Origin of the sequence: Streptomyces sp. NPDC001544 (assembly GCF_042894285.1) — a bacterium.
In the GTDB taxonomy this organism is placed as follows: domain Bacteria; phylum Actinomycetota; class Actinomycetes; order Streptomycetales; family Streptomycetaceae; genus Streptomyces.
On sequence record NZ_JBIAVN010000001.1, the window covers coordinates 719,132 to 831,709 of the forward strand.

Genomic DNA, 112,578 nt, shown 5'->3' on the forward strand with positions numbered 1-112,578 from the left:
GTGACCGGCGGTGAGTGCGGCGGGGACAATGGGGCCCGTGCGGTATCGCGTTCTCGGCACCACCCAGGCACTCCGCCCCGACGGTACGTCCGTTCCCGTGGGCGGGGCGCGGCTGCGTGCGCTGCGGCCGGTGCGGCCGGTGCGGGCGGACCGGGTGCCGGTCGGCCTGGGGGCCGCGGGTGCCGCGCCGCGCGAACCGCGTGACCGGCGGTGAGTGCGGCGGGGACAATGGGGCCCGTGCGGTATCGCGTTCTCGGCACCACCCAGGCACTCCGCCCCGACGGTACGTCCGTTCCGGTGGGCGGGGCGCGGTTGCGTGCGCTGCTGACCGTGCTGGCGCTGCGGGCCGGGCGGACCGTGCCGGTGAGCCTGCTGGTGGACGAGGTCTGGGACGGAGAACCCCCGGCCGACGCGACCGCGGCGCTGCAGGCGCTGGTCGGGCGGCTCAGACGGGCGCTGGGGGCGGACGCCGTCGCCTCCGCGGACGGCGGGTACCGGCTCGCCGCCGCGCCCGACGACATCGACCTGCACCGCTTCGAGCGCCTGACCGGCGAGGGGCTGCGCGCTCTGGCAGACGGCGACCCGGCGAAGGCGGCCACGGTCCTCGACGACGCCCTCGCGCTGTGGCACGGCCCCGCCCTCGCGGACCTGCCCGACCGCACCGCCGAGGCCGCCCGCTGCGCCACCCGCCGCCTGGACGCCCTGCGCGCCCGGCACACCGCCGCCCTCGCCCTCGGCCACGCCGACGGGGCACTGCCCGAGCTGACCGCCCTGTGCGACAGCCACCCCCTGGACGAGCCCCTGCAGGCCCTGCGGCTGCGCGCCCTGCGCGACACCGGCCGCACGGCGGAGGCACTGGCCGCCTACGAGGACGTACGACAGCTCCTCGCCGAGCGGCTCGGCTCCGACCCGGGACCCGAACTGCGGGCGCTGCACGCCGAGTTACTGAGCCCCGAGACGGCCCCGGCGGCGGTGCGCGCGCCCGGGGCGTCCCCGTCACCGGGCAACCTGCCCGCCCGCCTCACCTCCTTCGTCGGCCGGGAGGCCGACATCGAGGCCATCCGGGCGGACCTCACGGCGGCCCGGCTGGTCACGCTGCTCGGACCCGGCGGCGCCGGGAAGACCCGGCTGTCGCAGGAGGCCGCCGAGGTGGCCGGGGACATCGCCCGGGACGGGGCGTGGCTGGCCGAACTGGCGCCCGTCGACGACCCCGAGGCCGTCCCGGAGGCGGTGCTCACCGCGATCGGCGCCCGCGAGACCGTGCTGCACGGCGCCGGTGCCGAGAGCATGCGGGCCGTCGCCGACCGGCACGACGACCCCGTGGAGCGGCTCGTCGAGCACTGCGGCCGGCGCCGGATGCTGCTCGTCCTGGACAACTGCGAGCACGTGGTGGACGCCGCCGCCCGCCTCGCCGAGCGGCTGCTGGCCCGCTGCCCGGAGGTGACCGTGCTCGCCACCAGCCGCGAACCCCTCGGCGTCCCCGGTGAGTTGCTGCGCCCCGTGGAGCCGCTGCCCGAGCCGACCGCACTGCGGCTCCTCGCCGAACGCGGGGCCGCCGCCCGGCCCGGCTTCCGGATCGAGGACGACCCGGAGGCGTGCGCCGAGATCTGCCGGCGCCTCGACGGCCTGCCCCTCGCCATCGAACTCGCCGCCGCCCGGCTGCGGATGCTCACACCCCGTCAGATAGTCGACCGGCTCGACGACCGCTTCCGCCTGCTCACCTCCGGCAGCCGTACCGTGCTGCCGCGCCAGCAGACCCTGCGGGCCGTCGTCGACTGGTCCTGGGACCTGCTCGACGAAGGGGAACGGGAGACGCTGCGCGGCCTGTCGGTCTTCGCGGGCGGCTGCGACCTCGCCGCCGCCGAGGCGGTGTGCGGACCGGACGCCTTCGACGCGCTGGGCTCCCTGGTCGACAAGTCCCTCGTCGTCGCCGCCCCCGCACCCGACGGCGCGATGCGCTACCGGCTGCTGGAGACCGTCGCCGAGTACGCGGGCGAACGGCTCGACGAGTCCGGCCGCCGGGAACGAACCGAGCGCGCCCACCTGACGTACTTCCGTGAACTCGCCCGCACCACGGACCCGTTGCTGCGCGGCTCCGGCCAGGCGGGCGCCGTCGCGCGGATCCAGCTCGAGTACGAGAACCTGCGCACCGCCCTGCGCCGCGCGGTGGCCGGGCAGAACGAGCAGGAGGCGCTCTGCCTGGTCCTCTCCCTCGTCTGGTACTGGCAGATGCGTGACCTGCGCATCGAGGCGCGCAATCTGTGCAGCGACGTCATGGCGCTCGGCCCCGACCCGTTCGCCGAGCCGGTCCGCCGCGCCGCACCGGTGTGGCAGCGCTGCACGGACGTTCCGCCCCCGTACACCGGCGACCTGCTCGACGAGGCCCGGCGCGGTCTGCATCTGGCCCATCTCGCCTGCATGGACACCGAGCTGGACGCCTGGCAGACCCCCGAGGCGCAGGCGAAGCTGCGCGCCATCACCCAGGTGTACGAACCCGGCATGCCGCAGACCTGCCGTCCCCCCGGCATGCTGTGGTTCTTCGCCGTGCTGCTGACCGAGGGCGTCGAGAGGCTGCGCACCATCATCGACGCCTGTGTGAAGACCTCCCGGGAGACACCGGGCTTCGACTGGGAACTGGCCACCACCCTCCAGATGCGCGCCAACATCCTCGCCAACCGCACCGAGTGGGCGAGCGACGCCGCGCGCGACGCCGACGAGGCACTGGCGATCTTCCAGCGCCTCGGCGACGCCTGGGGCGCCGCGGAGGCGCTCTCCGCGCGCGGCGAGTCCCACGAGCGCAAGGGCGGGTACGAGTCGGCCGCCGCCGACTTCCGGGCGGCCATCGAACACGCCGAACGCCTCGGCGCCCGCGCCCAGACGGCGGTGCTCGGCGTCCGTCTGGCCGCCGTCCTCCTGGAGGCCGGCCAGTCGGAGCGCGGCGAGCGCATGCTGCGCGAGGTCCTCGCCCGTCAGGACGGCAGCACCAACGAGGCGATGCCCATGGCCCGCCTCGTCCTCGCCGGCCGGCTCTCGCTCACCGACCGCGTCCCGGAGGCCCGCGAGCAACTCCGCCTGATCCGCCAGGACTTCGCGATCTCGCACTTCCCCGTCTTCGACGCCGTCATCCTCGGCCAGGAGGCCTGGGTGGACGCCGTCGACGGCCGCGCCGACGAAGCCCTGGACAGGATCCGGCGGGCGCTGGAGCAGGCGGCGGACCCGCTGTCCCGGACCATCGCCCCGCATCTGCAGCCCGCGTACCTGACCATCGCCGCGACGGCCCTCGCCGCGGTCGACGGCGGCGCCCGCGCCCGCGACGCCGCCCGTTGCCTGGCTGCCGCCGACGCGATGCTGCCGTCCGGTCACGTCGCGTCGACCATCGAGCGGGAGGTCCGTAGGCGTACCGTGGCGGCCGTCCGGGCCGTGCTCGACGAGGAGGCCTACGACTCCGCGTACGCCGAAGGCGGTGGCCTCTCTCCCGCGGAGGCCACCGCCCTGCTCTGACGCACCCACCCGGACGACCGGCGCGGACGTCAGTTCTTGGTCCGGAACTTGTGGATCGCGACCGGTGCCATCACCGCGGTGATCGCCATCGACCAGCCCAGCGTCACCCACAGGTCGTGCGCGACCGGGCCGCCGATCATCAGTCCGCGCGACGCGTCCGCGAGCGTGGACAGGGGGTTGTAGTCGGTGAAGGACTGCAGCCAGCCCGGCATGTCCTTCGTCGGCGTGAAGATCGACGAGCCGAACTGCAGCGGGAACAGCACCAGGAAGCCCATCGCCTGCACCGACTGCGCGTTCTTCAGGATCACCCCCAGGGTGAGGAACACCCACATGATCGACGAGGCGAACACCGTGGAGAGGCCGACGGCCGCGAACAGCCCGCCCCAGTGGTGGATGTCGAAGCCGACCAGCACGGCGACGATCATCAGCACGGCCGTCGCGAACAGCATCCGCGCCAGCTCCACCGAGATCTTCGCGAAGAGCACCGAGCCGCGTCCGATCGGCAGGGAGCGGAAGCGGTCCATGACCCCGGAGTTGAAGTCCTGGCTGAAGCCGGTGCCGACGCCCTGGGACAGCGTCATGCTCATCATCGCGATCATGCCGGGGATGACGTACTGCACGTACCCGTGCTGACCGCCGCCCAGCGCCTGCCCGATGGAGCCGCCGAAGACGTACACGAACAGCAGGGTGAAGACGACCGGCATCAGCACCGCGTCCATCATCGACTCGGGGTCCTGCTTGATCCACAGCAGGTTGCGGCGGATCAGGGCGCCGGTGTGGCGCAGATGGCCGCGCAGCGGGATACGCGCGTCGGTGGCGGCATCGGTGGCGGTGGCAGTGGCGGTGGCGGCGCTCATACGGCGACCTCCTGGCGGGTGTCGGCGGGCGTGGTGTCCTGCGGGGCGCCGGCGCGGTGGCCGGTGAGGGACAGGAACACCTCGTCCAGGCTGGGCAGTTCGGTGGTGATGGAGGTGATCGTGATGCCGCGCGCGGTGACCGCGCCGACCACGGCGGTGAGCTGTTCGTCGCTGAGGATCGGCACCAGCAGGGCGCCGCTGTCGGTGTCCACGGTGGTGCCCGCGAGCCCGGTGATGCCGAGCTCGTCGAGCATGCGGGCGAGCGGGCGCAGCTCCAGCGGATCGGCCGGCCGCACGCGCAGGGTGCGCCCGCCGACCTTGGCCTTCAGCTCCTCGATGCCGCCCTTGGCGATGACTTTGCCGCGGTCCACGACGGTCAGCTCGGAGGCCAGATGCTCGGCCTCCTCCATGTACTGGGTGGTCAGCAGGACGGTGACCCCTTCGCCGACCATGGCCTTGACCTCGTCCCACACCTCGTTGCGGGTACGGGGGTCGAGTCCCGTCGTCGGCTCGTCGAGGAACAGCACCTGCGGCCGGCCGATCATGGAGGCGGCGAGGTCGAGCCGCCGTCGCATACCGCCGGAGTAGGTGCTCGCCGGGCGCTTGGCGGCGTCGGTGAGGGAGAACCGCTCCAGCAGCTCGTCGGCGCGGGCGCGGGCCTCCTTGCGGGGCAGGTCGAGGAGCCGCCCGATCATGTAGAGGTTCTCCCAGCCGGGGAGCTTCTCGTCGACCGACGCGTACTGCCCGGTGAGGCCGATCACCCGGCGAAGCTGCCGGGGTTGCCGTACGGCGTCGTAGCCGACGACGGTCGCCTGGCCGGCGTCCGGGGCCAGCAGGGTGGACAGGATCCGTACGAGGGTGGTCTTCCCGGCGCCGTTCGGCCCGAGCACCCCCATCACGGTGCCCTCCCGCACATCCAGGTCCACGCCGTCCAGCGCCTTGGTCTCGCCGTAGTGCTTGACCAGTCCCCGCACCTTCACCGCGTGGCTCGCGCCGCTGGGGTTGTCATCGATTCGCGTCATGCAGAAGACGGTGCCAGGCCCGACCGACAAACCACCGACAGCTCACCTACAGCCGTCTGCACGCCACCGACACCCCTCGGGCCGTCGGGCCGGCGCCCGGCTCGTCCGGACGGCCCGCCCGACCCCGTCACGTCTGCGCGGCCGGTGCTCCCGGCGCCCGCCCGAACCGTCGGGCGAGTGCGCGCAACAGCGCGGAACGGCCGTGATCGGGCACGGTCCACAGGGTCTGCCCCCGCACGCTCCACTTCTCGAGCAGGGCGTTCGCGGCAAGGAACCCCGAGGTGGCGGCGCGCTCCATGAGGGCCACGGGCAGGCCGGTGCGGACCAGATCGCCCGCTACGACGACAGCGGGGTCCGGGGTGCGGACCGTGGGCCGGTGTGCGTACCCGCCCACGGCGAACAGCGGGCAGTCCGCCCGCCACTCATGGCACGCGGACACGATCCGCGCGGCGCCGGTCTCCGGGAACACCTGGTGCAGTTGCTTCACCAGGCGCTCTTCTTCGACGCCACGGGCGGCGTGCGGTGACAGGGCGTAGGCGTGGAGTTCGACGACCGAGCCCCCGGTGCGTGCGGCCCAGCGTGCGGCCTCCCCTTCCCAGTGGGAGACCACGCTGATGTTGTCCAGGGAGGGATAGCCGCCGGTGCCGAGGAAGCCCGGACGGCCGGGGTCGACGGGGCGGTCCAGCCACAGACGGGACACCAGGAACGGGGGAGCGGTTCGCAGCCGGGCGATCCGGGCGCGCCAGGCCGCGTCGCCGAGTCGGGGCGAGGCCTCCACGACCGCCCGTAGTCCACCGGTGTCCAGGGCCAGGACGACGGTGTCGTACCGCCGCGCGAGACCGTCCGCCGCGACCCGGAAACCACCCGAGGGATCAGGGCGGACGCCGTGCACGGGGGCCGATGTCCGCACTTCGGCGCGGAGGCGGGTGAGATAAGCCGCCAGAGGGTCCCACAGGGCCTCCGGATACGGGGCGCGGGGCACGTCGAACAGGAGCCCCTCCGCGGAGCCGAGGAAGTAGATGTGGAACATCAACGCCATCTCGGCTGCCGACAGTTGGCGGGGGTCGGCGAAGAAGCTGCGGGAGAACACCTCGAAGGCCAGCGAGCGGGCCGCGGGAGGGAAGCGGATCGCGGCCAGGAAGTCGTGGGCGCTGACGTGGTCGAGCTGTTCGTGGACGCTGTGCGTGCGTACGTCGAGCAGGGGCAGCGCCGCCGGACCGTTCAGGGACAGCAGATCCCCGACGCTGAAGGTCGGGCTGAGGGCGGCGAAGGCCAGAGCGCTCCAGGGCGGGGTGCGCGGCACGTGGCGGAAGCTGTCGCGCAGACCGCTGCTGTGGTGCAGGGGGTAGTCCGGCAGCGCGGTCAGCCCCTCCAGCCCGGGGTCGGTCCTGCGCAGCAGCCCACGCAGGTTGTAGTACTGGCGGAAGAACGCGTGGAAGCCGCGGCTCATGGTGGCGGTCCCGCCGTCGGCGAGGGTGACGGGCCACCCGGCCAGACGGCCGCCCAGACGGGGTTCGCGCTCGTACAGCGTGACGCGGACACCCCGCTCGGCGAGCGCGACGGCCGCGGCCACCCCGGCGATGCCGCCGCCGATGACCGCCGTCGAGGGCGGATCCCCCTCGATCCGGCGCAGCCCGGGGCGAGGCCGGATGACACGGGCGCGCCGGTCGCGCCCATGACGCCGGGCATACCGGTCACCTTGCGGGGTCATGACGGGTCGTCCGTTTCCCGTACGGGGCGGCGGCCGAGGAAGGTGTGGGTGATACCGGTCTGCCAGCCGGGCAACGGCACCACGCGGACCCGGTCGAATCCGGCCCGGCGGAGCCGGTCGCCGAACGCCGGCGCGGTGCCGAAGGCGTCGACGCTGTGCCACAGGTGGCGGTGGAGATCCCGGGCTCCGGTGAGGGCGCCGAGCGGAAGGACGACCGAGTGGTACACCGCCGCCCAGACCACGCGATCCGCGCGTCGCCCGCTGAGCGCGTAGTCGTGCACGGCGATCCGGCCGCCCGGTACCAGCAGCTGGCGCACCATGCCGAGGACGGCGTCCGGATCGGCGACATTGCGGAACACGTAGGCGGCGAACACGGCGTCGAACGGTCCCTTCACCACCCCCGCGCTCAGGTCCTCGAGCGCGGCGCGTACGAAGGTGACGGCGGGCGGCCAGTGCTTGGCACGCGCCCTTTCCAGCATGCCCGCCGACGCGTCGATCCCGACGACCTCCGCCCGCGGCAGCACGGACAGGAGGGCCGCCGTGGAGGCGCCCGTACCGCAGCCGAGATCGAGCACCCGCCGGCCGGCGCCGCCGGCCGCGAGACCCAGTCGCCGGGCGGAGCGGCGCAGCTGCCCGTGGTATCCGGGATTCAGCGCGACCAGGCGGTCGTAGGCGGGGGCGCCGCGGTCGAAGGCGGCGGCCAGTTCCGCACCGCGCAGCAACGTCATCAGCTCGCTCCTGTGGGGGGACGGCGGGGGACCAGGGGCAGCTCGGCCGCCGTACGCAGCATCGACGGGACGGGAGTGCGCAGGCCGATGGCGAAGTCCTCGGACAGGCGGGTCCGCCCGTCGAGGAAACGCAGCAGGCGCCGAGGGGGGACACGGGTGAACAGCCGGTAGAAGAAGTCGGGGCCGTCGACCCGTCCCGTGGCCAGCGCCCGGAGCAGGATGGCGTCCATCCCGCGCGCCCGGGCCGGATAGGCGGGCGGCGGCACCGGGCGCCGACCGGCGCGCAACGCTCGTGCGACGGCGTCCACCTGACGCTGGATCGCCGCGAAGGTGTATCCCGTGGCGGGACGCGTCGCCCCGCCCGCGGTGCCGATCCGGAACACCGAAGCGGCGCTCTCCCTGGGGAACGAGGCGTCCGTCATGGGGATCGCCCCGGTCTCCGACCAGAGCACCCGCAGGGCGCCGAGCCCGAGGACGCCGTGTGCGTAATGGTCCAGTGCGGCGTCGTAGGCGTCCGAGCTCAGCGGCTCGGGACCGAACTCCGTGTACTCCACCAGGGCGGTGTGCCGGCCTGTGGGCAGGACGTACCCGAAGGACAGTCCGGGAACGGGCTGAGGGGTGCGGAAGTCCATCAGGTCGACCACCCCGGGGTCGAACGCGGGTTGCTCGGTGCGCAGGTACCAGCCCCTGAAGTGCTGCAGCAGATGGGTGCGGGCGGGGGGCGGACGCCGCGGGGGACGTGAGTCGAAGACCCAGCGGGCATCCACCGTCACCCGTGCGCCGTCGGCGTCGACGCCCCGGATCCTGGCGGTGCCGTCGGGCAGGCCGGTGATGTCGTCCACGGTGGCCTCGACCCGGCGCACACCCGCACAGGCCTTCAGGTCGCGGTCGACCAGCGCCTGGAAGTCGTCGGACCGGATCATCTTGTAGCGCATGGGTGAGATGCGCCGTTCGGCCGTCGCTCCGTGCCGGTCCCTCATCCGCAGCCGCTCCCAGGAGTCCGTCACCACGGCGTCGTAGGGGCCGGGGCCCGTCTCCCAGTAGCACCACGTGCGTCGGGGCGGTCGCAGCGGACCGGCGGGGGCCGTGATCAGTACGACGGAGGGCGCGGGCCCCGTCGGTGCGCCGAGCGACACCCGGTGGGCGAGCGAGAGCCCCGCCGCCCCCGCGCCCACGATCGCGACGTCCGTCTCGGCCACGGTAACCCTCCACGACACCGCGAGTGCTGCTCCTGGTGGCCCGACGCCGCCGGGCGCGCTGTGCAGAAGCATTCCGTACCGCCGCCGTGCGCGGATGCAGCCGCGCTGGACGTGCCCCTACCGGGTGGCCGACGCGTCCCATCAGGCGAAGGCCCCGGTCACCGGCGCTCCCGAGTGGAATGGGTGTTGTTGCCGCCGCTGCGACCGGCGGGCCGGCTGCGCGGAGTTGCCTCGGCTGCATCCGGTACGCCGCCTCCAGACGAACGCATGGGTACAGCTCCGTGCCCGCACCGACGAGAGGAACCGGGATGCGCCCCAGCAGCGCCCAGCAGGGTACGCGTGACAAGCACCCTCCCGGTCCACGGCCGGTACGGCAGCCGGTCCTGGGCCTCGGCACCGCGCCCGCGCGGGGGCCGCAAGGGGCCGAGCCAGGGACCGTCCCGTACGGGGAGGCTGTGGACGCCGACGTACCGGCCGCCGTCGAACGGAGTCTGCGGCAGATCCTGGACGAACGTGTCGCACAGGCGTCGTCCCTCGACCCCGTGTTCGGCCGGGACCTGGCGGCACGACTGGCCGCCTTCACCCTGGCGGGAGGCAAACGCATCCGGCCACGGTTTCTCTGGTGGACGCTGCGTTCCTGCGGCGGTGGCGGCGAACCGGCACAGGCAGAGGCCGCCCTGCGCATCGCGGCCGCACTCGAACTGATCCAGACCTGCGCCCTGGTGCACGACGACGTGATGGACGACTCCGACCGGCGCCGCGGACGGCCGTCGGTGCACGCCGACATCGCGCGGCGGTACCCGCCACGGCGCGGCGGCTCCGGCGGCGGCTTCGGCAGGGCCGCAGCCATCCTGGTCGGTGACCTCGCGCTGGCCTGGGCGGACGACGTCGTGACCGCCACCATGGCGGACCTGGCCGCCGCGGACACCGTCGCCGCCCTTTGGCGTGCCCTGCGCACGGAGATGGTGGCCGGGCAGTACCTGGACCTGCACGGCCAGGTCACCGGCGCCCGCTCCCCGGCCGCCGCCGAGCGCGTCGCACATCTCAAGAGCGCCCTGTACTCGGTCGAGCGACCGGTCGCGCTGGGCGCCGCGCTGGCGCAGGCCGATCCGCGCACCACCGCGGCGCTGCGCGCGGCGGGACGATGCTCGGGCATCGCCTTCCAACTGCGCGACGACCTTCTCGGTGTCTTCGCCGAGCCGCACGTGACCGGCAAACCCTCGGGCGACGACATCCGGCAGGGCAAGCCGACCTATCTCGTGGCCATGGCCAGGCACCGGGCCGTCGCCGACGGCGACACGGAGGCGCTGACCGTACTGGACCGATGCGTGGGTGCGGGCCGGCTGACCGAGGCGCAGATGGCGGAAGTGCGGCAGACCCTGGTCCGCACCGGAGCCCGGGCCGCCGTGGAGCACCGCATCGAGCAACTGGTCGCCCGCAGCCTGGACCATCTGGCCGATGCCGACCTGCGGCCCCCCGGCCGTGAGCGGCTGCGGGACCTGTTGTGCGCCGCCGCGGGCGTCGTGACCGACCCGGACGCGGCCGCGTCCCCTGCAGAGGCCCGCACCGAGGCCGGGACCGAAGCCCGCACCGAGGCCGGGACCGAGGCCGGGACCGAAGCCCGCACCGAGGCCGGGACCGAAGCCCGCACCGAGGCCGGGACGGAGGCCGGGGCCGCGACGGAACCGGAGGCGGCACCGTCCGGCCCGGCACAGGGATGGCCCCGATGAGGACGGTGGACGGCCGCACCGACCACGTCGTGGTGATCGGCGCGGGCCTGTCCGGCCTGTCGGCCGCACTGCACCTGCTGGGAGCCGGCCGGCGGGTGACCATCGTGGAACGCGATCGGCTGCCCGGCGGCCGAGCCGGCCGACTGGAGCGCGGCGGTTACCGCATCGACACCGGCCCCACCGTCCTGACCATGCCCCACCTGGCCGAAGAGGCGTTCGCGGCCGTCGGCGCCCGGCTCGGCGACCACGTCGAACTGCTGCCCCTGGACCCGGCCTACCGGGCGTGCTTCGCCGACGGCGGCAGACTGGACGTGCACACCGACGCCACGGCGATGGAGACCGAGGTCGAACGGTTCGCGGGACCGCGTGAAGCGGCCGGATACCGGCGGCTGCGCGCCTGGCTGACGCGGCTCTACAGCGTGCAGATGCGCCGGTTCATCGACGCCAACTTCGATTCCCCGCTGGGGCTGCTCACCCCCGACCTGGCCCGACTGGCCGCCCTCGGCGGCTTCGGCCGCCTCGACGCAGCGATCGGCCGTTTCCTGACCGACGAGCGTCTGCGGCGGGTGTTCACCTTCCAGTCCCTGTACGCCGGTGTCGCACCGGCCCGGGCCCTGGCCGCCTACGCCGTCATCGCGTACATGGACACCGTGGCGGGCGTGTACTTCCCGCGCGGCGGCATGCACGCCCTGCCCCGTGCCATGGCCACCGCCGCGGTCGACGCCGGCGCGGACCTGCTCCTCGGGCGTGAGGTCACGCGCCTGGAGCGATCCGGCAGCAGGGTCACGGCCGTGGTCACCGCCGAGGAGCGGATCCCCTGCGACGCGGTCGTCCTCACCCCCGACCTGCCGACCGCCCACCGCCTGCTGGGCCGCCGGCCCCGCCGCCCGGTACCGCTGCGGCACGCGCCGTCGGCCGTCGTCCTGCACGTCGGCACGGACGTCACCTGGCCGCACCTGGCGCATCACACCCTGTCCTTCGGGACCGCATGGCACGAGACGTTCGACGAACTCACCCGGACCGGGAGCCTGATGACCGACCCGTCCCTGCTCATCACCCGCCCCACGGCCGGCGACCCCGCCCTCGCCCCCGAAGGCAGGCACCTGCACTACGTTCTGGCACCCTGCCCCAACACCGACGTGGGCCCGTCCGCCGCGGCGTGGCACGACCTCGCACCCCGCTACCGCGACAGCCTCCTGGCCGTCCTGGAGGCACGCGGCCTGCACGGCATCACCCGGCACATCGACGAGGAATGCCTGGTGACCCCGGCCCACTGGGCCGCCCAGGGCCACGCCGCGGGCACCCCGTTCTCGGTGGCCCACACCTTCTCCCAGACCGGCCCGTTCCGCCCCCGCAACCTCGTGCGCGGGACGGACAACGCGGTCCTGGCGGGCTGCGGCACCACCCCCGGTGTCGGAGTGCCGACCGTCCTGATCTCCGGCAGACTGGCCGCCGCCCGCATCACCGGCGCGCCCGGCCGCCGTCCGCACACCTCCGTACCGCCCACGGCAGCGGGGAGCGTGCGCCCATGACCGCACGGGAACTGAACGCCGCCGGCATCACCGACCCCGTACTGCGCGCCGCCTACGCCCGCTGCCGCCGCCTCAACGCCCGCCACGGCAGGACCTACTTCCTGGCCACCCGCCTGCTGTCCGCCGACCGCCGACCTGCCGTGCACGCCCTGTACGGCTTCGCCCGCCGGGCCGACGACATCGTCGACGGCCACCGCACCGCCGAACGCGACGACCGTGCCGAGACCCTCGCCCGGCTCGACGCGCGACTGCGCCGGGCGCTGACCGGTCACCGGAGCACGGGCGCCGACGGCGACCCCGTGGTGCCGGCGGTGGCCGACACCGCCGCCCGCTACGCCATCCCGACCGAACACTTCACCGACTTCATGGCCTCCATGCGCAGCGATCTGACGGTCACCGAGTACGCCACCTACGACGATCTCTGCGCCTACATGCACGGCTCGGCCGCGGTGATCGGCCTGCAGATGCTGCCGGTACTCGGCACCGTGAGCCCCCTCGAAGAAGCCGCCCCGCACGCCGCCGCGCTCGGGCGGGCCTTCCAGCTGACCAACTTCCTCCGCGACGTGGGCGAAGACCTGGACCGCGGCCGTGTGTACCTGCCGGCCGACCTGCTCACCGCCCACGGCGTGGACCGGCCCCTCCTGCAGTGGAGCAGGTCCACCGGACGGCGGGACTCCCGCATCACCGCCGCGCTCCGGGCCGCCGAGGACCTCACCCGGGGCGTCTACCGTCAGGCCGCGCCCGGCCTCGCGATGCTGGACCCGCTGGCACGCCCGTGCATCCGCACCGCCTACATCCTGTACCAGGGCATCCTGGACGCCATCGCCCGCGACGGATACGCCGTGCTGCACCGGCGCGCCGTCGTGCCCCGCCGCCGGCGGGCGGTCATCGCCGCCGACGGGCTCGTCCGGGTCGCGACCGCCCGCCTCAAGGTCCGGCACGGCGGCGGACGCCCTCCGGTCACCTCCGCCCCGGCGGTCCCGGCGGTCCCGGCGGTCCCGGCGGTCCCGGCGCTTCCGGCGGTCACGGCGGTCACGGCCGTCTCGGCCACGAGGTCCGTGCCGTCGTCGGGTGACGTGGAGGAGACCGGATGAGCCCCGGACGCACGCCGGCCCGAGGACGTGTCCCGCTGCGGCTGCGGCGCGGCTCGCCCCCCTGGGCGCGCCAGCGGCCGACCTGGCGGGAAGCACGGCCCGCCGTCATCGCCGCCGCCGTCGAACGGGCCACGGCCCGGCCGTCCGGCAACTGGTTCGTCGTGGGCGCCGTCACCGACCTGCGGGCCACCCGGCCGCTGTCGCGGAACGTCGCCGGCCTGGAGGTGGTGGTGTGGCGGGACGGCAGCGGCCGCCTGGTGGGCGGGCCCGGCGTCTGCCCGCACCTCGGCGCCCCGCTGGGCGACAGCCCGGTGCACTGCGGCACCCTGGTCTGCCACTGGCACGGCCTCGCCCTCGACGGTTCCCGGTGCGCCGGCTGGGAGCCCCTCCCGGTGCACGACGACGGCGTACTGGTGTGGGTGCGGCTCGACGCCGTCGGAGGGGAACAACCGACGCGTGCTCCCGTGGTCCCCCTCAGGCCTGAGCCGGCGACAGCTCTCCAGACCGTGTGGCACGGTGTCGGGGTCTGCGAACCGGAGGACGTTATCGCCAACCGTCTCGACCCGTGGCACGGAGCCTGGTACCACCCGCACACCTTCGTCGACCTCACCGTCGTCGAAGCCCCGGCCGGCCCACAGGACGCCGACCGCTTCGTCGTGGACGTCTCCTTCCGCCTCACCCGTCGCCTCGTCGTACCCGTCCGTGCCGAGTTCACCGCGCCCGAACCCCGCACCGTGGTCATGCGGATCACGGACGGCGAAGGGGAGACATCCGTCGTCGAGACCCACGCCACGCCGCTGGATCCCGACGACCGCGGCAGACCCCGCACGCTCGTCGTCGAGGCCGTACTGGCCACGTCCGACCGGCCGGGCTTCGGCCTCGCCCGCGCAGCCGCCCCCCTGCTGAGGCCCCTCGTGCGCGCCGCCGTCGGCCGTCTCTGGCGCGACGACCTGGCCTACGCGGAACGCCGCCGGCTCCTGCGTGAAACCGGCCGGTCACCCGCCTGACCCGGACGGTCCCGACCTGCGGGTGCGGTCAGCCGCCGGTGCCGGGCCACTGCCACGTGTGGGTGCCGCACCACCAGGCGAGGGCATGGACGAAGACCAGGAGGAAGAGACCCGCGCACAGCACGAACCCGAGCACGGCAGGCAGGGCCCACACCCGCGGGCCCCGGCCGGCGGCGTCCGGACGCGGTGGCGGTGCTTTCGCGTGCGCCATGACTTCATCGTGGGTCGCCGGTCCGGGGGCCGCACCTCAGGCGGAAAGCGGCAGCCCGCCGACGGGGGACGATCGGCGGGCTGCCCGTGGTGCGGCGATGGTCCTAGTGGACGGAGTGCTCCTCCAGCGGGAACGTCCCGCCGACGACGTCCTCGGCGAAGGCCTTGGCCGCGTTGCCCATGACCTCACGCAGATCGGCGTACTTCTTGACGAACTTCGGCACGCGACCCGAGGTCAGCCCGAGCATGTCCGTCCACACCAGCACCTGCGCGTCCGTCTCCGGCCCGGCCCCGATGCCGACCGTCGGGATCTGCAGCACCCGCGTGACCTCGGCCGCCAGCTCGGCCGGCACCAGCTCCAGGACCACCGCGAACGCACCCGCGTCCTGCACGGCCTTGGCGTCCCGCAGCAGCTGCGCGGCAGCCTCCTCGCCCCGCCCCTGCACGCGGTAGCCCATGGCGTTGACCGACTGCGGGGTGAGCCCGATGTGCGCCATGACCGGGATGCCGGACTCCACCAGCAGCCGGATCTGCTCGTGCGAGCGCTCGCCGCCCTCCAGCTTCACGGCGCCGACACCCGCCTCCTTCACCAGCCGGGTCGCCGAGCGCAGCGCCTGCACCGGGCCCTCCTGGTAGGAGCCGAAGGGCAGGTCGCCGACGATCAGGGCGCGGCTGGTACCCCGTACGACGGCCGCCGACAGCATGGTCATCTCGTCGAGGGTGACGGGCACGGTCGACTCGTAGCCGAGGTGGCAGTTGCCGGCGGAGTCGCCGACCAGCATGACGGGGATGCCCGCCTCGTCGAACACGGACGCGGTCATCGCGTCGTAGGCGGTGAGCATGGGCCACTTCTCGCCGCGTTCCTTGGCGAGGGCGATGTCGCGGACGGTGATGCGGCGCGTGCCCTTGCCCCCGTACAGCGCCTTGCTGCCGTCGGAGGGCTTCGTCTGGGCAGCCGAAAGCTGCGTCATTGCAACGGCTCCTAACGTCATCTCGAGGCGCCCTGACGGCGTCCCCGGACCGTCTCCATGGTGGCACCTCGTGCCAGTGACGGCCAAGGGGGCCCGGCGTGATCCCTCGCGCACGCCTCACCCCTGCTCGCGGCCTCGAGTCCCGCTCGCGTAAGACCTTCGTAAAGGAATACAGATACGAGACGGTGCCGTATTGGAATTGCCCTAGGCTCGTCCCCATGACTACTCCTGCCGTCCCTGCCCGCCGGATACCGGAAGAGGTCCACCGGCGCCGCTGGGCGATCCTCGGCGTGCTGATGCTGAGCCTGCTCATCGTGGTGCTGGACAACTCGATCCTGAACGTCGCCATCAAGACGATCTCGACCCCGGCGCCGACCGGTCTGGGCGCCACCCAGAGCGAGCTCGAATGGGCGATCAACGCCTACACCCTCGTCTTCGCCGGCCTGCTGTTCACCGCCGGGCTCGTCGGTGACCGGATCGGCCGCAAGAAGGTCCTGCTGGGCGGCCTCGTGGTGTTCGGCATCGGCTCGGCCCTGGCCGCCGAGTCCGGCTCGCCCGACCAGCTCATCGCCTACCGCGCCCTGATGGCCCTGGGTGCCGCCTTCGTCATGCCCGCCACCCTCGCCGTCCTGATGAACGTCTTCGAGCGCGAGGAGCAGCCCAAGGCCATCGGCATCTGGGCGGGCGGGGTCGGCCTGGCCATCGCCATCGGCCCGATCACCGGCGGCGTGCTGCTCGACCACTTCTGGTGGGGCTCGGTCTTCCTCATCAACGTGCCCATCGTGATCCTCGCCCTCGGGCTCATGGTGTGGCTGGTGCCCGACTCCCGCGACCCGAAGCCGGGCCGCGTCGACCCCGTCGGTGTCGTCCTGTCGGTCGTCGGTCTGGTCCTGCTCGTCTACGGCATCATCAAGGGCGGCGAGCTCGCCGACTTCACGGACGCCAAGGTGCTGGCGACCATCTTCGCCGGTCTCGCCGTCCTCGCCGCCTTCGTGGTCTTCGAGAAGCGCAGCGACCACCCGTCCCTGGACGTCACCTACTTCAAGAACAAGGTGTTCTCGGCCGCGATGAGCGCCATCGCGCTGGTCTTCTTCGCGCTGATGGGCGTGACGTTCTTCTCGGTCTTCTACACCCAGAGCGTGCGCGGCTACTCGCCGCTGCAGTCCGGTCTGCTGATGCTGCCGCTGGCCGCCGCCCAGATGATCTTCGCGCCGCGTGCCCGGCTGGTGGTCGACCGGTTCGGCAACAAGGCCACCACCACGGCGGGTCTGCTGGTGATCGCCGCGACGCTCGCCGCGTTCGCCACCTTCCAGGCGGACACGCCGATCTGGCTGCTGGAGGTCGTCTTCTTCCTCATGGGCGCCGGCATGGCGCACATCATGACCCCGACGTCCGTGGTCATCATGCAGGCCCTGCCCCGCGAGAAGGCCGGTTCGGCCTCCGCCCTCAGCAACACCTTCCGCCAGGTCGGCGGCGCCCTCGGCATCGCCGTACTCGGCTCGGTCCTGTCCACCTCCTACCGGACCGGCATCCAGGACAAGCTCGGACCGCTGCCGGCCGGCCTCAGGGACACGGCGGGCGAGTCCATCGAGGCCACGCTCGGCGTCGCCGCGAAGCTCGGCCCCCAGGGCAAGGCCCTGGTCGACCCCGCCAACGACGCGTTCCTGCACGCCATGCACGTCACCGCGCTGTGCGGCACCGGTGTCGCGCTCGTCGGCGCCGTCGTCACGGCACTCTTCCTGCCGGGCAAGCCGTCGGCGCGTCAGCAGGACAAGGAGGAGACGCAGTTGGTGGCGGCGGGAGAATAGCCGACGGGGGAGAACGGGGTAGAGCGACGCAGGAGAGTCGACCGACGGGGGAGGAGGCAGCTGCGCGACAATCGGCGCAGCAGGCGAAAGGACGGAAAGACGTGAGCCTTGCCGACAGCCGGCCCGCCGACAGCCGGTCCGCCGACGGCCGGTCTGCAGAGGACCGGTCCGCCGACGGCCGGTCCCGGCCGGACGCCCCCAGCCGGGGCCGTCCCCGCAGCGAGGCGGTGGAACAAGCCATTCTCGACGGTGTGATGAAGCTCCTCGAGGAGGGCGTCTCGCTGGCCGAACTGTCCATCGAGCGCATCGCCCGCACCGCCGGCGTCGGCAAGGCGACCATCTACCGCCGCTGGAGCGGCAAGGAGGAACTGTTCGTCGACGTCGTGCGCGCTGCCGAACCCGACGACCCGGAACTCCCCGGCACCTCGATGCGGGATGACCTGGTCGTCCTGCTGGAGGCGCTGCGCCGGCGCGGTCTGCTCAGCCGTTCCTCGGCGATCCTGCACAACGTGCACGCCCAGATGAAGAGCAGCCCCAAGATCTGGGCCGCCTACCACGCCAGCGTGATAGCTCCCCGGCGCGAGATCGGACTGCAGGTCCTGCGCCGGGGCCGGCTGAACGGCGAACTCCGCGCGGACGTCGACCTGGAACTGGCGAACGACCTCCTGGTCGGCCCCATGCTCACCCGCACCGTCATGCGGCCCGACGCCGACCTCCACGAAGGACTCGCGGAGGAGATCGTGGACACGGTCCTGGCCGGCCTACGCCCCGTCAGTTCCCCGGACAGCGGCGGCCGGAATGTGCGTGTTTCGTCACAGACCGCGTTGGTCACTCCGGTAACCGGAACTTCCTGAACCGACTTGTTCGTCCTCGTGCCCGTACGGCCGTCATGGGACGGCGGGAACGAGGTCGATCATCCCCTAGGGTCGGAAGGGACACGGGGAACACGGTGTGCACGGCAGGCAGTGAGGCAGACGGTATGGCGCAGCAGGCGTACATGACGGAGACGGACAACGGCGGCTCGGGGCCCGAGCACCAGGGATCTCGGCTTCGGCGCCTGACCAACCGGTTCCTCGGCGGCTGGCGCGGGGACCCGCGCATCTGGCGCCGGGGCGTGGTCCTCGCCGGGCTCGCGCTGCTGCTCGCCCTCGTGATGCTGCTCCACTCGCGCATCCCCAACCGGGTCGGCAACCTCGGCAGCCTCACGGAGACCTTCCTGCCCTGGCTGGGGCTGGCCATCCCGGTACTGCTGGTCCTGGGACTGGTGCGGAAGTCGGCGACGGCGCTGATCGCGACGCTGCTGCCGGGGATCGTGTGGCTGAACCTCTTCGGGGGGCTGCTCACCGACAAGTCCGGCACCGGCGGTGACCTGGTGGTGGCCACGCACAACGTCAACGCCGACAACCCGGACCCCTCCGGCACCGCCCGGGACGTGGCCGCGTCCGGCGCGGACGTACTGGCGCTGGAGGAGCTGAAGGCGTCCGCCGTGCCGGTGTACGAGAAGGCGCTGGCGTCGACGTACAAGTACCACTCGGTGCAGGGCACCGTCGGGCTGTGGAGCAGGTACCCGCTGAGCGGCGCCCGGGCCGTCGACATCAAGCTGGGCTGGACGCGGGCCATGCGGGCCACGGTGGCGACCCCGGAGGGTCCCGTCGCGGTGTACGTCGCCCATCTGCCGTCGGTGCGGGTGAAGATGGAGGCCGGGTTCACCGCCCGGCAGCGCGACACGAGCGCCGACGCGCTCGGTGAGGCGATCGCCGACGAGACGGATCAGCGGGTCGTACTGCTCGGCGACCTGAACGGCACGATGAACGACCGCGCCCTCAACGGCGTGACCTCCCAGATGCGTTCCACGCAGGGCGCCGCGGGCAGCGGCTTCGGCTTCAGCTGGCCGGCGTCGTTCCCGATGGCCCGGATCGACCAGATCATGGTCAAGGGCATCGAGCCGGAGAGCTCCTGGACCCTGCCGCGAACGGGAAGCGACCATCTGCCGGTGGCCGCGCGTGTGAAGGTCACCACATCGGCAACCGGGTCCTGACCCGTTGGAATAGGGCCCCGGAGCGCGTTTGTTCCGTACTTGAACATAGTGATACGACTGAGAAGTCGCGCACCTGTACGGAACTGCACGCAACGCTCTGAGAGGTCCCCTCATGCCCCTGGCCCTGCTCGCCCTTGCCGTGGGCGCCTTCGGCATCGGTACGACCGAGTTCGTGATGATGGGCCTGCTGCCCGACGTCGCGGAAGACCTGCACATCTCGATCCCCAGCGCCGGGCACCTGGTCTCGGCGTACGCGCTGGGCGTCGTCATCGGCGCCCCGCTCCTGGCCGCGGTCACCGCGCGGATGTCCCGCCGCACCGTCCTGATCGGCCTGATGGGCCTGTTCGTCGCGGGCAACGCCCTCTCGGCGTTCGCCCCCGGCAACGGTTCGCTGCTCGCCGCCCGGTTCCTGAGCGGTCTGCCGCACGGCGCGTTCTTCGGCGTGGGCGCGGTGGTCGCGACGACCATGGTGGCGCCGGAGCGCAAGGCCCGCTCCGTGTCCCTGATGTTCCTCGGCCTGACCGTCGCGAACGTCGCGGGCGTGCCCGCCGCCACGCTCATGGGCCAGCACCTGGGCTGGAGGGCGACGTTCCTCGGGGTCAGCGCGATCGGCCTGGTGGCGATAGCCGCGCTGGCCGCCCTGATCCCGCACGACCACACGCACGCCACCGCGGCCGGCCTGCGCGGCGAACTGGCCGCCCTGCGCCCGCTGCCGGTGTGGCTGGCCCTCGGTACGACGGTGGCCGGCTTCGGCGCCCTGTTCTCGGCGTACAGCTACATCACGCCGATGCTGACCCGGTCCGCCGGATTCGCCGAGTCCAACGTGACGCTGCTGCTCGCGCTGTTCGGCGTCGGCGCCACCGCCGGCAACCTGCTCGGCGGCCGCCTCGCCGACCACTCCCTGCGCGGCACGCTGTTCGGCGGACTCGGCTCCCTGGCCGCGGTCCTGCTGCTGTTCCCCGTCCTCATGCGCACGGAGTGGAGCGCGGCCCTCGCGGTCGTCCTCCTCGGCATGGCGGCCTTCGCGACGGGCTCCCCGCTCCAGCTCATGGTCATGGAGAAGGCCTCCGCAGCCCCCTCCCTGGCCTCCTCCGCCAACCAGGCCGCCTTCAACCTGGCCAACGCCGGCGGCGCCTGGATCGGCGGCCTGGCCCTCGCGGCCGGCTTCGGCGCGACGTCCCCGGCGCTCGCCGGGGCGGCCCTGGCGGTACTCGGCCTCGCGGTGGCCGGCGTGGCCTACGCGGTGGACCGCCGCCGCGTCCCCGCCGCCGGGCGGGAGCGCGTGGTCGCCTCCCACGTCCCGCAGGAGGCGGAGGCGCTGCACCGCTGAGTGCGGCGGGCCGACGGGCGGCGGGGTCAGGCCCCGCCGCCCGTGCCCTGCCGTCCCCAAGCTATCCGCAGTGGACGCCTTCGTGGGAAACCTGCGCCGTGCCCCACGAGCCAAGTATTTCCCCGTAGATCGATATGCACCGACCCGAAGCGGACAATGAAACAGGTCCGGCGTAGGACGAGTACAGCCCCTCGTCGGTCACCTTCTTCTCCGAGTAGCAACTCGAACCGGAAGTGCCGGCCTTGCAGCGGTCAAGGGTCACATTCGTCAGGGTCGGTGTACCGTACGCGCCGGCCGAATTCTTGACCGTCACCGCGCAGTTGTAACCGGTGGAGGAGTCGAAATAGAGGTAGACATCACCTCTCGACACCCCACCGTTGTCCTTCACCGGATACGTACTGACAAGTGACCCGGAACAGCCGTATCCTCCGGCACTCGCCGCCGGCGCGGTGATCAAAGTGGCCCCCACGGCCGCCACTGCCACGACAAGTCCGGAAGCAACGGTTCTTTTCCGCATGTACCCTCCCTGAGTAAGTCCCCCGCAGTCGCCCACGAGCGGGTCACACTGTTCCGACTGGCCATGCGTGACGACGCCGACGCGCGACCGGTCGGAAGTATTACAGGGACAGCCCGAACTGATCGACATCCGGACCCGTCTGGCTTGGGAGTTGGCGCGATCACGTCGCCTCGTCAGGTCAGCCCGCCTGCTCCAGGGCGTCCGCCCGCCTCACCAGGTCCGCCGCGATGCCGTCCCAGTCCGGCCCGTGCAACCACAGGTTCTGGGCGGCCTCCCGCAACAGTGCCGGTTCGTCCGGCCGCTGCAACAGCACCAGGCGGTACGACAGGTTCCGGACCCAGACCGGGAGACGACCGTCGACCGGATTCGGGCAGAGCGCACGCAGCATCGCCAGGATCGACGCCGGGTCGGCGAAGGTCAGCTCCTCGACGAAGTAGCGCTCCTCGTGCGCGAGGCCGCACTCCGGCACGGGTCGGTACTCGTCCCCGTAGAGACACCGGGCGTGCTCCGTCAGGCTGGTGTGCATGCACCGGAGCCTAGGCTGCGGCCAGGGCGCTCACGAAGACGAGGGCGCATCGGCGTGAACGTACACGTCCCCCTTGACGATGTCGTCGACCTCTTCCGCCCGTACGGCGGAGAAGCCGGCCAGCCGCAGGATTCCGATCAGTGCCGTCTGCATGAGCAGAACGACCTCGGAGAAGCGCTTCCACTCCGGCGCCGCCGGGTCCTGTCGTTCCGTCATTGCCCGCACCGCGGCCTCCGTCATTTCCGGAGCGCTCCAGCGGGCGTAAAGGCCTCCGGCGCGCTTGCCCTGGCTGTCGACTTCGACCCGAACGCCGGGCTGCACCGGCGCTCCCGGGCGCTCGACACCGGCGGGAAGACCGGCACGGTGGAGTTCCCGGCAGACCCGGCCTGCCAGTTCGTACCCGGCGGCGATGACTTCCTCCGCACCCATGTTCGGCTCCCCGGGGTTAGCTGTTGCGGGCCAAGACGTTGATGTCGGCGGTCACTTGCTACTGATCAAGGGCTATGGTCATCGACCGCGAATTCCTCACATTGGATGATCAAGGGTCCCAGACGAATGTCGCGCAGTCCGCGCACTCCTCAAGGTACCGATGGCGACACTCGACGGTGTGCCGGAGGAAGGTGATCGCTTGCTGTCTGCTGCGGACCTCACTTTCGAGCACGGCGATCTTCGCGCGCACGACCTCCTGCGCGGCGGACTTCTTCGGGGACATCGCTGCGGTGACCTCTGGCAGCGAGAGCCCGACTTGTCGCAGTTTCAGCACGGTTCGTGCCTGCTCCAGGACGTCGTGGTCGTAGAGGCGGTAACCGTTCGCGTCCCGGTGCACCGTGAGTGCTCCGACGTGCTCCCAGTGCCGTAGGACATGGGCCTCGACTCCAAGCTGCGCAGCCGCCTCGCCGATCGTTATCGCCATTCCGCCTTGCCTTGATGTCGACCTGAACCTTTAGCCTCCCCAGCATGCCTGACAGTTCTCCCACCCCGCCTACTCCTGCTTGTTCCCGATCGGTCCTGGTCACCGGCGCGACGGGCAACCTCGGCCGTGAGCTCCTCGCCCGGCTGCATGCGCGCGCGGCAGCTGTGCGGTGCCTCGATCGTCGCCGTGTTGGCCCTCGACCCGGCATCGAGTCGGTACGCGGTGACCTGACCGACGCCGCCTCCGTCCGTGCGGCGCTCGACGACATCGACACCGTCTTCCTCATATGGCCGCTGCTCGACACCGCCCCCGCCGAGCCTCTGATCGCAGAACTCGCCGCAGCAGCACCGCGCGTCGTCTACCTCTCCTCGACTGCGATCGATGACGCCTCATTTCGCCAGAGTGACCCGATTGTGCAGGTACACGCGGACATGGAACGCCAGCTCCATGCTGCTGGCCTGCATCCCACCGTGCTGCGCAGCGACACGCTGGCGTCCAACGCCCGGGGCTGGGCGGCACAGCTGCGCGCAGGCGACGTGGTCAGAGGTCCGGACATAGCGCGCACAGCAGTCGTGGACGAGGGTGATGTCGCGGCCGCAGCCGCGGAGGTGCTCCTTCGACGCCAGGACGACTCGGATCGCATCCCCTACCTGCTGACCGGGCCCGAGCCGCTCAGCAGGGCCGACCAGGTGGGAATCCTCGGTGCCGCCCTCGGACGAAAGTTGCGTTTCGAGCCGGTCCCCGTGGATATCGCGCGGGCACGAATGCTCGCGGACGGCCGTCCCGAACGGCTGGTCGATGCCCTCATCGCGGCGTCAACGCGGCGACCCGAGTCACGTCTTGTCACCGATGATGTCGAGCGCCTGACCGGTAGGCCGGCCCGCCCCTTTGCGCAGTGGGCCATCGACCACAGCACCGAGTTCGGCCCGCGGCCATGACCACACACATCAGGTCCCGCACGATCCGGATGCCCCGTCCGGTGAGCCGGGCCTTGCCCTCCGCGCTGACACCGGCCGGTTCACCGCCATCGTCATCGCTGGGACCGCAGGAACGGATGGTCGCGATGAGACCGAGCACACCCTCCGCGAGGATGTGCTCGATGTACCACTGCCGCGGCTGCCGGCCCGCGACATGCGTTCCCGGGGCCAGGTCGTTGAGCCCGGCCGCATCGCAGGTGCGGAAACCGGCAAGCGTGAGCACGCTCCTGATCGTCTCGTCCATCAGTGAGACGATCCGCGTACCGTGCGCGATCACCGGTTCCTGGAGGTCGACCCCGTCCGGCCGCATACAGGCGAAGACGGCCTCGGTCAGGGCCGCACCGGCGTTCCAGGTGACGTGGACGCCACCTGCCGGCCCTTCGACGGTGTCGACGTGGACGCACGCGCCGGCCTGTAGGTCGGCCAGGGCGCCGGGGTGTTCCACGTAGGCGGGGAGACCGGCGCGTTGCAGCTCGCGGCATACCGTCTCCGCCAGCTCGTGCCACTCGGCGATGACCTCTTCCGGAGCATGCGGAGGCGAGGTCCGCCTCCCCGGCGCCTTCACCGCGGGCCGATCAGGGCGGCCTCGACGGCGTCACCCGTCATCTCGATCACCAGGGCCTTCTCCCGCATGTCTGTCGGAAGGCGCGCGTGTGCTTCGGCGCCGCAGACGAACAGGCCCTCGCTCGGATCGAAGATCACCGCTTCCAGCCGTGCGGCCAGTTCGGCCACGATGGCGAAGACTCCCGGCCCGGAATGCGGACGCTCCACCAGGATGCCGGTCTCGTCGACGAAGATCTCGGCCGCACTGCCGTCCGCGGCCCGGACCCAGTACTGCATACGTCCGCCGTCCAGCACCGTGAGGTTCGGGTCACCGACGTCGTAAGGGCTGAGGACCGCTCGAACGACGTCCATGTCCAAGGGAACTGGTACGTCACTGCCTTCGACGAATGTGTAGATCGACGGGCTGTAGCTCACAGCGGCTCCCACTCCTATCCCTTGAGCCAGGACATGAAGCGTGTGCGCTCGTCGCCGCACCGGCCGCCGCCGGAGGCGTGGACGCTGTTCGGGCTGAAGGTGGACCCATACGGATCGGAGGTGAGTGTGCAGGCTTCCCGTACGGGCTGCAGAGCGTAGTAGCCGAATGCGACCAGCGCCGCGACCAGCAAGGTCGTCAGCACGTGGCGACGGGCTGTTGGGGAAGGCATGCGGTGATGCCAGGGCAAGAAGGTGCGGCCGAAACCGACCGCCCGTCGTTGGCCACCCAGCACACCCCTCCTGCGCGTGGCGGCCGGGCCCCTGAACCACCGGATTTCGCCGGCCCGTCACGCCTCCGGCACGTCGAACCGGGCCAGATCCCGCAGCCACGCCCGCGCGTTGCCGTCCGAAGGCGCCCGCCAGTCGCCGCGCGGGGACAGCGAACCGCCGGCCGCGACCTTGGGCCCGTTCGGCATGGCCGAGCGTTTGAACTGGGCGAAGGCGAAGAAGCGGCGGCAGAAGACCTCCAGCCAGTGCCGGATCTCCGGGAGGTCGTAGGCCACCCGCTTGGCGTCGGGGAAGTTCGGCGGCCAGGCGCCGGACTCCGGGTCGTGCCAGGCGTGCCAGGCGAGGAAGGCGATCTTGGAGGGGCGGAAGCCGTAGCGCAGCACGTGGAAGAGGGTGAAGTCGTGCAGCGCGTACGGGCCGATCTTCGACTCCGTCGACTGCATCTCCTCACCCGGGACCAGCTCCGGGCTGATCTCGGTGTCGAGGATGGCGGCGAGCGTGTCGCCGGTCTCCTCGTCGAACTGGCCGCTGCTGATGACCCAGCGGATCAGGTGCTGGATCAGGGTCTTCGGCACTCCGCCGTTGACGTTGTAGTGGCTCATCTGGTCGCCCACGCCGTACGTGGACCAGCCGAGCGCCAGCTCCGACAGGTCGCCGGTGCCCAGCACGATGCCGCCGCGCTGGTTGGCCAGCCGGAAGAGGTAGTCGGTGCGCAGACCGGCCTGGACGTTCTCGAAGGTGACGTCGTACACCGGCTCGCCGGACGCGAACGGGTGGCCCATCTCCCGCAGCATCAGCCGCGCGGTCGGTGTGATGTCCAGCTCGGCCGCGGTGACGCCGAGCGAGTTCATCAGCTTGTGGGCGTTGTCCTTGGTGTGGTCGCTGGTGGCGAAGCCGGGCAGCGTGAAGGCCAGGATGTCGCTGCGCGGGCGGCCGGCGCGGTCCATCGCGCGGGCGGCGACGATCAGCGCGTGCGTGGAGTCCAGGCCGCCGGACACGCCGATGACGACCTTCGGCCCGCCGATCGAGGCGAGCCGCTGCTGCAGGCCCGCCACCTGGATGTTGTACGCCTCGTAGCAGTCCTGGGCGAGGCGGTCGGCGTCGGCCGGCACGAACGGGAAGCGTTCCAGGCGACGGCGCAGCCCCAGGTCGGTGAGCGGCGGATCGAGCGCGAACGTGATCGTCCGGAAGTCGGCGGTCCGCGCGCTGTGCGTGCGGCGGTTGTCGTCGAACGTGCCCATCCGCAGCCGCTCCTGCCGCAGCAGGTCGAGGTCCACGTCGGCCACCGCGTGAGAGTCGTCCAGCGGGAACCGCTCGGTCTCGGCGAGCAGTACGCCGTTCTCGTAGACCATGGCCTGGCCGTCCCAGGACAGGTCGGTGGTCGACTCGCCCAGGCCGGCCGCCGCGTAGACGTAGGCGGCCAGACAGCGGGAGGACGCCGAACGGCACAGCAGCTTGCGGTCCTCGGCCCGTCCGACCGTGATCGGGCTGCCCGAGAGGTTGACGAGGACGGTCGCGCCGGCGAGGGCCGCCTCCGCGCTGGGCGGCACCGGCACCCACATGTCCTCGCAGATCTCCGCGTGCAGCACGAGACCGGGGACGTCCTGGGCCTCGAACAGCAGGTCCACGCCGAACGGCACCGTCTCGCCGCCCAGGCGGATCGATCCGCCGCGCTCGTCGGAGCCGTCGCCGATCTGCCGGCGCTCGTAGAACTCCCGGTAGTTCGGGGGGTACGACTTGGGTACGACACCGAGGACGCGGCCGCGGTGCACGATCACCGCGCAGTTGTAGACCCGGTTTCGGTGGCGCAGCGGGGCGCCGACGACCAGCACCGGCAGCAGGTCGGCCGACCCGGCCACCACCTCCTGGAGCGCTTCCTCGACCCGGTCGAGCAGCGCGTCCTGCAGCAGCAGGTCCTCGATCGAGTAGCCGCACAGCACCAGCTCCGGGAAGACGGCGACGGCGACGCCCTCCTCGGCGCACCGGCGTGCCTGGCGCAGGACCGCTTCGGCGTTGGCGGGCGGGTCCGCGATGACGGTGTGACCCGTACACGCGGCGACGCGTGCGAACCCGTGCTGATAGATGGACCAGAAGTTCGACTGAGGCACGAGGGCCAGTGTAATCGTCAGAGCGACGCGATCGAGGGTGGGGCCTCGCACCCGTGTATGGCGCACCGCGATGGTCGTGACCATGGCACGGTCGTACCCTGAATCGTCCCCTTCGAGCAGGAGGCGCCGTGCAACGCACGGCTGTCGTGGGCCCAGGCCGCCGCAGGTCGGAGTGGGGCTGGTTCATGGCGTGGCTCGCGTCGGCGGATGTGTCGCGCTCGGGCCGGCCGCGCTGCTGTCCGTGGGCCTGGTCCTGATCGTCCCGGGAGTCCTGGCCGCCGTCCTCCTCCTGCTGCGCAAGGGGCACCGGAACGCCGTCGTCGGCGGCGTCACCGGCCTGTCCCTGCCCCTCTTCTTCCTCGCCCACCTGAACCGGGGCGGCCCGGGGACGGTGTGCCGGGCGGCGGCCGGCGGGGAGACCTGCACCGACGAGTACGCCCCGGTGCCGTTCCTGATCGCCGGTGCGCTGCTCTTCGCCGCCGGCCTGCTGGTCTTCCTGGTTCTCGACCGTCGGCGCGGCGGAACCGGCTGACCCCGGCACACGCGTGCGCCCGCCCCTCCGGACGAGGAGGAGCGGGCGCACGGTGCCGGGAGGGCGTCAGTGCTTCTTGTACGACTGCACGTAGCCGTTCGCGGGCGAGCCCACGCCGGTGACGTCGTCGTAGCCCTTCACCGCGGACAGCGAGCTGTCCTTACCGAGGCTGCGGACCGAGTACAGCAGGCCGCCGGTGGCGTCGAGGCCGTTGGCGAAGTCCACGCGGGCGACCGCGAGGTCCGTGCCGGTCGGCTTGTCCACCACGTCGTGGTAGGCCTTCGAGCCGGCCTTGGCGTAGATGGCCGGGTTGGCGAAGCCGAGCGCCTTGCCGCCACGCGCCTCCTGGGCCAGGGCCTGCACGGCCGCGATCACCGGCGCGGCCAGCGAGGTGCCGCCGATGCGGTACTCGCTGTACTGCTCCGACCCGTCGGGGAAGGTCTGCGTCTGGCCGACGAGGAAGCCGGTGTTCGGGTCGGCGATCGCCGCGATGTCCGGGACGACGCGGTTGCCGGCGGCGTTGTTGGCCTTGGCGAGCGAGTCCGGGACGACACCCTTCTGGTAGAAGGGCTCGGCCACGGTCTTGCTGGTGCCGCCGCCCGCACCCGAGGTGAACGCGCCGGGGAAGCCCGTCCAGCTCTTGCCGTCGGCCGACAGCGTGGCCTTCTCGGTGCCCCAGCCGGTCTCCCACAGGTACGTGTCGCCCTTGCCGACCGCCAGCGAGGTACCGCCGACCGCCGTCACCCAGGCCGAGTTGGCGGGGGTGTCGACCTGCTTCGTCTTGGTGTGGGCGACCTCGTCGCCGTTGTCACCGGAGGAGAAGTAGAAGCCGATGCCCTCGACCGCGCCGAACTGGAAGACCTGGTCGTAGGCGGCGGCCAGGTCCGGCGTCTGGTTGGCCTCGATGTCGCCCCACGAGTTGGAGACGATGTCGGCCAGGTGGTTGTCGACGACCTTGCTGAGCGAGTCGAGCAGGTCGTCGTCCATGCAGGACGCGGCGCCCACATAGGTGACGTTCGCGTTCGGCGCCACCGCGTGCACGGCCTGCACGTCGAGGGTCTCCTCGCCGTACCAGCCGGAGGCGTCGCACTCGTCGGCGCCGGTGTGCGTGTAGTTCTTGGGCAGCACCTGCTTCAACTGGCCGGTCTTCCAGGCCGCGTCACCGTTCTTCTTCGCGTAGGTCTGCGAGTCGAAGGCGATGGTCGGCGAGGCGTACGCGTCCGTGATGGCGACCCGCACACCCTTGCCGGTGTACGTGCCGGCGCCGTAGGCGGCGCGCAGCTGCTTGCCGGTGTAGCCCTTGACGGCGTACGGGATCTTCTGGCCGTAGGCGTCGGGCAGCGTGCTCGCGATGTTCGAGCCGTAGTACGAGGAGAACGGCCCGGAGTTCTTGAACACCTTGCCCGGTCCGGGCAGCTGGTCGTCGTGGTTCGCCTTGTGCGGCGCGTTGTCCAGGCCGGTGACGGTCAGGACGGCGCCCTTCAGGCTCTCCGGCGCGGAGGCCGTCTTCGACGGCGCGCGGTAGGTCCTGGAGCCCTTGGCGTAGTTGTGCAGCTGGGTGCCGAACGCCTTCTCGGCGGCGGCCACGTCACCGGTGACGGAGACGTAGTGCTGCGTGACCCCGGTGATCTGCAGCCCGGCCGACTTCAGCCAGGACTTGACCGCGGCCACCTGGGCCTTGGTGGCGCCGTAGCGGACCTGGGCCTGCTTGGCGCTGAGGTACTTGCCGTAACTCGGCGAGCTCGGGTCGGACACCGCCTTGGCGTAGGCCGCGAGGCCGGACGCGTCGCGGCCGGCGAAGTACACCCGGGCGTTGACCAGGGCGCTGTCGGACGCGGCGCCCTTGTCCGCCTTGGCCGTGGCCCAGGCGGGCTTGGTGCCCGCGAGCGTGTCCCGGCCCGGGTTGCCCGCGGCGTGCGCCGCGGGTATGCCGAGCGCCAGCGCACCGGCGACCATGGGCAGTGTCGCTGCCAGGCTCACGGTGCGCAGGTTGGCGCGGTTGGATCTCATGTAACCCCCTGCGATGCGCCCCTGATGAGAGGCGCATGTAGGCATGTGTGGTCGGTCATCGGCGATCCGCGCCGGGCCCGCGGCGGTTCGGCCCGATGGATCACACGATCGGGGCCACTCTTTCGATGAACCGTTCATGCCAGGGGAACGCAAAAGTCAAGAGAAACCCAAGGAACGGTCATCCAGGGGAATTTGGGGCTTTTATCCTTGCGGGAGCATTAAGAACGCGCTTGCGCCCCGCGCTCCTTGAGCATGTCCGCCATCAGCTGGATCTCCGACTGCTGCGCGTCCACCATGCCCTGCGCGAGCCTCTTCTCCACGCCGACGGTGCACTTGGCCACGCATCCCTCGGCCATGTGGATGCCGCCCTTGTGATGGTCCGTCATCAACTGCAGGTAGAACACCTCGGCCTGCTTGCCGCTGAGGCCCTGCAGTTTCTTCAGGTCGCTGTTGGTGGCCATGCCCGGCATCAGCGCGCCGTCCTTGCCGGCGGGCATGTCACCCATCCCCATCCAGGTCATCGGCGACTCGGCCGACACCTTGGGCAGCCCCCACAGGTCGAGCCATCCCAGCAGCATGCCGCGCTGGTTGGCCTGGGTCTGCGCGATGTCGTAGGCGAGCCGCCGGACTTCCTCGTCCTTCGTGCGGTCGCGCACGATGTACGACATCTCGACGGCCTGCTGGTGATGGACCGCCATGTCCCGCGCGAAGCCCGCGTCCGCCGACTCCGCGCCCGGTGTGCTCGTGCCGGAGTCCCCGTCCTCGGCCACCGCGTAGGTGATCGCCCCGGCCGCGACGAGTGCCGCCGCCGCCGCGCCCGCGACCCAGCCGACGAGCCGCGTCACTTCATCGTCCCGCCGGTGCACGAGGCGCCCGGCTCAGGGGTCTGCTCGCCCTGCACGTAGGTGGCGAAGAACTTGTTCACCGCCGGGTCGTCGGCGCTCTTCACGGTCAGCTGGTGGCCCCACGCCGACAGGATCAGCGGCGCCGCCTGGTTCTCGTACGGGCTCATCAGCGAGTACGGCGTCTGCTTCACCTTGGCGGCGAGCGCGTCCACGTCCGCCTTCTTCGCCTTGGCGGTGTACGTCACCCAGACCGCGCCGTGCTCCAGTGCGTGCACGGCGTTCTCGTCCTTCACGGGCGAGGTGTAGACGTTGCCGTTGCAGTTCAGCCACACCGGGTTGTGGTTGCCGCCCACCGGCGGGTGCATCGGGTACTTCACGGACGTGGTGACGTGCGTCCGGGACAGCTTGCCCGACCAGGTCCGCACACCGTCCTTGCCGGTCGTGAAGTGCCCCGAGTCCCCGGAGCTCTTGGAACCGCCCGCCGATTCCTTGTCGCCGGAGTCGTCCTGCGAGCGCACCAGCACCACGCCGCCGACGACGAGACCGGCGACCACCACCACGCTCGCGGCGACGGTCAGGATCCGGTTGCGCCGCTCGCGAGCCTGCTCGGCACGCCGCATCTCCTCTATTCGCGCCTTGCGGTCGGCGTTGCCGGTCTTCTTCGCGGAACCCATGGGCGGTGTCCTTCTGGGGGAAAGGCAAGGGACGGTGGGCCCGCTGATCGTAGTGGCAGACGGGTCACCGGCCGCAGTGAGGTCCGGTAACTGTACGGAAACGATAATTTGAATGCCGGATGCGCATTATCTACGCTGGCGGCATGCGGCTGCTGCGCTCCACCGACCTGGCCCTGCGGATGCTCATGCGGCTCGCCGTCGCCGGCGAGACCAGCCCCACGACCCGCGAAGTCGCCGGGGACATGGACGTGCCGTACACACACGCGGCCAAGGTCGTCGCCGAGCTGCAGCACATGGGCCTGGTCGACGCCCGGCGCGGCCGGGGCGGCGGGCTCACCCTCACCGAGCGGGGTCGCACCGCGTCGGTGGGCGCCGTGGTCCGCGCCTTCGAGGGCGACGGCGACGTGGTCGACTGCGAGGGCGGCGCCACCCCCTGCCCCCTGAACTCCGCCTGCCGGCTGCGCGGCGCGCTGCGGCGGGCCCAGGAGGCGTTCTTCGCCACGCTGGACCCGCTCACGGTGGCGGACATGGTCACCGCCCCGACCGGCCCGCTCCTGCTGGAGATCGGAAGGGCGTCCTGAGGGCTCAGCCGTGAGGGCCCACCCCTGGGGACTCAGCCCTGCGAGGCCAGCCACAGGTCCGGGCCGAACACCTCGTAGTGGATGTCGGCGGGCGCCACGCCCTTCTCGATGAGCTGGGTGCGCACCGCGCGCATGAAGGGCAGCGGGCCGCACAGGTACGCGCGCGTGCCGCTCGGTACGACGATGCCGCTCAGGTCCACCAGCCCGGACCGCGCGCCCGCCGGGGCCTGCGCCTCGTACCAGAAGTGCACGGCCGCGTCCGGCAGCTTCGCCGCGTACGCCTCGTGGTCGGCGCGCAGGGCGTGATCGGCGGGGGAGCGGTCGCCGTGGACGACGGTGACCGGGGCGCGGTGGCCGGTCTCCGCCAGTTGCGCCAGCATCGCGGTCATCGGGGTCACACCGATGCCGGCGGAGGCCAGCAGCAGGGGCGTGTCCGTGACGTCGTCCAGGACGAGGTCGCCGTACGGCTCCGACAGCTCGAGGACGTCGCCCTCGCGCACGCGCGCGTGGAGGTGGTGGGAGACCTCGCCCTCCGGAGTCGCGCCGCCGGCGTCCCCGGACACCCGCTTCACGCTGATCTGCCGCAGCGCGGAGCCCGGTGCCCCGGAGAGGCTGTACTGCCGTATCTGCCGCGCGCCGTCCGGCAGCTCGACGCGGACGGAGACGTACTGCCCGGCGCGGAAGTCCCGCACGGGACCGCCGTCGACCGGGCGCAGCCGGAAGCTCGCCACGTCGCCGGTCTCCGCGACCCGCTCGACGACCTCCCACTCCCGCCATCCGTGGCCGCCGCTCTCCTCGTACAGCCGCTTCTCGACGGCGATGAGCGCGTTCGCCATCAGCCAGTACACCTCGTCCCAGGCGGCCGCGACCTCCGGCGTGACGGCCTCGCCGAGGACGTCGACGATGGCGGCGAAGAGGTGCTCGTGCACGACCTGGTACTGCGCGGGCGTGACGCCGAGGGAGGCGTGCTTGTGCGCGATGCGGGACAGCATGGCGTCCGGCCGCTGGTCCGGGTGGTCCACGAGGTGCGTGGCGAAGGCGGCGACGGAACCGGCGAGGGCCTGGCGCTGGGTGCCGGCGGCCTGGTTGCCGCGGTTGAACAGGTCGCGCAGCAGTTCGGGGTGGGCGGCGAAGAGACCGGCGTAGAAGCGCTCGGTGATCTCGCCGATGGCGGCGCCGACGACGGGGAGCGTGGCGCGGACGGTGGCTGCGGACTGCTCGGAGAGCATGGCGGACTCCTGGGACGACGGACCCGACACGGGTCCGGCACTGATCCAGACGCTATTTAAATTTGCATTTTAGATGCAAATTAAAGGGGCGTGGTGTTGCTCACGGAGGACGACGGAACCGAGGCGGACCGGCCATTACAAGGGCGACTCCCAGGGGGCAAGATGGGGCGAGAGCAGTACACCCGCCGCACCCGTGCCGTTCAGCCCCTGGACGGTCGGCCGATCAAGGTCGGCAACACGCGTGAAATGGTGTTGTGGTGGGATGCTCAGGTGCCCGACCGCCTCCCGTGGTACGAGGGACAGGCGGCCTGACCAGCAAGGATGGGGAAGCGGAAGATGGACAAGCAGCAGGAGTTCGTGCTCCGGACGTTGGAGGAGCGCGACATCCGGTTCGTACGCCTGTGGTTCACGGACGTGCTGGGCTTCCTGAAGTCCGTGGCCGTGGCCCCCGCCGAGCTGGAACAGGCCTTCGACGAGGGCATCGGCTTCGACGGCTCCGCGATCGAGGGCTTCGCCCGGGTCTACGAGTCCGACATGATCGCCAAACCGGACCCCTCCACCTTCCAGGTCCTGCCCTGGCGCGCCGAGGCCCCCGGCACGGCCCGCATGTTCTGCGACATCCTCATGCCCGACGGCTCCCCGTCCTTCGCCGACCCGCGCTACGTCCTCAAGCGCGCCCTCGCCCGCACCTCCGACCTGGGCTTCACCTTCTACACCCACCCGGAGATCGAGTTCTTCCTCCTGAAGGACCGCCCCCTCGACGGCTCCCGCCCGACGCCCGCCGACAACTCCGGCTACTTCGACCACACCCCGCAGAACATCGGCATGGACTTCCGCCGCCAGGCGATCACCATGCTGGAGTCGATGGGCATCTCGGTCGAGTTCTCCCACCACGAGGGCGCCCCCGGCCAGCAGGAGATCGACCTGCGCTACGCCGACGCGCTCTCCACGGCGGACAACATCATGACGTTCCGCCTGGTCATGAAGCAGGTGGCGCTGGAGCAGGGCGTGCAGGCGACCTTCATGCCGAAGCCGTTCTCCGAGCACCCGGGCTCGGGCATGCACACGCACCTCTCGCTCTTCGAGGGCGACCGCAACGCGTTCTACGAATCCGGCGCCGAGTACCAGCTCTCCAAGGTGGGCCGCTCCTTCATCGCGGGCCTGCTCAAGCACGCGGCGGAGATCTCCGCGGTCACCAACCAGTGGGTCAACTCCTACAAGCGCATCTGGGGCGGCTCCGAGCGCACCGCGGGCGCCGGCGGCGAGGCCCCGTCCTACATCTGCTGGGGCCACAACAACCGCTCGGCCCTGGTCCGCGTCCCGATGTACAAGCCCGGCAAGACCGGCTCCGCGCGCGTGGAGGTCCGCTCCCTGGACTCCGGCGCCAACCCGTACCTGGCGTACGCGCTGCTGCTGGCCGCCGGCCTCAAGGGCATCGAGGAGGGCTACGAGCTCCCGCCCGGCGCCGAGGACGACGTCTGGGCCCTCTCCAACGCCGAGCGCCGCGCCATGGGCATCGAACCCCTCCCGCAGAACCTCGGCGAGGCCCTCACCCTCATGGAGAACAGCGACCTGGTCGCCGAAACCCTCGGCGAACACGTCTTCGACTTCTTCCTCCGCAACAAGCGCCAGGAGTGGGAGGAGTACCGCTCCGAGGTGACGGCGTTCGAGTTGCGGAAGAACCTGCCGGTGCTTTGAGCAGGGGCGACGGATGGGGCCGACGGTCGTGCACCGTCGGCCCCACGGTGTTTCACGTCACCCTGGCCGTCTCCGGGCCGTCGGCCGTCTCCGGGTCGTCCGGCCGGAACAGGAAGTGTGTCCGGGGGGTAGTGGACTGTGCATGACGGAGCACCGGCAAGGGAGAGCGGGAGGGCGCGCACGGCAGGGACGGCGCCGGGGACCCCGATTAGTGGCGGTCCTGGCTGAAACGACTGTCGTGTACGGGCTGGCCGCCGTGCTGTGGCACGTATGGCTCGGGCACTCATGGGGAGATGCCGTGGCCCTGGCCGTGTCGCTGGGAGTGAGCGTGACGGTGGGGACACGGCTGGGGCTGGCCATCCGCAAGCGGTGTGGTCGGTGATTCAGCGGCGCGGGTGAGCCGGCTCGGGGGCGTGGCGTTGGGCCGGGGTGGTGGCTCGGTGGGGGTGGTGCTCCGGGCGCAAGCACTCGATCAGGTAGTCGCCGGTTTCCTCGTCCACGGTCACGCCGTGGGTTTCGCTGGTGAAGCCCGGGAAGCGGCGGTCGAAGGACTCCAGGGCGGCGAGGTAGCACAGCAGTGGGCCGTCGGGGGTGCCGGTGTTCTCTCCGGGCATCAGGACCGGGATGCCGGGCGGGGTGACGGTGACCATGGCCGCGGCGATACGGTCCGCCGCCTCGGTGAGGCGGACGCGTTCGGTGCCGCCGCGTACCAGGCGCTGGTAGCAGAGCTGGGGTTGGGCCACCGGCTCCGGCAGTTGCTGGAAGGCGGTGTCCAGCAGCTCCACGAGGCGGACCGAGCGCAGGTGGTCGTGCATCTGCCGGCAGAGTTCGGGGAGCGTCAGGCCGGCGTACCGCTGGGGGTGTGCGGCGTTGAGCGCGGGGAGTACCCGGTCCAGTCGGGCCGCGCCGTCGTACAGCGCCTTGAAGTCCATCAGAGCGTCCAGCAGGGTGCCCCACTTGCCCTTGGTGATGCCCATGGAGAACAGCACCAGCGTGGTGTAGCTGTCCGTCTTCTCCACGACGATGTTCCGGGTGGCCAGGTAGGCCGTGAGGACACGGGCCGGGATGCCGGTGTCCGCCATCTCGCCGGTGGCGCTGATCCCCGGGCAGGTCAGGGTGGCCTTGATGGGGTCCAGCATGCAGTGGCCCTCGCTCAGCCCGGGGAAGCCGTGCCAGTCGGCGCCCGGCTCCAGGGTCCAGCAGGACGGCTCGCTGCTCAGCAGCTCGGCCGGTGCCTCGTCGAAGGGGAGGCGTTTGCCGCTCGCCGGATCGGTCACCGTCTCGGGCTGCCACACGCCGAAGAACCACGGCGGCCGGTCCCCGGCGGCCTCGATGCGCCGCCCGACGCGCACCATCTCCTGGCGGAAGCGGACCGCCTCGGTCACCGCCTCGTCGACCAGCCACCGGCCCTGCGGCCCGTCCATCATGGCGGTCGCCACGTCCAGCGAGGCGATCATCGGGTACAGCGGTGACGTGGTGCCGTGCATCATCAGCGCCTCGTTGAACCGGTCGTGCTCCACGGGCGCCCGGGGCGCGGGCCGGACGTGCACCATGGCGCTCTGCGACAGCGCGGCCAGCAGTTTGTGCGTGGACTGGGTCGCGAAGACGGTGGGCCGGTCCGGGCCGGGGAAGGCCTCCTCGTCCACGGACATGCCGTAGCGGCCCGCGTAGAGGGGGTGGAAGCGGGCGTACGCGAACCAGGCCTCGTCGAAGTGCAGGCGGGGCGTGCTGGGCGCGAACGCCCTCGCCGTCGCCGCCGCGTCGTAACACAGGCCGTCGTACGTGGAGTTGGTGAAGACCGCGTACTGGGCGTGCGGTGAGACGGCCCCCGCCGCGAGCGGGTGCGTGGCGATCCGGTCCGCCACCGCACCGGCGTCCAGCTCCGCCGGGGGCAGCGGCCCCGCCAGGCCGTAACCGTTGCGGGTGGGGATCAGGTAGACGGGACGGGCGCCGGAGACGACCAGGCCGTGCAGCACCGACTTGTGGCAGTTGCGGTCCACCAGCGCGATCTCGTCGCGCGTGACGCTGAAGTGGCCGACCAGCCGGTTGCAGGTGGAGTCGCCGTGCAGCACGAAGTAGGTGAGGTCGGCTCCGAAGACCCGTGCGGCGTTCCGCTCCGCCTCGCCGATCGGGCCTGTGTGCTCGAACAGCGAGCCGAGCTCCTCGACCGAGATCGACAGGTCGCTGCGCAGCAGGCGCTCACCGAAGTAGTCGTGGAAGGCCCGCCCGGCGGGCGACTTCAGGAAGGCGACGCCGCCGGAGTGGGCCGGGGTGTGCCACGAGTACTCGTGCGCGTCGTCGAAGCGGCGCAGCGCCCGGAAGAACGGCGGCAGGACCGCCTCCCGGTACGCGCGGGCGGCGGTCGTCACTCGCCCCGCGATGAAGCCCGGGGTGTCCTCCAGCGGCCACACATACCCCACCACCGACTCCGACACCCACAGCGGCAGGTCCCGTACGCCGTCGTCCGCCATCACCAGGAACACGGGCAGGTCCTGGAACCGCCGGCCGATCCGGCGCAGCACGGCGGCCCCGCCGGGCTCGCCCCCGTCCCCGGGCAGGTCCCAGGCCACCAGCGCCGCGGCCAGCCCGGCCTCGGTGCGCAGGACCGCCTCCGCGTCGGCGGCACCGACCGCCCAACGCACCCCGAAGCCGCCCGCCTCGATGGCGTCCCGGATCCGCCGCAACTGCTCGGCGCCCGCACCCTCGTCCCGCTGGTGCTCCCGTACCGCGATCAGAATCCCGTTCTCGGCCATGCCGCCCCCCCCTCCGGCGGCCCACGCCGCCTATGGCCGAGTGTCCGGCGGCTCCGGTGCCGCCGCCGGTGGGGCGAGCACCAAACCACCCCGCGGACGGAAACCACCCTTCGCGCGTTGACGGGCGGGTTTCCGAGAGGCCTGCTGCTCGCCCGAGCCGACGGCGCCGCATCCGCGTACCCTCGACATATGCGGTGATCGACTCGGAGAGGGAGCGCCATGGATCTCCAGCTCAAGGACAAGGTCGCCGTCGTCACCGGGGCGAGCAAGGGCATCGGACTCGCCATCGCCGACGCGTTCGCCCGGGAAGGCGCACACGTCGTCGCCGGCAGCCGGAGCATCACTCCCGAGCTGCAGGCGCTTCATGAGAACCACGGCGTCACCGCGGTCCCGGTCGACCTGTCCACCGCGGACGGACCGGACACGCTCGTCCGGCTCGCGGTGGACCAGTACGGCGGGGTCGACATCCTGGTCAACAACCTTGGCGCGGCGACCTCCCGTCCGAGCTTCCTCGACATCGACGACGCCGAGTGGCAACGCATCTTCAACATGACCCTGTTCAGCGCGGTCCGGACGAGCCGCGCGGCGCTTCCTCACCTGTTGGCGGACGGCGGCTCCATCGTCAACATCAGCTCCATCAACGCGCGCCTGCCTTTCCCCGCGGTCGTCGACTACTCCGCGGCCAAGGCCGGGCTGAGCAGCCTGACCAAGTCGCTGTCGGAGGAGTTCGCGCCGCGCGGCGTCCGGGTCAACGCGATCGCACCAGGACCGGTCCGCACTCCCTTCTGGACCGCTCCGGGTGGTTTCGCCGACGCGACGGCGGCGCAGGCCGGCACCACCGCGCAGGAGGCCATCGATGTGGTCGTGCCGCAGAGCATGGGCATCTCCACGGGGCGGGTCACCGAACCTCAGGAAGTCGCCGATCTGGCTCTCTTCCTCGCCTCGCCACTCGCCGGGAACATCACAGGAGCCGAGTTCACCATCGACGGTGGCCAGGTCAAGACGGTGTGATCGCCTGGAGCCTTGCTATTCGGGCCGCAGGGCGGTCTCGGAGCGGGTGCGTTCGTACCCGGCGGGGTCGAGGGTCTCCCAGACCGCCTGGCCAAGGACACCGCGGGCCGGCAGGCGCGAGCCTGCGATACGCGGGCAGTCCGGAAGGTGGGCGGGGCGGTGGAGGTCGACGCCGTCGAACACCAACGTGGCGGACACGTCGAGCATCTTGGTCACCCCGGAAGGCCGGCTGCGCCGAGATTCCTCCCGTACCAGCGTAGGGCGGTCCGCCCTCCGGCGCCGTGCCTGACCGGGGCCGGACTGGTGCTCGCGAGGGCGCCATGTGGCTGGTACATATCCTGTACCATGCAGGCATGGCTCTGAAGCGCACCAATGTCTACGCCGACGACAGCGACCTCGCGCTGATCAAGGACGCCGCCGCCCGCATGGGCGTCTCCGAGGCCGAGATAATCCGCGAAGGAATCCATCGCATCGCCCTGGCGCACCGGGTCTGGGATGAGCCCTTCGTGTCCGACGAGGAGACCTTCGACCTCGGCGGTCCCGTCACCGGAGAGGACGTTCGCGCCGCGGTGACCGCGGGCTACGAGGCGCGGGAACGCCGGAACGGGGAACACGCGGCTTGATCGCCATCGCCGACACCTCCGGGATCCTCACGCTTTTCAACCGCTCCGATCCCGACCACCGGGCGGCCAGAAAGGCCGCGGACGAGTGTGGTTTCCTCGTCGCCACGCCTCTGGCGCTGACTGAGGTCCATCAGGTGGCCACCGTCCGAGCCGGGCGGGCCGCCGCCGACGGAATCCTGCGCTCACTCGCGGCGCGGGTGCGCCAGATGCGGCTCGTCCTGGCTCCGCCCACGCCCGAGATCCTCGACGCGGCGCTGGCCGTACGAGCACGGTACGGATCACTCGACCTCGACCTGGTGGACGCCGTGAACGTGGCGCTCGCCGCCGAGTACGGCACGGACGCCGTTCTCACCCGGGACCTCCGCGACTTCCGTGCCGTCCGTCCGCTGTCCGGCGGGCACACCCACTTCCGGATCCTTCCGGACGATCTCTGACCTGGCGCTCTCCCGGTGGGCAGCTGAGGAACGCGGGGGGACACCCCGGCGGATCTTGGCTGATGGTCGCCAGCAGGCGTGTGCCCAGGGGGTTATGGTCGTTCTCGCGCCAGGCGACGGCCACTCGTGTACGGGCGGTGCCGGGGGTGATCCTGCGGAAGGCGACGCCTTTGAGGCGGATACGCCGGATGCTCGCCGGGGCCAGGGAGACGCCCAACCCGGTTTCCACAAGGGCGCACACGGTTTGCCACTCCACCGCCTGCTGGACTACCTGCGGTGTGAACCCTGCTGCGGTGCACAGGCCGATGATCTGGTCGTGCAGTGGCGGGCCGACCGTGCGGGACATCAGTACGAAAGGCGAGTCCACCAACGATGCGCCCTCCCGTGCCCGGGTGGTCGCCGCGAGACGTCGGCATCACCTCACCGCCGTGTCGGCCCCGACCTCACCCCACGTAGGCCGGGGACACCGCCGACGTGCTGATGCGGCGTGGCGCGCCCGTGCCGTCCGCCGGCATCTCGTACAGGTCCGCCCCGTAGTCGCCCGGCAGGGCGTACACCACCGTGTGGGCGTCCTTCCACACCGCCTGGTCGTCGACGCTGCGGGTCTCGGCGAGCGGGGTTTCGCGCATGGTGCGGAGGTCCAGGACGTACAGGCGCCAAGGGGCGTCCTTGGAGAGGCCCTTCACGCGCTTCTTGTACGCGACGCGGGTGCCGTCGGGGGACAGGGACGGGCATTCCACATTGGTGTGGAGGGTGGTGACCGTGCGGGCCTTCAGGTCGCCCCGGACCAGGTACGTCTTCCCCTTGGTCGCCAGCGTCGCGTAGAACGTGCGGTCGTCGGACGCGAACGTCACGCCCCAGAAGTTCACGTCCGCCGCCCGGTAGGCGTGGCCGTCCTTGAGGATGCGGAAGGACTCCAGGGTCGGGATCAGCTTCCCCGTGCGGGTGTCCACGATCGCCGCGCGGGTCGAGAAGTCGGTGCCCGCGTACGAGTCGCCGCCGACGAACGCCGTCCACGCGGCGAAGTGGCCGGTCGGCGAGACCCTGGCCCGGGACGGGATGCCGGGCACGTCGTAATGGGCCGTCACCTTCAGACGCGCGTCCAGGATCACCGCCCGGTACGTGTCAGAGACCGCGCCGTGCACCGCCTGGAGGCACACGCCGGTGCCCGAAGCGGCGTAGAAGCGCAGGCACTTGACGCCGGAGGCGGTGCGGGGGCCGGACGGGTCGGACGCCGGGACGGTGGTCAGCTCGTCGCGGTGCGGGCCCCAGGCCATGTTGCGGAAGATCATGCGGCCGGGGCGTGTCAGGGTCACCGTTCCCGGCGTGACCTTCGGACCGTCCGCCCGAGTCCGGTCGCGGCGGTCCGCGCGGGCCGACGCGTGCAGGACGGAGGCCGTGGCGACCCCCGCCAGCGCGAGGAGGGCCGCGAGCAGTGCCAGGATGCGGTTCCGTACCGTCATACCGTTGTCGTGCCTTTCGGGCGGAGAGTGAAGGAGAAGACCGCGCAGACCGCGAGGGCCGCCGTCGCCGCCGCCAGCGCCGTACGGTCGCCCCACACCGTCCAGGCCGCGCCGAAGCCGAGGGAGCAGGCGAAGCGGGTCAGCGCCTGGCCCGTCTGGACCAGGGCCAGGCCCGAGGAGCGCAGGGCCTCCGGGACGCTGTCCGAGGCCGCCGCCATGAGGACGCCGTCGGTGGCCGCGTAGAACGTGCCGTGCAGCAGGAGGACCGCGTACGGCAGCACCGTCCCGTGCCAGGACGTGAGCAGCAGGCCGTACGCGAGGAGCAGCGCGCCGTGCCCGCCCAGGAAGACCCGCCAGCGGCCCACCCGGTCCGCCAGCCGGCCCAGCGGCATCGCGAGCAGCAGGAACGCCGCCGCCGTGCCCAGCGGGAGCAGGGCGAACCAGCGGTCGGGGACGCCCAGCCTGCGCTGCAGCAGCAGGTACACGAACGAGTCGCCGACCGTGGCCAGACCCAGCAGCAGGGCGCACACCGCGATGCGGCGCAGGTCGCGGTGGCGGAGCAGTCCGAGCCCGGCCCGCAGGGTGGGGCGCTTCCCGGCCGGGGCCGGTCGGCCGCCGCCCCCGGGTACGAACAGCACCAGCACCAGGACGCCCAGTACCGCCACGCAGAAGCTCACCGTGAACACCGCGTCGTAGCCGTCCACCGTCGCCCGCAGGATCAGGAAGGCGACCAGCGGGCCGAGCAGCGCGCCCGCCGTGTCCATCGCGCGGTGCACTCCGAAGGCCCGGCCGCGGGTCTCGGGTGTGGACGACAGGGAGATCAGGGCGTCACGCGGGGCGGTGCGCAGGCCCTTGCCGGTGCGGTCGGCGGCCAGGACGAGGCCGATGGGGGTGAGGGTGTGGGCGAGGAGCAGCAGGGGTTTGCAGAGCGCAGAGAGGGCGTATCCCGCGCCCGCCACCCACTTGTGGCGGCCCCCGCCCCGGTCGGCCAGGTGGCCGCCGGCCAGCCGGACCAGCGCCGAGAAGCCGTTGTAGACGCCGTCCAGGAGACCGAAGCCCAGCGGTGAGAGGCCGAGGCCCGTCACCAGGTACAGCGGCAGCACCGCCGTGACCATCTCCGACGACACGTCGGTGACCAGGCTGACCGTGCCCAGCGCGAGGACCGTGGGGGCGACCGCGGCACGGCGCCGCCCGGCGGGAGGCCGGACGGCACCGCTCGCGGACGCCGGCGCGCTCGGTGCACTCGCGCGGCTGTCCGCTACGTACACCTCAGGACGCCCAGATTCCGGTGATGTCCTTGGCGGAGGCCGCGTTGCCCGCGTGCGCGGTCAGGCCCTGGGTGTCCTCCAGGGTGCGCAGCAGGTCGTAGTGGTTGTACGTGGTGGCGGACGACGACCCGGCCGTCACCGGCTGGCCGTACAGGACGGTCGGGATGCGGTTGCCGCTGAGCCGGTTGTCCTCGTCGAAGGTGACGACCAGGAGGCTGTTGTGGGTCTTGGCCCAGGTGGCGTAGGCGCCCAGGTTGTTCTTCAGCCAGGTGTCGCCGGTGGACACCGAGCAGTCGTGCATGTCGCTGCACAGGTTGGGGGTGACGAAGGAGATCTGCGGCAGGGTGGAGTAGTCGGTCGGGAACTGCGCGAACGTCTTCGCGGTGGACGTCGGTACGTTGCCGAAGCCGAACCACGGGTTGTGCTTCTGGGCGTAGTCGCCGCTGCTGCATGTGGTCGAGCCCTGGCTGGGCAGGGACTCGTTGTAGCTGGCCCAGGTGCGGCCCGCGGCGATGGCCTCGGAGGCGAGGTTGGCGGCGGAGGAGAAGCCGGGCCTGACGCAGCTGTCGTCGGTGACGCCCTGGGTGGAGCCGGAGAAGAGGGCGTAGTAGTTCGGCTGGCTCGGGTGGGTGATGGCGTAGGACTGGGTGAGGTTCGCGCCGCCGGTCTTCAGCGAGTTGATGTACGGGGCGCTGGAGGAGCCGATGACCTGGCTGTAGGCGTGGTTCTCCATGACCACGACGACAACGTGGTCGGGGGTCGGTACGGCGCCCGCGGCGTGCGCGGACCCACCGCCGAGACCGGCCCACAGGCCGACCGCGGCAGCGGCGAAGGCGGTCGCCGACGCCACCGCGGTACGGGCACGGCGATACGCGGACTTGGCAGAACTGCCGGACACATCAACCTCCGGAGGGGGGAGAGCGGGGTTGGCGGTGCTGACAGAGCATGCGCACGTCAACGCTACCGCGCGTCACGGCATCCGGCACGGGGGGTGAAGATCGGGTGAACTGCTGCCGCGATGCCGGTCGTACTGAGGACGGGATCTTCCGGGTACCCGCGGGCGCATGGCGGAGATTCTGGTGGGGACGTGTTCCTGGACGGACCGGGCGCTGGTGACGAGCGGGTGGTATCCGCGGGGGCGGCGCGACGCCGAGGGGCGGCTGCGGTACTACGCCGAGCAGTTCCCGGTGGTGGAGGCGGACTCCGCGTACTACGCGCTGCCCAGTGCGCGCACCAGCCGGCTGTGGGTGGAGCGCACCCCGGACGGCTTCGTCTTCGACGTCAAGGCGTTCTCCCTGCTCACGGGGCATCCGACGCGGTCGGCGGCACTGCCCGCCGACTTACGGCCCGCGCTGACCCGGCGGTGGTCGGCCGAGGCCGATCCGGGTCTGCTCGACGAAGTGTGGGCGCGGTACGCCGAGGCGCTGGAGCCGCTGCGGCAGGCGGGGCGCCTGGGCACCCTGCTGTTCCAGTTCCCGCCCTCGCTCGCTCCTGGGGCGGAGGCCGAGGCGTTCCTGCGGCGGTGCCGGGAACGGGCCCGGGGGTGGCCCTTCGCCGTGGAGTTCCGGCACCCGGGGTGGTGGCGGGACGACCGCGAGGCGTCCACCGTCGCGCTGCTCGCGGACCTGGACGCGGTGGCCGTGGCCGTGGACACGGCGCAGGGGCTGCCCACCTCGATGCCGCCGGTCGCGCCCGTGGCGGCGCGGCGGCTCGACGTCGTCCGGTTCCACGGGCGCAGCCCGCACTGGGGGACGGGGACTAAGGAGGACCGCTTCCGGCACGAGTACACCGAGCGGGAGCTGACGGAGTGGCTGCCCGCGGTGCGGTCCCTGGCCGAACGCACGGACCGGCTGCACCTGCTGTTCAACAACTGCTGCGCCGACGCGGCGGTCCGGGCGGCCGGGATGATGCGGGGGCTGCTGGTGTCGGCGGCGCTGCCCCACCAGGTGCGGCGGGCACCGGCGGCGGTGGGTGGGGGCGGGGCGGGGAGCTGACCGGTGCGTGCGGCCGGGCCGAGCGTTTCTCGCTCCCGCCGCCCCTGCCCTTCCCGTCCCCAGGGGCTCCGCCCCCTCGACCCCGCCAGGGGGCTGCGCCACCTGGACCCCTCGCGGGGCTTCGCCCCTGCACCCCACCGGGGGCTCCGCCTCCTGGACCCCCGATCGGCCTGAACGGCCTCGATCTCGAACTCCCCCAGAGGGGGCACCCCCGGACGGGCTGAGCAATGCCGGCCGGCGCTGACATGGGCCCGGGGGTCCGCGGCTCAGTACGACTGCAGTTCCAGCAGGTTGCCCTCCGGATCGCGGACATGTGCGGTGCGCAGGGTCGGGCCCCATTCCGGGCGGGCCGCCGGGGCCGTGACGGCGTGGGCGCCGTGGGACAGGCAGAGGGCATGGGCGGTGTCGACGTCGTCGACCCGGGTGACCAGCATGACCGCGTCCTGGGACGGGGCGGGCGCGGACGCCGGCAGGCTCGCGGTTCCCGCCACCTCGGCCATCGCCGCGCGGTCGAACAGCGTCACGGCGCCCTCGCCGCGGACGTCCCAGTGCGCGTACGGTCCCTGCTCGTCGCCGTGGGCCAGGTCGGCGCCGATCAGCCCGGGCAGGACGGCGGCGTAGAACCGGAAGCAGTCGGTGAACCGCGTGACGAGCAGGCGGGGGTGCAGGGCGTCCATCAGGGCTCTCTATTCGTAGGTGGCGACCAATGATTGGTGGTGACCTTACAATGAAGCGCATGTCCGGAACACCCCCGAGCCTCACCGCCCTCACGACCTATCTGCTGTCCAAGGTGGGCAAGCACGCCCGAGGGGAACTGGCCGAGCGCCTCGCCTCCAGGCGGCTGCGCCTGTGGCACATGGCGACCCTCGCCGCGCTCGCCGACTTCGGGCCGCGGGCCCAGCGCGAGCTCTCCGACCTGCTCGCCATCCACACCAGCGACACGGCCAAGCTCCTCGACGAGCTGACCCGGCGCGGTGACGTCACCCGGGACCGCGACCCCGCGGACCGCCGCCGTGTGCTGGTGGCCGTCACACCGGCCGGCCGGCGCACCCTCGCCGATCTCCAGGCCGACGCCACGGCCGTCCAGGACACGCTCCTCGCGCCCCTCACCGCCGAGGAGACCGCCGTACTCCACGGGCTCCTGCTGCGTCTGTACGAGGAAGCGGGCAGGAACCGGGACGGAGCGCGTGGCGGGGACTCCGGTTAGGCTCTGGCCAGTACGACCTTGATCCGAGGGAGGCCGGGGATGGCGGGGCCGGGGCGCAGAAGCAGTACCTTCACGCGGCTGCTGCGGCACGGCTTCACCGATCCGTCGGCCGCCGAGCGGCTGCTGGACGGTTCCGAACTGGCGGCCGTGCGCAACGATCCGGTGCTGCTGGAGGCGCTGGGCGCGACCGCCGACCCGGATCTGGCGCTGCTGGGACTCGTACGGCTGCTGGAGGCGCAGCAGGGCCGGGAACTGCTGGACACCGTCATAGCGGCCAAGCCGCTGCGGGACCGGTTGCTGGGCGTGCTCGGCGCGTCCACCGCGCTCGCCGACCACCTCGCCCGGCATCCGCAGGACTGGCAGGCGCTCGTCACCTACGAGCCCAGGGACCTGCACCCGGGGGTGGAGGAGTTCGAGCGGGGGCTGGCCGAGGCCACCGACCCCGTGTCCCTGCGCGTCGCCTACCGCCGCTGCCTGCTGTCCATCGCCGCACGCGACGTGTGCGGCACCACGGACGTCGCCGAGACCGCCGCCGAACTCGCCGACCTCGCCACCGCCACCCTGCGCGCGGCCCTCGCCCTGGCCGAGGCCGCCGCGCCCGCCGACGCCGCCGCGTGCCGGCTCGCGGTGATCGCGATGGGCAAGTGCGGCGGCCACGAGCTGAACTACGTCTCCGACGTCGACGTCATCTTCGTCGGCGAGGCCGCCGACGGCGTCGACGAGGGCAAGGCCCTGAAGTCCGCCACCCGGCTCGCCTCGCACATGATGCGGATCTGTTCCGAGACGACCGTCGAGGGCTCGATCTGGCCCGTGGACGCCAACCTCCGGCCCGAGGGCAGAAACGGGCCGCTGGTACGGACGCTGAGCAGCCACCTCGCCTACTACCAGCGCTGGGCCAAGACCTGGGAGTTCCAGGCCCTGCTCAAGGCCCGCCCGGTCGCCGGGGACCTGGGACTGGGGCAGGAGTACGTCGCCGCCGTCGAACCCCTGGTCTGGAAGGCCGCCGAGCGCGAGAACTTCGTCGCCGACGTGCAGAAGATGCGCCGCCGCGTGGTGGAGAACATCCCCGCCGCCGAGGTCGAACGCGAGCTGAAACTGGGCCCGGGCGGCCTCAGGGACGTCGAGTTCGCCGTGCAGCTCCTGCAGCTCGTGCACGGCCGTACCGACCCCGCCCTGCGCAGCGGCACCACCCTCGACGCCCTCCAGGCCCTCGCGGCCGGCGGCTACGTCGGCCGGGCGGACGCCGTGCAGCTCGACGAGGCCTACCGCTTCCTGCGCTCCATGGAGCACCGCATCCAGCTCTACCGGCTGCGCCGCACCCACCTCGTCCCCGAGGACGACGCGGACCTGCGGCGCCTCGGCCGCTCCCTCGGTCTGCGCGCCGACCCGGTGGCCGAGCTGACCCGTGAGTGGAAACGGCACGCGGCCGTCGTACGCCGGCTGCACGAGAAGATCTTCTACCGGCCCCTGCTCGACGCCGTCGCCCAGCTCGCCCCCGGCGAGGCCCGGCTCAGCCCGGTGGCGGCCCGGGAACGCCTGGTCGCCCTCGGCTACAACGACCCCGCCGCCGCACTGCGCCACCTGGAGGCCCTGGCGTCCGGTGTCACGCGCAAGGCCGCCATCCAGCGCACCCTGTTGCCCGTCCTGCTCGGCTGGTTCGCCGACTCCGCCGACCCGGACGCGGGTCTGCTCAACTTCCGCAAGGTCTCCGACGCCCTCGGCAAGACCCCGTGGTACCTGCGGCTGCTCAGGGACGAGGGAGCGGCGGCGGAGAACCTCGCCCGGGTCCTGTCCGCCGGCCGCCTCGCCCCCGACCTGCTGATGCGCGCCCCCGAAGCGGTCGCCCTGCTCGGCGACGGCGACGGCGGCGGCCTCGAACCCCGCTCCCGCGCCCACCTCGAGCAGGAGATCCTCGCCGCCGTGGGCCGCGCCCAGAACGCCGCCCAGGGTGTCACCGCGGCCCGTGGCGTCCGCCGCCGGGAGCTGTTCCGCACGGCCGCCGCGGACATCGTCGACTCCTACGGCACCGAGGCCAACCCGGCCGAGCCCGACCAGGGCGCGCTGGTGGACCGGGTCGGCGGCGCCGTCTCCGACCTCACGGCGGCCACCCTCGCCGGCACCCTGCGCGCCGTGGTCGGCGAGGGCTGGGGCGACACCCTGCCCACCCGGTTCGCGATCATCGGCATGGGCCGCTTCGGCGGGCACGAGCTGGGCTATGGCTCCGACGCCGACGTCCTGTTCGTCCACGAACCGCAGGACGGCGTCGACGAACGCGAGGCCGCGGACGCCGCGAACAAGGTCGTCGCCGAGATGCGCCGCCTGCTCCAGCTCCCCAGTGCCGACCCGCCCCTGCTCATCGACGCCGACCTGCGCCCCGAGGGCAAGTCCGGACCGCTGGTGCGCACCCTGAAGTCCTACGAGGCCTACTACCGCCGCTGGTCCGTGACCTGGGAGTCGCACGCGCTGCTGCGGGCCGAGCCGGTCGCCGGGGACGAGGACCTGGCCCGCCGCTTCATCGAGCTGATCGACCCGCTGCGCTACCCGGAGCAGGGCCTCGGTGAGGAGGCCGTGCGCGAGATCCGCCGGCTGAAGGCGCGCATGGAGTCCGAACGCCTCCCGCGCGGCGCCGACCCGAAGCTGCACACCAAGCTCGGGCCCGGAGGGCTGTCCGACGTCGAGTGGACCGTACAGCTGTTGCAGCTCCGGCACGGCCGGCGCGAGTCCGGGCTGCGCACCACCCGTACCCGTGCGGCCATCGCCGCCGCCCGCGACGCCGGTCTCATCCCGGCCGAGGACGCCGCGACCCTCGACGAGGCCTGGGTCCTCGCGACCCGGGTCCGCAACGCCGTCATGCTGGTCCGCGGCCGGGCCGGCGACACCTTCCCCTCCGACGCCCGCGAGCTCGCCGCCGTCGGCCGCTACCTGGGCTACGGCGAGGGCCGCGCCGGCGACATGCTCGACGCGTACCGCCGTACGGCGCGCCGGGCGCGGGGAGTGGTGGAGGAACTCTTCTACGAGGGCTGAGCCCGCGAGGGCCGTCTCACGCCTCGCCGGCCGGTACCGGCTCGGCCGCCGTCCGCGCCGGGGTCACCCGTGGCAGGGCGTGGGGCAGGGACCCGTACCAGGCCCGGGCCACCGTGAGGCCGAAGCCCAGGCACAGGGCGCCGCCGACCGCGTCGAGCCAGAAGTGGTTGGCGGTGGCCACGATCACCAGCAGCGTCGCCGCCGGGTACAGCACCCCCAGCACCCGCACCCACGGCACGCTCGCCAGCGTGAAGAGGGCCAGCCCGCACCACAGGGACCAGCCGATGTGCATCGACGGCATCGCCGCGTACTGGTTCGACATGTGCTTCAGGTCGCCGGAGGCCATCGACCCCCAGGTCTGGTGGACCGCCACCGTGTCCACGAAACCGCCGCCGCGCATCAGCCGGGGCGGGGCGAGCGGGAACAGGTAGTAGCCGAGCAGGGCCACCCCCGTCGTCGCGAACAGCACCGTCCGGGCCGCCGCGTACCGGCCCGGATGGCAGCGGTACAGCCACACCAGCACGCCCAGCGTCACCGCGAAGTGCAGTGTCGCGTAGTAGTAGTTCATGCCCACGATCAGCCAGTTCACCGCGTTCACGGTCTGGTTGACGGACCTCTCGACGGCGACCCCGAGGTGGTGCTCCAGCCGCCAGATCCAGTCGGCGTTGCGCAGTGCCTCACCGTGCTGCTCGGGCACGGCGTTGCGGACCATGGAGTACGTCCAGTAACTGACCGTGATCAGCAGCATCTCGAACCACAGCCGGGGGTGACGCGGAACGCGCATCCGGCGCAGCACACCGGCGGCCACCGAGTCCGTGACAGGGTGCGGAACGGTCTTCTGTGCGCGACCTTCCGGATCAGTCACGGTCGAATCACCCATAGGCACAGAGTCTGCCAGAAAAGGTATCAAGCCCGGATCATCGCGCGGCCGGGATCTGGTCACGCGTTGTACACCCAGGACCACCCGGGGGAGGCGCCCTGGGGCCTGTCCGGCGGATCAGGTCGCAGGGCACGGGCGGTGCCTCATCGGCGCTGGTGAGCGGGGCGAATGGGGGTCCCCCCGCGCGAGCTCGGTTCGAGCGTGGGGGAGCGTCCGGCTGCAAGGCGGAGGAAGGCACCGTCGGTCTCAACCGGCCTGATCCACAAGACACCCCCTAGGGGCGTTTGCGGCCCCCGGGCGCCGACGCGGTCGACCCGCGCACCACCAGTTCCGGCATGAAGACGAACTCGCTGTGCGGCGCGGGGGTCCCGCCGATCTCCTCCAGCAGCGTCCGCACCGCCGCCTGGCCCATCGCCGGGACCGGCTTGCGGATGGTGGTCAGCGGCGGGTCGGTGAACGCGATCAGCGGGGAGTCGTCGAAGCCCACCACCGACACGTCCCGGGGGACCTGCAGGCCGCGCTGCCGTGCGGCCCGTATCGCGCCCAGGGCCATCATGTCGCTGGCGCAGACCACGGCCGTGCAGTCCCGGTCGATCAACGCGGTGGCGGCGGCCTGACCGCCCTCCAGCGTGTAGAGGGAGTGCTGCACGAGCTCCGACTCGACGGCCTCGGCGCCGAGGCCGAGCTGGTCCTGCATGGCGCGTACGAAGCCCTCGATCTTGCGCTGCACCGGGACGAACCGTTTCGGTCCGAGCGCCAGGCCGATCCGGGTGTGGCCCAGCGAGACCAGGTGGGTCACCGCCAGGGTCATCGCCGCCCGGTCGTCGGGGGAGATGAACGGCGCCTGCACCTTCGGCGAGAAGCCGTCGACCAGCACGTACGGCACGCCCTGCGCCCGCAGCCGCTCGTAGCGCTCCATGTCGGCGGTGGTGTCCGCGTGCAGCCCGGAGACGTAGATGATCCCGGCGACCCCCCGGTCGACGAGCATCTCGGTCAGCTCGTCCTCCGTCGACCCGCCCGGGGTCTGGGTCGCCAGCACCGGCGTGTACCCCTGCCGGGTCAGCGCCTGGCCGATGACCTGCGCCAGAGCGGGGAATATCGGGTTCTCCAGCTCAGGGGTGATCAGGCCCACCAGGCCCTCGCTGCGCTGCCGCAGCCGGACCGGACGCTCGTAGCCGAGCACGTCCAGCGCGGCGAGCACGGACTGACGGGTGGTGGCGGCGACGCCCGGCTTCCCGTTGAGGACGCGGCTGACGGTCGCTTCGCTCACCCCCGCCTGCGCAGCGATGTCCGCAAGCCGTGTGGTCACAGGCATGGACTGTACCGGCCGGGAATCGCCTTGCCCACCGATCGGACGCCGTGCACGGGCGGTCGGACGGCCCGCTGCCGGTTGCTGCGTCATCGCGCTCCCTCGTCCTTCTGGTCGGCCTCTGATGGAAAGAGCTTGCAGAGTCTTGCACAAGTGTCCCCATCCCCGCTGAGCGGCCCGGAAACCCGGTCGCGAGCGGGTCGGGAACAGGTCACGACACGGTAACCCGGCCGCTGTCTTGCATTTTTTTGCTGCAAGGTCTTTCGCGTCGCTTGCATCGCTGTTACTTTCCCTGTCGCCCGGCCGCCCGCAACGGCGCAGTCGGCAAGACGGCAGGGGCGGCGGACGGGACCGCCCCCCGCAGCCCGGGCTCGACCCTCAAGGAGAACTCATGCGGCGTGGCATAGCGGCCTCCGCGCTGGTGGCGTCCCTCGCCCTCTCGGCGACGGCATGCGGCGGGAGCGACAGCGACAGCGGAAAGTCGGACGGCCCGGTGACCATCACCTGGTGGGACACCTCCAACGCCACCAATGAGGCACCGACGTACCAGGCCCTGATCAAGCAGTTCGAGGAGGCGAACAAGAACATCAAGGTCAAGTACGTCAACGTCCAGTTCGACCAGGCGCAGAACAAGTTCGACACCGCCGCCGGCTCCCAGGGCGCCCCGGACATCCTGCGCTCCGAGGTCGGCTGGACCCCCGCCTTCGCCAAGAAGGGCTACTTCCTGCCGTTGGACGGCACCGAGGCCCTCGCGGACAAGGACAAGTTCAAGTCCAGCCTGATCACCCAGGCGCAGTACGGCGGCAAGACCTACGGCGTGCCGCTGGTCACCGACACCCTGGCGCTCGTCTACAACAAGGCCCTGTTCAAGAAGGCCGGCATCACCGAGGCCCCCAAGACCTGGGACGAGCTGAAGTCGGACGCCGCCAAGGTCAAGGCCAAGACCGGCGCCGACGGCTACTGGGGCTCCACCGCGGCCTACTACGCGCAGACCTTCCTCTACGGCGAGGGCACCGACACCGTCGACGCCTCCGCCAAGAAGATCACCGTCGACTCCGCCGCCGCGAAGAAGGCCTACGGCACCTGGCTGGGCCTCTTCTCCGGCAAGGGCCTGCACAAGGCCGACACCACCGCCGACGCCTACGCCCACATCCAGGACGCGTTCGTCAGCGGCAAGGTCGCCGCGATCATCCAGGGCCCCTGGGAGATCACGAACTTCTACAAGGGCTCCGCCTTCAAGGACAAGTCCAACCTCGGCATCGCCACCGTCCCGGCCGGCTCCACCGGCAAGGCCGGCGCCCCGACCGGCGGCCACAACCTGTCGGTCTACGCCGGCTCCGACAAGGCCCACCAGGCGGCGGCACTGAAGTTCGTGAACTTCATGACCTCGGCGAAGTCCCAGGAGACCATCGCCCTGAAGAACTCCACGCTGCCCACCCGCGACGACGCCTACACCGCCCAGGTCAAGGCCGACCCCGGCATCGCCGGCTACCAGGGCGTCCTCGCCGCCGCCCAGCCGCGCCCGGCGCTGCCCGAGTACAGCTCCCTGTGGGGTCCGCTGGACATCGAGCTGCCCAAGGTCGCCGGCGGCAAGGAGTCGCTGGACAAGGGCCTGAGCAACGCCGAGGTCGCCATCACCAAGCTGGTGCCCGACTTCAGCAAGTGACGCCCGCGTGGCCGCCGGATCCTACTCAAGGGGGGAAGGATCCGGCGGCCACCGGCCTGCGCCCCAGCCCGTCCCCTGATCCACAGGCCCTTGAGAAGGTTGTCGAACCATGACAGTCGCCATCGACCGCGCGACCGGCAAGCGCCGCGGTGACCGCGCGCCCCGGCCCGGGCTGGGACAGCGCGTCAGACACGGAATCAGCAAACACTGGTACGCCTACGCGATGATCACACCGGTGGTCCTCGTGCTCGGTGTCATCGTGGGCTACCCGCTGCTCCGCGGCTTCTACCTGACCCTGACCGACGCCAACAGCCTCAACTCGGCCCGCACCATCGGCGTCAACCACATCGACGCCACCTACAAGTTCATCGGGATCGACAACTACAAGGACATCCTGTTCGGCCCGTTGTCCTACGACCGGTTCTGGTCGCACTTCCTGTGGACCGTCTTCTGGACGGTCGCCTGCGTGGCCCTGCACTACACCATCGGCCTGGGCCTCGCGCTGATGCTCAACGAGAAACTGCGCGGCCGGACCCTCTACCGGGTACTGCTGGTCCTGCCCTGGGCCGTGCCGACGTTCGTCACCGTCTTCTCCTGGCGGATCATGCTCTCCGACTCCGGCGTGCTCAACCAGGCCCTGCACACGCTGCACCTGCCCCAGCCGCAGTGGCTGGAGGACACCTTCTGGCAGCGGTTCGCCGCGATCATGGTCAACACCTGGTGCGGCGTGCCGTTCCAGATGCTCTCCCTGCTCGGCGGCCTGCAGTCCATCGACTCCTCGCTCTACGAGGCCGCCGAGATGGACGGCGCGAGCGCCTGGCAGCGCTTCAGGCACGTCACCCTGCCGGGCCTGCGCTCGGTCAGCTCCACCGTGGTGCTGCTCGGCATCATCTGGACGTTCAACCAGTTCGCCATCATCTTCCTGCTGTTCGGCCCCACCGGCGCGCCCGACGCCCAGATCCTCGTCACCTGGGCCTACTACCTGGGCTTCGGACAGCAGCCGCGCGACTTCGCCCAGTCCGCCGCGTACGGCGTGCTGCTGCTGTCGGTCCTCACCGTCTTCACCTCCTTCTACTTCCGCTGGCTGAAGCGCAATGACCAGCTCGCCGTCTGACGCCGCAGGAGCCGCCGCCATGAGCACCACCACCCTGGAAAAGACACAGGCCGGGGCCGCCCCCGCCGCACGGCCCGCCCGCCGTACCCGCCGGCGCGGCGAGCGCGGCCCGCTCGGCGCCGCCCTCCTGCACACCGGCCTCACCCTGGCGAGCCTCGTCGCGCTCGCCCCGGTGGCCTGGCTGGTCTTCCTGTCCCTCGGCCCGGACAAGGACGACTACCTGCACCCGGGCAAGATCCTGGGCAAGCTCACCTTCTCCAACTACGGCTTCGTGCTCCAGCACACCGCGTTCTTCGACTGGTTCAAGTCGACGATGATCGTGGCCCTCGGCACCACCCTGATCGGCGTCTTCGTCGCCGCCACGACCGGCTACGCCGTCTCGCGCATGCGCTTTCCCGGCTACAAGTCGCTGATGTGGGTGCTGCTGCTCACCCAGGCCTTCCCGATCGCCATCCTCATCGTGCCGATGTACGAGATCTTCAGCGAGCTCGGCCTCATCGACACCTACTGGGCCCTGATCGTCATCAACTGCACCACCGCCGTGCCGTACAGCGCCTGGCTGCTCAAGGGATACTTCGACACCATCCCCTTCGAGATCGACGAAGCGGGCCGCGTGGACGGGCTGACACCCTTCGGCACCTTCGCGCGGCTGATCCTGCCGCTGGCCCGCCCGGGGCTCGCCGTCGCCGCCTTCTACAACTTCATCACGGCCGTCGGCGAGGTCGCCTTCGCGACCACCTTCATGCTCGACGACTCGAAGTACACCTTCGCCGTCGGACTGCAGAGCTTCGTCAGCGAGCACGACGCGCAGTGGAACTATATGGCCGCCACCGCAGTGTTGATCTCGATACCCGTGTCCGTGTTCTTCTACCTTGTCCAGAAAAACCTGGTGACCGGCCTCACCGCCGGCGGCACGAAGGGCTGAACCGGACCGCTTACGCCTCCTCATCGAACTGCAAGCACCCATCACAAGGACGCCATGAGCCAGCACTCCGCCGACCCGGCACCGAGCCCCGTTACCGAGTCAGCTGTCGCCACCGTCGCCCAGCGCCGCGACTGGTGGCGGGACGCGGTGATCTACCAGGTCTATCCGCGCAGCTTCGCCGACAGCAACGGCGACGGCATGGGCGACCTGGAGGGCGTGCGCGCCAGACTCCCCTACCTGCGCGACCTCGGCGTGGACGCCGTGTGGCTCAGCCCGTTCTACGCCTCACCGCAGGCCGACGCCGGCTACGACGTGGCCGACTACCGCGCCGTCGATCCCATGTTCGGCAACCTGCTGGACGCCGACGCCCTGATCCGCGACGCGCACGGGCACGGCCTCAGGGTCATCGTCGACCTCGTGCCCAACCACTCCTCCGACCAGCACGAGTGGTTCAAGCGGGCGCTCGCCGAGGGCCCCGGCTCGCCGCTGCGGGACCGCTACCACTTCCGTCCCGGCAAGGGGAAGGACGGCGCGCTCCCGCCCAACGACTGGGAGTCGATCTTCGGCGGCCCGGCGTGGACCCGGGTCACCGAACCGGACGGCACGCCCGGCGAGTGGTACCTGCACCTCTTCGCGCCCGAGCAGCCCGACTTCAACTGGGACCACCCGGCGGTGGGGGACGAGTTCCGCTCGATCCTGCGCTTCTGGCTGGACATGGGCGTGGACGGCTTCCGCATCGACGTGGCCCACGGTCTCGTCAAGGCGGCGGGGCTGCCCGACCTCGGCGTCCACGACCAGGTGAAACTGCTGGGCAACGATGTCATGCCGTTCTTCGACCAGGACGGCGTGCACGAGATCTACCGCCGGTGGCGGCTGATCCTCGACGAGTACTCGGGCGACAGGATCTTCGTCGCCGAGGCCTGGACCCCGACCGTCGAGCGCACCGCGAACTACGTCCGCCCCGACGAACTCCACCAGGCCTTCAACTTCCAGTACCTGAGCACGGCGTGGGACGCGGACGAGCTCCGCCAGGTCATCGACCGCACCCTGGAGGCCATGCGCCCGGTCGGCGCCCCCGCCACCTGGGTGCTGTCCAACCACGACGTCACCCGGCACGCCACCCGCTTCGCCAACCCGCCCGGCCTCGGCACCCAGATCCGCACGGCGGGCGACCGCGCGCTGGGCCTGCGCCGGGCGCGCGCGGCCACCCTGCTGATGCTCGCCCTGCCCGGCTCGGCGTACGTCTACCAGGGCGAGGAGCTCGGCCTGCCCGACGTCGTGGACCTGCCCGACGAGGTGCGCCAGGACCCGGCGTACTTCCGTGGCGCCGGCCAGGACGGCTTCCGCGACGGCTGCCGGGTGCCGATCCCGTGGACCCGCGCGGGATCCTCGTACGGCTTCGGCAGCGGCGGCAGCTGGCTTCCCCAGCCGTCGAGCTGGGGGGAGCTGAGCGTCGAGGCGCAGACCGGAGTGCCGGGCTCGACCCTGGAGCTGTACCGCGCCGCGCTCGCCGCCCGCCGGGACCATCCCTCGCTCGGCGCGGGCGACGCGGTGGAGTGGCTGCGCGCCGCCGAGGGCGTCCTCGCCTTCCGGCGCGGGGAGTTCGTGTGCGTCGCCAACACCACGGGGGAGGCGGTGACCACCCCGGCGTACGGCCGGGTCCTGCTCACCAGCGGTGAGGTGACCGAGGCCGACGGCGAGGCGAAGGTGCCGGCCGACACCACGGTGTGGTTCACGACGGCCTGACGGCCCCTCGAAAACTTCTCGCATCAACTTCACCCGGCCCGCTGCCTTTTCAGGCAGCGGGCCTTTAACATCTGCGTCACCCGCAAGTCGGCTGGAATTTTTCAGCAAGAACCTTCAACGATGAAGGACCCCACATGGCACGCAGAACCCTCCTCGGGGCGCTGGCCCTCACGGCCGCCCTTGTCATGAACCCGACTATCGCACACGCCTCCCCGCCCGGCACCAAGGACGTCACCGCCGTCCTGTTCGAGTGGAAGTACGCCTCGGTCGCCAAGGAGTGCACCCACACCCTCGGTCCGGCCGGCTATGGCTACGTCCAGGTCTCCCCGCCCGCCGAGCACATCCAGGGCTCGCAGTGGTGGACGTCGTACCAGCCGGTGAGCTACCGGATCGCCGGACGTCTGGGCGACCGCGCGGCCTTCCAGAACATGCTGAACACCTGCCACGCGGCCGGCGTGAAAGTCGTGGTGGACACGGTCGTCAACCACATGTCGGCGGGCTCCGGCACCGGCACCGGCGGCTCGTCGTACACGAAGTACGACTACCCGGGCCTGTACTCGGTCCACGACTTCGACGACTGCACCGCCCAGGTCAGCAACTACGCCGACCGCTGGAACGTCCAGCACTGCGAACTCGTCGGCCTGGCCGACCTGGACACCGGCGAGGAGTACGTCCGCAAGACCATCGCCGGCTACCTGAACGACCTGCTCTCCCTCGGCGTCGACGGCTTCCGCATCGACGCGGCCAAGCACATCCCGGCGGACGACCTGGCCGACATCAAGTCCCGCCTGACGAACCCTTCCGCCTACTGGAAGCAGGAGGTCATCTACGGCGCCGGCGAGGCGGTCCAGCCGTCCGAGTACACCGGCAACGGGGACGTCCAGGAGTTCCGCTACGCCTACGACCTCAAGCGCGTCTTCACCAACGAGAAGCTCGCCTACCTGAAGAACTACGGCGAGGGCTGGGGCTACCTCGGCAGTTCGGTCGCCGGCGTCTTCGTCGACAACCACGACACCGAACGCAATGGCTCCACCCTGAACTACAAGGACGGAGCCGATTACACCCTCGCCAACGTCTTCATGCTGGCCTGGCCCTACGGAGCCCCGGACATCAACTCGGGCTACGAGTGGACGGACGCCGACGCCGGTCCGCCGAACGGCGGCACGGTGAACGCCTGCTGGCAGGACGGCTGGAAGTGCCAGCACGCCTGGCCGGAGATCAAGTCGATGGTCGCCTTCCGCAACGCGGCCCGGGGGCAGGGCGTCACCGACTGGTGGGACGACGGCGACAACGCGATCGCCTTCGGGCGGGGCGGCAAGGGTTTTGTGGCGATCAACCACGAGTCCTCGCCCCTCAGCCGGACCTACCGGACCTCGCTGCCGGCGGGCACGTACTGCAACGTCCAGAACAACACGGCGGTCACCGTCGACTCCGGCGGGTGGTTCACCGCCACCCTCGGCTCGAACACGGCGCTGGCGATATACGCCGGCAAGTCGAGCTGCTGAACCTCGCCCGACCGGAGCAACCGCGCGTGCGCGGTACCCGCTCCGGTCCGAGGCTTGCTCCATGAGCATCCGTCCCTGGGTCGTCGTCGAGGCACCGGACGGCCGGGGTCTACGCCGGGTCACCGTCGGCAGCGACACTGTCGGCGGTGTCTGGTCGCTGCGCGAACTGCGGAGACTGCTGGCCCGCCTCGGACACCCCGACGTGGACGTGGACGACCCGGCGTACGTGTACTGGCGCGGCGGGGGCAGCGACACGTGGCCCGACCGGACCTGGAGAAGGCGGACGGCCGGCGTCCTGATGGTGACGGGGCTGTTCGCCTCCGCGGCCCTCAACGTGTCGATCGGACGGCCGGACGTCTTCGGCGCCCTGACCTTCGCGCAACGGGTGACCGGAGCCGTGTTCGTCCTGTCCGGTCTGGTGCAGATCGCGGCAGCGGCGGCGGCACTCGATCACTGGGGAAAACGGAGGTCCAGAATATCCGGCGCGGTCTCCCTGCTCGGCGTTCTCATAGCGCTGGCCACCGACAGTCTCCTCATACTCATGTGGCTGGACGAGAGGGAATACACGCGCTACATGCTGGCGTTCATGCCTCTCTGGTGCTGGTCGGTGTGGGCACTGTGCCTGTTGCTCCGGGAAAGGCCCTGGGCGGGAGTTCCGCATCCCAGGAAATTCGCGGCCGGAGTGGCCGTATCGGCTCTCTTCACTGCTTTGAGCCTGACGTACTCGACCATGTACGCCCCCACAGTAGCCCCCTTGCATTTCACTCTCGACGCGGAATTCGGCACGGCGCGTGCGGATCCCCGGCATCCCTTCCTCCAGGTGCCGCTGAAGCTTTCCGTGAAGAACACCGGAGCGTATTCGGTCTACATCGTCATCGATGACTTCTCGGTCTACGGCAGGACTGCGACATACTCCGAGAAGGGGGACACATCGGCGGATGAATGGGAGAGGAGTGTCGACCGCCAGAAGAACGCCGAGGATTCGGAAACGAATGTTGACCAGCTATCCTATACCGCCCTCAGCAGAGGGCGTTTCTATGAGCCCGGGCAAGTACTCGAAAGCGGACAGGAGGACACTCAGGAGCATGTTCTCCAGGTTCCCAGAAGCGCACCGTACGACCTGCTGAGCGTCGACCTCCAGCTCACCTTCATGAGGAAGGACCGAGGGCGGATCGAGGTGAGCGAGTTCGAAAAAAAGCACCCGTCCTGGGACGTAGGGAAGTTCCACTGCCTGATGGATTGGTGCCGGGATCGCCTCTTGTACCTCGGCAGGGTGCACCACAACAACAACCTGGTCAACGTGACACACGGTCCTCGCTATGTATTGGCGGGCTGGGGTCCCAGTGCTCCTCTGAAATACTCTATTTCTTCATATCACTTCGAGAGTCCGGGACGGCCTTCTTCTGCGGAGGAGAAGAGAGAGGTCGAAAGATTCGGCCTGTCCACGGTCCACACCAGCACGGAGGTGTCCCTGGCGGAACTGACGCGCTCTATTTCTGCTCCTCGGCCATCTTGACCCAGGTACCCGAATCGATCCCATCCTGGTCGAGCTGCGAAGCGGCCCGTAGGCAGTGCAGTGCCGATCTGCCGACGGCGGTGAAAAGCTGACTTGCCGGCACCGAGTCGGCGAGCTTGGGGACGAGTCGTTTGATGGCCATCGGAGCGTCGGCGATCTGCTCGTTCCGCAACTGGGTGAAGACTTCAAGGGATTCGTTCCCTTTTTGTTCGGTTTTCCAGAAGTCGTTGACGCCCTCCGTGTTCCACGTACCAGGGAGAACGCTCTCCAAGTCTTTGGCCAGTGTGCCCTCCGAGGTGGTCTCGAAAATGGCGTTGGTGCAGGCCTCGGCCGCCTTGCCCAGCTTTTCGGACGGCAGGGGCTGAGCGGACAGGTACTTCGCCAGCCCCTGCTCCAATTGGGTGAGCTGCTTCTGCAATTCCTGTCGCGCTTTCTCCTGTTCCTCGTCCGATGCCCCGGGATCGTCGGATCCGTCCAGCGACGAACTCGCGTCGCTCGCCGTCTGGGCCAGGGATCTCCGGTCTCCGTCGTCGGACGAGTGCCGGTCGTTGATCGCGTCCAGGAGAGTCGCCAGTTGCAGCACGGCCGGTCCTGGTCCGGCGTCCTGCCCGGTGCGTTGCGAGCTCTGTTCCATGGAGGGCCCCTTTTTCGCCTCGTTCTGCGCGGATCGGGCCAGGTTCTTCGCGATCGTGTTCGCGGCGTGCGCCTCTGCGGGCGGTGTCTTGGGGTCGCCGATCATGCGATAGGCGTTCGCCGACATCTGAGCGGCATAGAAATACGTGCGCCGCATTTCGGGTCGTATCCTCGGGCTGTCCGCCGCGTCCAGGGTGGTGGCCACCTGTTGTACGAGCTGGGTCAACCGCGCCCGCACCGCGGGCGGCGTCCCCGGATCGCTGATCAACGCCAGGGCGGAACTCACCGACCGTGCGCTCTGGATGACCGCGTCGCGGTCCTGGGGCGGAGTCCCCGGGGCGTCCACCGCGTGCAGGGTGGCGGTCAGTTGCTCGACGCTCGGCGCCAGTTCCCCCGGGACTTCCGCCTTCTTCTGCTCCAGGTCCTTCGTTGTCTCGTCAAGCTCTTCCTTCTGTTGCTTCGGAGCCTGGGGGGCCGGTGTGTCGTTTTCGGGGGGAGTGGGCGACTCGCCATCTCCCGGTGTACTGCCCGGACTCGGCGTATCGTCCGGGTTCGGTGACCCGGGCGTGTCGTCCGGGTTCGGTGACCCGGGCGTGTCGTCCGGGGAAGGCGGTGTCGCCGGCGGCGACTGATCTGGTGGTGAGTCGCCAGGCGTCGCCGGCCCGGGTGAAGGTTCCGACGAAGACCCAGGTGAGGGAGGTGCCGACGCCACCGTGGTCGTGGGCAGCGCGAGTACCACGGCGGTCACGGCGGATACGCCGGTCAGGTGCAGGATGTGTCGCCGGGGGAGTCTGGCCATGGTGCGTCCTGGTGCGGGCGGAAGTCGCCGAGGGCGGTCCTTCGTTCATTACGGGCCGACATGCGTCACATAAGCCACTTTTAACCCGTTCGGCGCATCCTGCAACCCGAGTGAAAACTCTTTCTGTTGCTTTCAGGTCTCTTGCTGTAAGTCTTTCGTCAGCGGTACGGTCACGCGGTCGCCCGGTGAGCAGCCGCGTCCACGGCGTCGGGGCCGGGCCCAAGAGAGCCGTAATCGCAAGGAGTTACCGCCTGTGATACCGAGATGGCCGGCGCCCCGGCGGTGCCGTACGCGCACAGCGAGACGAGCCGCGGCGGTCACCGCCGCCGCCCTCGCGGCCGCCCTGCTCCAGCCGCCGGCGGCTCACGCCGCCGGCCCGCCGCCACCGCCCTCCGACGCGGTCCTCGCCACCCAGCCCGCCCGGCACGACGACACGCGTGAGCAGTTCTACTTCGTCATGCCGGATCGTTTCGCCAACGGGGACGCGTCCAACGACAGGGGCGGCCTGACCGGCTCACGCCTCAGCACCGGTTACGACCCCACCGACAAGGGCTTCTACCAGGGCGGCGACCTCAAGGGCCTGACCAAGCGGCTCGACTACATCAAGGGGCTCGGCACCACGGCCATCTGGATGGCGCCGATCTTCAAGAACCGTCCCGTGCAGGGCACGGGCAGCAACGCCTCCGCCGGCTACCACGGCTACTGGATCACCGACTTCACCAAGGTGGACCCGCACTTCGGCACCGACAAGGACCTGCGGACCCTCATCTCCAAGGCGCACGCCAAGGGCATGAAGGTCTTCTTCGACGTCATCACCAACCACACCGCCGACGTCGTCGACTATGCGGAGAAGTCGTACGACTACCTGTCCAAGGGTGCCTTTCCGTATCTGACGAAGGACGGGCGGCCGTTCGACGACGCCGACTACGCGGACGGCCGCAGGAGGTTCCCGGCCGTGGACGCCGGCTCCTTCCCGCGCAACCCGCGGGTCACCGATGACAGCAAGGTCCCGGCCTGGCTCAACGATCCGACGATGTACCACAACCGGGGCGACTCCACCTACGCCGGCGAGTCCGCCACCTACGGCGACTTCTCCGGCCTCGACGACCTGTGGACCGAGCGTCCCGAGGTCGTCCACGGCATGGAGAAGATCTACCAGCGGTGGGTGAAGGACTTCGGCATCGACGGATTCCGGATCGACACCGTCAAACACGTGAACATGGAGTTCTGGACCCGGTGGGCGACGGCGCTCGACAGGTACGCCGCCGCACACGGCCGGAAGAACTTCTTCATGTTCGGCGAGGTCTACTCCGCCGACACCTCGGTCACGTCGCCGTACGTCACCCAGGGGCGCCTCGACGCCACGCTCGACTTCCCCTTCCAGGACGCGGCCCGCTCCTACGCCTCCCAGGGCGGCAGCGCCCGGAAGCTGGCGTCGGTCTTCGGCGACGACTACAAGTACACGACCGACAAGGCCAACGCCTATGAGCAGGTCACCTTCCTCGGCAACCACGACATGGGGCGCATCGGGTACTTCCTGCACCAGGACAACCCCAAGGCGTCCGACGCCGAACTGCTGGCCAAGGACAAGCTGGCCAACGAGCTGATGTTCCTCAGCCGCGGCAACCCGGTCGTCTACTACGGCGACGAGCAGGGCTTCACCGGCTCCGGCGGCGACAAGGACGCCCGCCAGACCATGTTCGCCTCCAAGGTCGCCGACTACCTCGACGACGACGAGATCGGCACCGACCGCACCCACGCCAGCGACTCCTACGACACCGGCGCCCCGCTCTACCGGGAGATCGCCGCCCTCTCCAGGCTGCGCAAGGCCGACCCGGCGCTGACGGACGGGGTCCAGACCGAACGGTACGCGGCCGACGGCGCCGGGATCTACGCCTTCACCCGTACGGACGCGCGGACGGGCCAGGAGTATGTCGTCGCCCTCAACAACGCGGGCGAGGCGAGGACGGCCACCTTCCCGACCGGCTCGGCCGACATGTCGTACCGGGGCGTGTACGGGGCGAAGGACACCCTGGAGTCCGACGGCGACCACAGGCTCACCGTCACCGTCCCCGCCGGTTCGGCCGTCGTCTACAAGGCCGCCGGCCCCCTCGCCGAGCCCGCCGCCAAGCCCGCCATCACCCTCAGGGCCCCGGACACCGGTGCCACGGGCACCGTCGAGCTCTCCGCCGACGTCACCGGGGGGCAGCTCGACCGCGTCGTCTTCGCCGCCCAGGTCGGAAACGGCCGGTGGCGCACCCTCGGCTCCGCCGACCACGCCCCGTACAAGGTCACCCAGACCATCGAGAAGGACGTACCCGCCGGGACCGCCCTGCGCTACAAGGCGGTCGTCGTCGACTCCGCCGGGCACACCGCGAGCGCCACCGCCGGCAGCACCACCGGCACCCCGCCCCCGTCCGAGGTCCCCACGGCCTCCCCCCGCGACTACGCGATCGTCCACTACAAGCGCACCGACGGCGACTACGGCGACTGGGGTCTGTACGCCTGGGGCGACATCGCCGACGGCGAGTCCACCACCTGGCCCGCCGGCCACCCCTTCACCGGCCGGGACGCCTACGGCGCCTTCGCCTACGTCAGGCTCAAGCCCGGCGCCTCGAACGTCGGCTTCCTGATCGTCGACAAGGACGGCGACAAGGACGTCTCCGCCGACCGGTCCATCGACGTCACCAGAACGGGTGAGGTGTGGGTCGAGCAGGGGAAGACGGACGTACTGACCGAGAGGCCGGACCACCCGGCCCAGGACAGGACCAAGGCGGTCGTCCACTACCACCGCGCCGACGGGAACTACGACGGCTGGGGCCTGCACGTCTGGACGGGTGCCGCGCACCCCACCGACTGGTCGAACCCGCTGAAGCCGGTGAAGACCGACACCTATGGCGCGGTCTTCGAGGTACCGCTCACCGAGGGTGCCACCAGCCTCAGTTACATCATCCACAAGGGCGACGACAAGGATCTCCCGGCCGACCAGTCCCTGGACCTCAAGGCGAACGGCTACGAGGTGTGGCTGTTGAACGGTCAGGAGAAGTACCTGCTGCCGCAGCCCTCCGGCAGTGCCGCCGCCCTCGACCTGACCACCTCCAAGGCGGTCTGGATCGACCGGGACACCGTTGCCTGGAACGGCGTCGACGGCGCCGCCTCCACCCAGTTGCTGTACTCCCGGGACGGCTCGATCACCGTCAAGGACGGAACCCTGACCAGCGACGACGAACGCTGGCTGCGGCTGTCGAAGACCACGCTCACCGATGCGCAGAAGGCGCGGTTCCCGCACCTGAAGGACTACACGGCCTGGTCCGTCGACCCGCGCGACCGGGGCCGGGTGCGCGAGGCGCTCGGCGGGCAGCTCGTGGCCTCGCAACGCGCCGCAGGCGGTGCCGTCCTTGCCGCGACCGGCGTGCAGATCGCGGGCGTGCTCGACGACCTGTACCCGGGCGCGACCAAGGCGGAGCTCGGGCCGGTGTTCCGTGACGGGAGGCCGACCCTCGCCGTCTGGGCGCCCACCGCGCAGAAGGTGTCGCTGGACCTCGACGGCACCACCGTGAGGATGCACCGCGACGCGGCCACCGGCGTCTGGTCCGTCACCGGCCCGGCGTCCTGGAAGGGCAAGCCCTACCGGTACGTCGTCAAGGTCTGGGCGTCCAGCGTCCGCAGGATGGTCACCAACGAGGTCACCGACCCGTACTCGGTCGCCCTCACCGCGGACTCCCGGCGCAGCCTGGTCGTCGACCTGGACGACAAGTCCCTGGCCCCGAGCGGCTGGTCGGCCCTGCGCAAGCCCAAGGCCGTACCGCTGAAGGACGCGCAGATCCAGGAACTGCACATCCGGGACTTCTCGGTCGCCGACAGGACCGTCCCGGCGAAGGACCAGGGCACCTACCTAGCGTTCACCGACAAGGACAGCGACGGTTCGAGGCACCTGCGCGCGCTCGCGAAGTCGGGAATTTCGTACGTCCACCTGCTGCCCGCCTTCGACATCGCCACCATCCCCGAGAGGAAGGCCGACCAGGCGACCCCGGACTGCGACCTGGCCTCCTACCCGGCCGACTCCGACAGACAGCAGGAGTGCGTCGCCGCAACCGCCGCGAAGGACGCCTACAACTGGGGCTACGACCCCTACCACTACACGGTCCCCGAAGGCTCGTACGCCACCGCCCCGGACGGCACCGCCCGCACGGTCCAGTTCCGCAGGATGGTGCAAGCGCTCAACCAGGACGGCCTCAGGGTCGTCATGGACGTCGTCTACAACCACACGGCGGCGAGCGGCCAGGCGGACAGCAGCGTGCTCGACAGGATCGTGCCCGGCTACTACCAGCGCCTGCTCGCCGACGGCTCGGTGGCCACCAGCACCTGCTGTGCGAACACCGCGCCGGAGAACGCGATGATGGGCAAGCTGGTGGTGGACTCGATCGTCACCTGGGCCAAGCAGTACAAGGTCGACGGGTTCCGCTTCGACCTGATGGGCCACCACCCGAAGGCCAACATCCTCGCCGTCCGCAAGGCCCTCGACGCGCTGACCGTCGACAAGGACGGCGTCGACGGCAAGAAGATCATCCTGTACGGCGAGGGCTGGAATTTCGGCGAGGTCGCCGACGATGCCCGGTTCGTGCAGGCCACGCAGCAGAACATGGCCGGCACCGGTGTCGCGACCTTCTCCGACCGCGCCCGTGACGCGGTGCGGGGCGGCAGCCCCTTCGACTCCGACCCCGGCGTCCAGGGCTTCGCGACCGGGCTGTACACCGACCCCAACTCATCGGCCGCGAACGGCACTCCGGAGGAGCAGAAGGCTCGCCTCCTGCACTACCAGGACCTGATCAAGGTGGGCCTGACCGGCAACCTCGCCGCCTACCGCTTCACGGACTCCGGGGGCAGGCAGGTCACCGGCGCGGAGATCGACTACAACGGAGCGCCCGCCGGGTACGCCAAGGCCCCGGGCGACGCGCTCGCCTATGTCGACGCGCACGACAACGAGCCGCTGTTCGACGCCCTCACCTACAAGCTCCCCAAGGACACCTCCGCGTCCGACCGGGCCCGTATGCAGGTGCTGGCGATGGCCACCGCCACCCTCTCGCAGGGCCCGGCGCTCTCCCAGGCCGGCACCGACCTGCTGCGCTCGAAGTCGCTGGACCGCAACTCCTTCGACAGCGGCGACTGGTTCAACGCCGTCCACTGGAACTGCGCGGACGGCAACGGCTTCGGCCGGGGCCTGCCCATGGCGGCCGACAACCGGTCGAAGTGGCCCTACGCCAAACCCCTGTTGAGCACGGTGAAGGTCGGCTGCCCGCAGATCGAGGGCGCCTTTGCCGCGTACCGCGACCTGCTGCGGATCCGTACGACGGAACGGGCCTTCTCCCTCGGCACGGCCGACCGGGTGCAGTCCCGGCTGTCCTTCCCGCTGTCCGGCAGCCACGAGACGCCCGGGGTGATCACCATGCGGCTCGGGGACCTCGTCGTGGTGTTCAACGCGACGCCGGGGAAACAGGAGCAGCGCATCACCGCGCTCGCCGGGCAGCACTACCGCCTGCATCCCGTACAGGCCTCGGGCGCGGACCCTATCGTCAAGTCGGCGGTCTACGCGGCGGAATCGGGCACGTTCGCCGTTCCGGGTCGTACCGTGGCCGTCTTCACCCGGAGCTGAGGGACCCGCACTAGCGTGGGCGGGGCGGACCGCGTTCGGCGGGGTCCGCCCCCGACCTAGGGCCCGGGAGAGATGGACGGCAGCGGCAGGTACACCGGCACCACGGTGCTGGTCGTCGACGACGTGGCGGCCAGCCGGTACGCCATGGGCGCGGTGCTGCGCCGGGCCGGTCACCGGGTCGTGCCGGTGGCCAGCGCGGGCGAGGCCCTGGTGGAACTCGACGTACGGCTGCGCGAGGGCGCCCTGCCCGACGTGGCCCTGGTCGACGTCGGGCTGCCCGACATGACCGGCTACGAGCTGTGCCGCCGGGTCAAGGCGCAGCCGCCCATGGCCGCGCTGCCCGTGGTCCACTTCTCCGCCGCCGCGCTGGCCCCCGGCGACCGCTGCCGCGGGCTGAACGCCGGCGGGGACGCCTATCTGACGATGCCGGCCGAACCGGAGGAGATCCAGGCCGTCGTCCGGGCCGCGGTGCGCGGGGCCCGCCGGCACACCGGCGCCGAGTCGCTGGTGCGCCGGATGACACTGCTGTCCGAGGCCACCGTCGCCGTGCAGGCGGCGCGCTGCGCACGGGAACTGGCCGAGGCGGCGGCCGAGGGCGCGGCCCGGCTGACCGGTACCCCGGCGGTGGCCTTCGTGGTCGGCTCCGACGGCGAGCTGTACCGGGGGACGTCCCGCGACCGCAGCGTCCTGGCCCTGCCCGACGCGACCGCGCACACGGCCGTGGCCCGGCTGGTGACCCGGCTCGCCGAGGGGCGGACCGGGACGCACACCACCGTCGTGCCCGCGCCGCTGTGGCCGGCCGGGTTCTTCCGGCCCGGCGCCGAGGACGACGCCCGGCTCGTGGTGGCCCAGACCCGTTCGAACCGGACGCCGGTCTGCCTCGCCACACCGGTGTCCCGCGCGCCCGGCGCCGACCCGGCGGACGAGGCACTGCTCGCCCGGCTCGCGCAGAACGCCGCCCTGGCCGCCGAGCCGCTGCTGATGTACCAGGTGGAGCGCCATGTCGCGCTCACCCTGCAGCGCAGCTTCCTGCCCCCGCCGGAGAAACTGCGGCTGCCCGGCCTCGAGATCGTCGTCCGCTATGTGCCCGCTTCCCGGCAGACCGAGATCGGCGGGGACTTCTACGCCGCGCTGCGCACCGACGCCGGGGTGCTCACCGCGGTCGGGGACGTCGCCGGGCACTCGCTGGAGGCGGCCACCGTCATGGTGGAGATCCGGCACGCGCTGCGCGCCTATTGCGTCGAGGACAGCGACCCGCGCCTGCTGGCCGCACGGCTCGACCGGATGCTCCAGCACCACCACCCGGACGTCACGGCCACCGTGTGCCTGGTGCTGGTCGACCCGGACAGCGGGCGGGTACGGGTGGCCAACGCGGGTCACATCCCGCCGCTCGTCGTCCGGGACGGGAACCGGGCCGAGTACGTGCGGGCGGCCGGGCCGCTGCTCGGCCTCGGGCTGGAACGGCCGCCGGCCACCGAACTGGTGCTGCGGCCCGCCGACCGGCTGCTGATGGTCACCGACGGTCTGATCGAGACCCGCGGCACGGACCTCGCGGTCTCCCTGGCCCACCTCCGCAAGGCCGCCGCCGGTGCCCCCGCCGGTGTGGGCGCCCTGTGCGACACCCTGCTGGACTGCTTCGGCCACGACCGGGAGGACGACATCGCGATGCTGGCCCTACGGCTGGCGGAGCGGGCGGATTAGGGTGACCTCGTTGTCCTAGAACAGGAGTGCGCACCCATGCCGCAGATCACCGTCGACTACTCCGCCGTGATGGCCCCGGCCTTCGACCGCGCCGGTTTCGCCCACGCCCTGCACACCGCGACGGTCGAGATCGCGGCCGCCAAGCCGGAGGCCTGCAAGTCGCAGTTCCGTCCGAGCGCGTTCACGGCGTTCGGCTACGAGGACCCCGAGGACGAGCAGCACGCCATCGTCCACGTCACGATCGGCCTGCTGGCCGGCCGGACCGAAGAGACCAAGGCGAAACTGACCGAGACCGTCCTCGAACTGCTGCGCGAGCACGTGGCGGACGACGGGTTCGTCCTGCACGCCTCCGCCGAGGTGCGCGAACTCGACGCCTCCTACCGGAAGTTCGAGCGCTGACGGTTCAGGAGCCGAGAGCGGTCAGCCGGGTCACCAGGTCGCTGAAAAGGCCGTCCGCCGGCTCCTCCTTCAGTATGCCGCCCAGGATGGCCGACATCTCCTCGTCGTAGGCGGCGCTCACGGCGGCCAGCGCGGCGAAGTCGTGCACGAGCTGGACCTCCAGCTCGGCGCGCGGGATGCGCCGGCCGTCCAGCCAGATCAGGGCCGTCGACTCGGCGAGCGAGATCCAGGAGCGGATGACCAGTTCCAGCCGCGCGGGCGGCTCGGTGACGCCCAGGTGGACAAGAATCTGGTCATACGCAGCCTGCCGTACGGAGTCGACTAGCGCGTGGGTGGCCGAAACGTGGCTCATCGTGTGGGCTCCGCCCACGGAGGCAGCCGGGCCGCCCCGCATCAGCGCCGAGAAACCGGGCCCGTGCTCGTCGACGAAATCGAAGTAGCGGCGCATCACGCGCAGCAGCCGAGCCCCCAGCGGACCCTCGCGCGGCTCCGCGAACCGGCTCGCCAGATCTTCCGCGGCACGCCTCAACGCCGCTTCGTACAAGCTGAGTTTGCCGGGGAAGTAGTGGTAGACCAGCGGGCGCGAGATGCCCGCCGCCGACGCTATCTCGTCGATGGAGACATCGTCCGGCGAGCGTCGGCTGAACAGTTCGAGGGCGACGCCGATCAGCTGCTGCCGCCGCTCCTCGACGCCCATTCTGCGGCGAACCCCGGTAGTCATGCGAACACCTTACCGATCGAAATCGGCCGTTGTTGTTCACATGTCCAGCGACGAAGGCACCGCGTCAGTGCAGGCCGTTGACCGTGGTGCCGTCCTTCAGGGTGCCCTTCAGCTCCACCCGCGCTCCGCGCTTCGCCCGTACGGCGAGCAGGTTGCCCTCGGTGGTCGCGGTGACTCCGCCGGTCGTACGGATCGACGCGGTGTCCCCACTCCCGGCGGTCAGCAGGTACCAGGCCCCCGCGCCGGACTTCCACAGCACCCCGGCCAGCACATGCGGGTCACGCGGACCGCACGCCGTGACGTCCGTGCCCTTGGCCGCGACCGCCCCGTACCGCGCGCGCGGTGTCTGGAACTGCGCCAGGACCAGCGTGCCGTCGCCGCGCCAGGTCTCGGCCCGGGTGCACACCCAGCTGCCCGTGCCGCTCGCGTCGGGCAGCGGCTGGTCGGCGAAGGACCAGGCGTTGACGCTGCGCACCCCGGCGGAGCGCTGGGCGGCCAGCGAACAGGCGAACGGCGCCCAGGTGCGCAGCGCCTGCGCCCCGGACGCCTCACCGGACTTGCCGGGCCGCCCGGAGGTGAGCCGGGCCGGGACCAGCTCGCCGAGGTCGGTGACCAGGTGGGTGCCGGAGTCGTCGGTCAGCTGCAGCACGTTCCAGGAGGTGCACCCCCCCGACCGCAGGGCCGGGCTGGCCAGCGGTGAGGTGACCCCGTCGGCCAGGTTGAGGTCCATGGCCCCGGCGCCGGGCTTCATCAGATCCCGCTCGGCAGCCTTCTGAACCCAAGGGGCGGTCAGGTAACGGACGTTCTCGTCCGACCGGCTCAGCACGAGCGCGCCGGCCTCGGCCTTGCGTGCCCCGTCGACCCGGGCGAAGTCGAGCGCGGCGCCCGCCGTGCCGTCCTTCGGCTCGGCGTAGCGGGCGATGCGCAGACCGTCGTACAGCAGCACCACGCGGGCGTCGTCGACCGCACCCGCGTACAGCAGTTGGGGCGGGCCGGCCGGGCCGCCGGTCTGGGTGCCGGGGGTCGCCGAGACCTGGACCGTCCCACCGGGACGGGCCCAGACGGCGAGGGCGCGGCGCAGCAGCGCGGTGTCCTTGGTGAGAGAGCCGCGCGCCGGCCACACCGAGAAGTCGGTCCGGGCGGCGGTCCGCCAGGCGGTGGGGGAGACCCGGACCAGCCGTGCCGGGTTCAGAGCGGCCTCGGCCGCCGGGTTGCGCGCGTACGCGGGGGCGGCGGCGCCGTCGGGACCCCAGCCGCCGCCCGGCAGCAGGACCAGCGCGCCGCACACCGCGAGCGCGGCCGCCGCGGCGAGCGCCGCCTTGCCCTGCTGTCTGCGCCGCATCAGGTCGGTGGGCCGGGCCTGCAGCGAGCAGGGGTCGAACTCGGGGGAGGTGAGCAGTGCGTGCCGGGCCGGGATGTCGTCGGCCTCGCGCAGCGCCGCGTCCGGGTCGGCCACGCCGGCCGCGGTCAGCAGCGCGTGTACGTCGGTGTCGGGGAGGTTCTCCAGGCCGCGCAGCACGTACGCGGCGCGGGCCGGTCCGGACAGGGTGGCCAACTGCTGGTCGAGGGCGAGTTCGTCGGCGCCGCCGGAGCGCGGGAAGAGGCGCAGACCCCACACCTGGGGCAGCAGCGGCGGGAGCTGGACACGGGTGGGCCACACCCTGCGCCACTGCGGCGAGCCCGCCTCCAGGGCCGTACGCACCACCTGGAGGCGGACGAAGGCGTACCCCAGGTCACCGTCACGGCCGGTCGACTGGGCGGGGATCACCGACGACGACCTCCGGCCCCGGGGCAGGGCGCGCTGGGTCAGCGCATGCGCGGTCAGGACGCGCCTGCCCCGCCCGGGGCCGGGCGGCAGCACCAGGTAGGCGAGCCGGACCAGCCGGGGGTAGTGCTCGACGAGGGCGGCCTCGGCCTGCTCGACGTCGACGACCGGACCGGCGGCCGGGGAGGAGACGGGTGCGTGTTCCTGGGCTACATCCTGTGACTGCACGTCCGGAAAACGAGTGAGGTAGGGGATGGTCACCCCGCCAACCGGGTGATCGTGCCCCCCGGATCGGGTGGTTCAGTCCCCGGTCTCGACCAGGGCCCGCGCGTAGTTGGCCATCGACCGCTGGTAGCGGGGCAGGTGCGGGGCCAGGGCGCCGAGGACGAGGGACAGGCCCTCGCGGTCCCGGCCGAGGCTGGACAGGCACAGGGCGAGGCAGGCCCGTACCGCGTCGTCCAGTTCGTCCGAGGGGGCGTCCAGTTCGGGCGTGAGCAGCTCGACGCCCTCCTCCGCCCGGCCGATGTTCCGCAGGGAGCTGGACAGCTGGATCTTGGCCCGGCGTCCCTTGTAGCCGCTGGCCTCGCTGAGGCCCAGGGCGAGCGCCTCCCGGTACAGCGGTGCCGCCTTGTCCGAGTGGCCGGTGGAGTCCCAGGCGCAGGCCTGCTCGAACGGGCCGAGCGGGCTGCCCTCGGGCAGCTCCGCGACGAGCTTGTCGATCACGGCGCGGAACTCGGCCGCTCGCTCCTCCGGATACTCGTCGAAGGTCGCCCAGGCGGCGGTCACGCGATCTTCCCAGTCTTGGTTCACCCGCACACCTTCGCACAGACGTGCCAGCGATCACACCGATTTGAGTGCATCGCGCACGGGGCCCGTATCGAAGGGCGGGGCCCCTCGCCGGGGCTCTCTGCGGCATGCTTCTCGCCCGACGGGACCGGAGGAAACAGATGAGGCTCACCCGACCGATGCTCGCCCTGACGGGGGCCGCCGCCGTACTGGTGCTGGCGGGCTGCGGCTCCGGCGACACCAAGGCCGAGGACGCGGTGCCGACCACGGCCACCGGCAGCCTGGAGAGCCTGGCCGCCGAAGTGAAGTGCTCGCCCGACATCCAGACGGACGCCGACGAGCTCCGCCAGGCCATCTGCAAGAACAAGGCCGGCCGGTTCATCCTCGCCACCTTCGCCACCGACCGCGGCCAGCGCGAGTGGATCAACGATGCCAAGGACTACGGCGGTTACTACCTCGTGGGCCGCAAGTGGGTCGCCGTCGGCGACGACGGGGTGGTCAAGGCGCTGCGCAAGAAGCTGGGCGGCGACGTGGAGATCGGCACGAACCACAAGGCGCACGGATCCCACGACAGCTGACGGCAGGTGCGCACACGGCGAAGGCCGGTGGCGGGAGGGACCCGCCACCGGCCTTCTTCACCGGCCCACCTCAGTGGGTCACTGGCACTGCTGACCGCTGTTGATGCAGTTGGCGATCTTGTTCGCCAGGCCGCCGGTCGTGACGCTGATGAAGTCGTCGTGGTCGGTGGCCGCCTTGTGCAGCTGGTCCGGGAAGCCGTCCACCGCGTAGGCGTTCTTCACGACGCCGTTCTGCACGGTCGGCGGGTTGATGTTGTAGACCAGGCGCATCGTCAGCTGCGGGATCGCCTTGAAGCCGTTGCCGCAGGCGCCGCTCGCCGGGTCGGCGAAGGCCACGTGCGTGCGGTGGTTGGCGCTGTCGATGTTCTTGCCGTCCCAGCAGTTCTGGAAGGCGAACGTGCGGACCACCTGGCTGCCCTTCGGGCAGATGGGGTACTGCGTCGTCAGCTGGACCTTGTTCTCGAAGCCGGTGCAGCTCCAGTGCGCGTTGGCGTTCGCCAGGCCGTTGGTGGTGGTCTTGGCGTCACCGGTGATGATGCGCAGGAACTGCGGCATCGCGACGACCTTGCTCTGCGGGTTGCCGACGTACTTGATCTGCGCCTGGACGGGGGTCAGGATCTTGCCGACGTTGCCTTCCTTGCCACCGCCGTCCTTGTTCTGGTCGAAGTCCTGCGTACCGTCCTGGATACGGACCACCGGCCAGTAGTACGACGACAGGTCGTTCTTGTTCTGGCAGCTGGTGCCGCCCTGCAGGAACGTCTGGTTGCTGGAGAAGGCGTTGACCTTCTGGTTGCCGACGTAGTCGTGCAGGTGGTGCGCGCCGTTGGCCACGCCGGGCGCCACGATCACGTTGTCGGTGTTGTGGTTCTTGTTGGCGTTCACACCGCACTTGGTGGTGAAGGTGCCCTTGGAGGCGTTGCCGCCGTTCTGCGGCTTGCCCTGGACGTTCGCGGGGACCTTCGTGATGTCCACGAAGTCGGCTGCCGTCGGGCCGTTGCCGGCCTGGCCGTTGTTGCCCTGCTGCTGGCCGCCCTGCTGCTGGCCGCCCTGCTGCTGACCGCCGTTCTGCTGCTGGCCGCCCTGCTGCTGGCCACCGTTCTGCTGCTGGCCGCCCTGCTGCTGACCGCCGGTGCCGCCGGCAGTGGTCTGGTTGGCGGTCATCGTCGTGCAGGCGGCGAGCTGGGCCAGCGACGTGTCGAACTTGCCGCCGACGCGCTGGACGTCGATCCTGATCCGGTCGATCGTCGCGGCCCGCTTCTCCTTCAGGGGGCCGACGATCGCGTTCTGGACGAAGCTGGCGTCGCCGGCCTGCGCCTGGCGCGTGGAGGCGAGTCTGGCGTAGGCCTCGGTGACCTGCTTGTCGAGGTTCGCCAGCTCCACTGCCACGCCCTTCTGGGCGTTGGCCGGTACGTTCGTCAGCTTCTGGCCCACGTCCGGGCAGGCGATCGTTGCGACCTGCTGCGCGGCGGCCGACTTGACCTGGTTCTGCGCCGAGTCGTTCGACTCATGCGCCGAAGCATAGAAATTCGCCCAGATCAGCCCGCCCCCGCCGAGCGCTAGGGCTGCCGATGCAGCGATGGCCTTGGTAGCCAACGGCGTACGGCGTTTGCGTGTGTTGCGTCCCATGGAACTCCTCTGACTTCCTTGCGGGGCAGCATCGAGGCGCCCGACAGGAGTGAAGCGGCGCCATTCCATACGAGCGCCGCCCCAGAGGTGTTCAGCCGTCTCACGAATTCATCAGAAAATCTCTGCACCGGCTACGCCAACCCACCTCTGACCAGCGGAAGTTGCAGAAAGTGGCGGCCGGTCAGCGATCCCGGTCCAGATACGCCAGCACGGCCAGGACGCGCCGGTTGTCATCGTCCGACACCTCAAGTCCCAGTTTCGTGAAGATGTTGGCGGTGTGTTTGGCGATCGCCCGTTCCGTCACCACGAGCTGCGCGGCGATCGCCGTGTTGGACCGGCCCTGCGCCATCAGCTCCAGCACCTCCCGCTCCCGCGGCGTCAGCCGGCTCATCGGCTGGTCGTCGGCCGCCCGCCGGGACAGGAGCTGCTGGATCACCTGCGGGTCCATCGCCGTGCCGCCCGCCGCCACCCGCCGTACGGCGTCCACGAACTGCTCCGCGTCGAATACCCGGTCCTTGAGCAGATAGCCCACCCCGCCGCTGCCGTCGGCCAGGAGTTCCCGCGCGTAGAGCTGCTCCACGTGCTGCGAGAGGACCAGCACGGGCAGACCCGGCCGGTCCTGGCGGGCCCGCAGCGCGCACTGCAGGCCCTCGTCGGTGTGGGTGGGCGGCAGCCGGACGTCGACCACGGCGACATCCGGCTTCAACTCCGCCAAGGCTCGGGACAGTTCGGGACCGGACTCCACGGCGGCCACGATCTCGAAGTCGTAGGCCTCCAGCAGCCGGACCAGCCCGTCACGCAGCAGGAACAGGTCTTCGGCTAGGACAACGCGCACGGAATCTCCATGGTGACCATGGTGGGGCCGCCCGGGGGAGAGCTGACGGCCAGGACACCGTCGAATGTACCCAGTCGGCGTTCGATCCCCGTGAGCCCGGAACCGGCCCCGGCCACCGCCCCGCCCTTGCCGTTGTCGGTCACCGTGATCCGCAGCATGCCCTCCGCGTGGTGGACGTCGACCCAGATCCGGTCGGCGCCGGAGTGCTTGACCGCGTTGGTGAGCAGCTCGCTCACCGCGAAGTACGCGGCCGACTCGACCGGGGCGTCCGCCCGGCCGGTCAACTCCACGCTCACTTCGGTGGCCAGCGGCAGCCGCAGCGCCAACGCCCGTACGGCGTCGCCGAGTCCGCGCTCGGCCAGCACCGGCGGGTGGATGCCGCGGACCAGGTCGCGCAGCTCGGTGAGGGCTTCGGCGGAGGACTGGCGGGCCTGCGCGAGGAGTTGCCTGGCCTTCTCCGGGTCCTTGTCGAGGAGCATCTCGACGGTGCCCAGATCCATCCCCATGGCGACCAGCCGGGCCTGCGCCCCGTCGTGCAGGTCCCGCTCGATCCGGCGCAGTTCGGCGGCGGAGGTGTCGACGGCGTCCCGCCGGGTCTCCGTCAACACCCGCACCCGCTCGGCCAGTTCGGCCTGGCTGGCGCCGAGTACGGCACGGGTGAGCTTGAAGTGGACGGTCAGCGACCGCGGGGCCAGGGGAGTGAGGAGGAGCAGTGCGGCGGCCAGGGCGCCGGCGCCGAACGCGGAGCCCTGGTCGGTGACGTGCACGAAGCCGTACCAGTACCCGTCGAGCCCGGAGAGCGACCCCCACAGGCCGGCGACCAGGAACCCCTCCAGCGGGTAGAGGAGGAGCAGCCCCGGCAGCAGCGCCGTGACGAACCCCGCCGTCATGTCGACCTGCAGCCACCGCAGGTCCCGCCAGACCGCCGGGTCGCGCAGCATGGCGTAGGTGCGTGTCCAGGGCTTGGCGTCCGCGGGTATCGGCCGGTATGCCGACGGGATGCCGATCCCGCACCACTCGGCCGCGAGTCTGCGCCGCACGTCCGCGAACCTCCGTACGGCGCCCAGGATCGCCGGTGTCGTGAAGAGGCCGATACCGATCGGGATCAGCGCCATCGAGACCAGGGCCAGCGTGAAGCACAGGACCGCGACCGGCAGCACCGACAAGGAGAGGGCGAGACCCCGTACGCCGGCCAGTAAGACCGCCCGCGTGCGTGTCGCGAGCGTGTCGCTCTTCGTGGTGGTGTTCATACCGTCAGTCTCTCCCGGCGGGGGAGCACGGGTCACTGGCCCGAAGCCCCCGGTCAGGGGGTGGGGCCAGGTACACCTCCGGTCGCCGCGAGCACCTTCGCCTCCACTTCCGGGTCGAGGCCCAGCGGCGGACGGTCCGGGCGTTGCGGTGCGGTGCCGCCGATGGACCGCAGCCAGTTCCAGGTGTCGGTCACGGTCTCGGTCACGGGCCGGCAGCGCAGGCCCGCCCCGACGGCGCGCGAGACGTCCGCGCCGTGCATGGCGTCGTGCATGTCGGTGCCCGGTGGCGTCCACACGGGCAACTGGGTCCACGGCTGGATGCCCGCGTCGAGCACCACGCGCGGGTCGGTCCAGCGCAGTTCGGTGCCGGTTCCCGTGCCGGTCACGGTCACGCACGCGTCGAGCAACTCGCCCATGGTGGCGTGGCCCTGCGGGCTCATCAGGTTGTACGGCCCGCTCAGCCCCGACTCCGCCGCGTCGAGGATCCACTCGGCGAGGTCGCGGACGTCGACGTACTGCAGGGGCAGCTCCCGCGGGCCGGGTGCCAGCACGGGCCCGCCCCGCGCGATCCGGGACAGCCACCAGGGCAGCCGGCCGATGTTCTCGTACGGCCCGAGGATCAGCCCCGCCCGTACGAACAGCGAGCGGTCCGCGCCGAAGGCGTCCAGCGCGGCCAGCTCGCCGCCCAGTTTGTCCTGCGGGTACTCGGTCTGCTCGGCGTCGGCCGCGGCGCCCTCGACCAGGGGCGCGTCCTCGGTGTACCCGGCGGGCGGGGCCCACGCGTACACCGAGCAGCTCGACACGTACACGTACCGCTCGGCGCGGCCCCGCAGCAGCCGCGCCGTGTCCCGCACCGCGCGCGGCGCGTGCGACCAGGTGTCGACGACGACGTCCCACTCGCCCTCGGCCAGGGCGGCGAGCCCGTCGGGCGCGGTGCGGTCGCCGCGCAACGCCTTCACCCCGGGGAGGGGATCGTGCCGCCCCCGGTTGAGGACGGTGACGTCCCAGCGCCGCCCGAGCGCCGCCTCCACCACGGCCCGTCCCGCGAACTCCGTACCACCCAGCATCAGAAGCCTCATACCGGTGACTCTGCCCGCCCAGGCCGTGGAACGGAACGGCGCTCTGCCGTCAGCAGATCGTCAACGAGCGGTCGGCGGGGTGTACTTGTAGCCGACCCGGCGCACCGTCTGGATGGTCCCGCGGTGCGCTGCGCCGAGCTTGCGGCGGAGCCGGGCGATGTGCACGTCGACCGTACGGCCATCGCCCACATGGCCGTAGCCCCAGACGGTCGTGACGAGCTGGTCGCGGGTGTGCACCCGGTGCGGGTGTGCCACCAGGTGGGCGAGCAGCTCGAACTCCAGGTAGGTGAGGTCGAGTTCGCGCCCGTCCACGCTGGCGGTCCGCTGTACGGCGTCGATCCGCACCAGCGGGTCGGCGCCGGTGCCGACCGTCGTGCCGGGCTGGTCGGGCACCGCGACGGGCAGGAACGGCGGCTGCTGGTCGGCCGGGACCAGCACCAGGTAGCCGATCATCGGCGGCTGGCCCGGCAGGGTCGGCAGGGTGTGCTGCGGGGCGGGCAGCCAGGTGGCGCCCGGCGGGAGGAACTCCGCGACGTCCACCACCTCGTCCCGGTCGACGGCACGCAGCCGGTGCCGGGAGGCGTGGGACGTCGGGGCGGAGGCGGTGGCGGGGGCGGTGGTGAGGGAACGAGTGGTCGCCATGAGAGGTCAGCTCTTTCGCGCGAGGAAACCGTCGGGGAGGACGTACGTCGTTTCGCGCTGGCCGAAGGCCGGGGTGTACGGCTTTAGAGGGCCCGCGCGTTCACCGCGCGGCAACACACCCGGTCGAAGTCGTGGTGCTGACGGGAAGGCCAGAAGGGCTCGAGGTCATGGCGACCCGTCGCGGTGTACTTCTGGAAGCTGGCCATGTCCTTATTGAAGCAGACCTGCGCCCGTCGCAGGAGCCCTCTCTCACCCCTCGGACCGGCGGACGCACGAAAAGGCGCCCGCCATGACGGCGGGCGCCCCTCGGGTGAGACCGCGGTCAGGCCTGGCCGGCCTTCTCCAGCGCGGTGCAGCAGGTGTCGACGATCAGTCGGGTGACCACGTACGGGTCGACGTTGGCGTTGGGGCGGCGGTCCTCGATGTAGCCCTTGCCGTCCTTCTCGACCTGCCACGGGATGCGGACCGAGGCGCCGCGGTTGGAGACGCCGTAGCTGTACTCGTTCCACGGGGCGGTCTCGTGCAGGCCGGTCAGACGGTCGTCGATGCCGGCGCCGTAGTTCTTGACGTGGTCGAGCGGCTTGGAGCCCTCGCCCAGCGACTCGCACGCGGTGATGATTGCCTCGTAGCCCTCGCGCATCGCCTTCGTGGAGAAGTTGGTGTGCGCGCCGGCGCCGTTCCAGTCGCCCTTGACCGGCTTGGGGTCGAGGGTGGCGGAGATGCCGAAGTCCTCGGCGGTGCGGTAGAGCAGCCAGCGGGCCACCCACAGCTGGTCGGCGACCTCGAGCGGGGAGAGCGGACCGACCTGGAACTCCCACTGGCCCGGCATGACCTCGGCGTTGATGCCGGAGATGCCCAGGCCCGCCTTCAGGCAGTTGTCCAGGTGGGCCTCGACGATCTCACGGCCGAAGATCTCGTCGGCGCCGACACCGCAGTAGTAGCCGCCCTGGGGGGCGGGGAAGCCGCCCTCGGGAAAGCCCAGCGGGCGGGAGCCGTCGAAGAAGGTGTACTCCTGCTCGATACCGAAGATCGGCTCCTGCGCGGCGAACCGCTCGGCGACCTCGGCCAGCGCGGCGCGCGTGTTGGAGGCGTGCGGGGTGAAGTCGATGTTCTGGACCTCGCAGAGCACGAGGATGTCGTCGCCGCCGCGGATGGGGTCCGGGCAGGAGAAGACCGGCTTGAGCACACAGTCCGAGGCGTGGCCCTCGGCCTGGTTGGTGGAGGACCCGTCGAAGCCCCAGATCGGCAGTTCCTGGCCCTTTGCGGAGTCCCCGAGGATCTTCGTCTTGGAACGCAGCTTGGCCGTCGGCTCGGTGCCGTCGATCCAGATGTACTCAGCCTTGAAGCTCACGGGCCACATCCTCCGGGGTGTGTCTGGGCGCGCACGTGCGGGTGCTGCGGCGCTACGGCACTGGGGCGCCGCCGTCGATGCCCGGGCAGCCTGTCAACGGGCGGTTTCCCGGCCATTGCCCGACTGTGAACCCCGTGTTACCTGGTCGTTCTGTGTCCGGACTCACGTTGTGAGCAGGGCCGAACGGGGTACTGCGGGTCACTCCTCACCGCTGACCGCGTCGCGGACCCCGCCGAGGAAGCCCCGGATCGCGGCCAGCTGACGTTCGTCGTAGCCACGCAGCAGTTCCACCGACCGCTCGATCAGCGGCCCGAAGAACGCCCACCCCAGCTCGACGGCGCGCTCGTCCACCTCGACGACGACCTTCCGCCGGTCCCGCTCGCCGCGCACCCGCCGAACCTGCCCCGCCCGCTCCAGCCGGTCCAGCAGCGCCGTGGTCCCCGCCGAGTTGAGCCCCAGTCCCGCGCCGAGCCGCCCGGCGGTCATCTCGTCACCGGCCCGGCGCGCGTCCATGAGGGCGATCAGGGCGCGTACGTCCGTCGGGTGCATGCCGTTGCGGTCGGCGAACCGCGCGCTGTGCAGCCCCAGTTCGACCGTCACCGCGCGCAGCAGGTGGACGATCTCCAGCTCGGGCCCCGGTTCGACGGTCGGCATGCGGAGTCCTCCCAAGGTGCGGCTATCATCTCGTCTCGTTCGGCGAGTATCTCGCCCAACGAGATATTAGGGGGTCCGTATGGCCGGCTTCGACACCGATGCGTTCCGGGTTGCGTACGACAAGGTCATGGCGAAATGGCCGGGGGAGCGGGAGGAGGTGACCGTGGCCACCCCGTTCGGCGAGACACACGTCAACGCCTGCGGCCCGCGCGAGGCGCCCCCGCTGCTCCTCCTGCCGGGCGGCGGTGGCGCGACCTCGGCCTCCTGGTACGCGCAGGCCGCCGACCTGGCCCGCACCCACCGGGTCCTCGCCGCCGACCTGATCGGCTTCCCCGGCCGCAGCGTGCCGGCCACCGACCGTCACCCCCGTACGGTCGCCGACCTGACGGCCTGGCTCGATGCGCTGCTCGACGGCCTCGGCGTGCCGGAGACGGATCTCGGCGCGCATTCGTACGGCGCCTGGATCGCGCTGCACTACGCGCTGCGCGCCCCCGGCCGGGTACGCCGCCTGTTCCTCCTGGACCCGACCCAGTGCTTCGCCGGGTTCAAGGCGGCGTACCTGCTCCACGCCCTGCCGATGCTGCTCGGGCCCTCACCCCGCCGGGCCCGGGCCTTCCTGGAGTGGGAGACCGGGGGAGCGGTCCTGGACCCCGACTGGCTCCGCCTCCAGGAGGCGGCCGCCGGCTTCCCCTCCGTGAGGCCGGTGACCCGACCGCGTCCGGCGCCGGACGACCTGCGCGCTCTGGACATGCCGGTCCTGCTGCTCCTGGCCGAGAGCAGCAGGACACATGACACCTACCAGGTGGCGGACCGGGTCGGCGCGGTGCTGCCGCAGGCGGAGACGGTGGTGCTCGAGGGGGTTTCGCACCATGCACTGCCGCAGGCCGCGCCCGCCGGCCTGGCCGGTCACCTCAGTCGGTTCCTGTCGGCCTGAGCCTCACCCCACCTTCTCGATGACGGCACGGCGGATCAGGAACTTGCCGGGCTCCCGGACCTGTTCGAAGGCCGTGTTGTTCAGCAGCACACAACTGCCGGACACCGAGGTGACCTTCACCGTCGTGGACTTGTTGTTGTCCAGGTTGGTGACCTTCAGCGTGGTCCCCGCCGGGAACTGGTTGCTGGAGGCCGCCGGGGCACCGCCCTCGCCGGAGAGCGTGACGGTGGAGCCCTTGCAGACCTGCTGGCCGGAGGCGCCGGCAGTGCCACTGCCGGCGTTTCCCGCGTCGCCGCCGGCGGCGGCCGTCTGGGAGGGCTGTGCGGACTGCGCGGGCTGGCCGGACTGCGCCGGTTGGGCGGACTGCACCGGCTGCGTCGCCTGGGAGCCCTGAGCCGACTCCCCAACGACGCATCCGGACGCCTTCTGCTGCACCTTGATCTGGTCGATGACCGCCTGGCGGTTGGCGATCCTGGCCTGCGACTGGGCGTCCGGGTTCGCCTTCTGACCGTCGATGAACTTCTGGTTGTTCCCGAGGGCCGTGGCCAGCCCCTGGCAGACGGTCGAGTCCGCTGCCGACGACAGGGTCTTGGCCTGCTGCGGACTCTGCGCGGCGTTCGAGGTGGACGCCATGGCGAAGGCCCCGCCTCCCGCCACCGCCGCGGCGCTGACCAGCAGAGCGATCTTCTTCTTCGTACCGAGCTTTCTCCTACGCGTCATGCGCGCCTCCTGAAGAGGTAGGGGAGCGTACGCCGCTATGTACGAGATACCGAACGAGGTTACTCAGTGGTTGCGCGAGTCTTCTGGGGTGTCCTGCGTCACAGGGACGTCACAGGGGCGGGTCACTTCCTGCGGAGGGCGTCCTGTACGGCCTCGTCCGTGCGGCCCACCACCGCGGTGCCGTCGTCCGCCGTGATGATGGGACGCTGGATGAGCTTCGGGTGCTCGGCGAGCGCGGTGATCCAGCGGTCGCGCGCGGAGTCGTCCCGCGGCCACTCCTTCAGCCCGAGCTCCTTGGCCGCCTCCTCCTGGGTGCGGGTGATGTCCCACGGTTCGAGCCCGAGACGCTCCAGTACGCCCCTGATCTCGTCCTCGCTCGGTACGTCCTCCAGGTAGCGGCGGACGGTGTACTCGGCGCCCTCGGCGTCGAGCAGGCTGATGGCACTGCGGCACTTGGAGCAGGCGGGGTTGATCCAGATTTCCATGGGCTCACCGTAGCCGGGGCCGCCGGGCACGCCGGACAGGCGGGTCCGGCGTCGGTCACCCAGGGGGTGTGTTCGAATTTTCTGGTGCCCCACGACCCCCTTCCGGAGCGGGTGTGACGCAGTGCCAGTTCCGCTGCTCACCTGGGCATTTGATGCCCTCGGCGGACTCCCTGAATGTCAGTGGGGGTCGGTAGACTGGTAGCAGTGTTCGAGGGAATCGCCGGACCCCCGGCGGAGCGCCCCGACCGCGACAGGAGGATGCCCGTGCCCGCTGCCGCACTGAAGCCGAAGCCGAAGTCCGTCCACTCCAGCCCCTCGCCCGTGGCGAAGCGCCCGCTGCCGCCGGGGCGCCCCCGGGAGTGGTACGTCACCCACAACCGCCGTCTCAAGGCCATGCGCCTCGCCATCGCCCTGCTCGACTCCGGCGTCTACGTGCCGAACCAGGCCCGCGACGAGACGATCCGGAGCACGGCGGAGCGCATCGGCATCCACCCGCCGTCGGCCACGACGTGCCACATGGTGCGGGCGCTGATGCGGTACTCGCGCTGAGCTGTAGCGCGGGTGTCCGGGGGCTGCCGCCCCCGGACACCTGCTTCGGCCCGCACGGACCCTCAACCCGACAGCTCCCGCTCCAACGGCGTCCGGAACCGCGGAGTCACCCTGGCGTCACCCAGCCATCCCACCAGCCGTTCCGCCTGTTCCGCCACCGCGGCCTCCGCCTCGCGCGGGACGGCCGGGTCCAGGATCCGCCAGACGATCTCACCGGAGGGCCGCTGAGCCCACCCCCCGACCACCCGCCCGTCCCACCACACGGTGGGCCCCACGTTCCCGCTGCCGTCGAACAGCGGTGGCCGCAACCCGGGCGCGAGGTACCAGTCCCGCTGCTGCCAGCCCATCGCCGTCGGGTCCAGCCCGGGGAGCAGGGCGGCCCAGGGTGCGTCAGGACCGGCGACGGGGCCCGCGTCACCCGGGACGACGTACCCCGGGCCCTCGTCCAGCGACACCTCCTCCGCCCCGATCGCCCGCAGCGCCGCCCGTACGTCCGTCACCCGCCAGCCCGTCCACCACTTCAGGTCGGCCTCGGTGGCCGGACCGCACGCGGCGAGCCAGCGGCGCAGCAGGTCGACGCGGGCCTCGGCGGGGTCCAGTTCAGGGTGTTCGGGAGCCACCGCCCAGCGGAACTGGCTCGACGTCCACGAGCCGAGCGGCCGCCCGCGGACCACCTTGCCCTCCACGCCGAGAAGGCGCAGGAGGCGGCCGGAGACCGTCTGCACCGCCTCGTAGCTCTTGCCCGCCCCGTACACGAACTGCTCCCGCAGCCGCGGCTCGTCCCGGGCCAGTTCCGCCGCCGTGGCCTGCCCGCGGCCGGCCAGCGCGGCCAGTGTCGCCGCCTCGACCTCCGCCAGCCAGGCCGCGTCCGGTCCCCCGCCCTTCGCCATGTCCTTGAGCAGTGTCGCGCGGGTGCGGGCGGCCACGTCCAGTCCCGTCGAGGCGTGCACCACGGCCGCCAGCTCGGTGGGGAACACGAACACCGTGTGCCGCATGCCGTGCATCCGCACCAGCGTGCGGTCCTCGTACAGCGCCCGCTCCGTCTCCGGCACGGTCTTCGCCGCCTCGGCCAGCCGCGCGCCCACCGCCAGGTACACCGTCGCGGGGTCCGTGCCGTGCAGCGCCACCAGTGAGGCGGCGACCTCCTCGGGGCTCCCCGCCCGCTCCGTACCGGCCAGCCGGTGCCGCAGCGCCAGCCGGCCCCGCCGTTCCGCCCCGCCGATGTGCCGTGGCCGTCCGCCGCTCATCCCGACCTCCACCCGCAGTCCGTGTGCCCGTGGAGTCCATCCTCGCCGACCCCACTGACAACGGTCGGGCCGCCGTCGCCGAGGCCCGCCAGCAGGGCGTCCGCGAAGTCCCGGCGGGAGTCCGCGTGGTCCCGGAACCACAGGCCCAACTGGTGCTCGGCGTCCGGGAGTTCGAAGCGGGTGTACTGGGCGTGCGCGGCCAGGGACTCCTGGACGGCCTCCGTCACCTCCGGCGGGATGACCGCGTCCCTGCCCGGTACCGCGAGGACCGCCCGGCCCGCGTAGGCCCCGAATGCCGCCAGCGCGGGGGACCGGCGCCAGCCGTCCGGGGTGCGGATGATCCCGCTGAACCGGCCGTCCCCCTCACCGAAGGGCACGTCCCACGCCTCCGGCGCGTACACCGCCGGGGCGCACAGCCCCAGGGCGACCACCCGGTCCCGGTAGTGCCGGACGAGGTCGGCCACCGTCTGGCCGCTCATGCTGAACCCGACCAGCACCAGCGGCTCCGCCGCGGGCACCCGCGCGTCGATCACCGCGACCGCCTGCTCGAAGCGCCGCCGCAGACTCAAGTCCCGTAGTGATCCGGTGCTGTTGCCGTGCCCCGAGAAGTCGAAGGCGAGTCCGCGGCAGCCCCGGCCGACGAACTCCGCGAGCAGCGGCCGCGACCGTTCCTCGCTGCCGGCGCCCGCGCCGTGCAGCAGCACCACGGCGGCCCGCCCGGGCCCGCCGCCGTGTACCCCGGCGAGCCGTTCTCCGTCGTACGCGTGCGTGAAGGGGGTGAGGGAGTCGAGGGTTAAGGGATCACTCATGGGCTCATTCACTCACGGAAAACGGGGTGCACACCGAGTGATCGCCTCCTTACGCTGGATGCGAACCCACGGAAACGAAAGGCCTGAGATGGGCACCATCGTCATGTCCGGGGCGGTCGTCCTGGTCGTCCTGGGATTCGGAAACCACACCTGGTGGCTCGCCGCGGCCGCCCTCCTCTTCCTCTACGTGCAGTACGGGCGGGAAGGATCCCCGTCCACCGGAGCGGACCCGGCGGGCACACCCGCGTCGTACCAGGCGTACCGCGAACGCCGCGACCGACAGGCCAAGTGGGAGCGCCGCTACCGCCGCGAACGCCCCTTCGAGGCCCGTCGCCAGGAACGCGAGAAGAAGGCCCGTTAGACCCGGCGGGCGCCCCCGGTCACAGGCCGGGGGCGCCCCACACCGGGAACCAGCGGTTCAGGTCCTGCTCGATGCGCAGGTCGTTCGCGAGGGCCGCCTTCACCCGCAGCTCCAGCGGGTTGTCGCGGCGCTGGACCGTGCCGGGCAGCGGGGCGAACGGGTAGAAGGTGCCCCTCTTGTACAGGTACACCAGCGCCAGCCGGCGTCCCGAGTCGTCCTGGAAGTCCGCCAGGGAGCACAGCAGCTGGGGGCCGAAGCCGTTGACCTCCATGGAGCTGTTCACCGCGTGCAGGTCGTTGACCAGCTGGGGCAGCTGGTCGGGGCTGCGCCGGGACACCAGCCAGGAGTAGCCGTAGTCGTCCTGGCGCAGCTCCACCGGAGGCCCGGTGCGGTCCGTGTCCGCGTCGAGGAGTGCCTGGACCTCCCGGTGCGTCTGCTCGAAGGCCGCGCCCTCGACCGTCGCGAAGCACACCGCGCCGTCCCCGGTCGGCGTGAACCCGGCCGCCGCCTCGAGGGTCACGGCCGCCGAGGGCAGCGCGAACAACTGGTCGAGGTCGGGCGCGACGGGCTTCGTACGGCCGAGGAGGATGTCCAGGAGTCCCATGCTCAGCCCGCCCTGCCCGGCTGCGCCGCCTCGCCGAGTTCGCCGGAGATCCGGGCCAGTTGCTCCAGCCGCTGCTCCAGGCTGGGGTGGGTGGAGAAGAGCCGGGACAGCCCGGGCTCCCTGCCCAGCGCGGGGCTGAAGTAGAAGGCGTTGAAGGCCTGGGCGGTGCGCAGGTCCTCCGTCGGGATACGGGCGATGTCGCCGGACACCTTGGTGAGCGCTGAGGCCAGCGCCGACGGCCGGCCCGTCAGCAGGGCCGCGGCGCGGTCCGCGGCCAGCTCCCGGTAGCGGGACAGGGCCCGGATGAGCAGGAAGCTGATCGCGTACACGGCCGCCGAGACCGCCATGACGGCGGCGAGCACGGCGGCGGTGTTCTGGTCCCTGCGGCCTCCGAACAGCCCCGAGTAGAACGCGAACCGCACGATCAGGCCCGCGATCACACCGAGGAACGAGGCCACCGTGATCACGGCGACGTCCTTGTGCGCCACATGCGACAGCTCGTGCGCGAGTACGCCCTCGAGCTCCGCCGGCTCCAGCCGTCTGAGCAGCCCGGTGGTCACGCAGACCACGGCGTTGTCGGCGTTCCGCCCGGTCGCGAACGCGTTCGGCATGTCCATGTTGGACACGGCCACGACCGGCTTCGGCATGTCCGCGATGGCGCACAGACGGTCGATCACCGCGTGCAGCTCGGGATACTCCTCCCGCTCCACGACCCGCCCGTGCATCGCGAACAGCGCGATCCGGTCGGAGAACCAGTACTGCGCCCCGAGCAGCGCGGCGGCGACCACCACGACCAGCAGCCAGGACTTCAGCAGCACGAGCAACGCGGCGACGAACCCCACGTACAACAACCCGAGCAGGAACAGCGTGACCCCCATGCGGGCGGTCAACCGCCGGTCGCTCCGGAAGCGGCTCTGCATCTTGCATCACCCCGCAGTCAGGCACTCGTCCCGCTGTCCAGTGTGCACCTGCGGATTCCCATGAGGCGGTTCCGAACGGCCCTAGGAGCAGCAAAAGGTCCCCGTGCGGTGCTGTGCGCCGCTCGGGGCGGAGGTCAGCGGTAGGCCCGTATCTGTGCGTAACCGAGCAGGGCGATCACCGCGGCCACACAGCCCAGCACCACGACCGTCGATATCCACGAGGAGCGGCGCGGCCGCACCGGGTCCGGGTCGGCGCGGAACGGCGCCGGGTCCGGCGGGTTCTCCTTCCAGCGGGCGGCGAGCATCCGCGCCCGGGCGGACGGCTCCTTGTGCTCGGCCGAGTTCGCCCACCTGTGATCGAATTCCCGTTCCCAGTCGTCCTGCTCCGTCATCCCCGTTCAACCTCTCTCGTTCCGGCAGGGTCAGGAGGGATGGTCCCCCGATATAGGAGGCCTGGGAAGGGCGGAAGGTTGCACGGGATGCCGGGTGGTCGCCGGGCGGCTAGCATCGAGAGTGAGAGCCGCGATGCGGGCTGTGACCAGCCCTGCTTCTGTATCCAGGCGGCAACCCTACGACCGCGCCGGGATCCCACCCAGCGGCCGCGGCCATCCGTCTCGTGCCCCCGCATACCGCACGAGGGGATGGGAGGAGGTTCACTGATGAAAGCACAACGCGCGAGGCGTCTCTTCGCGGCTTCCGCGATCGGCGTTCTGATGGCCGGCGGCGCCACGATCGGCGCGGCAGGCACGGCCTCTGCAGCCGTCCCGCCCAAGGCCCACACCAACTTCGGCTGCTTCGACTGGGGCTTCAACCGTTGCGGCTTCGGCTTCAACAACGGCTTCGGCTTCGGCAACGGCGGCGTCGTGGTGGTCGTGGTCAACTGAGAGCCGGTACGGCTGCCGTAACGGCGAGGGCCGCTCCCCGCGCAGCGCGGGGAGCGGCCCTCACTTCACGTGCCCGGCGGGATCACACGTCGAAGTAGAGCTCGAACTCGTGCGGGTGCGGACGCAGCTGCAGCGGAGCGATCTCGTTCGCGCGCTTGAAGTCGATCCACGTCTCGATCAGGTCGGACGTGAAGACGTCACCGGCGAGCAGGAACTCGTGGTCGCGCTCGAGGGAGTCGAGGACGGCCGGGAGCGAGGTCGGGACCTGCGCGACGTTCGCGTGCTCCTCGGGAGCCAGCTCGTAGAGGTCCTTGTCGATCGGCTCGGCCGGCTCGATCTTGTTCTTGATGCCGTCCAGGCCCGCGAGCAGCAGTGCCGAGAAGGCCAGGTACGGGTTGCCGGAGGAGTCGGGCGCGCGGAACTCGACGCGCTTGGCCTTCGGGTTCGAGCCGGTGATCGGGATACGCATGGCCGCGGAGCGGTTGCGCTGCGAGTACACCAGGTTGATCGGCGCCTCGAAGCCCGGCACCAGGCGGTGGTAGGAGTTCACCGTCGGGTTGGTGAAGGCCAGCAGCGACGGGGCGTGCTTGAGGATGCCGCCGATGTAGTAGCGGGCGGTGTCCGACAGGCCGGCGTAGCCCTGCTCGTCGTAGAACAGCGGGTCCCCGCCGCTCCACAGCGACTGGTGCACGTGCATGCCCGAGCCGTTGTCGCCGAAGATCGGCTTCGGCATGAAGGTCGCGGTCTTGCCGTTGCGCCAGGCGACGTTCTTCACGATGTACTTGAAGAGCTGGAGGTCGTCGGCGGCGGCGAGCAGCGTGTTGAACTTGTAGTTGATCTCGGCCTGGCCGGCGGTGCCGACCTCGTGGTGCTGGCGCTCGACCTGGAGGCCGGCCTTGCCCAGCTCCAGGGAGATCTCGGCGCGCAGGTCGGCGAAGTGGTCGACCGGCGGGACCGGGAAGTAGCCACCCTTGTAGCGGACCTTGTAACCACGGTTGTCCTCGAGGGCGCCGGTGTTCCAGGCACCCGCCTCGGAGTCGATGTGGTAGAAGGACTCGTTCGCGCTGGTCGCGAAGCGGACGGAGTCGAAGACGTAGAACTCGGCCTCGGGGCCGAAGTACGCGGTGTCCGCGATACCGGTGGAGGCGAGGTACGCCTCGGCCTTCTTCGCCACGTTGCGCGGGTCACGGGAGTACTGCTCACCCGTGATCGGGTCGTGGATGAAGAAGTTGATGTTGAGCGTCTTGTCACGGCGGAACGGGTCGACCCGGGCGGTCGACAGGTCCGCGCGCAGCGCCATGTCGGACTCGTGAATGGCCTGGAAACCACGGATCGAGGATCCGTCGAAGGCGAGCTCGTCGTCCGGGTCGAACGCCTCGACGGGCACCGTGAAGTGCTGCATGACGCCCGGCAGGTCGCAGAACCGGACGTCGATGAACTTGACGTCCTCGTCCGCGATGAACTTCTTGGCCTCGTCGGCGTTCTGGAACATCCAACTCCTCCTACTCCCGGCCGTTCCCGTGCCGGGGTGGTAGTTCGTAAGTGCGGCCAGTGCGGTGGCACACGCTGACCTCGACCCTAGGGACGGGTGATTTCTCGGGCGTGACCCATTTGTTTCGCAGAAGTTAACCGGTGCCGGTTCAACCCTAGCCCCGACGCACCCCGCCGTCCCAGGGGCATATGGGGGCGCAGTACCGTGGACGGGTGGAGGACAGACAGGCGAAGGTGGACAACAGGCAGGCCATCGGATCGTGGCTCTCCGGACCGCGCGCGGCCATGGAGGACGCCGGGGCCGACTTCGGGTACCGGGGCGAGCAGCTCGGTCTGCCGGAGGAGGGGCCGGGCTCGATCGCCCGTCCGGGACGGCGGCTGGGAGCGCTGGCGGTCGACTGGGGCATGTGCGTCCTGATCGCATACGGCCTGATCACCCATGGCTACAGTCCGGCCACCAGCAACTGGGCCCTGCTCGTCTTCCTCGTCCTGAGCATCCTGACCGTCGGCACGGTCGGCTTCACCCCCGGCAAGCGTCTCTTCGGCATCCGGGTGGTGGCCGTGGACACCGGCCGCGTCCAGCCGCTGCGCTCCCTGGTCCGCACGATCCTGCTGTGTCTCGCCGTCCCCGCCCTGATCTGGGACCGCGACGGACGCGGACTCCACGACCGGCTGGCCAGGACGGTGGAGGTGCGGATCTAGCGTCGTCGCGCGCAGATCCTGCGTCGTCGCGCCGAAGATCCTGCGTCATCACGACGAAGGGGGGCGCCCGGTTCACACCGGGCGCCCCCCTTTCTCGTACGGAGGGGGTCAGCGGGCCTTCGGGCCGCCGCCGCGCGGCATGCGCATGCCCTTGGGCATCGGACCCTTCGGCAGCGGCATGTTGCTCATCAGGTCGCCCATGGCCCGCAGCCGGTCGTTGGTCGCGGTGACCTGGGGGCCGGACAGGACGCGCGGAAGCTTCAGCATCGTGGTGCGCAGCTTCTTCAGCTCGACCTGGCCGTCGCCCGTGCCGACGATGATGTCGTGCACCGGGACATCCGCGACGACGCGGTTCATCTTCTTCTTCTCGGCGGCCAGCAGGCTCTTCACCCGGTTCGGGTTGCCCTCGGCCACCAGCACGATGCCGGCCTTGCCGACCGCGCGGTGCACCACGTCCTGGCTGCGGTTCATCGCCACCGCGGGGGTGGTGGTCCAGCCCCGGCCGACATTGTCGAGCACGGCCGCGGCGGCGCCCGGCTGACCCTCCATCTGGCCGAAGGCGGCCCGCTCGGCCCGGCGGCCGAACACGATCGCCGTCCCGAGGAAGGCGAGCAGCAGGCCCAGGATGCCCAGGTAGACAGGGTGACCGATCAAGAAGCCGATCGCGAGGAAGACACCGAGGATGCCGATGCCGACGGCTGCGAGTACAAGACCGATCTTGCTGTCGGCCTTGCGGGTCATCTTGTAGGTAAGGGCGATCTGCTTCAGTCGCCCGGCATTCGCAGCGTCTGCTGCGGTTTCCTTCCTCGCCATGCCACGCAGTCTACGTGGCTCCGGGAGCGCCCACGACGGTGGTGTCCCCGCGGTGCGTTCAGGGGGTGCGGTCCAGGGGCTGGTGCGGGGCGAGCGCCTGGTCCAGGAAGTGCTGGGCCTCGACCCTGTCCTTGGCGCGGCGGCGGTCCTCCAGGACCGAGGTCCAGGCGTTGCGGCGGGCGGTGCGCTGGCCGCCGCTCATGAGCAGGGACTCGACGGCACGGAGCGCGTCGGTGAAGGACGGGATGGCGTTGGCGCGAACGGGCGCGGCCTGCATGGTGGAGGTCCCCCTCGGAAAGGCTGCGAGTGCGGGTGTACGTGGCGTGAGTCCAGCGTCACTGTTTGGTGTTACCAGGGTGTGACCGACCGGTCAAACACCAATGAAGCCTCGCTTGAGGGGACCGGAACGGCGACGCGGCCCCGACGGGCGTCCCCATCTGCGGGGACGGTCGGGGCCGCGCGAAATCGGCCGCTACTGGTCAGTAGTAGCTTGTGCGTGAATTCACACAGTCGCCCCTGAATGACGCTGTTCCACGGCCATCCGGTAGAGGCGCCCCGCCCGGTACGAGGAGCGGACCAGCGGACCGGACATCACACCGGAGAAGCCGATCTGCTCGGCCTCCTGCTGCAGCTCCACGAACTCGTGCGGCTTCACCCAGCGCTCCACCGGGTGGTGGCGCACACTCGGACGCAGGTACTGCGTGATGGTGACCAGTTCGCAGCCGGCCTCGTGCAGCTGCTTGAGCGCCTCGCTGACCTCCTCGCGGGTCTCGCCCATGCCGAGGATCAGGTTGGACTTGGTGACCAGGCCGAAGTCGCGGGCCTCGGTGATGACCTTCAGCGAGCGCTCGTAGCGGAAGCCGGGGCGGATCCGCTTGAAGATCCGGGGGACGGTCTCGACGTTGTGCGCGAAGACCTCGGGGCGGGCGGAGAAGACCTCGGCCAGCTGCTCGGGGACCGCGTTGAAGTCGGGGGCCAGGAGCTCCACCTTCGTCCGGCCGCCCTCGCGGTCGGCGGTCTGCGCGTGGATCTGGCGCACGGTCTCCGCGTACAGCCAGGCTCCGCCGTCCTCCAGGTCGTCACGGGCGACGCCGGTGATGGTGGCGTAGTTCAGGTCCATGGTGACCACGGACTCGCCGACCCGGCGCGGCTCGTCGCGGTCCAGCGCCTCGGGCTTGCCGGTGTCGATCTGGCAGAAGTCGCAGCGCCGGGTGCACTGGTCGCCGCCGATGAGGAAGGTCGCCTCGCGGTCCTCCCAGCACTCGTAGATGTTCGGGCAGCCGGCTTCCTGGCAGACCGTGTGCAGGCCCTCGCTCTTGACGAGGTTCTGCATCTTCGTGTATTCGGGACCCATTTTCGCCCGGGTCTTGATCCACTCGGGCTTGCGCTCGATGGGGGTCTGGCTGTTGCGGACCTCCAGGCGCAGCATCTTGCGTCCGTCGGGTGCGACTGCGGACACGACCGGCTCCCTGTAGCTTCGATTCTTTGGCGTACACCAGGGTACGCCCGTGGTAATTCAGCCCCTCCGGCGTTCGAGGAGCGGGGGTGCAGGGGGCGGGGCCCCCTGGGGCGTGGGACGGGGAGGCGCGGCGGGGGCGGCGAAGGCCGGGGCCGCGCCCGTGCGCTACGCCGGAGCCTTCTCGATCTCCCGCGGCTTCAGGTCCGCATGCTCCAGTACGTCCCTCAGGTGCCGCTCGACCACCGGCAGCACCTCCTCGATCGTCACGTCGCGGCCCAGCTCACCGGCGAGGGAGGCGACCCCGGCGTCCCGGATGCCGCACGGGATGATCTTGTCGAACCACTTGTTGTCCGGGTTCACGTTGAACGAGAAGCCGTGCATCGTGACGCCCTTCGCCACCCGGATGCCGATCGCCGCGATCTTGCGGTCCTCGCGCCGCTGGCCGGCGTTGGAGGGCGCGTACTCCGGGCCGTTCAGCCGGGGGTCGAACTCCTCGTCCGTGAGGCGCGGGTCGAAGTCCAGCGAGAGTCCGCCGAGCGCCGGCCGCCGCTCGACCGGGTCGCCGAGGACCCACACCCCGCTGCGGCCCTCGACCCGGGTCGTCTCCAGGCCGAACTCCGCGCAGGTGCGGATCAGCGCCTCCTCCAGGCGCCGGACGTGCGCGACCACGTCGACCGGACGCGGCAGCTTCTGGATCGGGTAGCCCACGAGCTGGCCCGGGCCGTGCCAGGTGATCTTGCCGCCGCGGTCCACGTCGATGACAGGGGTGCCGTCGAGGGGGCGCTCGCTGTCCTCCGTGCGGCGGCCCGCCGTGTAGACCGGGGGGTGTTCGAGGAGCAGTACGGTGTCGGGAACCTCGTCGGCGAACCGCGCCGCGTGCACCCGGCGTTGCTCGTCCCAGGCCACCTGGTAGTCCACGGCCTCGGCACCGAATCCCATGCGGACGAACCGCAACTCACTCACGGCAAGCGCCTCCCTAGAAGCTCGTAAGGCACGAACGCGCCCAAGCCACTGTACGTCCGGCCGTCGTGCGTCAGCCGTGCGGGCAATCCTCACACGATCGGATGAATGCCTGCCGAATTGTGCGATCGGGTGCTTACTCTCCGCTACATTCGCGCCGTTCACGAGGCCATAAGGGCTGCTCACAGGCAATCCGGGCACAAGCGGCCAGGCTGCTTGGGTCCGAAAGGCAGGAGACCGCACCGCAGATGACGGAACGACCCGCGCAGCGCACCCCCAACCGCCAGCTCGCCGCGCTCATCGCAGAAGCGGGGTTCTCCAATGCCGGGCTTGCCCGTCGCGTGGACCAGCTCGGTCTCGAACACGGGCTGGACCTCAGATACGACAAGACATCGGTCACCCGGTGGCTGCGCGGCCAGCAGCCGCGGGGCACCACCCCCGCGTTGATCGCCGAGGTCTTCACCCGGCGTCTCGGCCGCCGCCTGACCGCCCAGGACCTCGGTCTGGACGCCTGCGCGCCCGTCTACGCGGGCCTGGAGTTCGCGGCCGGCCCCGAGGAGGCCGTCGACATCGTCAGTGGGCTGTGGCGCAAGGACTCCGGCAGCCACGCCGAACTGCGCAAGATCGCCTTCACCCCGGCCGGTCTCGTGGTGCCCAGCCGGGACTGGCTGATCGGCAGGCCCGACGACCGGGTGGCCCGCGGTGAACCGCCCGCCCGGGTGCCCGCGCACGGCCGCCCGGTGGTGCCCCGCCCGCGCGGCCAGGCCGAGCGCGGCCCCGGCCAGAAGGTCACCGCCGGCGACATCGCCGCGCTCCGTTCCGTCGGTGAGCTCTTCCGCACCCTCGACGACGCCTACGGCGGCGGCCACGCCCGCCAGGCCCTGGTGCGCTACCTGGAGCACGAGTGCGAGCCGATGCTGCGCGGCACCTACGGGGAGCAGACCGGCCGCCGGCTGTTCGCCGCCGCCGCCGACCTGACCCGGCTCGCGGGCTGGACCTCGTACGACATCGCCGCTCACGGGCTCGCCCAGCGCTACTTCGTACAGGCGCTGCGGCTGGCCCAGGCGGCCGGGGACCGGGCGTACGGCTCCTACGTCCTGGTCACCATGAGCCGCCAGGCCGTCTACCTCGGGCACGGCCGGGAGGCCGTCCAGCTCGCCCGGGTGGCGCAGCAGGGGGTGGGCACCGGGGCGCCTCCCGTGGTGCAGGCGCTGCTGTACGCGGCCGAGGCCCGCGCGCACGGTGTACTGGGCGAGGTGCGGGCGTGCACCGGGGCGCTGGTGCGGGCCGAGCGCGCCCTGGAGGCGGCCCGGCCCGGGGACGAGGTGCCGTACTGGGCGCGCTTCTTCGACGAGGCGCAGCTCGCCGACGAGTTCGGGCACTGCCACCGGGACCTGCAGCAGTTCCGCGCCGCCGCCCAGCACGCGGAGCGCTCCCTGCAACTGCGCGCCCCCACGTACGCCCGCAGCCGCCTGTTCTGCCGGGTCGTTCTCGCCTCCGCGCGCCTCGGCCTGGGCGAACTCGACCAGGCCTGCGCCCTGGGCGCGGAGGCGGCGGGACAGGCGGCGGAGATGCGCTCGGTCCGGGCGGTCGAGTACGTCAGGGACTTCGAACGCCGGCTGGAGCCCTACAAGGACGCGGCACCGGTGAGGGGCTACCGCGACAAGGTCGCGGCCCTCGGGTGAGCCCCTGACCCCGCGGCGGAGCCGCACGTCGACACAGCCCCGGCCCCCGGCTCAGGCCGCCCGGGGCAGCCTCGCCGGCGGGTCCGCGCGGTGCATCGAGCCCGCCGCCCCCAGGTCCGCCAGGACCGCGGCGGCGGCCCGGTGGGCCGAGTGCAGGGCGCCCTGGACGGTACTGGTGTCGCGGTGGTCGCCGCACACGTACAGGCCCGCCATCAGCCGCACCGGCCGCCTCAGGTCGTGCGGCGGGCGCATCGCCGGGACGGCCTCGGTGGTGTGGTGCACGGCCAGGGTCTCCCAGCGGGTGGTCGAGGCACTGTACAACCGGGACAGGTGCATGCGTACCGCGGTGTCCACGCCCTCCGGGGGAGTGCCGAGCACGGTCGAGGAGACCAGCGCCCGGCCCGCGGGTGCCCGGCTCGGGTCGACGTCGCTCATCACCGCGGTGTGCGCGACCGGACCGCCCCGGTCGGCCTCGAGGAGCAGTGAGGCCCCCGTGGTGGGCGGCTCGTCCGTGGTGTGGTGGACCACCGTCACCGGGTGGAAGTCCGGCACGCGCAGCCCGGGCAGCAGCTCGGCCGCGGCGCGCGCGTCGGTCGCCAGCAGGACCGCGCGGCAGCGGAACTCGCCGTGTTCGGCGGTGGCGACGGTGGTGGTGGCGACGGAGGTGGCCCGGACCCCGGTGTGCACGGTGCCGGGCGGCAGGGACCGTGCCAGCAGTTCCGGCAGCACCTCGGCGCCGCCTTCCGGTACGCACAGCCGGCCGCTCGCGAAGGCGCGCAGCGCGAGGTCGGCGCACCGGCTGGAGGTGGTCAGCGCCGGGTCGCACAGCAGGGCGGCGAGCAGGGGGCGCAGGAAGCCGTCGACAGTGCGGGCGGGTACCCCGCGGGCGGCGAGGGCCTGGGCGGCGGGGAGTTCGGGGCGGGCCAGGACGCGTTCGACGGGCGTGCCGGCGATCCGGGCCAGGGACGCCTGCAGCCGGGCCTGGTCGACGGCCCCGCCCACCGGGGCGCCGGACTTCCGCACGGGTGACACGGCGGCCGGGCTCCTGGGGGCGCTTGCCAGGGCGCGTACGGCATGGAGTGCGCCCTTGGCGCTCCCTCCGGCCGGCGGCGTACCCGCGCGCTGCCGGCGGCCGTCCCGGTGCAGCAGCACACCGGGTGCGAAGGGGCGCAGCACCAGGGCGTCGAGCCCGGGTGTCAGGCGTAGCTCCGGATACGACGTGGACAGGAGCTGGCCGATCCGGTCGAGCCGGAAGCCGTCGACCTTCTCCGTCGACATACGGCCGCCCACATAAGGGGCCGCCTCCAGGACCGCGGTCGTCACTCCTGCGCGGATTAGCCGATGAGCCGCCGAGAGACCGGCGATCCCGGCTCCCACGATGACGACGTCCACCTGGTACACGGGCTCAAGCACGAGGCCCCTCCTCGAGGTTGTGCGTCCGGTGCAGGCGTCATGCCCTCAACCGGCTCCAGGGATACCCGAGTTCAGCTCGAGCGTAGGGCCGTGATCGGTCAACGACAGTCGCGCATGAACAGGGCACGGTCGCACGGCGGTCGCATCTGGTCACAAGAGTTCATCAGGCCGCCCGGATCGCGTCCTCGATCCCTGGGAACGCGAAAGTGAACCCCGACTCCAGCAGCCGCTTGGGCACCACCCGTTGGCTGCCCAGCACGTCACCCGCCATCTCGCCCAGCGCCGCCCTGAGCACCGGCGCCGGGACCGCGAACGCGGTCGGCCGGTGCAGCACGCGCCCCATGGCCTCCGTGATCTCCCGGTTGGTCAGCGGCTGCGGGGCGGTGAGGTTGAACGCCCCCGACAGCCCCTCGCCGGCGATGAGATGGCGCAGCGCGGCCACCTCGTCGTGCAGCGCGATGTACGACCAGTACTGCCGCCCGTCGCCCAGCCGGCCGCCCAGCCCCGCCTTGAACAACGGGAACAACCGCCCCCAGGCGCCGCCCCCGCGGGCCACCACCAGCCCGGTCCGCGCGAACACCGTCCGCACCCCGGCCTCCTGGGCGGGCGCGGTGGCCTCCTCCCAGTCCACGCACAGTGACGGCAGGAAACCGTCCCCGGGCGGGGTGTCCTCGTCGGCCACCCGGTCCCCGGTGTCCCCGTAGATGCCGATCGCACTGCCGTTGACCAGGACCCGCGGCGGCTCGTCGAGCGAGGCGACGGCCTGAGCCAGGGCCGCCGTGCCCAGCACCCGGCTCTCCCGGATCCGCCGCTTGTACTCCGGCGTCCAGCGGCGGTCGCCCACCCCCGCGCCGGCCAGGTTGACCACCGCGTCACAGCCGATGAGCCCGGCCGCGTCCACGTACTGTCCCTCCGGGTCCCAGCGGACCTCGCCCTCGCCCCGGGCCGCACGGCGGACCAGCCGCACCACCTCGTGCCCGTCGGCGGTCAGGGACCGCACCAGAGCGCTGCCGATCAGACCGGAGGCGCCGGTCACCGCGATGCGTGAACGTTGCATGGCGCCCATCCTGCCCCGCGCGCCCGTGAAAACCCCGTGAGGATCCCCTCCGCCCCGCCGTAGGGTGACCGGCATGCCGGAACCGTCCATACGCACCGCCAGACCCGAAGACGACGGGGCGCTGACCCAGATCGACGTCACCACCTGGTCGCACCTGCACGCGGTGATGCCCGAGCCGCGGCCCCCGTACCCGCCGTTCTTCAGCGAGCGGCACACCGTCGAGGACACGCTGGTCGCCGAACTCGACGGCCATGTCGCGGGCTACCTCCGCCTCGGCTTCCCCACCCCGCTCGCCTGCAACGCGCACGTACGCCAGATCCAGGGCCTCGCCGTCGCCGAGGAGGCCCGCGGCCGGGGCGTCGCCCGCGCCCTGATCCGCGCCGCCTTCGAGGAGTCCCGCCGGCGCGGCGCCCGCCGCATCACGCTGCGCGTCCTCGGCCACAACACCCCCGCCCGCAAGCTGTACGAGTCCGAGGGCTTCGTCGTCGAGGGCGTGCTGCCGGAGGAGTTCCTGCTGGACGGCGAGTACGTGGACGACGTGTTCATGGGCCGGTCCCTCTGACGCCCCGGCCGACGCCCCCTCGGGTCAGGAGCTGACCAGGCTCCCGACGTCCACCGGCGTCGTCGCCTCGCTGCCGCGGGCGGCGTCGGAGGCCACCTCGTCCGCCGTCAGCACGTAACCGGTCTCGTCGTTCGCGGTGGAACGGGCGAAGACCACGCCGAACACCCGGCCGTCCGTGGTCAGCAGCGGGCCGCCGGAGTTGCCGGGCCGGACCGTCGACCGTATGGAGTAGATCTCCCGGGTGACCGTGCCGTTGCTGTAGATGTTCTGGCCGGTCGCCCTCACCCGGTTCGCCACCGTGGCCGCCTGCAGATTCAGGTCGCCGTCCTGCGGATAGCCCGCGACGACCGCCGAGTCCCCGCGCGAGGCGTTGTCGTCGAAGCGGAGCACGGGGGCGCTGAGACCCGGCACGTACAGCACCGCCACGTCCCGGTCCGGGTCGAAGAGCACCACGCGCGCCTCGTACGACTGCCCGACGCCCCCGATGCGTACGGTCGGGTCGGCGATGCCGGCCACCACATGGGCGTTCGTCATCACGTGCTCCCGCGCGTACACGAACCCGCTGCCCTCGCGCCCCTGGGTGCCGGAGGATCCCTCGATCTTCACCGTGCTCAGCTTGGCGGCTCTGGTGGCGCTGGCCGTGACGCTGTCGCCGGAGGGCTTGGCGACCTCGGCCGTCGACTCGTTCTCGAACGGGTTGAAGACCTGCGGGAAACCCGCCTCCGTGAGGGCGGACGTCGCCCGGGAGAACCAGGTCGGCGTGGTGTCCGGCATCGAGTCCTGCACCGCGCCCAGCAACGCCGAGTCCCGTATCGCCGTCGTCACCATCTGGGACGAGGAGGCGCCCAGCACGCTCGCGGCCACCCACGCCACGATCAGCACGGCGACCGAGTTGGCCGCCGCCCCGCCTATCCCGTCGGCGACCCGCAGCGGCCCCTCGTCCAGTTCCCGCCGCAGCCTGAGGGCCAGCCGCCCGGCCAGCTCGTGTCCCACCACGCCCGGGACCAGCACCGTCAGCACCGCGGCGGTGGTCGCCGCCGGGGTCCCCCGCGTGACGAGGTCCATGATCCACGGCAGCACCCACACCCCCACGACCGCGCCGCCCACGAACCCGGCCAGCGAGACGCAGCCGGCCACCAGCCCACGCCGGTAACCGGACGCCGCGTAGGCCAGGATGACCAGCACCAGCATGAGGTCGAGCAAGTCCACGGAGCCGCCTTTCTCTCGGACCCCCTAGTACGGGTGGGACGGGCCCAGTGATCAGTTGCACGCGTCGGACGCTCCCGGATCCGGCCACGTTGCGTGTACCCGGGGAAACGTCCTGGACCGGGAGGATGGTTCCGCCAGGTGGCACAGCACACATCGCGGGCGGAACGGACGCCTCCGGCATCGGCGGCGCTACGGCCGCGGCGTCCTGCCCGCCCGTGAGCGCAAGATTGGCAATCTGCTGGTCCTCCGCTCTCCGTTTGCTGGGCTGTCTCTCGACAGCGGGTTCCTGGGGTCGTTGCCATCCCGGCGGTCCGGTTCCACGGACCGCCGAACTCGCAAGCCCCGTCCACTGTTCGGAGACACCCTGATGCGTGCCCTGCCCCGTCGTGCCCTGCTCGCCCTCGACATCACAGGCGCTCCCGTAGGCCGCGTGTGGGCGATCCCCGGCGCCCTGGAACAGGTCATCGACAACCTCCTCGCCAACGCCCTGCGCGTCTCCCCGCCCAGCACCACCATCACCCTCCACCGCACCCCCGGTACCCGACTCGACGTCATCGACCAGGGCCCCGGCATGAACGAAGCCGACCGGGCCCGTGCCTTCGACCGCTTCTGGCGCGCCTCCGGCACCCACCACGACGGCACCGGCCTGGGCCTGCCCATCGTCCGCCACCTCGTCGACGCCTCCGGCGGCACCGTCACCCTCCACCCCGCACCCGGCACCGGCCTCGACGCCCGCGTCGAACTGCGCCCCGGCACCGGCCTCGACGCCCGCGTCGAACTGCGCCGCGCCACCGCGTCCCCGCGCGGACCCGGTCCCACGGCCGGCGGTCATCGCTCGTCCGGCGGGCCGAAGAAGATCTCCTTGACCTCGCGCAGAGCGTAGGAGACCAGCACGAACCCGGCGGCCGGGTCGGCCCACCACAGGCCGGCGAGAGAATTCAGCACCAGGCCGAGCAGCACGGCGGCGGCCAGCAGGCCGTCGATCAGGGTGACCCGGCCCTCGGTCTCCAGCACCGGGTTGCCCAGGGCGGCACCGGTGCGTGCCTTGCCGGCGGCGAGCGCGAACATCACCGCGGCCGTCACCGCCGTCCAGCCGATCCCCAAGGAGGAGTGGCGGGGCCGAAAACCACTGGCCAGGACCCAGGTGGACTGCCCCAGCAGGTACACCGCCAGCAGCGCGAAGCCGACCCCGATCAGCTTCAGTGCGCGGCGCCGGCGGTCCTCGCCGCTGCCGGACAGCTCCCAGATCACGACGGTGGAAGCACCGATCTCGATCAGGGAGTCCAGCCCGAACCCCGCCAGCGCCACGGACCTCGCCGAGAGTGCGGCGACGGCCAGCACCCCGATGCCGATCACGTTCCAGCCGAGGGTGACGTACTCCAGGGCGAGACCACGACGGACGAGCCTGCGCCGGGCGGTGTCATCAATGCTGGTCACCGCGAGATCCTCGCAGAGCTCCCGGCCGGCCGGGAAGTTGCGGCGTCCTTGAGATCCGTCAGGAATTCCAGCAAACCGGCCGTTAATTGTGACTGTATGAGTTACTTCTCGCATATTTCGCTGTCATGGTGAACGAGCGGATAGTGAACGGGAAATGCTGGTCTCTCCCACAGGAGGTTCGCCATGTCCTGTCCACCATCGGTAGATGCGCGCAAAGCGCTGGAATTCCTCAGAACCAGCGGTCTGGTCGATCTCAGTGTTCCCCTGGAGCGCGTGGTCGGCCAGGTCAGCCAACTCGAGGAGGTGGCCGGTTACGTGCTGGCCTGGGAACGCTACGTCCTGGTCGTCGCCAACGAAGTAGCGGACTCCGTCTCGTCCGCGGACAACTGATCCGCTGAATCGCACATCAAGGTGACTGCCGGGAGGATCGATGACGGAAACACAACAACCCGGCGTCCGGTCATCTCGAAGGCGCGCGGTGGAGGACCGGGCTGTCGCCTGGCTCGCTGCGCGCCGGGCCATGCTCGTCCCACGGCACGACCGGCCGGACACCGTCCTGTTCACCCGTAAGGCCCTGATCGAGACGGCGTTCCTCGTCGGGTTGCGCGCCCGACTCGACCACGCACCCCTCGACGGTGACTACGCCGCCATCCTCCAGCAGGTCGCGGACCTCGCCGGCAGGCCCTCGTACCGCGAGATGGTGGCACGCGACGAGAAGGCTCTGCTGCTGTACGCGGGAACGTACGCCGCACTGCGGCTGTGCGGCCATGAGGACCCGGAATTCCGGCGCATCATCCAGCAGGCCGCGCAAGGTGGATACGCGGCGGCGTTCGAGCGGATCCCGTACCGCCAACTGGACCTGCTCCACACCCTTTATCTGTGCGGTATCGAACACGACCTGCCGGCCATGGACACGGTTCTGCCGTTCACTCTCCTCTGCCAGAACCCGAACGTCCTCAAACTGGCCGACCGCGACGTCTACGCCCTCACCCACACCGTTTTCTACGCCACCGACTTCGGCCGACGCGAGCCCGTATGGCCCCGCGGCCACAGCACCGGCACAGCCGTGGAAATCCTCGAAGCGCTTCTCGTCCTGGCCGAAGCCCGCGCGAACGCCGACCTGGTCGGAGAGCTCCTGTGCTGCCTTTACTGCCTCGGTGTCGAGGACTCCGAAGCAGCGGACCGGGCCTGGGCCTTCCTCACGTCCGTTCAGGAAGAAAACGGACGGGTCAACGGTCCCGACGGCGTCGTCCACCCCCGTATGGACCAAGGGGACGAGGACTTCCGGCACTGGGCGGAGGGCTACCACACCACCATCGTCACCGCCCTCGCCGGCCTGCTCAGGCGGACCCCGGGGCGGCTCGGCACGCCACGCCCGCACCCGCCGGCCGCACAAGTCCCCCTGGAGAAGCCGCTGCGGCGCGCCGTGGTGTGGCTGTGCGAGCAGAGCCTGGAACAGGAGCCGCGCGTCGGCCTTGCCGGAGTCGCGGCGGCCGCCATCGGGGCCGCCGCGATCCGGGAGCCCCACCTCGCCGGACCGGCCCTCCGGCACTACGCGGCACTTCTCGCCGACGCGCCCCATGCTCTGTGGCAGGAACAGGGCATGGAAGTCGCCGGAGAGTTCGCCCTGGCCCTGCGCGCGGCCGGAACCCGCTGCCCGTCCCTGGACGACTTCCTCAAGGCCACGGCCGACGCCATCGGCTCGCTGCCCACCGTCCCCGCCGATGCCGCCGACGGTGTCCAACGGCTGGTCGGCCTCGGCCTTCTCAGCCCGTCGACCGCCCCGGCCGTTCCCCGGCAGCCCACGCCCCACGAGCGGTGCGTTTACCCTCCGGAGGCCGCCATCGCCCTGCGCGAAGCCATGGAGACCTACCATCTGGGCCGGCTCGCGGCCACCCTCCGCACCCTCGGCCGAACCGGATGGTGGCAGCACCGCATCACCCGGGACGCCCTCACCTTCCTCCTGGCCCAGCAGAACACCACCGGCGCGTTCGGCCATCCCGCCGCCGACGACCAACTGGCCCGCGCACAGGCCCAGTACTCCTGGACCCGCAGCGTGGTGACAGCCCTCGCGTCCGTCCGAGACGCCCTCACAGGTTCCTCCCAGCCGGCTCACCGATCCCCCTGAGCGGGCCGCCCTAGCGTCAGGGGCACGCACTGACAGAAGGTGGGGATCAAGATGAGCACCGAGACGAAGAAGAGTGCCTGGACCGTCGTCTGCGCCGTCGCCACGGTCGTCCTCGGGCCGGCCGCCGTCACCGCCTCCGCGCTCGACCAGGCCAACAAGGCGCCGATGCACCACGCGGTGCGGGCCGAGCAGGCGCAGGCGTACATCCCGTCGGACAGCACCGGCCGCCGCCGCGCCGACGTGTGAGGCTCATTCCCTGAAGCGGGCCCACAGACGGGGGTAGCGCTCGGCGAGCGCCCCCTCGTCCTCGAAGTCCAGCGGTGTGCCCACCGGCTCCGCCGGTGCCGGGGCGATGCCCAGGTCCGGTGCCACCGTGCCGGTGAGCTGCTCGTACGCCTCGTCCGCCGCGTAGCCCAGTTCCTCGCCGTCGCCGTCGATCTCCTCGTCGAAGTCGTCCAGCAGCTCGGCCAGCGAGTCCGGGGCGTGCACCGCGCCCTCGTAGACCGCGCGGCCCTGGCCGATCAGCCAGCAGCGGAAGAAGTCGAAGGCGTCGTCGCTGGCCCCGTCGAGGAGCACCCAGGCGGCGCCCCACAGGTCCCACGTGTACGCGCGGTTGTAGCGCGCCTCGAAGTGACGGGCGAAGTCCAGGACCATCTCCGGGTCCAGCGTCAGGAGCCGGTCCACCAGCAGGTCCGCCTGCTCCTCGGGGTCGCCCTCGGCGGCGTCACGGGTGGCGTCCACCAGCTCCCAGAACTCCATCTCGTCCATCACGGCTCCAGCATCGGCCCTCCGGCACGGGGACGCACGCGGAGTGCGGTGGATCGCTACGGACAGGAGTACAGCGCGGCCAGCCGCCTCGCGTCCAGCGCGAAACGCGCCCGCAGTGCCTCGGGCGCCAGCACCTCCGCCTCCGGGCCGAGCGCGGTGAGCTGGGCGTGCGCCACCCCCTCGGACTCCACCCGCAGGGTCAGGGTCACCCGTCCGTCGCCGTCCGCGGCGCCCGCCGCCCGTACGGCGTCCCGCACGGACACCGGGTCGACCGCGTACGGCAGCCTCCGCATCCCCTCCGCGGACAGCCGGACCGTCACCTCGGTCCGCAGGATGGAGCGGGCGAACCTCTCCGCGTGTTCGGCCCAGTGACCGGGCAGGTCGAAGTCCTCGTCCCGGTCGAAACGGGTCCGCGAGGGCTCGGCGGCGGTGAAGCGGTCCATGCGGTACGTGCGGAAGGCGCCGGCCTCGGGGACCCGCGCGCACAGGTACCAGACGCCCGCCTTCAGCACCAGCCCGTACGGCTCCAGCGTCCGCTCCACCTCCGTGCCGTCCCGCCGGTAGCGCGCCGTCACACGGCGGTCGTCCCACACCGCCTCGGCGAACACGGGCAGCAGCGCCGGTGTCTCCGGCTCGCGGAACCAGGCCGGCGCGTCCAGGTGGAAGCGCTGGGCCGCCGTGCGCGGCGCGTCCCGCAGGGAGGGCAGCAGGGCCGCCGACACCTTCAGCCGGGCCGCCGAGGCCACGTCCTCCAGGCCCATCTGTCTGAGCGCCCCCGGTACGCCGGACAGGAACAGCGCCTCCGCCTCGGTCCGGGCCAGGCCCGTCAGCCGGGTCCGGTAGCCGCCGATCAGCCGGTAGCCCCCGGCCCGGCCCCGGTCGGCGTACACCGGCACCCCCGCCTCCGACAGCGCCTGCGCGTCCCGTGTGACCGTCCGCTCCGACACCTCCAGCTCACGCGCGAGTTCGGCGGCGGTCATGGCGGGGCGGGACTGGAGCAGGAGCACCATCTTGATCAGGCGGGCGGCGCGCATGCGTTCATCATGCCGGGGAGCACTGACAGCGGGAGGGGCACGGCGACCACGCCGTGCCCCTCCCGTCCAGCGACGACCTACAGGCCGTACTTCTCCCGCGCTTCCTTCACCGCCGTCGCCTTGACCTCGCCGCGCTTCGCGAGCTGGGCGAGGGCCGCGACGACGATCGACTCCGCGTCGACGCCGAAGTGGCGGCGGGCCGCCTCACGGGTGTCCGAGAGGCCGAAGCCGTCGGCGCCCAGCGAGGACCAGTCCTGGTCGACCCACTGCGCGATCTGGTCGGGGACCTGGCGCATGTAGTCGGAGACCGCGAGCACCGGGCCCTCGGCGCCCTGCAGCGCCTGGCGGACGTACGGCACCCGCTCCTCGCCGCGCAGCAGGGCCGCGTCGGCCTCCAGGGCGTCGCGGCGCAGCTCCGTCCAGGAGGTGGCCGACCAGACGTCGGCGGCCACGCCCCAGTCCTCGGCGAGCAGCGCCTGCGCCTTCAGCGTCCAGTGGATCGCCGTGCCGGAGCCCAGCAGCTGGATGCGCGGGGCGTTGGCGGCGGGGGTGATGCCCGCCGACTCCGCCGTGTTGAAGCGGTACAGGCCCTTGACGATGCCCTCGTCGACGCCGGGGACCGACGGCTTGGCCGGCTGCGGCAGGGGCTCGTTGTAGACGGTCAGGTAGTAGAAGACGTTCGGGTCCTCGCCCGGGGCCGCCTCGCCGTACATCCGGCGCAGACCGTCCTTCACGATCGCCGCGACCTCGTACGCGAACGCCGGGTCGTACGTCAGCGCCGCCGGGTTCGTCGCCGCGATCACCGGGGAGTGGCCGTCGGCGTGCTGCAGGCCCTCGCCGGTCAGCGTGGTGCGGCCCGCGGTCGCGCCGACGAGGAAGCCGCGGCCGAGCTGGTCGCCGAGCTGCCACATCTGGTCGGCGGTGCGCTGCCAGCCGAACATCGAGTAGAAGATGTAGAACGGGATCATCGCCTCGCCGTGCGTCGCGTACGACGTGGAAGCGGCGATGAAGTCGGCCATCGAACCGGCCTCGGTGATCCCCTCGTTGAGGATCTGGCCGTTCTGGGCCTCCTTGTAGTACATCAGCTGGTCGCGGTCGACCGGCTCGTACGTCTGGCCCTTCGGCGAGTAGATGCCGAGGGACGGGAAGAGGCTCTCCATGCCGAAGGTGCGCGCCTCGTCGGGGACGATCGGCACCCAGCGCTTACCGGTCTCCTTGTCGCGGACCAGGTCCTTGACCAGGCGGACGAAGGCCATGGTGGTGGCCACGTTCTGGGAGCCGGAGCCCTTGTCGAAGGAGGCGAAGGCCTTCTCCGCGGGGGCGGGCAGCGGCGCGAGCGGGTGGACGCGGCGGGCCGGGGCCGGACCGCCGAGGGCCGCGCGGCGCTCCTGGAGGTAGCGGACCTCGGGGGAGTCGGCGCCGGGGTGGCCGTAGGGGACCACTCCGTCGGTGAAGTCGCTGTCCTTGATCGGCAGGTCGAGCAGGTCGCGCATCGCCTTGAACTCGTCCACCGTCAGCTTCTTCATCTGGTGGTTGGCGTTCTTCGACGCGAAGCCCTCACCGAGGGTGTGGCCCTTGACCGTCTGGGCCAGGATCACGGTCGGCGCGCCCTTGTGCTCGACGGCCGCCTTGTACGCGGCGTAGACCTTGCGGGCCTCGTGACCGCCGCGCGAGAGGTGGAAGCACTCGAGGATCTTGTCGTCGCTCAGCAGCTTCGCCATCTCGACGAGCGCCGGGTCCTTGCCGAAGAAGTCCTCGCGGATGTAGGCCGCGTCCCGCGTCTGGTACGTCTGCACCTGGGCGTCCGGCACCTCGCGCAGCCGTCGTACGAGCGCGCCCGTGGTGTCGAGCTGGAGCAGCTCGTCCCACGCCGAGCCCCACAGGGTCTTGATCACGTTCCAGCCGGCGCCGCGGAACTGGGCCTCCAGCTCCTGCACGATCTTGAAGTTGGCGCGGACCGGACCGTCGAGGCGCTGCAGGTTGCAGTTGATGACGAAGGTGAGGTTGTCGAGGCCCTCACGGGAGGCCAGCGCGAGCGCCGCCGTGGACTCCGGCTCGTCCATCTCGCCGTCGCCGAGGAAGGCCCAGACGTGGGACGAGGAGACGTCCTTGATGCCGCGCGCCGTCAGATAGCGGTTGAAGCGGGCCTGGTAGATGGCGGAGAGCGGGCCGAGGCCCATGCTCACCGTCGGGAACTCCCACAGCCAGGGCAGGCGTCGCGGGTGCGGGTACGACGGGAGGCCGTTGCCGCCGGCCTCCTGACGGAAGTTGTCCAGGTGCTGCTCGGTCAGCCGGCCGTCGAGGAAGGCGCGGGCGTAGATACCGGGGGAGGCGTGGCCCTGGATGTAGAGCTGGTCGCCCGAGCCGGCGGCGTCGCCGGACTCCTTGCCCTTGAAGAAGTGGTTGAAGCCGGTCTCGTACAGCCAGGCCGCCGAGGCGAAGGTGGCGATGTGGCCGCCGACGCCGTGCTTGCTGCCCCGGGTCACCATGGCGGCCGCGTTCCAGCGGTTCCATGCGGTGATCCGGGACTCCATCGCCTCGTCACCGGGGACGGCCGGTTCGGCCGCGGTCGGGATGGTGTTGACGTAGTCGGTCTCGAGGAGCTTCGGCAGCGCGACACCGCCCGCCTCGGCACGCTCCAGCGTGCGCCGCATCAGGTACGCGGCGCGGTGCGGCCCGGCCTCCCTGGCCACGGCGTCCAGGGAGGCCTGCCACTCGGCGGTCTCCTCCGGGTCGCGGTCCGGGAGCTGGTCGAGCGCGCTCGGCTGGATGGCGTGGGGGTCGGTCATGTCGCCGCCTTCCTCAGTCGAAGGGGGTTCCCTCATCGGTGAAGGGTTCGGGGGTGCCCTTGGTCTTTGGCAGGACAGGGCTAAAGGACTTCGGGGGTGGAAGCCCGTCGAGGACTGTAACTCCCTGATCGATGATCGATCAAAGGGTTGAGTGGCAAAACCTCTTGATTACGAGAAAGTCGGCACGGGGTGCCTTCCACGGGGGCACCGAGTGTCGCCGCCGGATGGCGTTTTCGCAGGTGAGCGCAGGGATGCTCGACTGCGGTCCAAGCGATGCCCGACTGCGGTTCAGGCGCGCGGAGCACAGCCCAGCACGTGGGCCTTCACCAGCTCCGCGATCCGCGGGTCCCGGCGCTTGAAGGCCTGCACCAGCTCCTCGTGCTCCTCCGCGTACGACTGCTGGACCGTGCCCAGCCAGCGGATGGAGAGGGCGGTGAACACCTCGATGCCGAGGCCCTCCCAGGTGTGCAGCAGTACCGAGTTGCCCGCCGCGCGGACCAACTCGCGGTGGAAGCCCACCGTGTGGCGGACCTGGCCCGTGCCGTCGGCGTCGCGGTCGGCGTCGTAGAGCGCGATGACATGCGGCTCCAGGGCGGAGCAGTCCTCGGCGAGCCGGCCGGCCGCCAGTTCCGCCGCTATGGCCTCCAGCCCGGCCCGGACCGGGTAGCTCTCCTCCAGGTCGGCCGCGGTCAGATTGCGCACCCGTACGCCCTTGTTCGGCGCGGACTCGATCAGGCGCAGCGATTCCAGTTCCCGCAGGGCCTCCCGTACGGGGGTCTGGCTGACCTCCAGCTCGGTGGCGATCCGCCGCTCGACGATCCGCTCGCCCGGCTGCCAGCGCCCGCTGACGATCCCCTCCACGATGTGCTCGCGGATCTGCTCGCGCAGCGAGTGGACGACGGGCGCGGTCATGGGGGCTCCTTAGGGAGGGCTGACGTTTAGACAATACGGCCGGTTCGCTCCGCGGGTGGGGCGCATGGGGGCGCTTTTGCGCAGGTGAGACGAGCCTTACACGGTGAGCACCCCGACAAACACGAACACCCCGCCCGGGAAGACCCGGACGGGGTGCCGCACTGCCTGATCAGGAGAGTCAGAGGCCGAGCTCGACCTCGAACTCGCCCGCCTCCAGGATCGCCTTGACCGCCGTCAGGTAGCGGGCGGCGTCGGCGCCGTCCACCAGGCGGTGGTCGTAGGAGAGGGTCAGGTACGTCATGTCGCGGACACCGATGACCGTGCCCTCCTCGGTCTCGATGACGGCCGGACGCTTGACCGTGGCACCGATGCCGAGGATCGCCACCTGGCCCGGCGGCACGATGATCGTGTCGAACAGCGCGCCACGGGAGCCGGTGTTGGAGATGGTGAAGGTCGCGCCGGACAGCTCGTCCGGGGTGATCTTGTTGGCGCGGACCTTGCCCGCCAGCTCCGCCGTGGCCTTGGCGATGCCGGCGATGTTGAGGTCGCCCGCGTGCTTGATGACCGGGGTCATCAGGCCCTTCTCGGAGTCCACCGCGATTCCGACGTTCTCGGAGTCGAAGTAGGTGATCGTGCCCTCGGCCTCGTTGATCTTGGCGTTGATGACCGGGTGGGCCTTCAGCGCCTGCGCCGCGGCCTTGACGAAGAACGGCATCGGGGAGAGCTTGACGCCCTCGCGGGCCGCGAAGGAGTCCTTCGCCTTGGCGCGCAGCTTCATCAGGCGGGTGACGTCGACCTCGACGACCGAGGACAACTGGGCCTGCTCGTGCAGGGCCTTGACCATGTTGTCGCCGATGACCTTGCGGATCCGCGGCATCTTCACGGTCTGACCGCGCAGCGGGGAGGCCTCGAGCGCCGGGGCCTTCTTGGCCGGAGCGGCGGCAGCGGCCGGAGCCGGGGCAGCGGCGGCGGCCTTCGCGGCCTCGGCGGCGGTGATGACGTCCTGCTTGCGGATGCGGCCGCCGACGCCCGTGCCCTTGACGGTGGCCAGGTCGACGCCGTTCTCGGCGGCGAGCTTGCGCACCAGCGGGGTCACGTAGGCGCCCTCGTCGGTCGCCTGGGTGGCGGTCGGCGCGGTGGGCGCGGTGGCCGGGGTCACCGGAGCCGGAGCCGGAGCCGGGGCGGGAGCGGGCGCCGGAGCGGAGGGCACCGGCTCGGGGGCCGGGGTGGTCTCCTGCTGCGGGGCCGGAGCCGTGGGCGCCTGCGGGGCCGGGGCGGCCGGAGCGGGCGCGGGCGCCGGAGCGGCGGGAGCGGGCGCCGGGGCCTCGGCGGCGGGCGCCGGGGCCGGGGCGGCCGGAGCCGGAGCGGCGGCCGGGGCAGCACCCGGGGCACCGATGACGGCGAGCTTGGCGCCGACCTCGGCGGTCTCGTCCTCACCGACCACGATCTCCAGCAGCACACCGGAGGTGGGCGCCGGGATCTCGGTGTCGACCTTGTCCGTGGAGACCTCGAGCAGCGGCTCGTCGGCCTCGACGGACTCGCCGACCTCCTTCAGCCAGCGGGTGACGGTGCCCTCGGTGACCGACTCACCGAGCGCGGGCAGGACCACGTCCGTGCCCTCGGCGCCGGAGGTACCGGCGGTGGCCTCGGCGGTCGGAGCCGGAGCCGGGGCGGCCTGCTCGGTCGAGGGGGCGGCCGGGGTCTGCGCGGCCGGGGCGGCCGTGGGGGTCGGCGCCGGCTCGGCGACCGGGGCGGACTCGGCGGCCGGGGCCGGAGCGGCAGCGGGGGCGCCGGTGCCGTCGTCGATGACGGCCAGCTCGGCGCCGACCTCGACGGTCTCGTCCTCGGCGACCTTGATGGAGGCCAGCACACCGGCGGCGGGCGAGGGGATCTCGGTGTCGACCTTGTCGGTCGAGACCTCGAGCAGCGGCTCGTCGGCCTCGACGCGTTCGCCCTCGGCCTTCAGCCAGCGGGTGACAGTGCCCTCGGTGACGCTCTCACCGAGCGCCGGAAGGGTTACGGAAACCGCCATGGTTTCGGTTGCTCCTAACGAATTGCGGAAGTCTGTGTCGTCGCGAGTTGTCGCGCGCCCGTTGACCGAAGGCTCAGTCGTGGGAGTGGAGGGGCTTGCCGGCCAGGGCCAGGTGGGCCTCGCCGAGCGCCTCGTTCTGCGTCGGGTGGGCGTGGATGAGCTGGGCCACCTCGGCCGGCAGCGCCTCCCAGTTGTAGATCAGCTGGGCCTCGCCGACCTGCTCGCCCATGCGGTCGCCGACCATGTGGACGCCGACCACGGCACCGTCCTTCACCTGGACGAGCTTGATCTCGCCCGAGGTGTTCAGGATCTTGCTCCGGCCGTTGCCCGCCAGGTTGTACTTCAGAGCGACGACCTTGTCCGCGCCGTAGATCTCCTTGGCCTTGGCCTCGGTGATGCCGACGGAGGCGACCTCGGGGTGGCAGTAGGTCACCCGCGGGACACCGTCGTAGTCGATCGGGACGGTCTTCAGACCGGCCAGACGCTCCGCCACCAGGATGCCCTCGGCGAAGCCGACGTGCGCGAGCTGGAGCGTCGGGACCAGGTCGCCGACGGCGGAGATGGTCGGGACGTTCGTCCGCATGTACTCGTCGACCAGGACGTAGCCGCGGTCCATGGCGACACCCTGCTCCTCGTAGCCCAGGCCCTGCGAGACCGGGCCGCGGCCGACGGCGACGAGGAGGATCTCCGCCTCGAACTCCTTGCCGTCGGCGAGGGTGACCTTGACGCCGTCCTGGGTGTACTCGGCCTTCTGGAAGAAGGTGCCCAGGTTGAACTTGATGCCGCGCTTGCGGAACGCGCGCTCGAGGAGCTTGGAGGAGTTCTCGTCCTCGACCGGGACGAGGTGCTTCAGGCCCTCGATGACCGTGACGTCCGAGCCGAAGGACTTCCACGCCGAGGCGAACTCGACGCCGATGACACCGCCGCCCAGGATGATCGCGGACTTCGGCACGCGGTCCAGGACGAGGGCGTGGTCGGAGGAGATGATGCGGTCGCCGTCGATCTCCAGGCCCGGCAGCGACTTCGGCACGGAGCCGGTCGCCAGCAGGACGTGCCGGCCCTGGACGCGCTGACCGTTCACGTCGACGGAGGTCGGGGAGGACAGCCGGCCCTCACCCTCGATGTAGGTCACCTTGCGGGAGGCGACGAGGCCCTGGAGGCCCTTGTACAGGCCGGAGATCACGCCGTCCTTGTACTTGTGCACCCCGGCGATGTCGATGCCCTCGAGGGTGGCCTTGACGCCGAACTGCTCGCTCTCGCGGGCCTGGTCGGCGATCTCGCCCGCGTGCAGCAGGGCCTTGGTGGGGATGCAGCCCCGGTGCAGGCAGGTGCCGCCGACCTTGTCCTTCTCGATCAGGGCGACGTCCAGGCCCAGCTGCGCTCCGCGCAGGGCCGCGGCGTAACCACCGCTACCACCGCCGAGGATCACTAGGTCGAAAACGGTGCTGGCGTCGTTCGCCACGTCACGTCCTCCATGCATGTGCGCCACGCCGGTCGTCGGTGACCGGTCGGCGGCTGGTGTCCGGCCGCTCTTCTTCGGCCCTGTGGTGGGGGCCCTGTCCTGCCGAGCCCCATCTTCGCACTTGTCAGTCCTGTCCGAGACGCGGGGCCGGTGTGTGAGACGCCCCACGTTCAGATGTGCAGGGGGCTCAAGGTGGCCCACCCAGGGGCGCGGGGCTGTGTCGACACGCGGCTCCGCCGCGTGGGCGCGACCAGCTCCCACGCGACGCAGCCGCCGTACCGCGGACGAACCGAGCTGTGAAGCGAACTCAGCCGAGGTCGCCGGAAGCCGTCAGCTCGGCAAGCCGCACCAGCGTGCGCACACCCGAGCCCGTACCGCCCTTGGGCGTGTACCCGAAGGGCCCCTGCTCGTTGAAGGCCGGGCCGGCGATGTCGAGGTGGGCCCAGGTGATGCCCTCGCCGACGAACTCGCGCAGGAACAGACCGGCGACCAGGCCGCCGCCCATCCGCTCGCCCATGTTGGCGATGTCGGCGGTGGGGGAGTCCATGCCCTTGCGCAGGTGCTCCGGCAGCGGCATCGGCCAGGACGCCTCGCCGACCTCCTCGGCGGCCTCGACGATCGCCGTGCGGAACGCGTCGTCGTTGGCCATGACGCCGAAGGTGCGGCTGCCCAGCGCCAGCACCATCGCACCGGTCAGCGTCGCCACGTCGACGATCGCGTCGGGCTTCTCCAACGAGGCCGCCCACAGGGCGTCCGCGAGGACCAGGCGGCCCTCGGCGTCGGTGTTGAGGACCTCGACGGTCTTGCCGCTGTACATGCGCAGCACGTCACCGGGGCGGACCGCGGTGCCCGACGGCATGTTCTCGGCGAGCGCCAGCCAGCCGGTGACGTTGACCTCCAGGCCCAGCCGGGCGGCGGCGACGACGGCGGCGAACACGGCGGCGGCGCCGCTCATGTCGCACTTCATCGTCTCGTTGTGACCGGCGGGCTTGAGCGAGATGCCGCCCGAGTCGTACGTGATGCCCTTGCCGACGAGGGCCAGGTGCTTCTTCGCCTTCGAGGACGTGTACGACAGCTTCACCAGGCGCGGCGCGGCCGCCGAGCCGCCGCCGACGCCGAGGATGCCGCCGTAGCCGCCCTTGGTCAGGGCCTTCTCGTCGAGCACCTGCACCTTGAGGCCGTGCTCCTTGGCCGCCGCCACGGCGACCTGGGCGAACGCCTCGGGGGTGAGGTCGTTCGGCGGCATGTTGATCAGGTCGCGGGCCCGGTTGAGCTCCTCGGCGACGGCGGCGGCACGCGCCACGGCGCCCTTGTGGGCCGCGTCCCGCGGCTTGCCGCCGAGCAGCGTGGCCTCGGCGAGGGGGCCCTTGCCGTTCTTCGCCTTCGACGACCGGTCGGCCTTGCCGTTGTCCTTGTAGGCGTCGAAGGAGTACGCGCCGAGCAGCACGCCCTCCGCGATCGCGCCGATGTCGCCGGCGTCGCCGACGGGCAGCGCGAAGGCGGCCTTCTTCGCACCGCCGAGGGCGCGCGCGGCCACACCGGCGGCCCGGCGCAGGGTCTCGGCGTCGTACCAGTCGTCCTTGTCCGGCGCCGCCCCCAGGCCCACCGCCACGACGAGCGGCGTCTTG

The 112,578-nt window shown here is 71.3% G+C and carries 101 protein-coding genes and 1 pseudogene (1 of these 102 running past the window's edge); 41 read left to right on the plus strand and 61 right to left on the minus strand.

Annotated features, from left to right (window positions below; all coding sequences use genetic code 11):
* The first annotated feature begins 37 nt into the window (after positions 1 to 37).
* Entirely contained in the window at positions 38 to 214 is a 177-nt protein-coding gene (locus tag ACFY0F_RS03255; RefSeq protein WP_388788073.1) for a hypothetical protein, read from the plus strand.
* 14 nt (positions 215 to 228) lie between these two features.
* The gene (locus tag ACFY0F_RS03260) at positions 229 to 3,501 is read left to right on the plus strand and encodes a BTAD domain-containing putative transcriptional regulator (RefSeq protein ID WP_388788075.1); all 3,273 of its coding nucleotides are present in this window, start codon (positions 229 to 231) and stop codon (positions 3,499 to 3,501) included.
* Between the two features lie 29 nt (positions 3,502 to 3,530).
* Here ACFY0F_RS03260 and ACFY0F_RS03265 read toward each other — a convergent pair whose 3' ends face one another.
* The 5 genes from ACFY0F_RS03265 to ACFY0F_RS03285 all read right to left on the minus strand — a co-directional run bounded on the left by ACFY0F_RS03265 (position 3,531) and on the right by ACFY0F_RS03285 (position 9,018).
* A complete protein-coding gene (locus ACFY0F_RS03265; protein ID WP_388788077.1) occupies positions 3,531 to 4,358 on the minus strand; it encodes an ABC transporter permease in 828 nt (275 codons plus the stop codon).
* On the minus strand, positions 4,355 to 5,380 hold the full coding sequence (locus ACFY0F_RS03270) for an ATP-binding cassette domain-containing protein (RefSeq protein ID WP_388788078.1): 1,026 nt from the start codon (positions 5,378 to 5,380) through the stop codon (positions 4,355 to 4,357). Before ACFY0F_RS03270 ends, ACFY0F_RS03265 begins: the two co-directional genes overlap by 4 nt.
* A 127-nt stretch (positions 5,381 to 5,507) precedes the next feature.
* Positions 5,508 to 7,091, minus strand: coding sequence for an FAD-dependent oxidoreductase (locus ACFY0F_RS03275; RefSeq protein WP_388788081.1), 1,584 nt, complete (start codon positions 7,089 to 7,091; stop codon positions 5,508 to 5,510).
* The gene (locus ACFY0F_RS03280) at positions 7,088 to 7,819 is read right to left on the minus strand and encodes a methyltransferase domain-containing protein (protein WP_388788084.1); all 732 of its coding nucleotides are present in this window, start codon (positions 7,817 to 7,819) and stop codon (positions 7,088 to 7,090) included. Before ACFY0F_RS03280 ends, ACFY0F_RS03275 begins: the two co-directional genes overlap by 4 nt.
* Positions 7,819 to 9,018: a lycopene cyclase family protein gene (locus ACFY0F_RS03285; RefSeq protein ID WP_388788086.1), complete on the minus strand. Its 1,200-nt coding sequence runs from the start codon at positions 9,016 to 9,018 to the stop codon at positions 7,819 to 7,821. The genes ACFY0F_RS03280 and ACFY0F_RS03285 overlap by 1 nt, the downstream gene beginning before the upstream one ends.
* Positions 9,019 to 9,326: 308 nt before the next feature.
* Between ACFY0F_RS03285 and ACFY0F_RS03290 the strand changes: the two genes are divergently transcribed.
* Genes ACFY0F_RS03290 through ACFY0F_RS03305 form a run of 4 tightly spaced genes read left to right on the plus strand, consistent with a single transcriptional unit; the run spans position 9,327 to position 14,381 of the window.
* Positions 9,327 to 10,748 carry a polyprenyl synthetase family protein gene (locus tag ACFY0F_RS03290; protein ID WP_388788089.1) on the plus strand — a complete coding sequence of 474 codons (1,422 nt, stop codon included), beginning with the start codon at positions 9,327 to 9,329 and terminating at the stop codon, positions 10,746 to 10,748.
* Complete coding sequence (gene crtI, locus ACFY0F_RS03295) at positions 10,745 to 12,280, plus strand: phytoene desaturase family protein (RefSeq protein WP_388788093.1); 1,536 nt, start codon at positions 10,745 to 10,747, stop codon at positions 12,278 to 12,280. Before ACFY0F_RS03290 ends, crtI begins: the two co-directional genes overlap by 4 nt.
* Entirely contained in the window at positions 12,277 to 13,374 is a 1,098-nt protein-coding gene (locus ACFY0F_RS03300) for a phytoene/squalene synthase family protein (protein WP_388788095.1), read from the plus strand. The genes crtI and ACFY0F_RS03300 overlap by 4 nt, the downstream gene beginning before the upstream one ends.
* The gene (locus ACFY0F_RS03305) at positions 13,371 to 14,381 is read left to right on the plus strand and encodes a DUF5914 domain-containing protein (RefSeq protein WP_388788098.1); all 1,011 of its coding nucleotides are present in this window, start codon (positions 13,371 to 13,373) and stop codon (positions 14,379 to 14,381) included. The genes ACFY0F_RS03300 and ACFY0F_RS03305 overlap by 4 nt, the downstream gene beginning before the upstream one ends.
* 28 nt (positions 14,382 to 14,409) lie before the next feature.
* On the opposite strand, the gene ACFY0F_RS03310 is transcribed toward ACFY0F_RS03305, so the two are convergent.
* The gene (locus ACFY0F_RS03310; RefSeq protein ID WP_388788100.1) at positions 14,410 to 14,592 is read right to left on the minus strand and encodes a hypothetical protein; all 183 of its coding nucleotides are present in this window, start codon (positions 14,590 to 14,592) and stop codon (positions 14,410 to 14,412) included.
* Between the two features lie 103 nt (positions 14,593 to 14,695).
* Entirely contained in the window at positions 14,696 to 15,562 is an 867-nt protein-coding gene (gene panB / locus ACFY0F_RS03315) for a 3-methyl-2-oxobutanoate hydroxymethyltransferase (RefSeq protein ID WP_388788102.1), read from the minus strand.
* Between the two features lie 218 nt (positions 15,563 to 15,780).
* On the opposite strand from panB, the gene ACFY0F_RS03320 reads away from it, so the two are divergent.
* The 4 genes from ACFY0F_RS03320 to ACFY0F_RS03335 all read left to right on the plus strand — a co-directional run bounded on the left by ACFY0F_RS03320 (position 15,781) and on the right by ACFY0F_RS03335 (position 20,738).
* Complete coding sequence (locus tag ACFY0F_RS03320; RefSeq protein ID WP_388788105.1) at positions 15,781 to 17,370, plus strand: MFS transporter; 1,590 nt, start codon at positions 15,781 to 15,783, stop codon at positions 17,368 to 17,370.
* Between the two features lie 227 nt (positions 17,371 to 17,597).
* Positions 17,598 to 18,224: a TetR/AcrR family transcriptional regulator gene (locus ACFY0F_RS03325; RefSeq protein ID WP_388789174.1), complete on the plus strand. Its 627-nt coding sequence runs from the start codon at positions 17,598 to 17,600 to the stop codon at positions 18,222 to 18,224.
* A 125-nt stretch (positions 18,225 to 18,349) separates the two neighbouring features.
* Positions 18,350 to 19,408, plus strand: a complete 1,059-nt coding sequence (locus ACFY0F_RS03330) for an endonuclease/exonuclease/phosphatase family protein (protein ID WP_388788108.1) — start codon at positions 18,350 to 18,352, stop codon at positions 19,406 to 19,408.
* A 112-nt stretch (positions 19,409 to 19,520) separates the two neighbouring features.
* Positions 19,521 to 20,738, plus strand: a complete 1,218-nt coding sequence (locus ACFY0F_RS03335) for an MFS transporter (protein ID WP_388788111.1) — start codon at positions 19,521 to 19,523, stop codon at positions 20,736 to 20,738.
* Positions 20,739 to 20,799: 61 nt separating this feature from the next.
* On the opposite strand, the gene ACFY0F_RS03340 is transcribed toward ACFY0F_RS03335, so the two are convergent.
* From ACFY0F_RS03340 to ACFY0F_RS03355, 4 genes are all read right to left on the minus strand, one after another.
* A complete protein-coding gene (locus tag ACFY0F_RS03340) occupies positions 20,800 to 21,255 on the minus strand; it encodes a hypothetical protein (RefSeq protein ID WP_388788114.1) in 456 nt (151 codons plus the stop codon).
* A 178-nt stretch (positions 21,256 to 21,433) separates the two neighbouring features.
* Positions 21,434 to 21,781, minus strand: a complete 348-nt coding sequence (locus tag ACFY0F_RS03345; protein ID WP_388788117.1) for a hypothetical protein — start codon at positions 21,779 to 21,781, stop codon at positions 21,434 to 21,436.
* A gap of 30 nt (positions 21,782 to 21,811) precedes the next feature.
* Positions 21,812 to 22,210: a hypothetical protein gene (locus ACFY0F_RS03350; RefSeq protein ID WP_388788120.1), complete on the minus strand. Its 399-nt coding sequence runs from the start codon at positions 22,208 to 22,210 to the stop codon at positions 21,812 to 21,814.
* 109 nt (positions 22,211 to 22,319) lie between these two features.
* Positions 22,320 to 22,694, minus strand: a complete 375-nt coding sequence (locus ACFY0F_RS03355; RefSeq protein ID WP_388788123.1) for a MerR family transcriptional regulator — start codon at positions 22,692 to 22,694, stop codon at positions 22,320 to 22,322.
* Positions 22,695 to 22,738: 44 nt separating this feature from the next.
* On the opposite strand from ACFY0F_RS03355, the gene ACFY0F_RS03360 reads away from it, so the two are divergent.
* Both ACFY0F_RS03360 and ACFY0F_RS03365 read left to right on the plus strand, forming a co-directional pair.
* Positions 22,739 to 23,632, plus strand: a complete 894-nt coding sequence (locus ACFY0F_RS03360; protein WP_388788126.1) for an NAD(P)H-binding protein — start codon at positions 22,739 to 22,741, stop codon at positions 23,630 to 23,632.
* A gap of 304 nt (positions 23,633 to 23,936) precedes the next feature.
* Positions 23,937 to 24,089: a hypothetical protein gene (locus ACFY0F_RS03365; RefSeq protein WP_388788129.1), complete on the plus strand. Its 153-nt coding sequence runs from the start codon at positions 23,937 to 23,939 to the stop codon at positions 24,087 to 24,089.
* A 143-nt stretch (positions 24,090 to 24,232) separates the two neighbouring features.
* On the opposite strand, the gene ACFY0F_RS03370 is transcribed toward ACFY0F_RS03365, so the two are convergent.
* The 3 genes from ACFY0F_RS03370 to ACFY0F_RS03380 form a co-directional block, all read right to left on the minus strand.
* Positions 24,233 to 24,586 (minus strand): hypothetical protein, encoded by a 354-nt coding sequence (locus ACFY0F_RS03370; protein WP_388788132.1) that lies wholly within the window; start codon positions 24,584 to 24,586, stop codon positions 24,233 to 24,235.
* Between the two features lie 77 nt (positions 24,587 to 24,663).
* Positions 24,664 to 24,879: a hypothetical protein gene (locus tag ACFY0F_RS03375; protein WP_388788135.1), complete on the minus strand. Its 216-nt coding sequence runs from the start codon at positions 24,877 to 24,879 to the stop codon at positions 24,664 to 24,666.
* A 117-nt stretch (positions 24,880 to 24,996) separates the two neighbouring features.
* Complete coding sequence (locus tag ACFY0F_RS03380; RefSeq protein WP_388788138.1) at positions 24,997 to 27,045, minus strand: NAD(+) synthase; 2,049 nt, start codon at positions 27,043 to 27,045, stop codon at positions 24,997 to 24,999.
* Between the two features lie 190 nt (positions 27,046 to 27,235).
* Here ACFY0F_RS03380 and ACFY0F_RS03385 point away from each other — a divergent pair, with 190 nt between their 5' ends.
* Positions 27,236 to 27,577: a hypothetical protein gene (locus ACFY0F_RS03385; protein ID WP_388788141.1), complete on the plus strand. Its 342-nt coding sequence runs from the start codon at positions 27,236 to 27,238 to the stop codon at positions 27,575 to 27,577.
* Between the two features lie 66 nt (positions 27,578 to 27,643).
* Here ACFY0F_RS03385 and ACFY0F_RS03390 read toward each other — a convergent pair whose 3' ends face one another.
* The 3 genes from ACFY0F_RS03390 to ACFY0F_RS03400 form a co-directional block, all read right to left on the minus strand.
* A complete protein-coding gene (locus ACFY0F_RS03390) occupies positions 27,644 to 29,587 on the minus strand; it encodes a protease pro-enzyme activation domain-containing protein (protein WP_388788144.1) in 1,944 nt (647 codons plus the stop codon).
* Positions 29,588 to 29,805: 218 nt separating this feature from the next.
* The gene (locus tag ACFY0F_RS03395; RefSeq protein ID WP_388788146.1) at positions 29,806 to 30,432 is read right to left on the minus strand and encodes a DUF305 domain-containing protein; all 627 of its coding nucleotides are present in this window, start codon (positions 30,430 to 30,432) and stop codon (positions 29,806 to 29,808) included.
* Positions 30,429 to 31,106: a DUF3105 domain-containing protein gene (locus tag ACFY0F_RS03400; protein WP_388788149.1), complete on the minus strand. Its 678-nt coding sequence runs from the start codon at positions 31,104 to 31,106 to the stop codon at positions 30,429 to 30,431. Before ACFY0F_RS03400 ends, ACFY0F_RS03395 begins: the two co-directional genes overlap by 4 nt.
* 143 nt (positions 31,107 to 31,249) lie before the next feature.
* On the opposite strand from ACFY0F_RS03400, the gene ACFY0F_RS03405 reads away from it, so the two are divergent.
* Positions 31,250 to 31,687, plus strand: coding sequence for an Rrf2 family transcriptional regulator (locus ACFY0F_RS03405; RefSeq protein ID WP_388788151.1), 438 nt, complete (start codon positions 31,250 to 31,252; stop codon positions 31,685 to 31,687).
* 32 nt (positions 31,688 to 31,719) lie between these two features.
* Here the strand turns inward: ACFY0F_RS03405 and ACFY0F_RS03410 are convergent, their stop codons facing one another.
* Positions 31,720 to 32,916 (minus strand): globin domain-containing protein, encoded by a 1,197-nt coding sequence (locus tag ACFY0F_RS03410; RefSeq protein WP_388788154.1) that lies wholly within the window; start codon positions 32,914 to 32,916, stop codon positions 31,720 to 31,722.
* Between the two features lie 336 nt (positions 32,917 to 33,252).
* Between ACFY0F_RS03410 and glnA (ACFY0F_RS03415) the strand changes: the two genes are divergently transcribed.
* Positions 33,253 to 34,614, plus strand: coding sequence for a type I glutamate--ammonia ligase (glnA, locus tag ACFY0F_RS03415; RefSeq protein WP_361437730.1), 1,362 nt, complete (start codon positions 33,253 to 33,255; stop codon positions 34,612 to 34,614).
* A gap of 383 nt (positions 34,615 to 34,997) precedes the next feature.
* Here glnA (ACFY0F_RS03415) and ACFY0F_RS03420 read toward each other — a convergent pair whose 3' ends face one another.
* A complete protein-coding gene (locus ACFY0F_RS03420) occupies positions 34,998 to 37,367 on the minus strand; it encodes an Orn/Lys/Arg decarboxylase N-terminal domain-containing protein (RefSeq protein ID WP_388788157.1) in 2,370 nt (789 codons plus the stop codon).
* A gap of 219 nt (positions 37,368 to 37,586) precedes the next feature.
* On the opposite strand from ACFY0F_RS03420, the gene ACFY0F_RS03425 reads away from it, so the two are divergent.
* Positions 37,587 to 38,378: an SDR family NAD(P)-dependent oxidoreductase gene (locus tag ACFY0F_RS03425; RefSeq protein WP_388788160.1), complete on the plus strand. Its 792-nt coding sequence runs from the start codon at positions 37,587 to 37,589 to the stop codon at positions 38,376 to 38,378.
* A 15-nt stretch (positions 38,379 to 38,393) separates the two neighbouring features.
* Here ACFY0F_RS03425 and ACFY0F_RS03430 read toward each other — a convergent pair whose 3' ends face one another.
* A complete protein-coding gene (locus ACFY0F_RS03430) occupies positions 38,394 to 38,594 on the minus strand; it encodes a hypothetical protein (RefSeq protein WP_388788162.1) in 201 nt (66 codons plus the stop codon).
* Positions 38,595 to 38,731: 137 nt separating this feature from the next.
* Between ACFY0F_RS03430 and ACFY0F_RS03435 the strand changes: the two genes are divergently transcribed.
* Complete coding sequence (locus ACFY0F_RS03435; RefSeq protein WP_388788165.1) at positions 38,732 to 39,001, plus strand: CopG family transcriptional regulator; 270 nt, start codon at positions 38,732 to 38,734, stop codon at positions 38,999 to 39,001.
* Positions 38,998 to 39,435, plus strand: a complete 438-nt coding sequence (locus ACFY0F_RS03440) for a type II toxin-antitoxin system VapC family toxin (RefSeq protein ID WP_388788168.1) — start codon at positions 38,998 to 39,000, stop codon at positions 39,433 to 39,435. The genes ACFY0F_RS03435 and ACFY0F_RS03440 overlap by 4 nt, the downstream gene beginning before the upstream one ends.
* Before the next feature lie 43 nt (positions 39,436 to 39,478).
* Here ACFY0F_RS03440 and ACFY0F_RS03445 read toward each other — a convergent pair.
* From ACFY0F_RS03445 to ACFY0F_RS03460, 4 genes and pseudogenes are all read right to left on the minus strand, one after another.
* Positions 39,479 to 39,811: pseudogene (locus tag ACFY0F_RS03445) on the minus strand (LysR family substrate-binding domain-containing protein); the annotation flags it as partial.
* A gap of 67 nt (positions 39,812 to 39,878) precedes the next feature.
* Positions 39,879 to 40,898, minus strand: coding sequence for a TolB family protein (locus ACFY0F_RS03450; RefSeq protein WP_388788170.1), 1,020 nt, complete (start codon positions 40,896 to 40,898; stop codon positions 39,879 to 39,881).
* Positions 40,895 to 42,166 carry an MFS transporter gene (locus ACFY0F_RS03455; protein ID WP_388788172.1) on the minus strand — a complete coding sequence of 424 codons (1,272 nt, stop codon included), beginning with the start codon at positions 42,164 to 42,166 and terminating at the stop codon, positions 40,895 to 40,897. Before ACFY0F_RS03455 ends, ACFY0F_RS03450 begins: the two co-directional genes overlap by 4 nt.
* A gap of 1 nt (position 42,167) precedes the next feature.
* Positions 42,168 to 43,064 carry an alkaline phosphatase family protein gene (locus ACFY0F_RS03460; RefSeq protein WP_388788175.1) on the minus strand — a complete coding sequence of 299 codons (897 nt, stop codon included), beginning with the start codon at positions 43,062 to 43,064 and terminating at the stop codon, positions 42,168 to 42,170.
* A 166-nt stretch (positions 43,065 to 43,230) separates the two neighbouring features.
* On the opposite strand from ACFY0F_RS03460, the gene ACFY0F_RS03465 reads away from it, so the two are divergent.
* Complete coding sequence (locus ACFY0F_RS03465) at positions 43,231 to 44,160, plus strand: DUF72 domain-containing protein (protein WP_388788178.1); 930 nt, start codon at positions 43,231 to 43,233, stop codon at positions 44,158 to 44,160.
* A gap of 266 nt (positions 44,161 to 44,426) precedes the next feature.
* Here the strand turns inward: ACFY0F_RS03465 and ACFY0F_RS03470 are convergent, their stop codons facing one another.
* On the minus strand, positions 44,427 to 44,837 hold the full coding sequence (locus tag ACFY0F_RS03470; protein ID WP_388788181.1) for a VOC family protein: 411 nt from the start codon (positions 44,835 to 44,837) through the stop codon (positions 44,427 to 44,429).
* 59 nt (positions 44,838 to 44,896) lie between these two features.
* Between ACFY0F_RS03470 and ACFY0F_RS03475 the strand changes: the two genes are divergently transcribed.
* Positions 44,897 to 45,367 carry a MarR family winged helix-turn-helix transcriptional regulator gene (locus tag ACFY0F_RS03475; RefSeq protein ID WP_388788183.1) on the plus strand — a complete coding sequence of 157 codons (471 nt, stop codon included), beginning with the start codon at positions 44,897 to 44,899 and terminating at the stop codon, positions 45,365 to 45,367.
* Between the two features lie 39 nt (positions 45,368 to 45,406).
* A complete protein-coding gene (locus tag ACFY0F_RS03480) occupies positions 45,407 to 48,391 on the plus strand; it encodes a bifunctional [glutamine synthetase] adenylyltransferase/[glutamine synthetase]-adenylyl-L-tyrosine phosphorylase (protein WP_388788186.1) in 2,985 nt (994 codons plus the stop codon).
* Between the two features lie 16 nt (positions 48,392 to 48,407).
* Here ACFY0F_RS03480 and ACFY0F_RS03485 read toward each other — a convergent pair whose 3' ends face one another.
* A complete protein-coding gene (locus ACFY0F_RS03485; RefSeq protein WP_388788189.1) occupies positions 48,408 to 49,271 on the minus strand; it encodes a phosphatase PAP2 family protein in 864 nt (287 codons plus the stop codon).
* A gap of 274 nt (positions 49,272 to 49,545) precedes the next feature.
* On the minus strand, positions 49,546 to 50,580 hold the full coding sequence (locus ACFY0F_RS03490) for a LacI family DNA-binding transcriptional regulator (RefSeq protein WP_388788191.1): 1,035 nt from the start codon (positions 50,578 to 50,580) through the stop codon (positions 49,546 to 49,548).
* A 391-nt stretch (positions 50,581 to 50,971) separates the two neighbouring features.
* Between ACFY0F_RS03490 and ACFY0F_RS03495 the strand changes: the two genes are divergently transcribed.
* The 6 genes from ACFY0F_RS03495 to ACFY0F_RS03520 all read left to right on the plus strand — a co-directional run bounded on the left by ACFY0F_RS03495 (position 50,972) and on the right by ACFY0F_RS03520 (position 59,052).
* Entirely contained in the window at positions 50,972 to 52,246 is a 1,275-nt protein-coding gene (locus tag ACFY0F_RS03495) for an extracellular solute-binding protein (RefSeq protein ID WP_388788194.1), read from the plus strand.
* 109 nt (positions 52,247 to 52,355) lie between these two features.
* Positions 52,356 to 53,360 carry a carbohydrate ABC transporter permease gene (locus tag ACFY0F_RS03500; RefSeq protein WP_388788197.1) on the plus strand — a complete coding sequence of 335 codons (1,005 nt, stop codon included), beginning with the start codon at positions 52,356 to 52,358 and terminating at the stop codon, positions 53,358 to 53,360.
* Between the two features lie 19 nt (positions 53,361 to 53,379).
* Positions 53,380 to 54,285, plus strand: a complete 906-nt coding sequence (locus ACFY0F_RS03505) for a sugar ABC transporter permease (protein ID WP_388788199.1) — start codon at positions 53,380 to 53,382, stop codon at positions 54,283 to 54,285.
* Positions 54,286 to 54,339: 54 nt separating this feature from the next.
* Entirely contained in the window at positions 54,340 to 56,031 is a 1,692-nt protein-coding gene (locus tag ACFY0F_RS03510) for a glycoside hydrolase family 13 protein (protein WP_388788202.1), read from the plus strand.
* Positions 56,032 to 56,165: 134 nt separating this feature from the next.
* Entirely contained in the window at positions 56,166 to 57,536 is a 1,371-nt protein-coding gene (locus ACFY0F_RS03515) for an alpha-amylase family protein (RefSeq protein ID WP_388788205.1), read from the plus strand.
* A 61-nt stretch (positions 57,537 to 57,597) separates the two neighbouring features.
* Positions 57,598 to 59,052 carry a hypothetical protein gene (locus tag ACFY0F_RS03520; RefSeq protein ID WP_388788207.1) on the plus strand — a complete coding sequence of 485 codons (1,455 nt, stop codon included), beginning with the start codon at positions 57,598 to 57,600 and terminating at the stop codon, positions 59,050 to 59,052.
* Here ACFY0F_RS03520 and ACFY0F_RS03525 read toward each other — a convergent pair.
* Positions 59,027 to 60,484, minus strand: coding sequence for a hypothetical protein (locus ACFY0F_RS03525; RefSeq protein ID WP_388788209.1), 1,458 nt, complete (start codon positions 60,482 to 60,484; stop codon positions 59,027 to 59,029). The genes ACFY0F_RS03520 and ACFY0F_RS03525 overlap by 26 nt on opposite strands.
* A 253-nt stretch (positions 60,485 to 60,737) precedes the next feature.
* Between ACFY0F_RS03525 and pulA the strand changes: the two genes are divergently transcribed.
* The 3 genes from pulA to ACFY0F_RS03540 all read left to right on the plus strand — a co-directional run bounded on the left by pulA (position 60,738) and on the right by ACFY0F_RS03540 (position 68,237).
* On the plus strand, positions 60,738 to 66,137 hold the full coding sequence (gene pulA, locus ACFY0F_RS03530; protein WP_388788211.1) for a pullulanase-type alpha-1,6-glucosidase: 5,400 nt from the start codon (positions 60,738 to 60,740) through the stop codon (positions 66,135 to 66,137).
* Positions 66,138 to 66,209: 72 nt separating this feature from the next.
* Positions 66,210 to 67,838, plus strand: coding sequence for a SpoIIE family protein phosphatase (locus tag ACFY0F_RS03535; RefSeq protein ID WP_388788214.1), 1,629 nt, complete (start codon positions 66,210 to 66,212; stop codon positions 67,836 to 67,838).
* Positions 67,839 to 67,874: 36 nt separating this feature from the next.
* Positions 67,875 to 68,237, plus strand: a complete 363-nt coding sequence (locus ACFY0F_RS03540; RefSeq protein WP_388788217.1) for a 5-carboxymethyl-2-hydroxymuconate Delta-isomerase — start codon at positions 67,875 to 67,877, stop codon at positions 68,235 to 68,237.
* 4 nt (positions 68,238 to 68,241) lie between these two features.
* Here the strand turns inward: ACFY0F_RS03540 and ACFY0F_RS03545 are convergent, their stop codons facing one another.
* The 3 genes from ACFY0F_RS03545 to ACFY0F_RS03555 form a co-directional block, all read right to left on the minus strand.
* The gene (locus tag ACFY0F_RS03545; RefSeq protein WP_388788220.1) at positions 68,242 to 68,958 is read right to left on the minus strand and encodes a TetR/AcrR family transcriptional regulator; all 717 of its coding nucleotides are present in this window, start codon (positions 68,956 to 68,958) and stop codon (positions 68,242 to 68,244) included.
* A gap of 64 nt (positions 68,959 to 69,022) precedes the next feature.
* The gene (locus ACFY0F_RS03550; protein ID WP_388788222.1) at positions 69,023 to 70,951 is read right to left on the minus strand and encodes a hypothetical protein; all 1,929 of its coding nucleotides are present in this window, start codon (positions 70,949 to 70,951) and stop codon (positions 69,023 to 69,025) included.
* A gap of 72 nt (positions 70,952 to 71,023) precedes the next feature.
* Positions 71,024 to 71,551 carry a tetratricopeptide repeat protein gene (locus ACFY0F_RS03555; RefSeq protein WP_388789177.1) on the minus strand — a complete coding sequence of 176 codons (528 nt, stop codon included), beginning with the start codon at positions 71,549 to 71,551 and terminating at the stop codon, positions 71,024 to 71,026.
* 119 nt (positions 71,552 to 71,670) lie between these two features.
* Between ACFY0F_RS03555 and ACFY0F_RS03560 the strand changes: the two genes are divergently transcribed.
* Positions 71,671 to 72,087 (plus strand): hypothetical protein, encoded by a 417-nt coding sequence (locus ACFY0F_RS03560; protein WP_388788225.1) that lies wholly within the window; start codon positions 71,671 to 71,673, stop codon positions 72,085 to 72,087.
* Positions 72,088 to 72,165: 78 nt separating this feature from the next.
* On the opposite strand, the gene ACFY0F_RS03565 is transcribed toward ACFY0F_RS03560, so the two are convergent.
* The 7 genes from ACFY0F_RS03565 to ACFY0F_RS03595 form a co-directional block, all read right to left on the minus strand.
* A complete protein-coding gene (locus ACFY0F_RS03565; RefSeq protein ID WP_388788227.1) occupies positions 72,166 to 73,713 on the minus strand; it encodes a DUF1996 domain-containing protein in 1,548 nt (515 codons plus the stop codon).
* A 181-nt stretch (positions 73,714 to 73,894) separates the two neighbouring features.
* Positions 73,895 to 74,548, minus strand: coding sequence for a LuxR C-terminal-related transcriptional regulator (locus tag ACFY0F_RS03570; protein ID WP_388788230.1), 654 nt, complete (start codon positions 74,546 to 74,548; stop codon positions 73,895 to 73,897).
* Positions 74,533 to 75,798 (minus strand): sensor histidine kinase, encoded by a 1,266-nt coding sequence (locus tag ACFY0F_RS03575; RefSeq protein WP_388788233.1) that lies wholly within the window; start codon positions 75,796 to 75,798, stop codon positions 74,533 to 74,535. The genes ACFY0F_RS03570 and ACFY0F_RS03575 overlap by 16 nt, the downstream gene beginning before the upstream one ends.
* 53 nt (positions 75,799 to 75,851) lie before the next feature.
* Positions 75,852 to 76,877: an NAD-dependent epimerase/dehydratase family protein gene (locus ACFY0F_RS03580; RefSeq protein ID WP_388788236.1), complete on the minus strand. Its 1,026-nt coding sequence runs from the start codon at positions 76,875 to 76,877 to the stop codon at positions 75,852 to 75,854.
* 60 nt (positions 76,878 to 76,937) lie between these two features.
* Entirely contained in the window at positions 76,938 to 77,519 is a 582-nt protein-coding gene (locus ACFY0F_RS03585; protein WP_388788238.1) for a winged helix-turn-helix domain-containing protein, read from the minus strand.
* Between the two features lie 322 nt (positions 77,520 to 77,841).
* Positions 77,842 to 78,870 (minus strand): glutamine synthetase, encoded by a 1,029-nt coding sequence (gene glnII, locus ACFY0F_RS03590; protein ID WP_388788240.1) that lies wholly within the window; start codon positions 78,868 to 78,870, stop codon positions 77,842 to 77,844.
* A 198-nt stretch (positions 78,871 to 79,068) separates the two neighbouring features.
* Positions 79,069 to 79,524, minus strand: a complete 456-nt coding sequence (locus tag ACFY0F_RS03595; protein WP_388788243.1) for a MarR family winged helix-turn-helix transcriptional regulator — start codon at positions 79,522 to 79,524, stop codon at positions 79,069 to 79,071.
* Between the two features lie 79 nt (positions 79,525 to 79,603).
* Here ACFY0F_RS03595 and ACFY0F_RS03600 point away from each other — a divergent pair, with 79 nt between their 5' ends.
* Positions 79,604 to 80,458, plus strand: a complete 855-nt coding sequence (locus ACFY0F_RS03600) for an alpha/beta fold hydrolase (protein ID WP_388788246.1) — start codon at positions 79,604 to 79,606, stop codon at positions 80,456 to 80,458.
* Between the two features lie 3 nt (positions 80,459 to 80,461).
* Here the strand turns inward: ACFY0F_RS03600 and ACFY0F_RS03605 are convergent, their stop codons facing one another.
* Together ACFY0F_RS03605 and ACFY0F_RS03610 are read right to left on the minus strand one after the other, a co-directional pair.
* A complete protein-coding gene (locus tag ACFY0F_RS03605) occupies positions 80,462 to 81,178 on the minus strand; it encodes a hypothetical protein (RefSeq protein WP_388788249.1) in 717 nt (238 codons plus the stop codon).
* A 122-nt stretch (positions 81,179 to 81,300) separates the two neighbouring features.
* Positions 81,301 to 81,663 carry an arsenate reductase family protein gene (locus ACFY0F_RS03610; protein WP_388788251.1) on the minus strand — a complete coding sequence of 121 codons (363 nt, stop codon included), beginning with the start codon at positions 81,661 to 81,663 and terminating at the stop codon, positions 81,301 to 81,303.
* Positions 81,664 to 81,927: 264 nt separating this feature from the next.
* Between ACFY0F_RS03610 and ACFY0F_RS03615 the strand changes: the two genes are divergently transcribed.
* Positions 81,928 to 82,212: a hypothetical protein gene (locus tag ACFY0F_RS03615; protein WP_388788254.1), complete on the plus strand. Its 285-nt coding sequence runs from the start codon at positions 81,928 to 81,930 to the stop codon at positions 82,210 to 82,212.
* A gap of 62 nt (positions 82,213 to 82,274) precedes the next feature.
* Here ACFY0F_RS03615 and ACFY0F_RS03620 read toward each other — a convergent pair whose 3' ends face one another.
* On the minus strand, positions 82,275 to 83,459 hold the full coding sequence (locus ACFY0F_RS03620) for a winged helix DNA-binding domain-containing protein (protein WP_388788257.1): 1,185 nt from the start codon (positions 83,457 to 83,459) through the stop codon (positions 82,275 to 82,277).
* Positions 83,456 to 84,268, minus strand: coding sequence for an alpha/beta hydrolase (locus ACFY0F_RS03625; RefSeq protein ID WP_388788260.1), 813 nt, complete (start codon positions 84,266 to 84,268; stop codon positions 83,456 to 83,458). The genes ACFY0F_RS03620 and ACFY0F_RS03625 overlap by 4 nt, the downstream gene beginning before the upstream one ends.
* An 88-nt stretch (positions 84,269 to 84,356) precedes the next feature.
* Between ACFY0F_RS03625 and ACFY0F_RS03630 the strand changes: the two genes are divergently transcribed.
* Positions 84,357 to 84,629: a hypothetical protein gene (locus tag ACFY0F_RS03630; protein ID WP_388788263.1), complete on the plus strand. Its 273-nt coding sequence runs from the start codon at positions 84,357 to 84,359 to the stop codon at positions 84,627 to 84,629.
* A gap of 19 nt (positions 84,630 to 84,648) precedes the next feature.
* Here ACFY0F_RS03630 and ACFY0F_RS03635 read toward each other — a convergent pair whose 3' ends face one another.
* The 3 genes from ACFY0F_RS03635 to ACFY0F_RS03645 all read right to left on the minus strand — a co-directional run bounded on the left by ACFY0F_RS03635 (position 84,649) and on the right by ACFY0F_RS03645 (position 86,545).
* Complete coding sequence (locus ACFY0F_RS03635; RefSeq protein WP_388788264.1) at positions 84,649 to 85,233, minus strand: hypothetical protein; 585 nt, start codon at positions 85,231 to 85,233, stop codon at positions 84,649 to 84,651.
* 2 nt (positions 85,234 to 85,235) lie between these two features.
* Positions 85,236 to 86,153: a zinc metalloprotease HtpX gene (htpX, locus tag ACFY0F_RS03640; RefSeq protein WP_388788266.1), complete on the minus strand. Its 918-nt coding sequence runs from the start codon at positions 86,151 to 86,153 to the stop codon at positions 85,236 to 85,238.
* A gap of 134 nt (positions 86,154 to 86,287) precedes the next feature.
* A complete protein-coding gene (locus tag ACFY0F_RS03645; protein ID WP_388788269.1) occupies positions 86,288 to 86,545 on the minus strand; it encodes a hypothetical protein in 258 nt (85 codons plus the stop codon).
* Positions 86,546 to 86,812: 267 nt separating this feature from the next.
* Between ACFY0F_RS03645 and ACFY0F_RS03650 the strand changes: the two genes are divergently transcribed.
* Positions 86,813 to 87,037: a hypothetical protein gene (locus ACFY0F_RS03650; RefSeq protein WP_388788272.1), complete on the plus strand. Its 225-nt coding sequence runs from the start codon at positions 86,813 to 86,815 to the stop codon at positions 87,035 to 87,037.
* An 82-nt stretch (positions 87,038 to 87,119) separates the two neighbouring features.
* On the opposite strand, the gene glnA (ACFY0F_RS03655) is transcribed toward ACFY0F_RS03650, so the two are convergent.
* Positions 87,120 to 88,529 carry a type I glutamate--ammonia ligase gene (gene glnA, locus ACFY0F_RS03655; protein ID WP_388788275.1) on the minus strand — a complete coding sequence of 470 codons (1,410 nt, stop codon included), beginning with the start codon at positions 88,527 to 88,529 and terminating at the stop codon, positions 87,120 to 87,122.
* 233 nt (positions 88,530 to 88,762) lie between these two features.
* Between glnA (ACFY0F_RS03655) and ACFY0F_RS03660 the strand changes: the two genes are divergently transcribed.
* The gene (locus ACFY0F_RS03660; protein ID WP_388789179.1) at positions 88,763 to 89,230 is read left to right on the plus strand and encodes an RDD family protein; all 468 of its coding nucleotides are present in this window, start codon (positions 88,763 to 88,765) and stop codon (positions 89,228 to 89,230) included.
* A 108-nt stretch (positions 89,231 to 89,338) separates the two neighbouring features.
* Here ACFY0F_RS03660 and ACFY0F_RS03665 read toward each other — a convergent pair whose 3' ends face one another.
* The 4 genes from ACFY0F_RS03665 to lipB all read right to left on the minus strand — a co-directional run bounded on the left by ACFY0F_RS03665 (position 89,339) and on the right by lipB (position 92,705).
* Positions 89,339 to 90,043, minus strand: a complete 705-nt coding sequence (locus ACFY0F_RS03665) for a DUF4191 domain-containing protein (RefSeq protein WP_388788278.1) — start codon at positions 90,041 to 90,043, stop codon at positions 89,339 to 89,341.
* A gap of 58 nt (positions 90,044 to 90,101) precedes the next feature.
* Positions 90,102 to 90,320, minus strand: coding sequence for a hypothetical protein (locus tag ACFY0F_RS03670; protein WP_388788280.1), 219 nt, complete (start codon positions 90,318 to 90,320; stop codon positions 90,102 to 90,104).
* 225 nt (positions 90,321 to 90,545) lie between these two features.
* Positions 90,546 to 91,502, minus strand: a complete 957-nt coding sequence (gene lipA, locus ACFY0F_RS03675; protein WP_388788283.1) for a lipoyl synthase — start codon at positions 91,500 to 91,502, stop codon at positions 90,546 to 90,548.
* A gap of 165 nt (positions 91,503 to 91,667) precedes the next feature.
* Positions 91,668 to 92,705 carry a lipoyl(octanoyl) transferase LipB gene (gene lipB / locus ACFY0F_RS03680; protein ID WP_388788285.1) on the minus strand — a complete coding sequence of 346 codons (1,038 nt, stop codon included), beginning with the start codon at positions 92,703 to 92,705 and terminating at the stop codon, positions 91,668 to 91,670.
* Positions 92,706 to 92,710: 5 nt separating this feature from the next.
* Between lipB and ACFY0F_RS03685 the strand changes: the two genes are divergently transcribed.
* Positions 92,711 to 94,147, plus strand: a complete 1,437-nt coding sequence (locus ACFY0F_RS03685; protein WP_388788288.1) for a regulator — start codon at positions 92,711 to 92,713, stop codon at positions 94,145 to 94,147.
* Positions 94,148 to 94,198: 51 nt separating this feature from the next.
* Here the strand turns inward: ACFY0F_RS03685 and ACFY0F_RS03690 are convergent, their stop codons facing one another.
* On the minus strand, positions 94,199 to 95,560 hold the full coding sequence (locus ACFY0F_RS03690; RefSeq protein ID WP_388788291.1) for an NAD(P)/FAD-dependent oxidoreductase: 1,362 nt from the start codon (positions 95,558 to 95,560) through the stop codon (positions 94,199 to 94,201).
* A gap of 163 nt (positions 95,561 to 95,723) precedes the next feature.
* Positions 95,724 to 96,617: a TIGR01777 family oxidoreductase gene (locus tag ACFY0F_RS03695; protein WP_388788293.1), complete on the minus strand. Its 894-nt coding sequence runs from the start codon at positions 96,615 to 96,617 to the stop codon at positions 95,724 to 95,726.
* 73 nt (positions 96,618 to 96,690) lie between these two features.
* Between ACFY0F_RS03695 and ACFY0F_RS03700 the strand changes: the two genes are divergently transcribed.
* Positions 96,691 to 97,179 (plus strand): GNAT family N-acetyltransferase, encoded by a 489-nt coding sequence (locus tag ACFY0F_RS03700; protein WP_388788296.1) that lies wholly within the window; start codon positions 96,691 to 96,693, stop codon positions 97,177 to 97,179.
* Positions 97,180 to 97,203: 24 nt separating this feature from the next.
* Here the strand turns inward: ACFY0F_RS03700 and ACFY0F_RS03705 are convergent, their stop codons facing one another.
* Entirely contained in the window at positions 97,204 to 98,388 is a 1,185-nt protein-coding gene (locus ACFY0F_RS03705; protein ID WP_388788298.1) for a MarP family serine protease, read from the minus strand.
* Positions 98,389 to 98,755: 367 nt separating this feature from the next.
* On the opposite strand from ACFY0F_RS03705, the gene ACFY0F_RS03710 reads away from it, so the two are divergent.
* A complete protein-coding gene (locus ACFY0F_RS03710) occupies positions 98,756 to 99,271 on the plus strand; it encodes a sensor histidine kinase (RefSeq protein ID WP_388788301.1) in 516 nt (171 codons plus the stop codon).
* Here ACFY0F_RS03710 and ACFY0F_RS03715 read toward each other — a convergent pair.
* Positions 99,217 to 99,825: a cation transporter gene (locus ACFY0F_RS03715; RefSeq protein ID WP_388788303.1), complete on the minus strand. Its 609-nt coding sequence runs from the start codon at positions 99,823 to 99,825 to the stop codon at positions 99,217 to 99,219. The two genes, ACFY0F_RS03710 and ACFY0F_RS03715, sit on opposite strands and share 55 nt — an antisense overlap.
* Positions 99,826 to 100,303: 478 nt before the next feature.
* Between ACFY0F_RS03715 and ACFY0F_RS03720 the strand changes: the two genes are divergently transcribed.
* Both ACFY0F_RS03720 and ACFY0F_RS03725 read left to right on the plus strand, forming a co-directional pair.
* Positions 100,304 to 101,953 (plus strand): DUF6895 family protein, encoded by a 1,650-nt coding sequence (locus tag ACFY0F_RS03720; RefSeq protein ID WP_388788306.1) that lies wholly within the window; start codon positions 100,304 to 100,306, stop codon positions 101,951 to 101,953.
* A gap of 51 nt (positions 101,954 to 102,004) precedes the next feature.
* Positions 102,005 to 102,199 carry a hypothetical protein gene (locus ACFY0F_RS03725; RefSeq protein ID WP_388788309.1) on the plus strand — a complete coding sequence of 65 codons (195 nt, stop codon included), beginning with the start codon at positions 102,005 to 102,007 and terminating at the stop codon, positions 102,197 to 102,199.
* Between the two features lie 3 nt (positions 102,200 to 102,202).
* On the opposite strand, the gene ACFY0F_RS03730 is transcribed toward ACFY0F_RS03725, so the two are convergent.
* The 7 genes from ACFY0F_RS03730 to ACFY0F_RS03760 form a co-directional block, all read right to left on the minus strand.
* Entirely contained in the window at positions 102,203 to 102,721 is a 519-nt protein-coding gene (locus tag ACFY0F_RS03730) for a DUF4240 domain-containing protein (protein WP_388788312.1), read from the minus strand.
* A gap of 56 nt (positions 102,722 to 102,777) precedes the next feature.
* Entirely contained in the window at positions 102,778 to 103,755 is a 978-nt protein-coding gene (locus tag ACFY0F_RS03735) for a helix-turn-helix transcriptional regulator (RefSeq protein WP_388788315.1), read from the minus strand.
* A gap of 77 nt (positions 103,756 to 103,832) precedes the next feature.
* Complete coding sequence (gene aceE / locus ACFY0F_RS03740) at positions 103,833 to 106,544, minus strand: pyruvate dehydrogenase (acetyl-transferring), homodimeric type (protein WP_388788318.1); 2,712 nt, start codon at positions 106,542 to 106,544, stop codon at positions 103,833 to 103,835.
* Positions 106,545 to 106,832: 288 nt separating this feature from the next.
* Positions 106,833 to 107,456, minus strand: a complete 624-nt coding sequence (locus ACFY0F_RS03745) for a GntR family transcriptional regulator (RefSeq protein WP_388788320.1) — start codon at positions 107,454 to 107,456, stop codon at positions 106,833 to 106,835.
* A gap of 178 nt (positions 107,457 to 107,634) precedes the next feature.
* Positions 107,635 to 109,488, minus strand: a complete 1,854-nt coding sequence (gene sucB / locus ACFY0F_RS03750) for a 2-oxoglutarate dehydrogenase, E2 component, dihydrolipoamide succinyltransferase (protein WP_388788323.1) — start codon at positions 109,486 to 109,488, stop codon at positions 107,635 to 107,637.
* Between the two features lie 73 nt (positions 109,489 to 109,561).
* Positions 109,562 to 110,950 (minus strand): dihydrolipoyl dehydrogenase, encoded by a 1,389-nt coding sequence (lpdA, locus tag ACFY0F_RS03755; protein ID WP_388788325.1) that lies wholly within the window; start codon positions 110,948 to 110,950, stop codon positions 109,562 to 109,564.
* Positions 110,951 to 111,257: 307 nt separating this feature from the next.
* On the minus strand, positions 111,258 to 112,578 hold the 3' portion of the coding sequence (locus ACFY0F_RS03760) for a leucyl aminopeptidase (RefSeq protein ID WP_388788328.1). 227 nt of this gene lie beyond the right edge of the window; the window shows 1,321 of its 1,548 coding nt (coding positions 228-1,548); the start codon falls outside the window, past its right edge — the gene reads right to left on this strand; it ends in the stop codon at positions 111,258 to 111,260.

Bases quoted from the DNA above. Each gene is read 5' to 3' on its own strand.
- ACFY0F_RS03260 (WP_388788075.1), top strand. From the start codon at position 229: ATGGGGCCCGTGCGGTATCGCGTTCTCGGCACCACCCAGGCACTCCGC.
- ACFY0F_RS03265 (WP_388788077.1), bottom strand. From the start codon at position 4,358: ATGAGCGCCGCCACCGCCACTGCCACCGCCACCGATGCCGCCACCGAC.
- ACFY0F_RS03270 (WP_388788078.1), bottom strand. From the start codon at position 5,380: ATGACGCGAATCGATGACAACCCCAGCGGCGCGAGCCACGCGGTGAAG.
- ACFY0F_RS03275 (WP_388788081.1), bottom strand. From the start codon at position 7,091: ATGACCCCGCAAGGTGACCGGTATGCCCGGCGTCATGGGCGCGACCGG.
- ACFY0F_RS03280 (WP_388788084.1), bottom strand. From the start codon at position 7,819: ATGACGTTGCTGCGCGGTGCGGAACTGGCCGCCGCCTTCGACCGCGGC.
- ACFY0F_RS03290 (WP_388788089.1), top strand. From the start codon at position 9,327: ATGCGCCCCAGCAGCGCCCAGCAGGGTACGCGTGACAAGCACCCTCCC.
- crtI (WP_388788093.1), top strand. From the start codon at position 10,745: ATGAGGACGGTGGACGGCCGCACCGACCACGTCGTGGTGATCGGCGCG.
- ACFY0F_RS03300 (WP_388788095.1), top strand. From the start codon at position 12,277: ATGACCGCACGGGAACTGAACGCCGCCGGCATCACCGACCCCGTACTG.
- ACFY0F_RS03305 (WP_388788098.1), top strand. From the start codon at position 13,371: ATGAGCCCCGGACGCACGCCGGCCCGAGGACGTGTCCCGCTGCGGCTG.
- ACFY0F_RS03310 (WP_388788100.1), bottom strand. From the start codon at position 14,592: ATGGCGCACGCGAAAGCACCGCCACCGCGTCCGGACGCCGCCGGCCGG.
- panB (WP_388788102.1), bottom strand. From the start codon at position 15,562: ATGACGCAGCTTTCGGCTGCCCAGACGAAGCCCTCCGACGGCAGCAAG.
- ACFY0F_RS03320 (WP_388788105.1), top strand. From the start codon at position 15,781: ATGACTACTCCTGCCGTCCCTGCCCGCCGGATACCGGAAGAGGTCCAC.
- ACFY0F_RS03330 (WP_388788108.1), top strand. From the start codon at position 18,350: ATGGCGCAGCAGGCGTACATGACGGAGACGGACAACGGCGGCTCGGGG.
- ACFY0F_RS03335 (WP_388788111.1), top strand. From the start codon at position 19,521: ATGCCCCTGGCCCTGCTCGCCCTTGCCGTGGGCGCCTTCGGCATCGGT.
- ACFY0F_RS03340 (WP_388788114.1), bottom strand. From the start codon at position 21,255: ATGCGGAAAAGAACCGTTGCTTCCGGACTTGTCGTGGCAGTGGCGGCC.
- ACFY0F_RS03345 (WP_388788117.1), bottom strand. From the start codon at position 21,781: ATGCACACCAGCCTGACGGAGCACGCCCGGTGTCTCTACGGGGACGAG.
- ACFY0F_RS03350 (WP_388788120.1), bottom strand. From the start codon at position 22,210: ATGGGTGCGGAGGAAGTCATCGCCGCCGGGTACGAACTGGCAGGCCGG.
- ACFY0F_RS03355 (WP_388788123.1), bottom strand. From the start codon at position 22,694: ATGGCGATAACGATCGGCGAGGCGGCTGCGCAGCTTGGAGTCGAGGCC.
- ACFY0F_RS03360 (WP_388788126.1), top strand. From the start codon at position 22,739: ATGCCTGACAGTTCTCCCACCCCGCCTACTCCTGCTTGTTCCCGATCG.
- ACFY0F_RS03370 (WP_388788132.1), bottom strand. From the start codon at position 24,586: ATGGACGTCGTTCGAGCGGTCCTCAGCCCTTACGACGTCGGTGACCCG.
- ACFY0F_RS03375 (WP_388788135.1), bottom strand. From the start codon at position 24,879: ATGCCTTCCCCAACAGCCCGTCGCCACGTGCTGACGACCTTGCTGGTC.
- ACFY0F_RS03390 (WP_388788144.1), bottom strand. From the start codon at position 29,587: ATGAGATCCAACCGCGCCAACCTGCGCACCGTGAGCCTGGCAGCGACA.
- ACFY0F_RS03400 (WP_388788149.1), bottom strand. From the start codon at position 31,106: ATGGGTTCCGCGAAGAAGACCGGCAACGCCGACCGCAAGGCGCGAATA.
- ACFY0F_RS03405 (WP_388788151.1), top strand. From the start codon at position 31,250: ATGCGGCTGCTGCGCTCCACCGACCTGGCCCTGCGGATGCTCATGCGG.
- ACFY0F_RS03410 (WP_388788154.1), bottom strand. From the start codon at position 32,916: ATGCTCTCCGAGCAGTCCGCAGCCACCGTCCGCGCCACGCTCCCCGTC.
- glnA (WP_361437730.1), top strand. From the start codon at position 33,253: ATGGACAAGCAGCAGGAGTTCGTGCTCCGGACGTTGGAGGAGCGCGAC.
- ACFY0F_RS03420 (WP_388788157.1), bottom strand. From the start codon at position 37,367: ATGGCCGAGAACGGGATTCTGATCGCGGTACGGGAGCACCAGCGGGAC.
- ACFY0F_RS03425 (WP_388788160.1), top strand. From the start codon at position 37,587: ATGGATCTCCAGCTCAAGGACAAGGTCGCCGTCGTCACCGGGGCGAGC.
- ACFY0F_RS03435 (WP_388788165.1), top strand. From the start codon at position 38,732: ATGGCTCTGAAGCGCACCAATGTCTACGCCGACGACAGCGACCTCGCG.
- ACFY0F_RS03450 (WP_388788170.1), bottom strand. From the start codon at position 40,898: ATGACGGTACGGAACCGCATCCTGGCACTGCTCGCGGCCCTCCTCGCG.
- ACFY0F_RS03465 (WP_388788178.1), top strand. From the start codon at position 43,231: ATGGCGGAGATTCTGGTGGGGACGTGTTCCTGGACGGACCGGGCGCTG.
- ACFY0F_RS03470 (WP_388788181.1), bottom strand. From the start codon at position 44,837: ATGGACGCCCTGCACCCCCGCCTGCTCGTCACGCGGTTCACCGACTGC.
- ACFY0F_RS03475 (WP_388788183.1), top strand. From the start codon at position 44,897: ATGTCCGGAACACCCCCGAGCCTCACCGCCCTCACGACCTATCTGCTG.
- ACFY0F_RS03480 (WP_388788186.1), top strand. From the start codon at position 45,407: ATGGCGGGGCCGGGGCGCAGAAGCAGTACCTTCACGCGGCTGCTGCGG.
- ACFY0F_RS03485 (WP_388788189.1), bottom strand. From the start codon at position 49,271: ATGGGTGATTCGACCGTGACTGATCCGGAAGGTCGCGCACAGAAGACC.
- ACFY0F_RS03495 (WP_388788194.1), top strand. From the start codon at position 50,972: ATGCGGCGTGGCATAGCGGCCTCCGCGCTGGTGGCGTCCCTCGCCCTC.
- ACFY0F_RS03500 (WP_388788197.1), top strand. From the start codon at position 52,356: ATGACAGTCGCCATCGACCGCGCGACCGGCAAGCGCCGCGGTGACCGC.
- ACFY0F_RS03505 (WP_388788199.1), top strand. From the start codon at position 53,380: ATGAGCACCACCACCCTGGAAAAGACACAGGCCGGGGCCGCCCCCGCC.
- ACFY0F_RS03510 (WP_388788202.1), top strand. From the start codon at position 54,340: ATGAGCCAGCACTCCGCCGACCCGGCACCGAGCCCCGTTACCGAGTCA.
- ACFY0F_RS03515 (WP_388788205.1), top strand. From the start codon at position 56,166: ATGGCACGCAGAACCCTCCTCGGGGCGCTGGCCCTCACGGCCGCCCTT.
- ACFY0F_RS03520 (WP_388788207.1), top strand. From the start codon at position 57,598: ATGAGCATCCGTCCCTGGGTCGTCGTCGAGGCACCGGACGGCCGGGGT.
- ACFY0F_RS03525 (WP_388788209.1), bottom strand. From the start codon at position 60,484: ATGGCCAGACTCCCCCGGCGACACATCCTGCACCTGACCGGCGTATCC.
- ACFY0F_RS03535 (WP_388788214.1), top strand. From the start codon at position 66,210: ATGGACGGCAGCGGCAGGTACACCGGCACCACGGTGCTGGTCGTCGAC.
- ACFY0F_RS03540 (WP_388788217.1), top strand. From the start codon at position 67,875: ATGCCGCAGATCACCGTCGACTACTCCGCCGTGATGGCCCCGGCCTTC.
- ACFY0F_RS03545 (WP_388788220.1), bottom strand. From the start codon at position 68,958: ATGACTACCGGGGTTCGCCGCAGAATGGGCGTCGAGGAGCGGCGGCAG.
- ACFY0F_RS03560 (WP_388788225.1), top strand. From the start codon at position 71,671: ATGAGGCTCACCCGACCGATGCTCGCCCTGACGGGGGCCGCCGCCGTA.
- ACFY0F_RS03565 (WP_388788227.1), bottom strand. From the start codon at position 73,713: ATGGGACGCAACACACGCAAACGCCGTACGCCGTTGGCTACCAAGGCC.
- ACFY0F_RS03575 (WP_388788233.1), bottom strand. From the start codon at position 75,798: ATGAACACCACCACGAAGAGCGACACGCTCGCGACACGCACGCGGGCG.
- ACFY0F_RS03580 (WP_388788236.1), bottom strand. From the start codon at position 76,877: ATGAGGCTTCTGATGCTGGGTGGTACGGAGTTCGCGGGACGGGCCGTG.
- ACFY0F_RS03585 (WP_388788238.1), bottom strand. From the start codon at position 77,519: ATGGCGACCACTCGTTCCCTCACCACCGCCCCCGCCACCGCCTCCGCC.
- ACFY0F_RS03595 (WP_388788243.1), bottom strand. From the start codon at position 79,524: ATGCCGACCGTCGAACCGGGGCCCGAGCTGGAGATCGTCCACCTGCTG.
- ACFY0F_RS03600 (WP_388788246.1), top strand. From the start codon at position 79,604: ATGGCCGGCTTCGACACCGATGCGTTCCGGGTTGCGTACGACAAGGTC.
- ACFY0F_RS03605 (WP_388788249.1), bottom strand. From the start codon at position 81,178: ATGACGCGTAGGAGAAAGCTCGGTACGAAGAAGAAGATCGCTCTGCTG.
- ACFY0F_RS03610 (WP_388788251.1), bottom strand. From the start codon at position 81,663: ATGGAAATCTGGATCAACCCCGCCTGCTCCAAGTGCCGCAGTGCCATC.
- ACFY0F_RS03620 (WP_388788257.1), bottom strand. From the start codon at position 83,459: ATGAGCGGCGGACGGCCACGGCACATCGGCGGGGCGGAACGGCGGGGC.
- ACFY0F_RS03625 (WP_388788260.1), bottom strand. From the start codon at position 84,268: ATGAGTGATCCCTTAACCCTCGACTCCCTCACCCCCTTCACGCACGCG.
- ACFY0F_RS03630 (WP_388788263.1), top strand. From the start codon at position 84,357: ATGGGCACCATCGTCATGTCCGGGGCGGTCGTCCTGGTCGTCCTGGGA.
- ACFY0F_RS03635 (WP_388788264.1), bottom strand. From the start codon at position 85,233: ATGGGACTCCTGGACATCCTCCTCGGCCGTACGAAGCCCGTCGCGCCC.
- htpX (WP_388788266.1), bottom strand. From the start codon at position 86,153: ATGCAGAGCCGCTTCCGGAGCGACCGGCGGTTGACCGCCCGCATGGGG.
- ACFY0F_RS03645 (WP_388788269.1), bottom strand. From the start codon at position 86,545: ATGACGGAGCAGGACGACTGGGAACGGGAATTCGATCACAGGTGGGCG.
- ACFY0F_RS03650 (WP_388788272.1), top strand. From the start codon at position 86,813: ATGAAAGCACAACGCGCGAGGCGTCTCTTCGCGGCTTCCGCGATCGGC.
- glnA (WP_388788275.1), bottom strand. From the start codon at position 88,529: ATGTTCCAGAACGCCGACGAGGCCAAGAAGTTCATCGCGGACGAGGAC.
- ACFY0F_RS03665 (WP_388788278.1), bottom strand. From the start codon at position 90,043: ATGGCGAGGAAGGAAACCGCAGCAGACGCTGCGAATGCCGGGCGACTG.
- ACFY0F_RS03670 (WP_388788280.1), bottom strand. From the start codon at position 90,320: ATGCAGGCCGCGCCCGTTCGCGCCAACGCCATCCCGTCCTTCACCGAC.
- ACFY0F_RS03685 (WP_388788288.1), top strand. From the start codon at position 92,711: ATGACGGAACGACCCGCGCAGCGCACCCCCAACCGCCAGCTCGCCGCG.
- ACFY0F_RS03695 (WP_388788293.1), bottom strand. From the start codon at position 96,617: ATGCAACGTTCACGCATCGCGGTGACCGGCGCCTCCGGTCTGATCGGC.
- ACFY0F_RS03700 (WP_388788296.1), top strand. From the start codon at position 96,691: ATGCCGGAACCGTCCATACGCACCGCCAGACCCGAAGACGACGGGGCG.
- ACFY0F_RS03710 (WP_388788301.1), top strand. From the start codon at position 98,756: ATGCGTGCCCTGCCCCGTCGTGCCCTGCTCGCCCTCGACATCACAGGC.
- ACFY0F_RS03725 (WP_388788309.1), top strand. From the start codon at position 102,005: ATGAGCACCGAGACGAAGAAGAGTGCCTGGACCGTCGTCTGCGCCGTC.
- ACFY0F_RS03730 (WP_388788312.1), bottom strand. From the start codon at position 102,721: ATGGACGAGATGGAGTTCTGGGAGCTGGTGGACGCCACCCGTGACGCC.
- ACFY0F_RS03735 (WP_388788315.1), bottom strand. From the start codon at position 103,755: ATGCGCGCCGCCCGCCTGATCAAGATGGTGCTCCTGCTCCAGTCCCGC.
- aceE (WP_388788318.1), bottom strand. From the start codon at position 106,544: ATGACCGACCCCCACGCCATCCAGCCGAGCGCGCTCGACCAGCTCCCG.
- ACFY0F_RS03745 (WP_388788320.1), bottom strand. From the start codon at position 107,456: ATGACCGCGCCCGTCGTCCACTCGCTGCGCGAGCAGATCCGCGAGCAC.
- sucB (WP_388788323.1), bottom strand. From the start codon at position 109,488: ATGGCGGTTTCCGTAACCCTTCCGGCGCTCGGTGAGAGCGTCACCGAG.